Raw genomic sequence first — 113,424 nt, 5'->3', positions numbered from 1 at the left:
GGGCCATGCACCAGGATCTCGCCGGCCTCGCCCGGCGGCAGCTCGGCCAGGGTGGCGGGGTCGACGATGCGGGCCTCGACGTCGAACACCGGCATGCCCAGGCATTGCGCCTTCGGGCGGTGCACCGGGTTGATATGGGTCGCGGCCATCGCCTCGCTCATGCCGTAGCCCTCGACATAGTCCAGCCCGGTCAGCGCCTTCAGCCGGGCGCAGACCGCCGCCGGCATCGCCGCGCCGCCGCCGCGCACGATCGCCAGGCTGGACAGGTCATGCGCGGCCAGCCGCGGGTTGGCCAGGAAGTCGATCATCATGGTCGAGATGCTCTGCCAGACGGTGACGCGGTGCCGCGCGATCAGGCGCGCCGCGAGCTCGCGGTCCCAGCGCGGCAGGATCACGATGGTCGCGCCGATGTAGAGCGGGCCGTTCATGCTGCCGGACATGCCGGTGACATGGAAGAAGGGCAGGGCCGCGAGGTAGACCGCGTCCTGCGTGCGGCCGAACCAGCAGATGCCGCCGACCAGGGTGCTCATCACGCTGGCATGGGTGTGCATGCAGCCCTTGGGCCGGCCGGTCGTGCCCGAGGTGTAGGGCATCACCGCCAGGTCCTCGGGTCCGGCTTGCATCGGCCCCGGCGCCTGGCCGGCGGCCAGCGCCTGGTCCCAGGCGCTGCAATGCGGCGGCAGCGCGGGCAGGCGCGGCGCGGCGACGAAGTCGGGCACCGATAGGTCCGGCGGCGGCTCACCCAGGTGGTCGCGATAGCAGGCCACCAACAGATGTTCCAGCGCGCCCTGGCCCAGCAGCGGCGCCAGCTCCGGCAGCAGGTCCTGCGCGACGATGGCCAGCCGCGCGCCGCTGTCCTCGACATAGTGGCGCAGCTCGGCGCCGCGGTTCATCGCATTGACCGGCACGACGACCGCATCGGCGCGCAGGATCGCGTAATAGGCCAGCAGCCATTGCGGGCTGTTCTGCATGAACAGCAGCACCCGCTCGCCGCGCTGCAGGCCGCGCGAGCGCTGCAGCCAGCCGGCCAGGGCCTCGGCCTCGCGCCGGAACTCGGCATAGGACAGGGCCCGGCCGTAGAACAGGGTGCAGGCCTTGTCCGGATAGCGGGCGGCCGAGACCTCGATGTTGTGGAACAGGTGCACCCGCGGCAGGCTCAGGTGCCGCGGCAGGCCCGGGGGCCAATGCTTGAAATGGGCAGCATCGGACATGGATCGGTCCGCCTTGTCTCCTGTATGGCCTCTGGCTCGTTTTCCGCAGATCGGAATTGAAGCCGGGCCGGGTTGAATCCAGTCTACGCAGTCGTGATGGCTTCTGTAAATGCGGATCAGGGATTGCGAGCATGGGCCGGCGGCAGGATTGTCGCGATTATTCCGATATGCGGAAAACATCGAGAGCTCGCTGATGGGCCGGCGGCGTGCGCAGGCGAGCGCGGACGCGGCGCTGGCGCCGCAGCAGGACCGGCGCTTCGTCGGCGCGCTGGCGCGCGGCCTGGCGCTGCTGCGCTGCTTCGGCGCGCAGGACCGCTGGCTGGCGCATCAGGAGCTGGCGCGCCGCAGCGGCCTGCCGCAGGCCACGGTGTCGCGCCTGGCCTTCACCCTGGTCAGCCTCGGCTATCTGCGGCACCGGCCGGAGCGCGGCGAATATGCGCTGGCGCCGGCGGTGCTGGCGCTGGGCTTCTCGGTGCTGACCAACTTCGAGATCGGCCGCATCGCGCGGCCCTGGATGGAGACGCTGGCGGAGCGCACCCAGTCGGCGATCTCGCTGGGCGTTCGGCACGAGGGGGCGATGGTCTATGTCGCGCATTGCCGCAGCACCGCGCGGCTGATCCTGGGCCTGGACGTGGGCACGCGGCTGCCGCTGGCCGAGACCGCGATGGGCCGCGCGCTTTGGTGCGCCTCGACCCCGGGGATGCGCGAGCTGATCGCCGCGCGGCTGCGGGCCGAGGACGCCGCGCGCTGGCCGCAGCGCCGCGTGGCGCTGGCGCGGGCCGAGATCGAGATGGCGGCGCGCGCCTATGTCAGCTCGGAGGCCGAATGGGAGAGCGAGATCGCGGCGATCGGCGTCGGCATCGACCTGGGCGATGGCCGCGAGCCGCTGGCGCTGACGGTGGGCGGCGCCGCCTCGCGGCTGCAGGGCCGGCTGCTGCACGAGGAGTTCGCACCGGCCCTGATCGAGACCGGCCGCGCGATCGTCGCGGCGATCCAGGCCGGCGACTGGAGCGATTGATCAGGGGCTTCTGAAGGCCGGGTCGTCCGCTGCGTCCGGCCGCGGTGCCCATTCCAGCGAATAAAAGCGCCCGCGCTCGCGCGCCCAGGGGTCGAAGGCGTTGACGACCTTGTCCAGCTCCGGCGCCAGCTCGGGCACGACGCGCTGCAGCACGCGCTTGAGCGGCGAGACCTCCATCGCATGACCGTTGGGCTCGCCGCGCTCCATCTTCTTGCCCTCGGGGCCGTTGTCGTTGACCCAGCGCACGCCCAGATGGCCGTAGAACTCGGGCCTGAAGCTGGAGGTGAAGAAGCGGTCGCTGAACAGGCGCCGCGAGGCGTTCAGGATGAAGACCTGGAACTGCGTCTCCGAGATCGCGAAGCCATGCGGATGCGCGAACTCGGAGAGCCAGCCGACCACGGTATCGATGTCCTCGACGTTGTCGACCAGGCTGCCGTCGAGGCGGCCCAGGCAGTCGTTGATCGGCGTGCCGTCCGGATTGCGCTGGGCGCGGGTGATCGGCTTGCTGGCGTCGCAGCGGTGCTGGCCGTAGACCTCGCGCAGCAGGCCCACCAGGCGCTGCTGCTCGGCGCGCTCCGCCGAGCCCTCGGGCAGGCGGCGGTCGACGAAATCGTCGAAGCTCGTCATCTGGCGCAGGCCGTACTGGCGGCGGAACTCGTTGAAGCGCGGCACGCCGCGCTCGCGGTCGCGGATCAGGTCCAGCGCCATCACATCGATCTTGCCGATGCCGGCCGGCGCGCGCGCCAGCGCCAGGTTCTGCAAGAACTGCGGCTGGTTCTGCAGGGTCAAGAGGCCCAGGCGCTGGCGGCCCATCGCCAGCGCCCAGTTGGCCAGGCCCGCCTCGCGCATCGCCGGCGCGGCCTTGGCGCGGAAGGTGTCGAGCACCGGCACCTTGGCCTTGATCGCGTTCGGCGCACGCCAGTCGCGCAGCTCGATCAGGTCCGGCACCAGCGAATGCAGGCGGTAGACGCTGACGAACTCCTCCGGGAAGTTGAAGGGCGAGCCGAAATGGTTGACGCCGCCGTTCACATGCTCGGGGTTGGCGAGGCTCCAGCGATCGGTCTTGCCGGGGTCGGGTCTTGCGTAGACCGGGTCGTCGCCATAGACCCGGTTGCCCAGGCCGAGGATGCCGGGCCCGGAGGCCAGCGCCGAGTACCACTGGGTGGCGCGCTTGGCGTCATCGCTCTTGCCGAAGCTGTTGACGACGATCTTCTCCAGCGCCGCGGCCACCAGCGGCTGGTTCGCGAACAGGCCGCCCCAGTTGGCATTCATGCCCAGGAACAGCGGCTCGCCGTAGAGCAGCTGCGGCGTCCATTCGATGGTGTGGATCTTGGCGATCTCGGCCGCCACCACCAGGCGCGCCATCTCGAACAGCTCGTCGGCCGATACCTCGCGGTAGCGGATCGGCGCCTCGGGCCGGGCCGGATCGCGCAGGCCCGAGTCGGCCTCGGGCGTGGCCGCCGCCTGCGCGCGGAAGGCCGCGACGAAGGCGTTGTGCTCGCGCGCGAACACATGGTGGTAGAAGCTCATGCCGATGCTCCAGTTGTCCGGGAAGGCCGTGGCCTCCTGGCCGGCCCATTGCGGCGCGATCGGATCGCCGGCGGCGAACAGCGGCAGATAACCCTGGGCCTCGCCGCGCTCGACCGGCATCAGCAGCCGGGCCGGATCGGCCGGGTCGCGCTTGACGCGCCGGCGCGAGCGCTCGTCATGGCCGTAGATCTGCGAGGCATCCCACCAGGCGGTTACATGGTTGCGCGTGGTGCGCGGCGCGCGCGCCAGGCGCTGCTGGCCGGCCCGGGTCATGAACTGGGGCGGTGTGTCGGTCTCGGCCATCAGCGCCGGGTCGATGCGGTCGGCGGGGCGGCAGCCGCTGGCCGGGTCGGCGCAGCCCACCGGCATCAGGCCTGGTGCATTGCGGCCCTCGTCCAGGTGCGAGAACCAGTCATGCGTCATGAACTGGATCCAGAAGGCCGCCAGCACATTGAAGAAGGGCGCTTTCTTGTAGTCGCATTGCGCCTCGACGCTGTGGCCGGGCAAGCCCTGACCCTCGCGGCACAGCTCGGGCCGGCTCTGCGCGCGGGTGAAGAGCTTGCGGCTGATCAGCTGCGGGTCGGGCTGCAGCAGAGCCAGCCGGCCGCCATGGCGGTTGCGCGCCAGCTCGTCCAGGCCGAGGTCGGGGAAGGTCGATTCGAACTCGACATTGCGCGCGAAGGGCGTGCCGATCGCGCCCATCAGCGGGTTGCGGATGTCGTTGCAGATGCCGGTCAGGGTGCGGGCGCGGATCAGCGCGCCGCGGCACAGCTGCTCGCCGGCGCCGCCCACCGCGGCGAAGTCCGGCGCGGCCGCCGGCAGGCGCATCTCGGGCCAGGTCTTCAGCGCCGGGCCGTCGATGCGGCGCCCCTCGGGGCCGTCTCGGCCCAGGGTGTAGGCGGGGAAGGTGCCGGTGTTGTCGAACAGGTTGAACTTGATCAGCTCCATGCGCTGGTACTCGAGGTCCAGCAGCGCGCCGTCGATGCCGCGGCCGTTGCGCGACAGGTGCAGGCCGATGCGCTCGGTGCCGGGCGCGAGGCTGCTGGCGTCGCCGGTGGCCCAGTAGTTGGCCCAGTCGACGTACGGCGCGCCGCGCTGCGCCACCGCCTTGTCGCCGCCGCGGCAGCGCGCCACGTCCTCGGCCACCTTGCCGAGGAAGCGCTCGTCGCGCTCCAGCGCCAGCGGCCGGAAGCCGCGCGCCAGCATCGCGGCGCAGGAGGCCAGCTCGCCCTGCGGCGCCTGCGCGTCATGCGCTGGCGGCGGGCTGACGCAGGCGCCCAGCCCGAGCAGCAGCGGGGAGCAGAGCAGGGCGAGGCGACGGATCGCGGCTTGGCGGCGGCATGGCATGGCTTGACCCTCCTGATGGCGCGCCATTGGAGCCGCGGGGCCGCCGGCTTGCCATCCCTATGGCGTAGGACTCGGGCCGCTCCGGTACAGCGCGGCCGCGCGCCGCAGCAGCGCCGCGACCGCCTCGCGCAGCGCCGGCGGTGCCAGCACCTCGGTCTCGGCCTCCAGGCGCAGCAGCTGGCCGGCCGCATGCTCGATGCTCTCGATCGGGATCTCGACCCGCAGCCAGCCGGCTCGCTCGGCGTCGGGCCGCTGGCTGGCGCGCGCCGCCGCGTCGGCCGCGCGGCCCAGATGGGCCATCAGCTTCAGGCCGCGCGGCGTCAGCGCCAGCTCGGCCCGGCCGCGCTGCAGCCCGGCCTCGAAGCGCGCGGTGGCCAGGCGCCACCAGGCGGCCAGGTCGAACTCGCGCGGCCGCTCGAAGCCGCCGTCCAGCGGCTGCAGCGCCAGCATGCTCTGCAGCGCGTAGATGCGTGGCTCCTCGGCACCGACGGCGCGCGCCACCAGATACCAGGCGCCGGCCTTCAGCACCAGGCCCAGCGGCTCCAGCTCGCGCTCCACCACGCCCTTCCAGCTGTCGTAGCGCATCCAGAGCCGGCGCGCCTGCCAGACCGCGCCGGCGATCGCGGCCAGATGCTGGGCCGCCGGCGATGCGCGGTACCAGTCCACCGGGTCCAGATGGAAGCGCGCGCCGACCCGCTGCGCATCGTCCTGCCAGCCCTGGGGCAGCGCGGCCAGCAGCTTCAGCCGCGCCGAGGCCAGCGCCTCGCCCAGGCCCAGCTCGGCGGCGGGGCCTGGCAGGCCGACCAGGAACACCGCCTGGGCCTCGGGCACGGTCAGGCCGTCGAGCTTGGTGCGCCAGCCCTCGCGCAGCTGGAAGCCGCCATGCCTGCCGGCTTCGGCCCAGATCGGCACGCCGGCCGCGCTGAGCCGGTCCACATCGCGGTAGACGGTGCGCACCGAGACCTCCAGCGCCTCGGCCAGGGCCTGGGCGCTGAGGCGGCCGCGGTCCTGCAGCAGCATCAGGATCGAGAGCAGTCGGCTGGCTTGCATCGTGATTGCAGTGTCGCGATCAACGCTGACAGCCCTTGTCAGCATTCGACGCGCAGCATCGCGGCATTCATTCATCCCCATGGAGTTGCCGATGAGTTTGTCGATCGACGAGGCCGGCGCGGTGCTTGAGCTGCGCCGCTACACCCTGCACCCCGGGCGGCGCGAGGCGCTGATCGCGCTGTTCGAGCGCGAGTTCGTGCACACCCAGCAGGCCTGCGGCATCCGGCTGCCGGGCCAGTTCCGCGACCTGGACCGGCCGGACCAGTTCGTCTGGCTGCGCGGCTTCGAGGACCTGGCCGACCGGCCGCGGGCCCTGGGCGATTTCTATGGCGGGCCGGCCTGGCACGCCTTCCGCGACGAGGCCAACGCAACCATGCTGGATTCGGACGATGTGCTGCTGCTGCGCCCGCTGCCTGGGCCGACCGGTGGGCGAGCGGCCCCGGCCGGGCCGCAGGGGCTGATCGTCGCTGGCGTCTGCGCGCTCGCGACGCCGGACGATCCGGCCCTGCTGGCGGCCTTCGAGGCCGAGGTGCTGCCGCTGCTGGCGGACCAGGGCGCCAGCCTGCTGGGCCGCTGGCTGGGCGATCCGGCGCGGCTGCTGAACAACTTCCCGCGCCTGCCGGTGCGCGCGGACGGGCCGGTGTTCGTCTGGCTCTCGCAGCACCCGGCGGGCCTGCAGGACGAGGCGCGGCTGCGCGCGGCGCTGGCGGGTGCCCGCTCGCTGCTGCTGTCGCGCCTGCGGCCGACCGCGGGCTCGGCCCTGCAGCTCTGAACCCCTCCCATCCCTGAACCGCAAGAAAGGCCAGCACACCATGTCGCAAGAATCCCCCGAGCCCGGCGCGCGCTTCGTCGGCCGCCCCGGCGATTTCGATTTCCTGGTCGGCGCGCCCTGGCGGGTGCGCAACCGCCGCCTGCGCCGCGGGGCGGACGGGCGCGAGCATTGGGTCGAGTTCGAGGCCCTCACCGAGGCCTGGAGCCATCTCGGCGGCCAGGTCAGCATCGACGAGATCCGCTTCGAGAGCGAGGGCTTCTCCGGCTGCACCGTGCGCAGCCTGAATCTGCAGACGCGGCAATGGGCGATCTACTGGATCAACAGCCGCCATGGCGGGCTGTTCCCGCCGGTGTTCGGCGGCTGGGACGGCGAACGCGGCGAGTTCTATGGCGAGGACGAAGACGAGCAGGGCCGGCCGGTGCGGGTGCGCTTTCTCTGGGAGCGCCTGGGGCCGGGTTGCGCGCGTTGGACCCAGGCCTTCGCGCTGCTCGCCGGCGCACCGGGCTGGGTGGACAACTGGGTGATGGAGTTCGAGCGTCTGCCGGGCGCCGGGCGGGGCTGAGGGTGGATTGCCTACGGGGGCGCCGCCCTTGTAGGACTTTTCCACCCCAGGCATGGAATCCAGCCGACACAGGGTCTGGCGCTGGGCTTATGGCGGGCGGGCGTGCCAGCGCCGAAAGTTGACTCATACAAGGCATTCATGGGAGTCAGCCATCATGCATACCGCCCAGACCTCCGACGGCCCCTTGCCGGCCCTGTCCGCCTTCGAGATCCGCTTCGATTCGCTGTTCCATGCCGGCCAGGCCCTGGCCTTCCCCTGTGACGCCAAGGGCCATGTCGACCTCGACACGCTGCCCGAGCGGGCCCGCAACAACTACCTCTTTGCCCGCGCGATGGTGGGCCGGGACTTCCTGGCGCCGCGGGTGCACGGCGCCTGAGCCTGAGGGCCGCGCGATGCGTCCCCAAGCCAAGCCCAAGCAGCTCAAGCGGCAACGCCAGCGCGACCTGCTGCAGCCCCCGCCACCGCTGTTCCCGCAGCGCGAGGAGCCGGTGTTCTTCAAGCCGCTGGGCTAACCCCACAAAAGCGAAACCCCAAGGCACGTCGATCAGTGCGCTTGGGGTTTTTATGCCGTCATGTCTGCAGGGCCGCTCTTCTGGAGCGGCGCTGGACATGGTGCCTCGGCTGGTGGCCTGTGGCGTGGGTCCGTGGTTCGTCCGTGCAAGCAGTGTAGAAAGAAGGGTGCGGCAGCGGATTGCGTTTTTGCCTTTGTTTGAGTTGTTTGAGCAATAATCTGCCACTGATTGATTGATTGTTGGTGTTGTGATGGTTTGGGATAAGTTCGACAAGCATATTCTGGAAGTGTTGCAGAAGGATGGGCGCATCGCCAACCAGGAGCTGGCCGAGCGCATCGGCCTGTCGCCCTCGCCCTGCCTGCGGCGGGTGCGGGCGCTGGAGGAGGCCGGGCTGATCAGCGGCTACCGCGCCAGCGTCGACGCGAAGAAGCTGGGCCTGACGCTGACCGCCCTGGTCCATATCTCGATGGATGTGCACACGCCGGAGCGCTTCGCCGCCTTCGAGGCCGCGGTGGGCCTGCTGCCCGAGGTGCTGGAATGCCTCCTGATCACCGGGCAGGAGGCGGACTACCAGCTGAAGGTCGCGGTGCGCGACATGGACCATTACCAGGCCCTGCTGCTCGGCCACCTGACCCGCATTCCCGGCGTGTCGGGCGTGCACAGCAGCTTCGTGCTGCGCAATGTGCTGAAGGACGCGATCGTGCCGGTGGGGCTGGCCTGATGAGCGCCGGCGCGGCGGGAAACTGTATACACTCCTGTCCACAAAGTCGCCGCGGCGCCCGGTTCCAACCGAACAAGCGCGACCTGTTCGCCGGTCTACAGCGCCCGCAGTGGTAGCCGGCCCATTCGTGCTCAAGGTATGGAACCAAGCTATCTGCTCGACTGGGCCAATCTGCTGCTGCGCTGGCTGCATGTGATCGTGGCCATCGCCTGGATCGGCGCCTCCTTCTACTTCGTCTGGCTCGACAACCATCTGCTCAAGCCCGAGGCCCAGGACCTGAAGGCCAAGGGCGTGGACGGCGAACTCTGGGCCGTGCATGGCGGTGGCTTCTACAACCCGCAGAAGTACATGGTGGCGCCGCCGAACCTGCCGCAGCACCTGCACTGGTTCTACTGGGAGAGCTACTGGACCTGGATGAGCGGCTTCGCGCTGTTCATCGTGCTCTATCTCTTCAATGCCGAGAGCTTCCTGATCGACCGCCAGGTCCATGCCTGGGCCGCGCCCTGGCAGGCGATCGCCGCCTCGCTCGGCTTCCTCGCCGCCGGCTGGCTGGTCTACGACCAGATCTGCCGCCGCTTCGGCCACACCAAGGACGGCAGCATCGGCAACGACGGCCGGGTGCTCGGCCTGATCGCGCTGTTCATCGTCGCGGCGAGCTGGGCCGCCTGCCAGCTGTTCGCCGGCCGCGCCGCCTTCCTGATCATCGGCGCGATGATCGCGACGATGATGAGCGCAAACGTGTTCTTCTGGATCATCCCGGGCCAGAAGCAGGTGATCGCCGACATGCGCGCGGGTCGGCCGGTGAATCCGGTGTTCGGCCAGCGCGGCAAGCAGCGCAGCGTCCACAACACCTACTTCACCCTGCCGGTGCTGATCGCGATGCTCAGCAACCATTACGGCATGCTCTACGCGTATGCGCACAACTGGCTGGTGCTGGTGATCATGATGGCGGTGGGCGTGCTGGTGCGGACCTGGTTCGTCAAGCGCCACAAGGGCGTCAATGCCTGGCCCCTGATCGCCGCGGCGCTGGCGCTGCTGGCCGGCCTGATCGTCTGGCTGGCGCCCGCGCCGAGGCCGCCCGTCGCCGTGGCAGCGCCGGCGCCGACCCTGGCCCAGGTGCAGGCGGTGATCGAGCAGCGCTGCGCGATGTGCCACAACGCCCAACTGGCGCAAAAGGGCATGGCCCTGCACACGCCCGCGCTGATCGAGCAGCATGCGCAGGCCGTCTACCAGCAGGCGGTCGTGCTGAAGACCATGCCGCTGAACAATGCGACCCAGATCACCGACGCGGAGCGCGCGCTGCTGGGGCGCTGGTTCGAGGCGCGGCGGCCGTAGGCTGAATCGACGCCCACAACATTTCGTGCCAGCCGATCTGCGCAGAGATGGCTGAGCGTTGCCCCTTCATCAAGACTTCTTCGCAGACCACAGCGGGGGCGGGTCTGCACCGCGCGGTCGTCGAGGTCGACAAGCCTGACCTGGCCGACTGCGGAATCGGCTTGGAGCGATCACCCAGCAGAGCCCGTCTTTACGCTTTCTTGATACCGCCTCCCCGAGCTTCTACGCGGTTCTGAGGCCGCCCTTTCTAAGCTGCTCGCATCTCAACTGAGCGTGAGCAAGAACAATGGATTGGGTATTTCTGGGCCTGAGTCTGGCGCTGTTCGGACTGGCCCTGGGTCTGGCCGTCGCCAGCCACCAACTGCAGGGGGGCAAGCCATGAGCGCCCTCTACTGGGTCAGCGGCATCGTCGCCGCCGGGCTGTTCGTCTATCTGTGCGTGGCCCTGATCCGCGCCGAGGAGTTCTGAGATGGACCGCCTCGGATGGATCAACCTGGGTCTCTTCCTGGTCGTGTTGCTGGCGGCCGCCTGGCCGCTGGCGAAATGGCTGGTGGCGGTGGCCGAAGGCCGCCTGCCGCGCTGGATGCGCGCGGTCGAGGGTGTGCTGTACCGCCTGGCCGGCGTCAAGCCCGATCAGGGCCAGCATTGGAAGCAGTACGCGATCGCGCTGCTGTTGTTCAACTTCCTGGGCCTGCTGGCCGCCTATGCGCTGCAGCGCTTCCAGGATGTGCTGCCGTTGAACCCGCAGGGCATGGCCGCGGTGACGGCGGATTCCGCGTTCAACACCGCGGTCAGCTTCGTCACCAACACCAACTGGCAGGGCTACGCCGGCGAAGCCACGATGAGTTATCTGACCCAGATGCTGGCGCTGACGGTGCAGAACTTCGTCTCGGCCGCCACCGGCATCGCGGTGGTGTTTGCGCTGATGCGCGGCTTCGCGGGCAAGCTCAAGCAGGATGTCGGCAACTTCTGGGCCGACCTGACCCGCATCACCCTGTGGGTGCTGCTGCCGATCAGCTTCCTGTTGGCGGTGTTCTTCGTCGGCCAAGGCGTGCTGCAGAACTTCGATGCCTACAAGACGGCGCAGACCGTCGAGGCCACCGCCTACCAAGCCCCACAGCTGGGCGCCGATGGCCAGCCCTTGAAGGATGCGCAGGGCCAGCCGGTGCTGGAGGACCAGAAGGCCGAGACCCAGACCCTGGCGATGGGCCCGGTGGCCTCGCAGCTGGCGATCAAGATGCTGGGCACCAACGGGGGCGGCTTCTTCAATGCCAACTCCTCGCACCCCTTCGAGAACCCGACTCCGCTGTCCAACCTGGCGCAGATGCTGGCGATCTTCCTGATCCCCGCGGCGCTGTGCTTCGCCTTCGGCCGCATCGTCGGCGACCAGCGCCAGGGCGTCGCGATCCTGGCCGCGATGAGCACGATGTTCATCGTCGCCGTGGTGATCGCCACGACCGCCGAGCAGGCCGGCAACCCGCTGCTGCATGCGCAGGGCGTGGATGCCGCCGCCGGCAATATGGAAGGCAAGGAGACCCGCTTCGGCATCAACGCCAGCAGCCTGTTCGCGGTGGTCACCACCGCGGCCTCCTGCGGCGCGGTGAACTCGATGCATGACTCCTACACGCCGATCGGCGGCATGGTCCCGATGGTGATGATGCAGCTCGGCGAGGTGGTGTTCGGCGGCGTCGGCACCGGTCTGTACGGCATGCTGGTATTCGCGATGCTGGCGGTCTTCATCGCCGGCCTGATGATCGGCCGCACGCCCGAGTACCTGGGCAAGAAGATCGAGCCCTATGAGATGAAGATGACCTCGATCGCGATCCTGGTCACGCCCATCGTGGTGCTGGTCGGCACGGCCATCGCGGTGCTGAGCCCGCTGGGCAAGGCCGGTGTTGCCAACCCCGGTGCGCATGGCTTCTCCGAGATCCTGTACGCCTTGACCTCGGCGGCCAACAACAACGGTTCGGCCTTTGCCGGGCTGTCGGCCAACACGCCCTTCTACAACACCTTGCTGGGCTTCGCGATGTGGCTGGGCCGTTTCGGCGTGATCGTGCCGGTGCTGGCGATCGCCGGCTCGCTAGGCGCGAAGAAGCGCATCCCGGTCGGCAGCGGCACCCTGCCCACCCATGGCCCGCTGTTCGTCGTGCTGCTGATCGGCACCGTGCTGCTGGTGGGCTTGCTGAACTATGTGCCGGCGCTGGCCCTGGGGCCCGTCGTCGAACACCTGATGCTCTGGAAGTGAGCGCGCTATGAAAAACAAGGATTTTCTGTTCGACCCCAAGCTGGTGAACCAGGCCACGAAGGAGGCCTTCACCAAACTGGACCCGCGCGTGCAATGGCGCAACCCGGTAATGTTCGTGGTCTATGTCGGCAGCCTGCTGACCTCGGGCCTGTGGATTGCCAGCCTGGGTAACCCCCAGCTGGCCGGCGCCGAGGGCTCGGGCTTCATGCTCGGCATCGCGCTGTGGCTGTGGTTCACCGTGCTGTTCGCCAACTTCGCCGAAGCGCTGGCCGAGGGCCGGAGCAAGGCCCAGGCGGCCTCGCTGCGCGGGCTGAAGACCAAGACCTGGGCCAAGAAGCTGCATGAGCCCCGGCATGGCGCGCAGTGGCATCCGACCCAGTCGGACGAGTTGCGCAAGGGCCATGTCGTGCTGGTCGAGGCCGGCGATCTGATCCCGCTGGACGGCGAGGTGATCGAGGGCGTGGCCTCGGTGGACGAGAGCGCGATCACCGGCGAATCGGCACCGGTGATCCGCGAGTCCGGCGGCGACTTCAGCTCGGTCACCGGCGGTACGCGGGTGCTGTCGGACTGGCTGGTGGTGCGCATCGGCGTCAACCCGGGCGAGTCCTTCCTGGACCGCATGATCGCGATGGTGGAGGGCGCCAAGCGCCAGAAGACGCCCAACGAGATCGCGCTGACCATCCTGCTGGTGGCGCTGACCCTGGTGTTCCTGGTCGTCACCGTGACCCTGCTGCCTTACTCGATCTTCAGCGTCGAGGCAGCGGGCGCCGGGACTGTCGTCTCGGTCACCGCGCTGATCGCGCTGCTGGTCTGCCTGATCCCGACCACCATCGGCGGCCTGCTGTCGGCCATCGGCGTCGCGGGCATGAGCCGGATGATGGCGGCCAATGTGATCGCCACCTCGGGCCGCGCGGTCGAGGCCGCCGGCGATGTGGACGTGCTGATGCTGGACAAGACCGGCACCATCACCCTGGGCAACCGCCAGGCCAGCGCCTTCGTGCCGGCGCCCGGCGTCACCGAGGCCCAGTTGGCCGACGCGGCCCAGCTGTCCTCGCTGGCCGACGAGACGCCGGAAGGCCGCTCGATCGTGGTGCTGGCCAAGGCCAAGTTCAATCTGCGCGAGCGCGACATCGCCAGCCTGGATGCCCATTTCGTGCATTTCTCGGCCCAGACCCGCATGAGCGGCGTCGACCTGGCCGGCGGTGCGCGCCAGCTGCGCAAGGGCGCCATCGACGCGATCAGGAAGCATGTCGAGAGCCTGGGCGGCAGCTTCCCGAAGGAAGTCTCCAGCGCGGTCGACGAGATCGCCCGGCGCGGCAGCACGCCGCTGGTGGTGGCCGAGGGGTCGCGGGTGCTCGGCGCCATCGAGCTGAAGGACATCGTCAAGGGCGGCATCAAGGAGCGCTTTGCCGAGCTGCGCCGCATGGGCATCAAGACCGTGATGATCACCGGCGACAACCGGCTGACCGCCGCGGCGATCGCGGCCGAGGCCGGCGTTGACGACTTCCTGGCCGAGGCCACGCCCGAGGCCAAGCTCAAGCTGATCCGCGACTACCAGGCCGAGGGCCGGCTGGTCGCGATGACCGGCGACGGCACCAACGACGCGCCCGCGCTGGCCCAGGCCGACGTGGCGGTAGCGATGAACAGCGGCACCCAGGCGGCCAAGGAGGCCGGCAATATGGTGGACCTGGACTCCAACCCCACCAAGCTGCTGGAGGTGGTGGAGACCGGCAAGCAGCTGCTGATGACGCGCGGCTCGCTGACCACCTTCTCGATCGCCAACGACGTGGCCAAGTACTTCGCGATCATCCCGGCGATGTTCGTCGGCGTCTATCCGCAGCTGGCCGCGCTGAATGTGATGGGCCTGCACAGTCCGAGCTCGGCGATCCTGTCGGCGGTGATCTTCAACGCGCTGATCATCGTCGCGCTGATCCCGCTGGCGCTCAAGGGCGTGCCCTACCGCGCCGTCGGTGCCGCCACCCTGCTGCGCCGCAATCTGGCGATCTATGGCCTCGGCGGCCTGATCGTGCCCTTCATCGGCATCAAGGTCATCGACTGGCTGCTGGTGCTTCTGCATCTCGTTTAAGGAGGCGTTTCGTCATCATGAAAGCCCATCTGCGTCCCGCCATCGTCAGCCTGCTGCTGCTCTCGGCCATCACCGGTCTGCTCTATCCGCTCGCCGTCACCGGCGTCGGCCAGGCCCTGTTCCCGAAGCAGGCGGCCGGCAGCCTGATCGAGGCCGGCGGCAAGACCGTCGGCTCCGAGCTGATCGGCCAGAACTTCACGTCGCCCAGGTACTTCTGGGGCCGGCCGTCGGCCACTGGGCCGATGGCCAACAACGCCGCCGGCTCCGGCGGGTCCAACCAGGGGCCGCTGAACCCGGCCCTGGTCGATGCGGTCAAGGGCCGCATCGAGGCGCTGCGCGCCGCCGACCCGGGCAACTTGGCCACGGTGCCGGCCGATCTGGTGACGGCCTCCAGCAGCGGGCTGGACCCGCACATCAGCATGGCCGCAGCGCGCTACCAGGCGGGCCGGGTCGCGCGTGAGCGCGGCCTCGCGCCGGCCCAGGTGCAGTCGCTGATCGAGGCCAACACCGAGCAGCGTGACCTGCTCGTGCTGGGCGAGCCGCGCGTCAACGTGCTGAAGCTGAACCTGGCGCTCGACCAGGCGCACTGAGCACCGAGTCCTTTCCTTTTCTATTTTCCGGGCGCCTCGGCGCCCCGATGAAGCCCAGTTTAAAAAGATCGGGGAGGGGGCTTCATCGTCTTTTCTTTTCCTCTTCATCCTTTTCTCCGTCGTACCGTCATGAATCTCAAGAACAACAAGACCCTCTTCGTCCTGGCCGCCCTGGTGCTGAGCGCGGCGCCCGTGCTGGCCCAATCCGCCGCCGATGCGACGCCACCCGGGCACAGCCTGACCGGCAACGTCGGCCTGTTCAGCGACTACCGCTTCCGCGGCATCAGCCAGACCTGGCGTCAGCCGGCCGTGCAGGGCGGCTTCGACTACGCGCACAGCAGCGGCTTCTACGCCGGCACCTGGGCTTCCAATGTCTCGGGCAACAGCTACAACAACGGCGCCGGCCTGGAGCTGGACCTCTACGGCGGCTACAAGTTCGCGCTAGCTCAAGACCTGACCCTGGACCTGGGCGCCCTGGCCTACCTCTATCCCGGCGCCAAGCTGAACAGCGAGCCGGGCAAGCCGACCGGCGAGAAGTACGACAACGTGGATCTCTATGTCGGCCTGTCCTACGCCGCGTTCAGCGCCAAGCTGTCGGTGGCCGCGACCGACTACTTCGGCCTGAACGGCCAAACCGCCGGTTATGCCTTCTTCAACGGCCTGCCGGCGCGTGGCGGCTCCAAGGGCAGCAGCTACCTGGACCTGAATTACCGCTTCGAGCTGGCCGAAGGCCTGACCCTGGATGCGCATCTGGGCCGCCTGTCGGTGCGCCATTACGGCGAGCTGTCCTATACCGATGTGAAGCTGGGCCTGACCAAGAGCCTGGGCGGCTTCAACCTCGGCGCCGCGCTGGTCGCCACCGATGCCGACAAGACCTACTACCAGGCCGGCAATGCCGCCGCCCAGAACCCCAAGAAGCTGGGCAAGGCCGGCCTGGTGCTGAGCGTGCAGCGCAGCTTCTGAAGCAAGCTCGCCTGAGGTGACAATGCCGCGATGCTGATCAACTGCGCCGTCTATCGCGAGGGCCACAAGCTGGCCGACCTGGCCCCCGAGGAAGTCGGAGACTATCTGGACCAGCCCGATACCTTCGTCTGGGTGGCGCTGCGCGACGCCGACACGGCCGAGCTGGAGCCCTGGCGGCGCCTCTTCAATCTGCACCCGCTGGCGGTGGAGGATGCGCTGAAGGGCCAGCAGCGGCCCAAGATCGACGAGTACGGCAGCGACCTGTTCGTCTGCATGCACCTGATCGACTGGATCGGCGCCGAGATCCAGCGCGGCGAGGTGGCGGTGTTCGTCGGCCCCGGCTATGTGCTGTCGCTGCGCCAGCACAGCCCGCAGCATTTCCTGGGCGTGCGCGAGCGTGCCGAGCGCGAGCCCGAGTTGCTGCGCCAGGGCCCGAGCTTCGTGCTCTATGCGCTGATGGATGCGGTGGTGGACCGCTACTTCCCGATCGTCGACCTGCTCGAATCGGAGCTGGAGGAGATCGAGCAGAGCATCTTCACCAACGGCGCGGCGCGCGACAACATCCAGCGCCTGTACGCATTGAAGCGCCGGCTGATGCAGCTGCGCCGCGCGGTGGCGCCGATGCTGGAGATGCTGTCCAAGCTGCATGGCGGGCGCATCCCGCCGGTCTGCGGCCGCTCCGAGCATTACTTCCGCGATGTGGCCGACCACCTGGCGCGCATCCATGGTGCGATCGAGGCGGTGCGCGAGACCATCGCCACCGCGATCCAGGCCAATCTGTCGATGGTGGCGATCGAGGACAGCGACGTCACCAAGCGCCTGGCGGCCTGGGCCGGCATCTTCGCGGTGGCGACCGCCTTCGCCGGCATCTGGGGCATGAACTTCGAGACCATGCCCGAACTGAAATGGACCTGGGGCTACCCGGCCGCGCTGGGCCTGATCGTGACGGTCTGCGCTCTTCTTTGGTATCGCTTCCGCCGCGCCGGTTGGCTCTGACGACAACGATGATGGACGACGAACGCCCCGACCCGGACGCGCTGTTGGAGCGGCTGCGAGCGGACGAGGAAAAGGCCGCGCGCGGCAAGCTGCGCATCTACTTCGGCTCCTCGGCCGGCGTGGGCAAGACCTACGCGATGCTGCTGGCCGCGCGCAAGCTCAAAGCCGAGGGCCGGCAGATGCTGGTCGGCGTGGTCGAGACCCATGGCCGCAGCGAGACCGCGGCGCTGACCGAGGGGCTGGAGCTGCTGCCGGCGCGCCAGGTCGAGTACCGCGGGCGGGCGCTGCCGGAGTTCGACCTCGACGGCGCGTTGGCGCGGCTCAAGCCGCTGGTGCGTGAAGAGGGCCAGCCGCGGCCGCTGATCCTGGTCGACGAGCTGGCGCACAGCAATGTGGCCGGCTCGCGCCATCCCAAGCGCTGGCAGGATGTCGAGGAGCTGCTGGCCAACGGCATCGATGTCTACACCAGCCTGAACGTGCAGCATCTGGAGAGCCTGAACGACGTGGTCGGCGGCATCACCGGCGTGCGCGTGCAGGAGACCCTGCCGGACCGCTTCTTCGACGCGGCCGATGAGGTGGTGCTGGTCGATACCCCGGCCGACGAGCTGCTGGCGCGGCTGAAGGCCGGCAAGGTCTATATGGGCGCGCAGGCCGAGCGCGCGGCCAAGCATTTCTTCCGCAAGGGCAATCTGATGGCCCTGCGCGAGCTGGCGCTGCGCCGCACCGCCGACCGGGTCGAGGACGATGTGCAGGCCTGGCGCAGCAACGAGGCGATCGCCCAGGTCTGGAGCACCGAGGCGGCGATCCTCTGCGCGGTCGGGCCGACGCCGCGCGCCGAGCATGTGCTGCGCAGCAGCGCGCGCCTGGCCCAGCAGCTGGGCGTGTCCTGGCACGCGGTCTATGTCGAGACGCCGGCGCTGCAGCGCCTGCCGGACGCGCAGCGCGAGCGCGTGTTGCGCCAGATGCGCCTGGCCCAGGACCTGGGCGCCGCGACCGCGGTGCTGCAGGCCCAGGACGCGGCCGCGGCGCTGGCCGAGCATGCGCGCGAGCACAACCTCTCCAAGCTGGTGCTGGGCCGCAGCCCGGCGCTGCCCGGCTGGCGCCGCCTGTTCGCCGGCCGGCCGCTGTACGAGCGCCTGGCGGCGCTGCTGCCGGACGTGGATCTGATCGAGGTCGGGCTGCCACCGGCGGTGGGCCAGCGTTCGGAGCCCGAGCCGGCGCCGCCGGCCTGGGGCTCGGCGGCGCGCCAGCTGCCGCACTATGCGAAAGCTGCGGCGGCCTGTGCGCTGACCGCGGCGCTGGCCTGGCCGCTGCAGAACCTGCTGGACGAGGCCAATATCGTCATGCTGTTCCTGCTGACGGTGCTGGGCGTGGCACTGAAGCTGGGGCGTGGGCCGGCGGTGCTGGCCAGCTTCCTGAGCGTCGGGCTGTTCGATTTCTTCTATGTCGCGCCGCATCTGTCCTTCGCGGTGTCGGACGTGCAGTACCTGCTGACCTTTGGCGTGATGCTGGCGGTGGGCCTGATCGTCGGCCAGCTGACCGCGCATCTGCGCTACCAGGCCGAGGTGGCGGCGGAGCGCGAGGCGCGCTCGCGCGCGCTGTTCGAGCTGACCCGCGAGCTGGCCGGCGCGCTGCAGACCGAGCAGGTGGCGCAGATCGCGCAGGAGCGCCTGGCGCGCGAGCTGCATGGCCGCGCGCAGATCCTGGTGCTGGGCCTGGACGAGCAGCTGCATGCGCCGTTGCCGCTGGCGCCAGGGGAGGGCGCCGATACCCCGGACGCCGGCACCGCGCGCTGGGCGCTGGATCATGGCCAGGCCGCGGGCCTGGCCACCGACACCCTGCCGGGCAGCCCCTGGTTCTACCTGCCGCTGGCCGCGCCGATGCGCGCGCGCGGCGTGCTGTGCCTGCGCCCGCGCGATCTGGAGGCGGTGCTGCGGCCGGAGCGCCGCGCCCAGCTCGACACCATGGCCAGCATCATCGGCCAGGCGCTGGAGCGGGTGCATTACGTCGAGGTGGCGCAGAACGCACTGGTGCATATCGAGTCGGAGCGGCTGCGCAACTCGCTGCTGTCGGCGCTCTCGCATGACCTGCGCACGCCGCTGGCGGTGGTCTACGGCCTGGCCGACACCCTGGCCGCGCTGCCGGGCCTGCCGCCGCAGGGCCTGGAGATGGCCGGCGCGCTGCGCCGCGAGTCGCAGCGCATCAATGCGATGGTCAGCAACCTCTTGGACATGGCGCGGCTGCAGAGCGGCGCGGTGCAGCTGCGCCGCGACTGGCTGCCGATCGACGAGGTGCTGGGCGGCGCGCTGCAGGCGATGCACAGCGTGCTGGCTGGGCACAAGGTGCAGACCCGGCTGGCGCCCGGGCTGCCGCTGGTCGAGATCGATGCCGCGCTGATCGAGCGGGTGCTGGCCAATCTGCTGGAGAACGCCGCCAAGTACACGCCGCCGGGCAGCCGCATCGAGATCGCGGCCCTGGTCGACGGCGCGGACCTGCGCCTGACCGTCGCCGACGATGGCCCCGGACTGCCGGCCGGGCGCGAGGAGGCGCTGTTCGAGAAGTTCACCCGCGCCAAGAGCGAGAGCAGCATCCCCGGCGTGGGCCTGGGCCTGGCAATCTGCCGCGCCATCCTGGAGGCCCATGGCGGCCGCATCTGGGCCGAGCGTTCGGCGCTTGGCGGCGCCGCCTTCGTGCTGACCCTGCCGCTGGGCCAGCCGCCGGCCCTGCCGCGAGAAGAAGAAGACCTTGAGGGAGAACACCGCGCATGAGCGAACCCAAACCCACCGCGCTGATCGTCGAGGACGAGCCCAGCATCCGCCGCTTCGTGCGCCTGGGCCTGGAGGCCGAGGGCTGGGTGGTGCATGAATGTGAGACGGTACGCCAGGGCCTGATCGATGCCGGCACGCGCCGGCCCGAGCTGATCATCCTGGACCTGGGTCTGCCCGACGACGACGGGCTGAACTACCTGAAGGACCTGCGCGCCTGGTCCGGCGTGCCGGTGATCGTGCTCTCGGCCCGCGCCGACGAGCAGGACAAGATCGCCGCGCTGGATGCCGGCGCGGACGACTACCTGACCAAGCCCTTCGGCGTTGGCGAGCTGATGGCGCGGGTGCGCGTGGCGCTGCGGCGCAGCAGCCAGGCCGCCGCCGCGGCCGGCCAGCCGGCCCAGACCCTGTTCCGCTTCGGCGCGGTCGAGGTGGATCTGGCCGCCCGCCGCGTGCTGCGCGAGGGCGCAGCGGTGCACCTGACCCCGATCGAATACCGGCTGCTGACCCACCTGATCGCCCATGCCGGCAAGGTGCTGACGCACCGTCAGCTGCTGAAGGCGGTCTGGGGGCCCAGCCATGTCGAGGACAACCACTATCTGCGCGTCTACATGGGCAATCTGCGCCAGAAGCTGGAGGAGCTGCCGGCCCAGCCCAAACATCTGCTGACCGAGACGGCCGTGGGGTACCGGCTGATGGTCTAGGGCCGACCGGGCAGGGGAGGCGGGGAGGGTTTGTCGGGGCCCCATGCCGGGCAAGACCTGCCCCCGTGCATGGCAAGATTCGCGCTCGCCAGCAGCCAACCCCGACGGGCCGATCCGTGATTTCAAGCCAGATCCTCTTCCTGTTCAGCGCCCTGGGCGCGGTGAACGGCGTCATGCTGGCGGCCTATTTCTTCGTCTCGGCGCGGCGGGCAACGTGGCAACAAGGCCTGTCGAATATCTTCCTGGGGCTGCTGCTGCTGGCGGTCAGCGTGCGCACCGGCAAGTCGACCATCTACTATTTCTACCCGGACACCGCGCTCTGGTTCATCCAGTTCGGGCTGTCGGCCTGCCTGCTGATCGGGCCGCTGACCTATCTGTATGTGCATTTCCACTTGGCCGAGCAGCAGAAGAAACCCGCCGCTCGCTGGTGGTATCTGCATCTCGCGCTGCCGCTGGGACTGATATTCATCGGGGTACTGTTTTCCTATTCGCAGCATCCGCAAATCTGGCGCCATTTGATCGGCGGCATCCATAAATACTGGCTGCTCTATCTGGTGATGACCGGCTGGCAGCTGTGGAAATCCCGCCGACTGTTTCTGGAGGGGAATGAGGGCGGCAAGCGGCAGACGGTGCTTCTGCTCGGAGTCTATCTGAGCAGCTGCCTGATCCTGATTGCCTATATGAGTACGCACCTGACCTCCTATATCGTCGGGGCGCTCTCGTTCACCTTCACCGTGCATATCACGGTGATGACCTTCATCCTGTTCAGGGAAGAGAAGGCGGCGTCGGCAGAGCAGAAAAAGGAAAAATACCAGAACCGGAAACTGGCCGACGATGAGGCGCAACAATTGCTGGCCTCGCTGAACCAGGCCATGCAGGAGCAGCAGCTGTTCCTGAATTCGAACCTGAGCCTGGCCATGTTGGCGCGGAAAACCGGCCATTCGCAGATCCTGATATCCCAGGTGCTGAATGACAAGCTGGCGCAGAACTTCAACCACTATGTCAACGAGTTCCGCGTCGCGCATGCGAGAACCCTGCTGCTCAAGGAGCCGCGCCTGACCATGGAGCAGGTGGCCGAGCGCAGCGGTTTCAATTCCAGCTCCACCTTCTTCGCCGCCTTCAAGAAGATCTGCGGCAAGACGCCGGCGAGCTACCGGGTGGAGCTGTCCGCCGGGGCTTGATTCCGGCCGGTTCGGGCCGCTTCTCCCCCTCCCAGATGCTCCGGAATCATGTATCCGGAGTTCGGATTCATGATCGGAGAGCTTCTCGCTCCCGGCATCCCATAAATTTTCATCCGACCCCCGGTCCAGCGCCTGCATGGGATATGCAGGCCGCATGGGCGGGGGCGGGCAGTCGGCTCTGTCATCCGACTTTGAAAATTTTGGGGTAATGAATGGATCAATACAGTTTCCTTGGCGGCCTCCGAAAAATAATCCGGATGGGGCTGCTGCTATGCCTGCCCCTGCAGGTCTTTCATCTATCCGCTGCTGCCCAGAGCCTGCCGGCGCAGAGCGAGAAGACCGACACCGAGCAGATTTCAGAAACCCTGGAAGACTATATGCAAGGCGTGGCCAATGGCGATGCCATTCGATTGAGAAAGGCCTTCCATCCCGACTTCAAGCTGTATGCGGTGAACCGCGACAAGACCTTGCTGGTGCGCTCCGGCGAGCAATACATCAAGGACGCCACGGCCTACGGGAAATTCAACCGGGTCGGCCGGATCCTCTCGGTCGATGTCGAGGACGAGGTGGCGATGGCCAAGGTGGAGATATTGACCCCCGGGGACAGGCTCTTCATCGATTTTTTCCAGCTGCTGAAATACGAAGGGGCCTGGAAGATCGTCAACAAGAGCTACACCTGGAAGGCGGCACCGAAGCGGAACAAGAAGATCCTCTTCATCACCTCCAATCAGCATACGTATGGGAATACGAAGCTCGATACATCCAACCACTTCGACGAGATCGTCGTGGCCTACGACGTTTTCAAGAAGCAAGGCTATACGGTTGATTTTGTCAGCCCGCAGGGAGGCGCCATTCCCATCGGCTATATCAAAACCTCGGACGGCCTGCACAAGCAATACTTGTACAACGCCGAGTTCATGAATCTGCTCAAGCACACCTTGAAGCCCGCACAGATCAAGGTGGGTGACTACCAGGCGGTCTATTACAGCGGCGGCGGGGCCGCGATGTTCGGGGTTGCCGAGAATGCCGAGATCCAGGCCATTGCTACCGGCGTCCACCGCAATGGCGGCATTGTTTCCGCGGTCTGCCATGGCACCGCCGGCCTCGTCCATCTGAAGAACAGCGCCGGCGTGCCGCTCTACTCGGGAAAAAAAATCACCGGATACCCGGATGCCTTCGAGAACAAGACCGCGGCGTACTACAAGACCTTCCCGTTTTCCATCGATGCGGAGATCACCAGGAATGGCGGCAATCTCGTGCATGCCAAAGAGTTCGGCACGAATTTCTATGTGGTGGATGGCCAGTTCATCACCGGCCAGGATCCTTCGTCCACGGCATCCGTGGCGAGCAAGGTGATCGAGGCCCTGCAAGGCAAGTGACAGATAGCAACCCAATCAATTCGAGGCAATCATGAAAATATCCAATTCGGTGTTGAGCATGAAATGGCTGCTCATTGGCGGCCTGATGCTGGTGCCGCCACTGGTCCGTGCGCAGAACAGTCTGGATCCGGCTGCGCAGCAGGCGATCGACAAGATTTTTTCCGAGTACGGCCATGCCGGGAAACCCGCGCTAGCGGTCGCTGCCATCAAGGGCGGGAAACTGGTGTTCCAGAAGGTGGTGGGTCAGGCGAATCTGGAATACAAGGTGCCCGCGACCGCGGATACGAGATTCCATGTGAATGCGCAGGCCTGGGAATTCGTCGCCTTTGCGATCCTGAATCTGGAGGATCAGGGCAAGCTGTCGCTGAGCGATGATGTCAGGACCTATCTGCCGGAGGTGCCGGATTTCGGCAAGAAGATCAGCATCAACCATTTGCTGAGCTCCACCGATGGGCTCTACAGCTATAGCGGCATCAACGCCCTGACCGGCTCGAGATCCAAGGAGGTCGACCAGGTGGGCAAGATCCCGGACTACATCAAGCACCAGAAGCGCTTGAACTTTGCGCCGGGCGAGGTCTTTTCTGTGCGCGGCGACACCCGTTTCGTGCTGCTGAAGAAGATCGTCGAGGTGGTGTCGGGGCAATCATTCGAGGCCTACAGCAAGGCGCAGATATTCGATCCCTTGGGGATGGTGAATACCATCTTCCTTGCCGCGCCCAACCCCTCCCTGGAGAATCTGGCGACGCCCTATGCTCTTGATGGCAGCGGGAAATACCAGCTCAGCCAGGGCGAAGGCAATGCCGCGGGCATGATGAATCTGTATTCGTCCCTGCGCGACATGACGACCTGGCGGCAGCATGTCCGGTCTCACAAGCTCGCGAGCAAGCTCCAGTCCCCGCTGAAACTGGACAACGGGGCTCCGATCCGAGGCATGGCGGGTGTTTCCATCTATGGGCAGCAGCATTTCGGCCAGGAGCGAGGAATCCCCAAGACCTTTCAGGCCGGCAGCTTCGGTGGCTATACGAGCGTGTTCTTCGGATTTCCGGGGCATGACATGACCGTGATCACCCTCGGTTCCGGCGGCGGGTACAACGGCCGTTATGGCATGAACGTGGCCTATCAATTTCTGCCAGGCGCTTTCCCCGAACCCGAGACGATCGACTACACCAAGATCGAAGGCGTGAAGATGAGCCCGGCGGAACTGCAGAAATACGAGGGCAAGTTCTGGAATGCGAAGGCTTCCGTGGCCTCGGTGCTGCACATGAAAGGCAATGTGCTGCATTACAACCGGGTCGGGGGAGCGGTGCACAACGAGCTGATTCCCTTGAGCGATACCGTGTTTCAGATGAAGGTCGAGGGGGACGACACGCTGCTGCTCAAGTTTGTCGAGGGGAAGCATGGCCGGCAGATGCACTACTCCGTGACCGGCAGCGATCCGATGGTGTTCGAGTCGTATCGGCCGGCCACCTATTCAAAGAGCGAGCTGGCCCAGTTCACGGGAAGCTACTTCTCCAAGGAACTCAACACCAGCTACGAGTTCGAGGAGAACCAGGGTGTGCTGAGCGCCAGGAACCTGCATGCCGGGTCGGTGAGTTTCGAGCCCGTCCACGCGGACCTGTTCCACGGCAACAAGGCCTTCCTCAGCGGCGTGCAGTTCGTCCGCAAGAACGGGGTCGTGACGGGTTTCCAGGTGATGGTCGATGGGGTGCGGCATCTGGAGTTCCGCAAGCTGAGGAGCTGATCGCAGGCGGCCCGTCGCACCTGACCGCCATCGGCCTGACCCTGTTCGCCCTGGGCTTCAGCGGCGCCTGGCTGTGGTGGCGCCGGCGCCGCTGATCATGCCAGCTCGGTTTCCTTGAGATTGCCCAGCGGCGCCAGCAGCGCCGGGTCGAAGGGCCGCGGCTCGGCACCGGCGGCGACGCGCCGCGGCCAGTCCGGATTGGCCAGCGCGCCGCGGCCCAGCGCGATCAGCGCGGCGCCGTCCGCGCGCAGCTGGCGCGCCCGCGCGGGCTCATGCAGGCCGCCGTTGGCGATGACGGGCAGCCCCGGCGCATGGCGACGCGCCAGCTGCACCAGGCTCGCGCCGCCCTCGGCGAAGGCCGGGCGCCAGGCCTCGGGCTCGGTGATGTGCAGATAGTCCAGCTGGCCCGCCTCGGCCAGGCGCGCGAACAGGCGCGCCGCGCCGGCTTCGGCCTCGGGCCAGCGGTGGTGGAAGTCGTTCACCTTGGCCTGCGAGAGGCGCAGGCCCAGCGGCACGCCGGGGCCGACCGCGCGGCGCACCGCGTCCACCACCTCGAGGCTCAGCCGCGCGCGCTGCTCCAAGCTGGCGCCGCCCCAGCCGTCGCCGCGGCGGTTGCTGTGGCCGGTCAGGAACTGGTCCAGCAGATAGCCGTTGGCGCCGTGGATCTCCAGCCCGTCGAAGCCGGTGGACTCGATGGCGCGCCGCGCGGCGTCGGCGAAGCCGTCGATCGCCGCGCGGATCTCGGCCTCGCCGATCGCGCGCGGCTCCGGGTAGGGGCCGCTGCCGCGGTAGGCGCCCATCTGCGTGCCGACGGGCCGCAGCGCCGAGGGCGCGACCGTGTCGGCGCGAAAGCGGTTGCCCTGGGCCAGCGCCCCGGCATGCATCAGCTGCGCGACCATGCGCCCACCGGCGGCCTGCACCGCCTGCACCACCGGCCGCCAGGCAGCGGCTTGGGGCCCGTCGCTGAGGCCCGGCTGGCCGGCATAGGCCTGCGACCAGGCCTGGTCGGTGTAGATGCCCTCGCTGATCACCAGGCCGAAGCCGCCGGCGGCGAAACGCCGGTAGTAGCGCGCCATCTCGGGCGTGGCCAGGCCCTCGGGGCTGGCGCTGATGCGGGTCATCGGCGCGACGGCCAGGCGGTTCGGTAGGCTCATGCCGCCCAGGGCCAGCGGCGCGAACAGTGAATCGGCATGGGCGTTGGTGGGCGCGCTCATCGTGCTTGCTCCGTTTCGGGCAGCGCGATCGCCTCGATCTCGATCATCGCCTCGGGCGAGTACAGGGCCTTGACCTCGACGATGGTGTCGGCCGGGTAGGGCGCGGAGAACCAGCGGCGACGCAGCTCGACGATCTTGGGGAAGTTCTCGGCCATCGCGGTCAGGAAGATCGTGACCTTGACGACGCGCCGCAGGCTGGAGCCGCCGGCCTCCAGCGCGCGGCGCAGGTTGCGGAAGGCCTGGTCGGCCTGGGCATCGAAGTCGCCGGAGGCTCCGACGATGCGGCCGTCGTCGCCGACGCCGGCCTGGCCGGAGACGAAGAGGAAGCCGCCGGCGCGGATCGCCTGCGACAGCAGGTAGGGCGCGTAGGGGTCGGGCTGGGTGTGGACTTGTTCGAGGGCAGCGTGGTTCATAAGGGCTTTCGGATCGAATGAATAAATGAGTTGGGTTCAGGCGCCGTTGGCGGCGTGGACTCAACTGTGATCCGAGGTGAAGGCCCCCACAAACGGTGAATTTTCAGTCGACAGGTGAATTAGATTCAGTCGTCGAGCGACCGCCGAACTCGGCCCGCACCCAGTCGCGCAGGCGCTGGGTGGCGGGGCGCTCGGCGGCGCGCGGGCTGTAGACCAGGTCGTAGCGGAAGCTCTCCAGGCTCAGCGCAAAGGGCTGGACCAGGGTGCCGGCGGCCAGCTCCTCGGCCACCAGACTCAGGCTCAACAGGCCGACGCCCTGGCCGGCCAGGGTGGCCTGCAGCGCATGGATCTCGTCGGTGAAGGACAAGCCGGCCTCGGCATCGATGTCCGCGAGGCCGGCGTGCGCCAGCCAGTCGCGCCAGACCGGGGCCCGGCCGCTGCGGCGCGCCCGCTCGCCCCAGTCGAAATGGATCAGGGTGGCGCGGCGCAGGTCGGCCATGTCGCGCAAACCCAGGCGCGGGCTGCAGACCGGCGCGAAGCGGTCGCCGAACAGCGGCTCGACCACCAGGCCGGGATAGTCGCCGCCGCCATAGCGGATCGCGGCATCGGCGTCGACGTCCAGGTCCACCGGCTGGTCCGAGGCATCCAGGCGCAGGGTCCAGTCGGGATAGGCGGCGCGGAAGGCGCCGGCGCGCGGCGCCAGGCGCTTGGCGACGAAGGCGATGGTGCCGCTCAGGGTGGCGACCTTGGCCGGGCGGTGCCGCTGCACCTGGGCCACCGCGCGCTCGAAGGCGTCGAAGCCCTCGCGCAGCGGCGGGAACAGCAGATGGCCGGCCGCGGTCAGCCGCACCTTGCGGGTCTCTCGCTCGAACAGCGGCTGACCCAGCTGTTCCTCCAGCTGGCGGATCTGGTGGCTGATCGCGGTGGGCGTGACGTTCAGCTCCTCGGCCGCCAGCTTGAAGCTCAGGCGCCGGGCGGCGGCTTCGAAGGCGCGCAGGGCGCCGAGGGCGGGCAGCTTTCGCATCGAGGCGGGGAGGAGATGGTGGCCGGGCATTGTCGCCGGCCCGGGCTTGTCCCCGCCCGCTGTGGATAAGCTTGTGAGCGAGCTTTAGATGGGGGCTACAAGTCCTTGATTTAAAAGGCCGGATGCTGGACTGCCTCAAGATGAGGCAGGGGACGGCGGTGCACTGCTCGCACCGCCCTCGCCCGCGGGGCGGGCGGTGGCGGCGGGCCCCGGCCGACAATCCGCGCATGCCCTCAGCTTCCCTCGCCGGCCCCGCGCCGCGTCGCATCCAGGCCGCCACGCGCCTGGCCTTCTTCATCGCCGGGCTGGCGATGGCCGCCTGGGCGCCGCTGGTGCCGCTGGCCCAGCAGCGCGCGGGGCTGGACGAGGCGCAGCTGGGCCTGCTGCTGCTGTGCCTGGGCACCGGCTCGCTGCTGGCGATGCCGCTGAGCGGGCTGCTGGTGGCGCGCCATGGCTGCCGCGCGGTGCTGGTCGGCGCGACCCTGCTGATCGCCGCGGTGCTGCCGGCGCTGGCGATCGCGGCCCAGCCGCTGGCGCTGGCCGGCGCGCTGTTCCTGTTCGGCGTCGGCATGGGGGCGCTGGACTGCAGTGCCAATCTGCAGGCGGTGATGGTCGAGCGCGACAGCGGCCGGCCGATGATGTCGGGCTTTCATGGCCTGTGGAGCGTCGGCGGCATCGCCGGGGCCGGCGGCGTCAGCGCGCTGCTGGCGCTGGGCCTGAGCGCGCCGGCCGCGGTGGGCCTGGTCGTGGCCCTGGTGCTGCTGGCGCTGGCCTGGGCCCGCGCAGGCTTTCTGCCGCATGGCGCGCCGGGCAGCGGCGCGGCCTTCGCGCTGCCGCGCGGCATCGTGCTGCTGATCGGCGGCCTGTGCTTCATCGTGTTCCTGGCCGAGGGCGCGATGCTCGACTGGAGCGCGGTGTTCCTCTCGGACAGGCATGGCGTCGGCGCCGCGCAGGCGGGCCTGGGCTACACCGCCTTCGCGACCACGATGACCCTGGGCCGGCTCAGCGGCGACCGCATCGTCGCGCGCCTGGGGCCGGGGCGGGTGATCGTGATCGGCGCGCTGTGCGCGGCCGGCGGGCTGGCGCTGTCGACCTGGGTGCCGCAATGGCAGGGCGCGCTCGCCGGCTATGCGCTGGTGGGCCTGGGCTGCTCCAACATCGTGCCGGTGCTCTACAGCGCAATCGGCCGCCAGCGCCGCATGCCGGAGAGCCTGGCGGTGCCGGCGGTGACGACCCTGGGCTATGCCGGCATCCTGATCGGGCCGGCCGCGATCGGCGCGGTCGCGGCCTCCAGCAGCCTGCGCGGCGCCTTCATCGGGCTGGCGCTGCTGATGCTGGGCGTGGCGGCCAGCGCGCGGGCGCTGCCGGTGGGTGCGCCCAGGGCATAGAAGAGCCCGCCGCGGCGCCGCGGCAGGCCGGCGGCCCAAGCGCCGTAGACATGGCGCGCGTTCAGGTGCAGCAGGGCACAGCGCTCCTCCAGGTCGCGCAGCATCTCGGCCTCGTTCTGCACCGCGATGCCGGGTCGGCTCAACTCCTGCCGGCCCTCGGCGCACCAGGCGCGTACGCTGGCCGGCGTCACCTCCAGATGGCATTGCAGCCCGAGGTGCGGGCCGGCGGCGAAGCCCTTGTTCAGGCTGTGGCGGCCGAACAGCACGCGCCGCGCGCCGCGCGGGATCTCGAAGCCCTCGTAATGCCAGTTGAAGGACAGCGGGCGCGGCGCGCCGCCGAACAGCCCGGCCCGGGCCTCGGGCGTGGCCCAGAGCCGGCACCAGCCGATCTGCGCCAGCGGGTTGCGCTGCACGCGGGCGCCCAGGGCGCGTGCCAGCAGCTGGCCGCCGAAGCAATGGCCCAGCACCGGCACGTCGCGCGCCACGGCGTCGCGCAGCAGGGCCAGCTCGGCAGCCACCCAGGGCAGTTGCTCGTCGTTGGCGCTGTGGTTGCTGCCCAGCAGCACCAGGCCGGACAGGCCGGCGGCGCTGCGCGGCAGCGGCTCGCCGGCGGCGGGGTGGCACAGGCGATGCGGGATGTCCTGTTGGCACAGGTAGTCCAGCAGATATCCGGGGCCCTGGTTGGGCTCATGCTGCAGGATCAGGACCGGGTCCATACGGCGGGCCGGCAAGCGAGGTCGGCCATTGGTCAAGAGGCCTTCAGTCTGCGGCGCGGCACCTCAAGAGGCCGCTCAAGTTGGGGGTTGCGGCATCAAGACCGCATCAAGGCTGGCTAGACTGAGTTCATGCCCCCGCCCAAGAACTGTTGTTCCTCCCATCGCCTGGCCGGCCTGCTCGGCGCCGGGCTCATGCTGATGCTGACGAGCATGAGCCAGGCCGCGCTGGCCCAGACCGAGGCCATGCTGACCCTGGAATCCCTGCCGCGGCCGACCATGCCGCCGGCCGAGGCGGGGCCGGTGGTGCCGGTGCAGGTGCAGCGCTGGCGCCGTGAGGCCGAGGCCGCCGAGCATGGCGACAACGGCCAGCCGCGCGACCCGGTGCTGGCGGCCCAGCTCTACTGCCGCGCCGCGCGCTTCGGCGACGCGGTGGCCCAGTACAACCTGGCCTGGATGCTGACCAATGCGCGCGGCATCGCGCGCGACGATGCGCAGGCCGCCTACCTGTTCGCCGCCGCGGCCGAGCAGGGCCTGGCCCAGGCCCAGGCGATGGCGGCGCGGCTGGGCGAGCCGCTGGGCGCGCCGCCGCCCTGCCTGCGCCCGCCCGATGGCGAGGCGCCGCCGCTGGCCGCCGCCGGCAGGAAGCCGCCCGCGGTGCTGGCCAAGGCGCTGCCGCCCCCGCCGCCGGCCAATGCGCCCGATTCGATCGTGCGCTTCGTCAAGCTGGAGGCGCCGCAATACCAGCTGGCGCCGCATCTGGTGTTGGCGGTGATGGCCACCGAATCGAACTTCGACCCACAGGCCCTGTCGCCGAAGAAGGCCCAGGGCCTGATGCAGCTGATCCCCGACACCGCGGCGCGCTTCAATGTGCGGCGCCCGGGCGATCCGGTGCAGAACATCCGCGGCGGCATGGCCTATCTGCGCTGGCTGATGGCCTACTTCGAGGGCGACGTGGCCCTGGTGCTGGCGGCCTACAACGCCGGCGAGCGCGCGGTGGACCGCTACCGCGGCGTGCCGCCCTATGCCGAGACGCGCCACTATGTGCGCAAGATCCTGGCCGCGATCGGCGGCCAGGTCTCGCATCCCTTCGACGCCTCGGTGGCCCAGCCCTCGCAGATGCTGGCGCTGCTGCGCGGCACGCAGTAATGAAAAAGGGGCCCGTAGGCCCCTTCTGCTTGCTGTCGTGGCCTCAGCCGCTTCAGTCGCGGCGCTTGTTGCGGCGCACGGCGATGAAGCCGATCGCGGCCAGACCGGCCAGCAGCATCGCGTAGGTCTGGGGTTCCGGCACCGGGCTGGTCGGGACGAACGGCTCGTAGCCCAGCTCCAGACGGCTACCGTTGGCCGAGGGGCCCAAAGTGTTGGCGATCAGGGTGCCTTCCAGATGGCCCGAGCCGGACACCGCGGCGTTCACCGCCAGCACGCTGCCGTTCAGGAAGCTGTTGACGCTGACATTGGTGGCCTGGCTCAGGTTGAAGACCAGGCGGTCGCGGTGCTGGGCCTGGACATCACTGGAGTTGGCCTTGTCGCCGCCCAGGAAGCCGCCGAAGGTCACCTGCTTGGCGCTGCTGTTGATCACGATATGCGCGCCGGCCTTGACGTTGGTCAGGGTCAGGTTGCTGATATTGCCCAGGTTGCCCAGATCGAAGATCTGCACGTCGGAGACGCCGTCACCGGTCAGGGTCAGGCCACCGGCGGCGGCGGCCCAGCTGCCGTTCTTGGCCTGGGTGGACAACTGGCTGGACAGGCCGCTCAGCTGGGTCTTGGCGGCGTCGAAGTCCAGGTAGTTGGCGTTCTTGGTCGCGCTGCCGTACTGCCAGTCCGCAGCATTCAGAGTGCCACCGTAGACGATGTTGCCCGGTGCAGTTTGGCCGGTGACCCAGGGAGCGTTGCTCGGGCCGATCGAGCTGTTGGTGTCGGTGTTGTACTTCGGGCCGTTGTAGACGGAGCCGGACCTGTTGCCCGAGTCGTTGGTCAGGGACACATTGCCCTTCACCACCAGGCTGGGGGCGCTGGAGTTGTAGGCGTTGCGATAGCCGACATCGAAACCGCGGGTCAGATTGCCGCCGACCGCCAGGCGGCCCTCGACGTCCGTCGCACCGCTGACATTGCCGAAGAAGAAGCCGCTATAGCCCTGGGCCGCACCAAAATCGATCACCGGCAGAGCCAGCGCGCTGCTGGTGGCCAGGCTGGCCAGCAGGCCCATGACCGCTGCAATACCAATCTTCTTGGCGGACTTACGCTTTTGTTGTGTCATCGCTCAGATTCCCTCGTTGGTCGTTATGTGGCCCCGGGTCAGGGGTCGTGTAGGCATTCTTGCGGACCCTTTGACCTAGGGATACCCCGCGGTCGAGTGGTATCTGATTGGTTTGTGAGCGAAATCACGCGCGCCCGGTGCGAAAACCGGGCGCGCGGCGAGTTTATGCACCAAATTTGTGCTCAAACTCGATCCAGCCCTGGCGGCCATGCGGGCTGTAGTAGCCCACCGGGTAGAAGGGCCAGCCGCTGGAGCTGTCGCGCGGCACGCTGTTGGTCAGGTTGTTGATGATCACGTTGAGCCGGCTGCGCTCGCTCAGCTCATAGCCGGCGCTCAGGTTGAGCAGGGTGCGCGGCTTGATCCAGCCCTTGTCGTCGTCGGGAATCTTGCCGTTGCGGGTGACGGTCAGGGTGCTGGACAGCGGGCCCAGGCTCCAGCTCAGGGTGGTCACCAGCTTTTCCGGCCAGTCGCCGAAGTCGCGCGTGCCGACCTTGTTGCTGGAGGTGTCGCCGGCGAACTGGCGGTAGACGTACTTCTGCACCTTGGTGTACTTCGCGCCCAACTGGAAGCGGCCGGCGTTCTCGGTCTGCCAGGCGTAGCGCCCGCCCAGGTCGAAGCCGCGGGTGCTCTGCTGCGCGGCATTGATCGGGTTGACCAGGATCTCCTTGACCTCGCCGGGGCGCACCACCGCGTCGGCCGGGTTGCGGCGCACACGGCGCAGCGCGTCGGCGCAGGTCGGGCTGCCGATGTCCTTGGCGCCGGTGCGGCACAGGGCCTCGTCGCGCAGCAGCACGTCATGGCTCAGGTTGGTGACCAGGTCATCGATATGGATCTTCCAGAAGTCCAGCGAGACGTCGAAGTCCTTGTTGGGCGACCAGACCAGGCCCAGGCCCTGGCTGCGGCCGGTCTCGGACTGCAGGTCGCGGCTGCCGTTGCGCACGAAGTTGAAGCCCGGCGAGATATTGCGGTAGGTGCAGTCGGCCAGCGGCTGGTTGGTCTGCGCGCAGCGGAAGTAGTCGGTCGAGGAGGGGTAGTAGCCCTTGGTCTCCAGCGAGTAGATGTAGTTCATGTCCGGCGCGCGGAAGCTGGTCGCATGGTTGGCGCGCAGCAGCAGCTGGTCGTTGGGCCGGAACTCCAGCCCGCCCTGGTAGGTGAACTGGTCGTCGCTGCGGCCGGCGAAGCGGTAGTCGTCGTAGCGGCCAGCGAAGGTCGCGTTGATCTGCTTGGTCACCGGCGCATGCAGCTCGGCGCCGAAGGCCGAGCGCTGGCGTGTGCCCTTGACCAGGGCCACGTCGGTGGTGTTGTAGAACACGCCCTGGCCCAGGCGCGGATCGGAGCGGTTGCTGAAGCCCTGGCCGCCGATCTCGGCGAGCGCGGCGAACTGCAGCGGGCCGGCCGGCAACTGGAACAGCTCGCGGCTGACCGACAGGCCCAGGCTGTGCGTCCAGGCCTTGTTGTTGCCCTCGCTGGTGCCGCTGACGCCGGCGTACTCGGCCGGCGTCAAGGCGGTGAACAGGCGCTTCGGATCGGGCGCGAAGATCGGGATGCCCTTGGCGTCCACGCCCTGCTGCTTGCCGAGGAAGAACTCGTCGATATTGGCCAGCAGGCGCGGCACCGGCGTCTTGTTGTGATAGACCGAGGCGTTGTAGACCAGCTCATAGCCCCAGGCGCCCAGCTCGCCGCGCGCGCCCAGCGCCAGGTTGCCGGAGCGGTCGCGCCATTCGCGGTTGAAGTTGTCGATGCCGCCGATCTCCTCGGGCGCGAGGCGCCGGGTCCAGGTTTCGAGCTTGTCGGTCAGCGCATTGCGGAAATAGCCCGAGGTGGCGGCCAGCGAGGTCCAGGACGGGCCGCGCGTGTTGTTCTCGGTGGTGTTGAAGCCCAGCAGGCCCTCAGCGAACAGCTCGGTCTTGTCGTTCAGCTGGTAGTTCAGCAGCGCGGCGAAGTTGCTGCTGCGGTTGCCGGTCTGGGTGGTCCAGTAGCTGGGCGAGGCACGGCCGGTGGCGCAGTAGCTGCCGGCCTTGACCGTATGGCGCTTGACGCTGCCCTCGAACAGACCGCTCAAGGCCTCGCAGGTGCCGGCGCCGGGATCGAAGTAGGTCTTGGCGCCGGCGTCCTGGCGGGTGAACACCGCGGTGGGAGCGGCGCCCTGCAGGGTGCTGTCGGCCATGAAGTCGCGCTGGCGGCTCCAGATCGGCTGGCGTGCGCTCAGCTCCAGGCCCCAGATGCCGCTCAGCGCGCCGGCCTCGATGCCGCCGGTCAGCTGCAGCCGCGCGTTCTCGCCGCCGCCCTGTTCGGTGGCGCCGGCCTTCAGGTTCAGGCGCAGGCCGTCGGTGCTCTTCTTCAGGATGATGTTGACCACGCCGGCGATTGCGTCCGAGCCGTAGACGGCCGAGGCACCGCCGCTCAGGATCTCGATGCGGTCGATCAGGGCCGAGGGCACATTGGCCAGGTCCACGAAGTTGACCGAGCCGCTGTAGGCGGTCGGGTAGTCGGCGATGCGGCGGCCGTTGATCAGGGTCAGCGTGTGATTCGGGCCTAGGCCGCGCAGGCTGATCGCGTTGGCCGCCGGCGTGAAGGTGTTGCCATAGTCCGCGCCCTGGGTGAAGCCGGTGTTCTGGGTCAGCGCCTGCAGCGCGTCGAACACGTTCTTGTAGCCCTGGCGGGACAGGTCGTCGGCGCGGATCACGGTCACCGGGTTGGCGCCCTCGGCCTTGGCGCGCAGGATGCGCGAGCCGGTGACCTGCACGGTCGGGACGCTCTGCACCTCATCGGCCGCCCAGGCGGATTGCTGCGCCAGCAGCAGGGCCAGCGCCAGCGGCGCCAGGCGGGGCAGATTGTGCGATTGGGAATACGGCATGTCGGTCTGGTCCTCGTCGGGGTCAGGTCTTGTGATGAGCCGCGCAGACTAGGGGCCGGCCGGGCGAATCCCAACGAAGAAGCGCGCATATGGATAAGCAGCGCCGCTGTGCTAGGCGACAATCGTCCCCAACCCCAGCCAGCCGCGCATCGCGCCTCAGCCAGCCGCCCACCCCTTGCCGAGACTGGTCATGCGATCCATCCCCTTCCTCCTCACCGCCGCCGTTTCCGCCCTGCTGCTGGCGGGTTGCGCCGGCGCGCCGCGCGAGGCCGCCGCGCCCGCCGATGCCGCCTTGGCTGCTGCGCCCTTCCTGCTGCTGGGCGAGGTGCACGACAACCCGGCGCATCATGAGGCGCGCGCCGCGCTGCTGGCCAAGCTGCTGGCCGACGGGCGCCGCACCACGGTCGTGTTCGAGCAGATGGGGCGCGAGCGGGACGCGGCGCTGGCCGCCGCGCCGCGCGAGGCCGAGGCGCAGAGCCAGGCCGGCCAGCTGGATCGCCAGGGCTGGCGCTGGCCGCTGCACAAGCCGCTGTTCGATGCGGCGCTGGCCGGCGGCGCCCAGCTTCGCGGCGGCAACATCACGCGCGAGCAGGCGCGCGCGCTGGTGCGGGAGGGCGAGTCCGCCTGGCCCGCCGACCTGGCGCCGCTGAAGTCCGGCACGCCCTGGGGCGAACCACAGCAGCAGGCCCTGCTGGCCGATATCGAGCAGGGCCATTGCAATGCGATGCCGGCGCGCATGCTGCCCGGCATGGCTTTGGCCCAGCGCGGCCGCGACGCGGCGATGGCCCAGGCGATGCTGAAGGCGCGCGCCGATGGCGCCGAGCGCGTGGTGCTGATCGCCGGCAACGGCCATGTGCGGCGCGACCTGGCGGTGCCGCTGTACCTGCAGGCTGCCGGCGTGCCGGCCGCGCAGATCCTCAGCCGCGGTTATCTGGAGGAGGGCAGCGGGTCGCCGGCCGCGGCCGCGCCCTATGACTCGGTGCAGCGCGCCGCCAAGGCGCAGCGCGAGGATCCCTGCGCCGCCTTCATCAAGAAGTAGTGGTCGTCACAGCAGTGGCCGGGCGCCGCTGGCCCAGCGCGCTGTGCAGCAGCAGGGCCGCCACGACGACCGCGCCGCCCAGCAGCTCCCGGCCCGAGGGCGGCTGGCCCAGCAGCGCGCTCAGGGCCAGCACCAGGACCGGAATCAGGTTCAGGAAGGCCGTGCCGGTGACCGCGCCGAGCAGGCGCACGCCCAGCATATAGGCCAGCACCCCGAGCACCGAGGGCACGATGCCCACATACAGCAGGCCGGCCCAATGCGCGCGCAGCTGCGCGGCGCTGGGCAGCTCGACCAGGCCCAGCGCCGCCGCGCCCAGTACCGCCAAGGCCAGCAGCGGCCATACCGCGATCGCGCTCAGGCCCGAGTAGGCCAGCGGGTCCAGCTCCGGCAGGCGCGCCGCGCCGCGGGTGTAGAGCACCCAGCCCAGGGTGCCGGCCAAGGTCAGCAGGTCGCCCAGCAGCATGCGCGCGTCGAGCGCCGCCGCCTGGCCCAGCAGGCCCGCGACGATGGCCACGCCCAGCAGCGCCAGCAGGCTGCTGCCCAGCAGGGCCGGCGCCGGGCGCTGACCGTCCAGCGCCCAGCGCAGCAGCTGGGTCGTGATCGGCGCCGTCGCCACCAGGGTCGCGCCATGCGCCGGGTTCGACAGCGCCAGCCCCAGCAGCAGCATCAGGCCGAAGAAGCCGTAGCCGAGCAGGCCCAGCAGGGCCAGGCGCGGCCCATGGCGGCGCAGCTGGCGCCAGGGCGCGGCGCCGCGCGGCAGCAGCAGGGCGGCATAGACCAGGGCGGCGATGCTGTAGCGGATCAGGGTGAAGGCGGCCGGCCGCACCTGGCCCAGCAGCGGCTTGGCGACCAGGTAGAGGCTGGCCCAGGTCAGGCCGGCCAGTACCAGCGCGGCCAGGCCCAGGGCGCGCGGCGAGGCGGTTGGACGAAGCGAAGAAGATGAAGAGGAGGTGTGCATGCGGATGGGTAGCAGAAGGCGAACAGGCGGGGCGATCCGCTCGGATCGGTCTGGTCGCCATGCTCGCGGCGGGCGCGCCGGCGCGCCATTCGCATGTTTGGATCGGGTCTTCCGGAAATCCGAAGCAGCGCCCGGGCCGGGCCGCGGAGAATCGCGGCCATGGAGCTTTACCAACTGCGCACCTTCGTCGCGATCGCCCAGGAGGGCAGCCTGACCCGGGCGGCCGAAACCGTCTTCACCAGCCCGCCGGCCGTCAGCGCCCAGCTGAAGGCGCTGGAGGATGAGCTGGGCGTCAAGCTGTTCGAGCGCAGCGCACGCGGCATGGAGCTGACCGAATCGGGCCGGCGCCTGCTCGACGACGCGCAGCGCACCCTGGCCTCGGCCGGCGAGATGCGCGCGGCCGCGGCCCGGCTGCGCGGCGCCGCCCAGGGCCAGCTGCGCATGGGCATGATCGGCGACCCGCTGCCGCTGCGCCTGGGCGAGGTGCTGCTGCGCCTGGCCGAGCAGCATCCGCAGGTCGGTCTGCAGCTGCAGCAGCTGCTCTCCAGCGCCTCGCTGGCGGCGCTGCGCCGCGGCGAGCTGGACTGCGCCTATGTGATGAGCCACCTGGAGCAGGAGGCCGAGCTCGACTTCCGCCGCCTCGGCCAGGTCGAGCTGGTGGTGGCGCTGCCGCCGGCGCTGGCCGCCGCCCATCCGGGCCTGGACCTGCCGGGCCTGGCCGCGCTGCCCTGGGTCGGCACGCCGCCGGGCTGTTCGCTGCGGCGCTCGCAGCTCGAGCTGTTCGGCAGCGCCGGCCGCGAGCCGCCGCAGGGCGGCGCGACCGCGGACCGCGAGGGCCTGGTGCTGAGCATGGTGGCCAGCGGCATGGGCGCCGGCATCGTGCGCGCCGACCTGGCCGAGCTGGCGCAGCGCCAGGGCCAGCTGGTGATCTGGCCCGGCTGGCGCGGCCATACCTGGCTCTGCTGGGCCGCGCTGCCCGCCGCCCGCGCGGGCCAGGCCGCGCCGGCGCTGGCGGCGCTCAGGGCGGCGGTGCTGGAGGCCTGGGGGCTGCCAGCTGGTTGAGCAGTCATCTCATTCGAGAAAATCGGTGGGCCTCGCAGGCTTCATCGCAAGAGACCTCGTGGCTCCCAACTCCTCACGTCAGCAACTACTCTGCATATGAAGGCATGGCTCGCGACCCTCGCTGCTTCTCTGATTTGCGCAGGTGCCTATGCGCAAGATGAGTCCGTCTATGTCCAGACCCTCAGCTGTGTGGGCGGTCCCTGGGGCTTGAAGCTGCCGGGTGATGCAAGGAAGCTGAGGAAGCTAGGGGGCCTGCTGCGTGAGCAGGCCTTCGAGGTGGAGCACTGGGAGGACTACACGGCAACGCGCAAGACGCTCTACTTCGACGGGCTTGAGCTCGGCATCATCGAGTTCTCCAACGATCCTGCGCGCTTCATGATCACCTACGCCGATCTGAGAAGTTCACGATGGAACCACCTGACGCGCTTCAAGCTCGGCCAGCCGGTTGCTCTGGCGCGGAACACGCTGGGTGCCAGCGCCAGGAATGACAAGGGCTTGGTCAAGACCTACGCGAGCGAGAGCGACAGCCTGCAGTTCGGCGTCTCGGGTGAGGTCGTGACCCGTGTCTCGTACAGCTGCTATTCCGGATGATCGGGTCGTGATGACTGAGCAGATGAAGCATCAATCCGATCCGGCGCCGCATATTCGCCTCGAGGGAGCCCGCCATGTCGCGTGATGACGAGGGCATGTTCTGGTGGCTGCCGCATTTGTGCGCGGCAGTCCTGGGATTCCTTGTCGGGGGCTATCTCATGGCAAGGCTATGGCGCTACGGACCGTACGACGAATGGCTGCTACTTGGCTCGACGATGTCGGGACTGGTTTGCCTGATGCTCTCGTTGTGGCAAGGCCCTCGGTTCTGGTCGGAAGTCCGGCGCTTGTTCGGCAAGGGCTGAAGTCTGAACGTCTGAGCAAGAGGCCGGCGATATCAAGCCTCCTGCAGATCGCCCTATCGCTGGGTCAGGTCTCCATCGACCTCGACAGTCTCAGCGTCCAGTGAACCCAGCGCCCGCTGCAGGCTGCTCGCGCTCGGCTTCTCGACGAAGACGCAGCGCTTGCCGTGACGCTTGCAATGGTCCTTGACGCGCCAGTAGGCGTCGTGGCTGATGCAGCCGGTCTGGCAGATCACCAGGTCGGCCGCGGCCAGGCTGGCGTCCAGCTTGGCCACCGCGTCTTCCTCGCCGCCGTCGTGGTGCAGGAAGCGGCCGCCGGTGCGCTCGATCAGCTGGCGGTAGATCGGCACCACCGCCTGGCGGCCGCCGACGCAGAGCACCGAGCGCTCATGCAGCGCGGGCAGGGTCAGCTCGCCGGCTTCGGACTCGGTGGCCGCCTGCGACAGCTGCTGCTGCGCGCGCGAAAGTTCCTGCTGCAGCTCCTCGGCGCGGCGGCGTTCGCGTTCGGCCTGCTGCTGCGCGGCCAGCAGCGCGCGCTCCATCAGGTGGATGCGCTCCTGCTGGCGGTTGATCTGATCCGCCTGCTCCTGGCGATGGCGCAGGCCCGGCACCGCGGCCTCCAGCTGGGCCAGCTCCTCGCGCAGGCCGGCCAGCAGGGTGTCGCGGCCCAGCAGCTCGCCGCGCAGGCGCAGCCGGTCGGCGCTCAGGGCCTCGATCTGCGCAGCGCGCTCGGCCAGCAGGCGGGTGCTGCGCGACTGTGCCTGGGCCAGCTCGCGGGTCAGGATGCCATGCTCGTCGCTCAGCTCCTCCAGGCGCTGCAGGTCCGCGCGGTTGGCGGCGCCGACCTGGTGCTGCAGCATGTGGATGTCGCGCAGCACCTGCTCCTGTAGCGCGTTGTCGCAGCGCGCATGGGTCAGGGTGGCCCACAGCGCACCGGCCACGTCGGTGCCGGACTGGGCGGCCACCCACCAGCGCGTCAGCGCCTCGGTGGTCTTGTGCTGGGCCGACTGGCGCAGCGCGATCGCGCAGCGCTGGTCCAGCTCGCGCTGCAGAGTCTCGGCGATCGAGGAGCGGCTGCCGCATTCATTGATCGCGCCGCAATGCAGCTCGTAGTCGCCGGCGATCGCCTCGCCGCCCAGGGTCTTGCCGATGCGCCGGCGCAGCACCGGCATCGGCAGGCAGACGCCGATCACCGGGCACAGGGCCTGCGAGGGCAGCTCCCACAGACGCCGGCGGCGCGATCCGCGCGGGTCCGGCGGCACGGCCGGGCCGGCGGCGTGGCTGCCGCGCAGCGGCGCGATGCGGCGCAGCGCCGGCTCGGGTGCGGCGGCCAGCAGCGGCGTGAAGATGTTGCTATTGCTGTTGTTCTTGCTGTCGCACATGCGGAAGTCGCTCCTCGAGGCGAATGGGGTGTGGCGGCGGCCGGATGGATGGAGAGATCAGGCCGCCTGCCGGTAGGGGCTGGCCAGCACGGCCAGGCCCAGCTCGTCGCGCAGCAGGCGCAGACGCATGTCGTAGAGCTGCTCCAGCAGGGGCAGCGCGGCCGGCAGCGCGTCGCAGTCGGCCAGCACGCGGCCGTCCTTGATCAGCCACAGGCGCTCGAAATGGTTCAGCGCCAGGGTCAGGTCATGCAGCACCGCGACCAGCGCATGGCCGCGCTGGCGCGCGAAGTCGGCCATCGCCTGCATCAGCTCCAGCGCCAGGCCCGGGTCCAGCGCGGCCAGCGGCTCGTCGACCAGCAGCAGGCCGCCCTCGGCGTCCCAGGCCTGGGCGAACACGCGCGCCAGCTGCACGCGCGCCTGCTCGCCGCCCGACAGGGTGTCGAAGCGCCGGCCCAGCAGATGCTGGGCCTGGGCCGCGGCCAGCGCCTCGCGCACGATCTGCGGCTGGCGCGCATCGTCCCGGCGCGCGACGCGGCCCAGCGCCACCACCAGCTCCACCGGCAGGCCGAAGGCCACGCCATGGCTTTGCGGCAGCACCGCGCGGCGCTGCGCCAGCGCCGCCGGCGACCAGCTGCTCAGCGGCCGGCCATCCAGCAAGACCTGCCCCTTGGCGGGCGGCGCCTCATTGGCCATCAGCTTCAGCAGGCTGGATTTGCCGGCGCCGCTGGGGCCGAGGATGGCGACACGCTCGCCCGCCTGCAGGTTCAGCGAGAAGGGTCCCAAGGTGCGGCGCCGGTCCAGCGCCAGGGTGGCGCGCTGCAGCTGCATCAGCTTCGTGGCCGTCATCAGGCGCTCCCCATGCGGCGCACCGCGCCGCGCAGCAGCCACAGGAACCAGGGCGCGCCGATGAAAGCGCTGAACACGCCCACCGGCACCTCGGCCGGCACGGCCACGGTGCGGGCCAGCGTGTCGGCCAGCACCAGCAGCAGGGCGCCGGCCAGCATCGCATTGGGCAGCACCTGGCGCTGGTCGGCCCCGGCCAGCTGGCGCGCCAGATGTGGCGCCATCAGGCCGATGAAGGCGATGTTGCCGCACCAGGCCACGGCCAGCGCGGACAGCAGCGCGACGCAGCCGATCGCCTGCAGGCGCAGGCGGCCGACGTCCACGCCGACATGAGCCGCCGCGGCCTCGCCCAGCGCCAGCGCGTTCAGGCGCGGTGCCAGGCGCCAGGCGACCATGCCCAGCAGCGCCAGCGCGAGGGTCATCACGAGCGCCATGGTCCAGCTGGCGCCGGCGATCGAGCCCAGGGTCCAGAAGTTGATCGCGCGCAGCTGCTCGTCGCTGGCGATGAAGCTGCACAGGCCGACGATCGCGAAGGTCAGGGCCTGGATCGCCAGGCCGCACAGCAGCAGCGCGGCGATCGAACCCGGCGCCAGCCAGCGCGCCATGCGCTCCAGCGCGAAGCACACGGCCAGCGCGCCGGCGAAGCCGACCAGCGGCAGCAGCCACAGGCGCCAGCTCGGCGGCAGCGCCAGCTGCAGGCCGGCGAACAGGGTCAGCGAGAGCGCCACCGCGGCCGCGGCACCGCTGGTGACGCCCAGCAGGCCGGGCTCGGCCATCGGGTTGCGGAACAGCGCCTGCGCCAGCGCGCCGGCCAGGCCCAGCGCGGCGCCGACGGCGGCGGCCAGCAGCAGGCGCGGCAGGCGCAGCTGCCACAGCACATGGGCGCCACCGGTCTTGGGATCACTGCTCCAGGGGCCGTTCAGCCAGTCGGCCGCGACGATCGGCACCGCGCCGAGCTGGGCCACCAGCACCAGGGTCAGGGCCAGCGCCAGGCCCAGCAGGGCGGGCCGCGACAGGCGCTGCAGGCCCAGTCCGGCGGGGGCGGGGCGGCTCAGGGTGTTCATCGATCGCGGCTCCGGCTCGCTCAGGCGGCCTTGTGCAGCTGCTCGGCCAGGCGCGCGACCGCCTGCGGCAGGCGCGGGCCGAAGCCCAGCAGCTCCATCGTCTCCAGCGCGATCACGCGGCGCGCGGCGCCGGCCGGGGTCTGGGCCAGGCCCGGCACCTTCAGCAGGCCGGCCACGCCGCCGGCGGTGTCGAGGCCCTGCGAGGTGGCGAGGATCACGTCGGGCGCGGCGGCGATCGCGGCCTCGGGCGTCAGGCCCTTGTAGCCCTTGAAGCCCTGCAGCGCATTGGCGCCGCCGGCATAGGCGATCATCGCATCGGCGCCGGTGTCCTGGCCGCCGATGCGCACCTGGTTCATCGCATGCGACATCACGAACAGCACGCGCGGCGCGGCATGGCCGGCGCGCAGCTTGGCCACCTGCTGCTGGCAGCCTGCCCATTCGGCCTTCAGCCGGGCGAGCAGGGCCTGGGCCTCGGCGGGGTGGCCGAGCAGCTCGCCCAGGCGCAGGCCGCGCTCGACGACGCCCTCGAAACGGTAGTCGGAGCGCAGCACATGCAGCGGCACCCGGGCCGCTTCCAGCTGGCGCAGCACCGGCGGCGGACCGGCCTCCTCGGTGGCGACGATCAGGGTCGGTGCCAGCGACAGCAGGCCCTCGGCCGCCAGGGTGCGGGCATAGCCGACATGGGGCAGCTTGGTTGCGGCCGCCGGGTAGAGCGAGGTGCCGTCGACGCCGACCAGCTGCTCCTGCGCGCCCAGCGCGTAGATCAGCTCGGTCAGCGCGCCGCCGATACTGATGATGCGATGCGCCGGGGCGGCGGCGCGGGCCAGCGGCGCCAGGCCGGCCAGCGCGCCGAGCGCCAGCAGCCGGCGGCGTTGCAGCGGGCTTGCGTTCAGCATGCGGCGGCTTCCGTGCGGCCTTCGACCAGGCTGTCCAGCAGCGAGCGCCAGTCGCAGCGCTCGGCCTGGCCGGGCTTGCGCTCGCCGAACAGCATCGCGATCGTGCGGCCTTCGGCATCGAACAGCTCCAGCGAGCTGACCAGGCCGTCGGTGGTGGGCTTGCGCACCAGCCAGGCGCCGGCGATATGGTCCTCGCGCAGATGCAGGTTGAAGCCCGGGTCCAGCACATTGATCCAGGGCCCCATCACCACGACCTTTTGCACCGGGCCGCTGTGGATCTGGATCATGCCGGGATTGCCGACGAAGACCATGATGGACACACCCTCCTGCGCTGCGCGCTGCAGCAGCTCTAGCGCGCTGCCGGTCGGCAGCGGCTGGACATAGGCCGGGTCGGCCAGGCGCAGCGCCTGGGTGCGCGAGACCCCATGCTTTTTCAGCAGACCGAAGAACTCATGCGTGTCGCGCAGTGAAGCCCAGTCGCGGCGCAGCGCGGCCGCGTCGATCGCGGCATCCGGCCGCTCGGCCGGCTCAGCCCAGGCGGCGCCGGGGCTCAGGCCGGGGGCCTGGTCCTCGGCCAGGAAGTCGGCCACCAGCGCCTCATAGGCGGCCAGGTCGCTGGCGGGCTTCAGGAACACCTTGTGGATCGCGGTGCCGGCGGCATCGAAGAACTGCAGGCTGCGCTGCAGCGCGCCGTCCGACAGGCGCTCCTGCACCGCGAAGCCATGGGCCCAGTGGCTGTAGAAGATGCGCAGGTCGATCGCGCCGGCCAGCACCAGGCCGACCGCGCCCTGGCCGCTGACCTCGCGGTAGCAGCCGACCTTCTCGTGCACGCAGCTCTCGTTGCGGGTCAGCGCCATCACATCGCCCAGCGGCTCCAGCGCGGCGATCAGGCGCTGCCATTCGGGCTTCAGGCGCCGCGCGAGCAGCGGCGATTCGTCGGCGGCGAAGTCGCCCAGATGGGCGGCGAGCAGCTCGCCCTCGGAGATCTGCAGTGCGGCGGCGATGTCGCGATGGCGGGCCTTGCGTGCCTCACGGGCCTCGGTGAAGGCCTGGCGGACGGCGCCGAAGGTCGGCGCGGGGCTGGCTTGCATGGTGGTCGGACTCCTGGGCAGGGCGCGGGCGGCGGGCCGTCCTCGGCGAGGAGCGGCAACAGGCAGGCACGGGCTGGCACAGGGCTGGCTGGTGCGCGGGGCAGGGCGCCCGCGACGGATATGGCGAGATGAGGAAAAGGAAAGTGAGGAAAGCCGGCGCGGGCGGTGGACCGCGCCGCGCCGGGTGAGGACTTATTTGGTCAGGATCAGCTTGCCCAGCGAGGTCAGGCGCAGGCGGTAGATCTGGCCGGAATGTTCGATCTCGACCTCGCGTTCATTGCCCAGCAGGGCCTGGCTGCTGAGCCGGCGGCGCCCAGGCACCGGAGGCGCGACGACGCCCAGGGATGGCATGACCGGCAAGCCGGGCTCGTGCGCCAGGGACTGGCGCGGCAGGGTGTGAGTGGTGGCAGTCATGGATGCATCTTAAATGCGAACTATTCGCAATAGCAATAGGGGCGATGGCCGAATGGGTTTTGCTGATGCCGAACTGCGTCTGCGAACGCTTCGCATGCAATGCGCCGGTGCCGGGTCTTGCCTCGCGTCAAGCGGGGAACGCCGACAATGCGCGGCAGTCCACAACAAGGAGAAGGAAATGAAGGGCGATCCCAAGGTCTTGGAATATCTGAATGCGCAGCTGAAGAACGAGCTGACCGCGATCAACCAGTATTTCCTGCACTACCGCATGCTGAAGAACTGGGGCTTCGAGCGCCTGGCCAAGCATGAGTACCAGGAGTCGATCGAGGAGATGAAGCATGCGGACCGCCTGATGGACCGCATCCTGCAGATCGAGGGCCTGCCGAACCTGCAGGACCTGGGCAAGCTCTTCATCGGCGAGTCGGCCGTGGAGATCCTGAGCTGCGACCTGAAGATCGAGGCCGGTTCTCATGGCCTGCTGAAGGAAGCCATCGCCTACTGCGAGAGCGTGCGCGACTATGTCTCGCGCGAGCTGCTGGAAGACATCCTCACCGACACCGAGGAGCATATCGACCACCTGGAGACCCAGATCGAGCTGGTCAAGCAGCTGGGCGAGCAGAACTGGCTGCAGACCCAGATGGGCGGCGCCGACAGCTGATCCGCCCCTCAATGCCCCGCGGCGAAAGTCAGACGCACCGCGGGGTTATTGTTGCGAACATGATTGAGAAGGGTTCGCATTTGCGCTAGAGTTGGGCCCGTGCCGGCGTCTCAGGCCGGCCTTTATAGCCTCTAGCGTCCATGATCGTCTGCCTCTGCCACCGTGTGTCCGACCGCGATATCCGCCACGCCGTGGACGCCGGCATCCGCAATTTCGACGTGCTGCAGGATGAAACCCGGGTCGCCTCGGCCTGCGGCTGCTGCCACGATTGCGCCCGCGAGGTGTTCGATGCCGCGGTGGGCAGCAAGCACGGTGCCTGCCCGGGGCTGTGCCATATCGACAATGCCGCCGGCACTGCCATGCAGACCATCGCGCTGGTGAAGGCCTGAGCGCGCCTCTCCGCGCTTTTTCGACCACTGGCCGGGATATCCTCCCGGCCTTTGTCATTTCAGAGCGCCTGCAGCAGGCCCTTGGTCTCGATGAAGGCGATCACCTGGTCCAGCCCGGCGCCGGTCTTCAGATTGCTCATCACGAAGGGGCGGGTGGGGCGCATGCGCCGGGTGTCGGCCTCCATGATCTCCAGGTTCGCGCCGACATGGGGCGCCAGGTCGGTCTTGTTGATCACGAACAGGTCGCTCTTGGTGATGCCGGGGCCGCCCTTGCGCGGGATCTTCTCGCCGGCTGCGACGTCGATCACATAGATCGTCAGGTCCGACAGCTCGGGGCTGAAGGTGGCGGCCAGGTTGTCGCCGCCGCTCTCGACGAAGACGATGTCGGCGTTCGGAAACTTCTCCAGCATGCGATCGACCGCCTCGAGATTGATCGAGCAGTCCTCGCGGATCGCGGTATGCGGGCAGCCACCGGTCTCGACGCCGATGATGCGCTCGGGCTCCAGCGCGCCGGCTACGGTCAAGAGGCGCTGGTCCTCCTTGGTGTAGATGTCGTTGGTGACGACCACCAGGTCGTAGCGCGTGCGCAGGGTCTTGCACAGCACCTCGACCAGGGTGGTCTTGCCGGAGCCGACCGGCCCGCCGACGCCGACCCGCAGCGGCGGCAGTTTTTTGCTGCGGCCAGGGATGCTGTGCAGCGGGGATGATGCGGGTGATGAGGACTGGGGATTGCTCATGGCCTGTGTCAGTATCGGGACCCCTCGACACAAGCAAGCATAGTGCCATGAGCGAGTTCGCCATCCGGCGCGCCGGCCCCGACGATGCCGCGACGCTGGCCGCGCTCTACCTGGCCGCCCGTCGGACGCATCTGCCCTTCGCGCCGCTGGCGCATCGCGATGAAGAGGTGCGGCAATGGATCGCCGCCCAGCTGATCCCGGCCGGGCGCAGCTGGCTGATCGAGGCCGAGCCGGGCCGGCCGTTGGGCCTGCTGAGCGATTCGGTCGATGCGGCGGGCATGGGCTGGATCGACCAGCTGTACCTGGACCCGGCGCGGGTCGGGCGGGGCTTGGGCCGCGCCTTGCTGCTGCATGCGCTGCAGCGGCTGCCGCGCCCGCTGCGGCTCTACACCTTCCAGGCCAATATGGGTGCGCGGCGCTTCTACGAGCGCCATGGCTTCGTCGTGCTGCGCGAGGGGGATGGCGCGGACAACGAGGAGCGTTGTCCGGATCTGCTGATGGAGCTGGGGGGCGATGCGTGAGCCGGTGGCCGTCGGGATGAACGCGGGAGAGGGATGGCCCCCGGTTCACGCACTACAAACGAGATCGCCGCAAGGGGCTCGAGCCCTTGCGGCGGCGTCATCGCGCTGGCGATGATGTGTCAGCGAACTGGTGTGATCAAAGAGCTCAGGACTTCGGCTTGGCCTCGGCCTTCACCTCGGTGGCAGCCTTGGCGGCCGGCGTGGCGGCGGTGGCTTCCTTCGCGGGAGCGGCGGCCTCCTTGGCGGCGTCCTTCGCGGCGGGCTTGTGCGCGGCGTGCTTGGCGCCGTGAGCCTTGCCGGCATGCTTGGCGTCGACCTTCGCGTCAGCCTTCACTTCGGCCTTGGTTTCAGCCTTGGCATCGGCCTTCACCTCGGCCTTGGCCTCGACCTTCGCGGGTGCGGCCGGTGCGGCGGTGGTGGCGGTCGCCGCGGCGGGCGTCTGGGCCAGGGCGACACCGGCGGACAGGGCCAGCAGAGCGGGGATCAGGGCGGTCTTCAGTGCGTTCATCTGGATCTCTCCAAGTGGGTGAAAGGTACGCACACAACGAGGCCCTGCAGGGCCGCGTTGACGCCGCCATGGGGTGTTGCAATGCCTTACACCTGATCGAACTGGCGCGCGATCGCCTCGGTCAGCGGGCCGCGCACCGCGCGCCGGTACAGCAGGCCGACGCTGCGCGTCAGCGCCGGCTCGGGCAAGGCGATCACGCGCAGGGTCAGGTCTTGCTCCCAGCGGGCGCGGCGCAGCCGCGGCAGCAGCGCGACGCCCACCTGCTGCCGCACCAGCTCGGCCAGCGCCTCGATCGAGTTCAGCTCCAGGAACTCCTGCACCGGGGTCTTGCTCAGGCGGCGCAGCGCCTGCTCGACCAGCGCGCCGGTGCGCTCGTTGCGGTCGAAGCGCAGAAAGGGCAGCTCGGCCAGCAACTGCGCGGCGCTGCGCCGCGGCCTGGCGCCGGCCGGTGCCAGCAACACCAGCGGCTCCTCGTACAGCGGGCTCCAGCCCAGCCCGGCGGGCACGCGGCCCGGGCCGCGCACCAGCACCGCGGCATCGAGCGCGCCGGCCTCGACCATCGTGGCCAGCTCGCCCGACTTGGCCGACACCAGCTTCAGCTCCAGCCCGGTGTGCGCCTGCTTCAGCGCGACCACCGCATGGGCCAGCGGCGCCACCGCCGACACCACCGCGCCGATGCGATAGGCGCCGGCCATCGGATCGGCGCGCTGCGCCGCGCCGCGCAGCTCCTCGTGCAGCTGCGCATCCAGCGCCAGCATGCGCTCGGCCCAGGGCAGCAGGGCCTGGCCGGCGGCGTTCAGCTGGGCCGAACGGCCGCCCAGGCCGCCGCGGTCGAACAGCGCGCGCTTCAGCTCGGCCTCCAGATTGCGCATCTGCAGGCTGACCGCGGCCTGGGTCAGCGCGACCTCGGCCGCGCCGGCGGCAAAGGAGCCGCGGCGGGCGACGGCGACGAAGCTCTTGAGCGTGCGCAGGCTGGGCATATGGCGAGGAATGCTTGTGATGTCGGCAAGAAATATTAGCTTTTCTTGTGATGGGGCGCGCCGCACAATGGCCGCACCGTCCTTCCGGGAGCCGCTTCCGATGATCCTGCGCCGCACCCTTGCCTGCCTGCTGCTAGCCAGTCTGAGCCTGGCCGCCCAGGCCCAGGGCTATCCGAACCGGCCGATCCGCCTGGTCGTGCCCTTTCCCGCGGGCGGCGCCACCGACCTGCTGGCGCGGGCGGTCTCGCAGAAGCTCGGCGCCCAGCTGGGCCAGACGATCGTCGTCGACAACAAGGCCGGTGCCGGCGGCAGCCTCGGCTCGCAGGAGGCGGCGAAGGCCGCGCCGGACGGCTACACCCTGCTGCTCGCGACCAGCAGCACCCATGCGATCGGCCCGCACCTGAATCCCAAGCTGGGCTACAAGGTCGAAGAGGACTTCACGCCGGTGGCCCATGTCGCGAACGCGGCCAATGTGGTGCTGGTGACGCCGAGCCTGCCGGTCAAGGACATCAAGGAGCTGATCGCGCTGGCCAAGCTCAGGCCGGGCCAGCTGAACTACGCCTCCAGCGGCAACGGCACCATCGTGCATCTGAGCAGCGAGGCCTTCAAGAGCCAGGCCGGCCTGTTCATCACCCATATCCCCTACCGCGGCACCGCGCTGGCGATTCCCGATCTGGTGGCCGGCAACACCCAGCTGCTGATCGACTCGATCGTCTCGGGCATGCCGCATGTGAAGGACGGGCGCCTGCGGGCGCTGGCCGTCACCGGCAAGACGCGCTCGGCGCTGGCGCCGGAGCTGCCCACCGTGTCGGAGTCCGGTCTGCCCGGCTACGAGTCGGTCACCTGGTTCGGCGTCTATGCGCCTAAGGGCCTGCCGCCGGCCGTCGTCGCCCGGCTCAACGGCGAGCTCAACACCGCGCTGCAATCGGCCGAGGTGCGCGAGCGCCTGGCCAAGCTGGGCGCGGAGGCCGCCAGCGGCACGCCGGCCCAGTTCGCCGCGCTGGTCAAGGCCGACGGCGAGCGCTGGGGCCGCCTGATCCGCGAACGCAAAATCACCCTGGAGCAATGAGCATCATGAATCAAGCCTTCGATTGGAGCAGCGGCTACGCCAGCCAGCGCAGCCCCGTGTTCGCCCGCAACATCGTCTCCACCTCGCATCCGTTGGCCGCCCAGGCCGGTCTGCGCATCCTGGCCCAGGGCGGCAATGCGGTGGATGCCGCGATCGCCACCGCGGCCTGCATGACCCTGGTCGAACCCTGCAGCAACGGCCTGGGCTCGGATGCCTTCGCGATCCTGTGGGACGGAAAGCAGCTGCATGGCCTGAACGCCTCGGGCCGCGCGCCGCAGGCCTGGGATATCGGCTACTTCCGCAAGAAGTACGGCGCCGATGCCAAGAGCCTGCCCAAGCGCGGCTGGGACGCGGTGACCGTGCCGGGCGCGGTGGCCGGCTGGGTGGCCTTGAGCGAACGCTTCGGCAAGCTGCCCTTCGCCGACCTGATGGCGCCCGCGATCGAGATCGCCGAGCGCGGCTACGCGGTGCCGGTGATCGTGCAGCAGAAATGGACCCTGGCCTCCACGGTGGAGGAGCTGGTCTCGCAGCCGGGCTTTGCCGAGGCCTTCCTGCCCAGGGGCCGGGTGCCGAATGTCGGCGAGCTGTTCCAGTTCAAGGCCGCGGCGCGTACCCTGCGCCTGATCGCCGAGACCAAGGGCGAGGCCTTCTATCGCGGCGAGGTGGCCGCGGCCGTCGAGGCCTTCGCCAAGCAGACCGGCGGCGCGATGACCGCGGCCGACTTCGCGGCCTACCGGCCGGAGTGGGTCACCCCGATCAGCCAGGACTATGCCGGCCATACCCTGCACGAGATCCCGCCAAACGGCCAGGGCATCGCGGCGCTGATGGCGCTGGGCATCCTGAAGCATCTGGACGTGGCGCAGCACCCGGTCGACGGCACCGCTTCGCAGCATCTGCAGATCGAGGCGATGAAGCTGGCCTTTGCCGATGTCTACAAATACGTGGCCGAGCCGGCCGCGATGGCGATGACGCCGGCGCAGATGCTGGACCCGGCCTACCTGGCCGAGCGCGCCAAGCTGATCGACATGAAGAAGGCGCAGGACTTCAAGGCCGGCAATCCGGTCAAGGGCGGCACGATCTACCTGACCACGGCCGACGAGAGCGGCATGATGGTCAGCTTCATCCAGAGCAACTACATGGGCTTCGGCTCGGGCCTGGTCGTGCCGGGCTATGGCGTCTCGCTGCAGAACCGCGGCCATGGCTTCACGCTGGAAGACGGCTACGCCAACCAGGTGGCGCCGGGCAAGCGACCCTTCCACACCATCATCCCGGCCTTCCTGACCAAGGACGGCCAGCCGGTGATGAGCTACGGCGTGATGGGCGGCAATATGCAGCCGCAGGGCCATATGCAGACCCTGATCCGCATGCTGGACTACCAGCAGCATCCGCAGGCCGCCTGCGACGCGCCGCGCTGGCGCTTCAACGAGGGCCTGTCGATCAATGTCGAGCCGAGCATGCGGCCAGACACCATCGCGGGCCTGCGCGCGCTGGGCCACGACATCGGCGACATCCACGACAGCTACCAGGACTTCGGCGCCGGCCAGTTCATCTGGCGCCTGGGCGATCCGGCGGTGGAGGGCTATGTGGCGGCCAGCGATCCGCGCCGCGACGGCGCCGCCGCGGGCTACTGAAGCGGCGGGGAGGAGGCGCGGAGCTGTTAGCGTGTCGGGATGGCGCAGAACCACATCCCCACGCTGGACCCCTCGACCCTCTCGCTCGGCTGGCAGACCGAGCTGATCTTCGCTCGCTTCGACGGGCTGGTGCAGCCGCGGCCGGACTGCCTGGTGATCCGCACGCCGGGCAACCCGCTGTTCTACTGGGGCAACTGCCTGGTGCTGCCGCGGCCGCCGCGGGACGCGGAGCTGGCGCATTGGCTGGACCGCTTCGAGGCCGAGGTGGGCCGGCACACGCGCGAGTCCGGCCATGTGGCGATCGGCTTCGACGCCACCGCACCGCATGAGCCGCTGACGGCCTGGCAGGCCGCCGGCTTCGAGATCTTCGGCACCGCGCAGCTGAGCCTGGAGGCGCCGGCCGAACGGCCCGCGCCGCTGCCGCCGGGCTTTCGCTTCGCGCCGCTGGACCTGGCCCGGCCCGAGCAGCTCGAGGCCGCGGTCGCGCAGCAATGCGCGTCCAACGACATGGGCTACGAGCCGGCCGGCTACCGCCGCCACCGCGAGCGCCAGATGCAGCGCTACGCGGCGATGCAGGCCGCCGGCCTGGGCCATTGGTTCGGCATCTGGTCCGAGGCCGAGGGCGCGCTGGTGGCCGACTGCGGCCTGTTTCGCGACGGCACGACTGGGCTGGGCCGCTTCCAGCATGTGGGCACCCACCCGGACTGGCGCCGGCGCGGCCTGTGCACCGCGCTGATCGATGCGGTCGGCCGTCATGGCCTGCAGCGCCTGGGCCTGGGCACCCTGGTGATGTGCGCCGACCCGGACGATGTGGCGATCGGCATCTACGAATCGCTGGGCTACCGGCGCCGCGGCATGCACTGGGGCGCGCAGCGCCGGCCGGCGCGCGATCAGCGCGCGTGAGTGCGGTGCGCGGGCCGCCCCGCGCTTGTCGAGCCCCGGGCCGGCCTGTAGGATGTGCCGACCCACCGGCAGCACCCCATGACCAAACTCCTCGACCGCACCAGACGCCGCGCCATTCCTTCCATGGCCACCGGGCGCGGTCGCGCGCCGCGTTAGCCGCAAGCCGGCCGGTGCCGCGGCCCCCACGCGCCGCGCCCATCCCGTTCCCATTCCAGGTTCCGTTCTGATCCGCCTCATGAGGGCCGGGTCGACCCCGTCATTTGGAGACCTTCCATGCAAGCCCGGCGCAAGTCCTGGTTTGACCGGTTCGCCGACGCAGTCACGCTCCCCCCGGGCGACCTGCTGCGCGACCTGGTCTACCGCCGCCTGTGGACCTCGATCCTGATCAGCTCGCTGGGCGGGCAGATCACGATGCTGGCGCTGCCGCTGACCGCGGCGGTGCTGCTCGATGCCAGCCCGACCCAGATGGGCCTGCTGACCGCGATGGAGATCGCTCCCTTCGTGTTGTTCTCGCTGCCCTCCGGCGTCTGGCTGGACCGGGTCAAGAAGCTGCCGGTCTATATCTGGGGCGAGACCTGCCTGGCCCTGGTCGTCGCCACCGTGCCGGTGGCAGCCTGGATGGGCTGGCTGTCGATGACCTGGCTCTATGTGGTCGGCTTCGTGCTGGGCACGGTCTACACCACGGCCGGCAGCGCCGCGCAGATCGTGCTGACCCAGGTGGTGGGGCGCGACCGGCTGGTCGAGGCGCATGCGAAGAACGCGCTGGCCTCCTCCGGCGCCGAGGTGGCCGGGCCCGGCATCGCCGGCGCGCTGATCAAGGTGCTGGGCGCGCCGATGGCGCTGGCGGTCGACGCGGCGCTGGTGCTGGTCTCGGCGCTGATCCTGCGCGGCATCAAGGTCAACGAGCAGCTGAGAGTCCATCCCGAGGCCGATTTCTGGCGCGACCTGAAGGCCGGCATCCGCTTCGTGCGCGACAAGCGCCTCTTGATCAGCCTGGCCACGGCCGTCGGCGGCTGGCAGCTCTGCCACAACGCGGCGCTGGTGGTGCAGATCCTGTTCGCGACCCGCACCCTGGGCCTGTCGGGCCAGACCGTGGGCCTGAGCTATGTCGCGCTGGGCGCCGGCACGGTGCTGGCCAGCGTGTTCGGCCATCGCATCAGCCGCCGCCTCGGGCCCGGCCCCTGCCTGGTGACCGGCTTCGGCATCTGCGGCCTGGGCTGGCTGCTGCTGTCGGTGGCGCCGGCGAATGCGCTGGGCATCGCGGCCTTCGCCTTCATGCTGTTCACCTTCGGCATCGGCGCGGTGCTGATCTTCATCAACTTCCTGTCGCTGCGCCAGGCGGTGACGCCGGCGCCGATGCTGGGCCGCATGACCAGCACGATGCGCTGGCTGATCCTGCTGCCGGCGGGGCCCGGCGCGCTGATCGGCGGCTGGCTGGGCGAGCATGTGGGCCTGCGCGCCGCGCTGGCCTTCGCCGGCTGTGGCGCGCTGCTGCTGACCCTGGTGGCCTGGCGCCATGCAACGATCCGCGAGGTGCGCGAGCTGCCCAAGCCCGATGAAGCGACCGAATCGACCCTGGGTGCCGAGGCCATGCCCGGCCGCCCGCCGGCCGAGTTCGTGCCCAACAAATGAGAAGAAGAAGGAAACCATGAGCCAGCCCGATCCCGTCCTGATCCAGGTGCCCGAGCGGATCGTCACCGAACGCCTGGTGATCGCAATGCCGCGCGTCGGCCTGGGCCAGGCGCTGAACGCAGCGATCTGCGAGTCGCTGGAGGAGCTGAAGCCCTGGATGCCCTGGGCCCAGAGCGCGCCCAGCGTCGAGGAGAGCGAGACCGTGGTGCGGCACCAGGTGGCGCGCTTCCTGCTCCGCACCGACCTGGTCTACCAGTTCTACGAGAAGACGCCCGCGGGCGAGGCGGGCCGGCTGCTGGGCGGCAGCGGCCTGCATCGCATGGACTGGCAGGTGCGCCGCTTCGAGATCGGCTACTGGATACGCAGCAGTGCGCAGGGGCGCGGCTATGTCGGCGAGACGGTGCGGGCGCTGGCCGGGATGGCCTTCAGCGAGCTGCGGGCGCGCCGGGTCGAGATCCGCTCGGATGTACTGAACGCACGCAGCCGCGCGGTGGCCGAGCGCTGCGGCTTTGAGCTGGAGGGCATCCTGCGCCGCGATGCGCTGACCCCGACCGGGGAGCCGCGCGACACCTGCGTGTACGCGCGGATCACTGCCTGAAGATCAGGCTGCCGGGGAGAAACGGTCGACGGCGTCGCTGATGATGCCGTCGACGCCATTGCCGATCAGCCATTGGGCCGCGGCGGGGTCGTTGACGGTGTAGACCAGGGCCTTCAGGCCGGCGCCATGCAGGCGCTCGACCAGGGCGCGGTCCATCAGCGCGTAGTTCGTGATCACGGCCTGGCAGCCCAGGGCCAGGGCGGTGTCGAGCCAGCCGTCGGTGAGCTTGTCCAGCAGCAGGCCGCGCGGCACCTCGGGCGCGCTCGCCTGCGCGCCCGCCAGGGCCTCGGGCTGGAAGCTGCTGAACAGCGGCAGGCTGCCAGCGCCGGCCCACAGGCGCCGCACCTCGCGGCCGACCACCTCGCCGGTGTGGCGCTCGGTGCCGGGCGTGGGCTTGATCTCGATGTTCAGCGCGAAGCGGTTGGCGAGCACATAGCGCGCCAGCGCATCCAGGCTGGGGATGGGCTCACCGGCATAGGCACGGCTGTGCCAGGCACCGGCGTCGATGCGCGCCAGCTCGGCCCAGGAGCGCTCGCCGGCGATGCCGCGCTCGGGCGTCGTGCGCTGCAGGGTGGCGTCGTGCAGCAGGAAGGGCACGCCGTCGGCGCTCAGCTTCACATCGCACTCGAAGGCGTGCCAGCCATGGCGCGCGCCCTCGCGGAAGGCCGCGAGGGTGTTCTCCGGTGCCAGCTTGCCGGCGCCGCGATGCGCCACCCAGAAGGGCATGGGCCAGGCGCTCATCGTCACTCCACGCGTTTCTTCGTCTGGGTGTCGAACCAGTGCAGCTGCTTGGCGTTGACCTCCAGCATCAGGGTGTCGCCGATCTTGGGCGGGACCAGGGTGCCGTCGATGCGCAGGGTGAAGCTCTCGCTGCCCAGCTTGCCGTAGACCAGGCGCTCGGCGCCCAGCATCTCGATCATCTCGACCTTGAAGGCCCAGCCACTGGCGGCGTTCCAGTGATCGAGGTGTTCGGGGCGCAGGCCGAGGATCAGCTCGCCGTCGCGCGGGGCGGGGGCGGGCAGCTGCAGGGTGACGCCGCCGACCGTGAAGCTGTTGCCCTGGGCCTTGCCGGTCAGCAGGTTCATCGGCGGCGAGCCGATGAAGCCGGCCACGAAGGTGGTGGCGGGACGGTGGTAGACCTCCTCGGGCGTGCCGATCTGCTCCATATAGCCGCCGTTCATCACGATCATGCGCTGGGCCAGGGTCATGGCCTCGACCTGGTCATGCGTGACGAACAGCGAGGTGACGCCCAGCTCGGCGTGCAGCTTCTGGATCTCCAGACGGGTCTGGGCGCGCAGCTTGGCGTCCAGATTGGACAGCGGCTCGTCGAACAGGAAGACCTGCGGGTTGCGCACGATCGCGCGGCCCATCGCGACGCGCTGGCGCTGGCCGCCGGAGAGCTGGCGCGGCTTGCGGTCCAGCAGATGCGCCAGTTCGAGGATCTTGGCGGCCTTGTCGACGCGCGCCTTGATGTCGTCCAGCGGCACCTTCTTGATCTTCAGGCCGTAGGCCATGTTCTCGAACACGCTCATGTGCGGGTAGAGCGCGTAGTTCTGGAACACCATCGCGATGTCGCGCTCGGCCGGCTCGACCTCGTTGACGACGCGCGTGCCGATCGCGATCTCGCCGTCGGAGACCTCTTCCAGCCCGGCCACCATGCGCAGCAGGGTGCTCTTGCCGCAGCCCGAGGGCCCGACGATGACGATGAACTCGCCGTCCTTGATCTCGGCGTTGACGCCGTGGATCACCTGATTGGCCTTGGGGCCGTGGCCATAACGCTTGACCACATTGCGCAGAGAAATGCTTGCCATATTTGTTTGCTCTGTTGTTGCTCTTGTTGTTGTCTTACTTCTCGGTATCGACCAGGCCCTTGACGAACCACTTCTGCATCAGCACCACGATCAGCGCCGGCGGGATCATCGCCAGCAGCGCGGTGGCCATCACGACGTTCCATTCGGTATAGGACTCGCCGGCCACCAGGCGCTTGATGCCCATCACGACCGGGTACATGTCTTCCTGGGTCGTGACCAGCAGCGGCCACAGGTACTGGTTCCAACCGTAGATGAACTGGATCACGAACAGCGCCGCGATGCTGGTGCTGGACAGCGGCAGCAGCACGTCCTTGAAGAAGCGCATCGGGCCGGCGCCGTCCATGCGCGCGGCCTCGACCAGCTCGTCCGGCACCGTCATGAAGAACTGGCGGAACAAGAAGGTGGCGGTGGCCGAGGCGATCAGCGGCACGGTCAGGCCGGCGTAGCTGTTGAGCATGCCCAGATCGGCGACGACCTGGTAGGTCGGGCCGATGCGCACCTCGACCGGCAGCATCAGCGTGACGAAGATGGCCCAGAAGAAGAACTGCTTGAAGGGGAAGCGGAAGTAGACGATCGCGAAGGCCGAGAGCAGCGAGATCGCGATCTTGCCGATCGAGATCACCAGCGCGCTGATCAGGCTGATCTTCAGCATCGGCAGCGCCGGCGGGATCTTGCCGCCGGCGCTGGTCTCGCCGCCGAACAGGGCGAGCTTCCAGGTCTCCAGCATATGGTCGCCGGGGATCAGCGAGAGCGGGCGGCTCTGCGCGATCTGCTCGGCGCTCTGCGTGGAGGCGACGAAGGTCAGGTAGACCGGGAAGGCCACGATCAGCACGCCGAGGATCAGCGTCAGATGCGACAGGAAGGTGAGGGCGGGGCGTCGTTCAATCATTTCAGTACTGCACCTTCTTCTCGACGAAACGGAACTGCAGGACGGTGAGCGCGATGACCACCGCCATCAGCACCACCGACTGCGCGGCCGAGCCGCCCAGATCCAGGGCCTTGAAGCCGTCGTAGTAGACCTTGTAGACCAGGATCGCGGTGTCCTTGCCGGGGCCGCCATGGGTGGTGGCGTCAACGATCGCGAAGGTGTCGAAGAAGGCGTAGACGACGTTGATCACCAGCAGGAAGAAGGTGGTGGGCGAGAGCAGCGGGAACACGATGGTCCAGAAGCGCCGCGCCGGGCCGGCGCCGTCGATCGCGGCGGCCTCGATCAGCGATTTCGGGATCGACTGCAGGCCGGCCAGGAAGAACAGGAAGTTGTAGGAGATCTGCTTCCAGACCGCGGCGACCACGATCAGGGTCAGCGCATGCTTGCTGTTGAGCAGGTGGTTCCAGTCCATGCCCAGCGCCTGCAGGGTGTGGGACACGACGCCGATCGAGGGCGCGAACATGAACAGCCACAGCACGCCCGCGACGGCCGGTGCCACCGCATAGGGCCAGATCAGGAGGGTCTTGTAGGCCATCGCGCCCTTGATCACGCGATCGGCCATGACCGCCAGCAGCAGCGCCACCGCCAGGCCGCAGACGGCCACCAGCAGCGAGAACACCGCGGTGATCTTGAACGAGGCGAGGTAGCTCTCGTCATTGAACAGGTTGCGGAAGTTGTCCAGGCCGACGAACTCGGTCGACAGGCCGAAGGCATCCTGCTGCTGCAGCGACTGCAGCAGCGCCTGGCCCGCGGGCCAGAAGAAGAACACGCTGATCACCAGCACCTGGGGGGCGAGCAGCAGCCAGGGCAGCCAGCGCGAGCGGAACAGGACTCGTTTTTCTACGGACATGATGTTGTCCTTTCTAAATGCATCAACCCGCCGCCCGGGTTGACCGGAAGCGGCGGGTCTCTTGGGGCCTCAAGCCCGGTCGGGCTTGAGCGTTGTCTTACTTGTTGGCCTTCTGGAAGCGTTCCAGCTGTTCGTTGCCGCGCTTGATCGCGGCGTCGATGCCTTCCTTGGGCGCCTTCTTGCCGCCCCAGACCTGTTCCATTTCCTCGTCGATGATGGTGCGGATCTGCACGAAGTTGCCCAGACGCACGCCGCGCGACTTGTCGGTGGTCTTGCGGATCATCTGCGTCACGGCCACGTCGGTGCCCGGGTTGGCCTTGTAGAAGCCGCTCTTCTCGGTCAGCTCATAGGCGGCCTTGGTGACCGGCAGATAGCCGGTGCGCTTGTGGCTCTCGGCCGCGACGTCGGCCTTGGCCAGGTAGCTGAAGAAGGCGGCGACGCCCTTGTACTCGGCGGGCTTCTTGCCGGCCATCACCCACAGGCTGGCGCCACCGATCACGGTGTTCTGCGGCGCGCCGGTCACGTCGGGGTAGTAGGGCAGGGGCGCAATGCCGAAGCCGAACTTGGAGTTGCGCTTGACGTTGGCATACAGGCCCGAGCTGCCGGTCATCATCGCGCATTCGCCCGAGACATAGCTGGCGTCGGCGGCGTTGCCGCGGCCCTTGTAGATGAACAGGCCCTGCTTGGCCATGTTGGCCAGGTTCTCGATATGGCGCACATGCAGCGGCGTGTTGAAGTTCAGGCGCGTGTCCAGGCCGCTGAAGCCGTTGTTCTTGCTGGAGAACTCCACGTTGTGCCAGGCCGAGAAGCTCTCGAACTGGGTCCAGCTGACCCAGCTGGTGGTGAACGGGCACTTGTGGCCGGCGGCCTTCAGCTTGGCGGCGGCCAGCGCCACCTCGGGCCAGGTGCTGGGTGCCTTCTCGGGGTCCAGACCGGCGGCCTTGAAGGCATCCTTGTTGTAGTGGAAGACCGTGGTCGAGCTGTTGAAGGGGAAGCTCAGCATCTGGCCGTTCGGGGCGGTGTAGTAGCCGGCCACCGCGGGCACATAGGCGCCCTGGTCGAACTTGACGCCGCCTTCCTTCATCACCTCGGCCACCGGCTTGATCGCGCCCTTGCTGGCCATCATCGTCGCGGTGCCGACCTCGAAGACCTGCAGCACATGCGGTGCATTGCCGGCGCGGAAGGCGGCGATCGCGGCGGTCATCGATTCGTCGTAGGTGCCCTTGAAGGTCGGGACGATCTTGTAGTCCTTCTGGCTGGCGTTGAAGTCCTTGGCCAGGTCGTTGACCCATTCGCCGAGGGCGCCGCCCATCGAGTGCCACCACTGGACCTCGGTCTGGGCCTGCGCGCCGCTGGCGAGACCGGCCACGAGCAGGGCGGTGGCAAGTTGCTGGGACTTGTTCTTGAACATTGTCGGGTGCTCCGTTATTCGACGTAACTCGCGCGCCGGCGAGAGGGGATTTCGGCGGCGGCAAGCGTATTTGACAATTGTGACATCCGCGTTGTGACATGGGCGCGACGCCGGATCAATAGGGCGCGGCCCTGGGATGGTGCGGTCGTGATAGGAAAGATGTGATGTAACCGGGCGTCGATGCCGTAATTTGGTGCATCGATCGCGGCAATTGCCGGTGGCGCAATCCCCCGCGGCCCGCTGGACATGCTGCGCTGCGGTAGGATTTACGGTCCGACGCCTGGGACCGACCCATTTCCCGCTCATCCGTGGCCACAAGCCCGGTGCGTCGCCCCCCGAAACGCCGAACTCCAGCTCGCCGGAGGCCTTGCCCAGGGCCGCCAGCCAACCCAGGGTGCGCTAAGCGCCCGGCCGCCATGAATGCACCGCAGCATCTGCCGATGCCCACAGCCGACCTCGCCGTCCAGGGCGAGGCCCACGACGCACCGCGCCTGCGCGAGATTCCGTATAACTACACCTCGTTCTCCGATCGCGAGATCGTGATCCGCCTGCTGGGCTCGCGGGCCTGGGAGCTGCTGAACCGGCTGCGCCAGGAGCGCCGCACCGGGCGCTCGGCACGCATGCTGTACGAGGTGCTGGGCGATATCTGGGTGGTGCAGCGCAACCCCTACCTGCAGGACGACCTGCTGGACAACCCGAAGCGCCGCCAGCTGCTGATCGAGGCCCTGGAGCACCGCCTGAACGAGGTGGAGAAGCGCCGCGACCCGTCCAGCGATGCCCAGCGCGACGCCTCGGTCGGCGAGTTGCTGGCCGCCGCGCGCGCGGCCGTGCGGCAGTTCGCGGACCAGTTCGCCCAGGTGGCCGAGCTGCGCCGACGTGCCACCAAGGTGCTGGGCCGCCACACCGCCAAGGACAACATCAAGTACGACGGCCTGTCGCGCGTGGCCCATGTGACCGACGCGACCGACTGGCGCGTCGAGTACCCCTTCGTCGTGCTGACGCCCGACAGCGAGGCCGAGATGGCCCAGCTGGTCAAGGGCTGCATCGAGCTGGGCCTGACCATCATCCCGCGCGGCGGCGGCACCGGCTACACCGGCGGCGCGGTGCCGCTGGTGTGGAACAGCGCGGTGATCAACACCGAGAAGCTGGAGACCCTGCGCGGCGTCGAGATGCAGGTGCTGCCGGGCCTGGACCGGCCGGTCGCGACGATCTTCAGCCAGGCCGGCGTGGTCACGCAGCGCGTGGCCGACCTGGCCGAGCAGCATGGCTTCGTGTTCGCGGTCGACCCGACCTCGGCCGAGGCCAGCTGCATCGGCGGCAATATCGCGATGAATGCTGGCGGCAAGAAGGCCGTCTTGTGGGGCACGGCGCTGGACAATCTGGCGAGCTGGAAGATGGTGACGCCCGATGCCAAGTGGCTCGAGGTGATCCGCCTGAACCACAACCTGGGCAAGATCCACGATGTCGAGGTGGCCAGTTTCGAGCTGCGCTATTTCGACGCCTCGGGGCGGAAGCTGGAGCGCACCGAGCGCCTGGACATCCCCGGCCGCCTGTTCCGCAAGGAAGGCCTGGGCAAGGACGTCACCGACAAGTTCCTGGCCGGCCTGCCCGGCATCCAGAAGGAGGGTTGCGACGGCCTGATCACCAGCGCACGCTGGGTGGTGCACAAGATGCCGGCGCATACCCGCACCGTCTGCCTGGAGTTCTTCGGCAACCCGAAGGACTGCGTGCCCTCGATCGTCGACATCAAGGACTTCATGTTCGCCGAAGCCAAGCGCGAGAACGGCGCGATCCTGGCGGGCCTGGAGCATCTGGACGACCGCTACCTGAAGGCGGTGGGCTATGCGACCAAGAGCAAGCGCGGCGGCCTGCCGAAGATGGTGCTGATCGGCGACATCGTCGGCGACGATGCCGACGCGGTGGCGCGCGCGACCTCGGAGGTGGTGCGCCTGGCCAACGGCCGCAGCGGCGAGGGCTTCGTCGCGATCAACCCCGATGCGCGCAAGAAGTTCTGGCTGGACCGCAAGCGCACCGCGGCGATCTCCAAGCACACCAACGCCTTCAAGGTGAACGAGGACGTGGTGATCCCGCTGGAGCGCATGGGCGAGTACACCCTGGGCATCGAGCGCATCAACGTCGAGCTGTCGCTGCGCAACAAGCTGGCCCTGGTGGAGGCGCTGACGGCGCTGTTCGAGCGCGGCAACCTGCCGCTGGGCAGGAGCGACGATGCCGGCGAGATCCCGAGCGCCGAGCTGCTGGAGGACCGGGTGCAGCAGGCGCTGGCGCTGCTGGCCGAGGTGCGGGCGCTGTGGCGGCAATGGATGCAGGAGCTGGACCTGCCGCGCGGCGCGGAGCGCAGCTTCTTTGACCAGCTGCAGGACCACAGCCTGCGCGCGTCCTGGAAGACGCAGATCCTGAAGCCGCTGCAGGACATCTTTGCCGGTGCGGCCTTCGCGCCCATCATTGCCGAGTGCAAGCGCATCCACAAGGAGGTGCTGCGCGGCCGCGTCTGGGTGGCGCTGCACATGCATGCCGGCGACGGCAATGTGCACACCAACATCCCGGTCAACTCCGACAACTACGAGATGCTGCAGACGGCCCATGAGGCGGTGGCCCGCATCATGAAGCTGGCGCGCTCATTGAACGGCGTGATCTCGGGCGAGCATGGCATCGGCATCACCAAGCTGGAGTTCCTCTCGGAGGCCGAGCTCGCGCCCTTTGCCGACTACAAGGCGCGCATCGATCCCGAGGGCCGCTTCAACAAGGGCAAGCTGCTGCGGCCCGAGGCCTCCACCCACGGCACCTTCGCCGACCTGACCAATGCCTACACCCCGAGCTTCGGGCTGATGGGCCATGAGTCGCTGATCATGCAGCAGAGCGACATCGGCGCGATCGCCGACAGCGTCAAGGACTGCCTGCGCTGCGGCAAGTGCAAGCCGGTCTGCGCCACCCATGTGCCGCGCGCCAACCTGCTGTACAGCCCACGCAACAAGATCCTGGCCACCTCGCTGCTGGTCGAGGCCTTCCTCTACGAGGAGCAGACGCGCCGCGGCGTCTCGGTCAAGCATTGGCAGGAGTTCGAGGATGTGGCCGACCATTGCACGGTCTGCCACAAATGCGTGAACCCCTGCCCGGTCAAGATCGACTTCGGCGACGTCACGATGAATATGCGCAACCTCTTGCGCAAGATGGGCCAGAAGAGCTTCCGCCCCGGCAATGCCGCGGCGATGCTGATGCTCAACGCGACCAACCCAGAAACCATCAAGCTGGCGCGCAGCGCGATGGTGGGCGTGGGCTTCAAGGCGCAGCGCTTCGCGCATGACCTGCTGAAGGGCTTCGCGAAGAAGCAGACCGCCGCGCCGCGCGCGACCCTGGGCCCGGCGCCGATCAAGGAGCAGGTGATCCACTTCATCAACAAGAAGCTACCGGGCGGCCTGCCGAAGAAGACTGCGCGCGCGTTGCTGGACATCGAGGACAAGAACTATGTCCCGATCATCCGCAACCCGCAGGACACGACGGCCGAGACCGAGGCGGTGTTCTACTTCCCGGGCTGCGGCTCCGAGCGCCTGTTCAGCCAGGTCGGCCTGGCGACGCAGGCCATGCTCTGGCATGCCGGCGTGCAGACCGTGCTGCCGCCCGGCTATCTGTGCTGCGGCTATCCGCAGCGCGGCTCGGGCCAGTTCGACAAGGCCGAGAAGATCATCACCGACAACCGGGTGCTGTTCCACCGCGTCGCCAACACGCTGAACTACCTGGACATCAAGACCGTGGTGGTGTCATGCGGTACCTGCTACGACCAGCTGCAGGGCTACGAGTTCGACAAGATCTTCCCCGGCTGCCGCATCATCGACATCCACGAGTACCTGCTGGAGAAGGGCATTACCCTGCAGTCCAAGCAGGCCTACCTCTATCACGACCCCTGCCACAGCCCGATGAAGCTGCAGGAGCCGATGAAGACGGTCAAGGCCCTGGTCGGGCCCGAGGTGATGAAGAGCGAGCGCTGCTGCGGCGAGAGCGGCACCCTGGGCGTGACCCGACCCGATGTCTCGACCCAGATCCGCTTCCGCAAGGAGGAGGAGCTGCGCAAGGCCGAGACCCAGCTGCGCGAGGCCGGCAAGGTCGGCGCGCAGGACGACCTGAAGATCCTGACCAGCTGCCCCAGCTGCCTGCAGGGTCTGAGCCGCTATGGCAACGACCTGCAGAACGGCCTGCTGGAGGCCGACTACATCGTCGTCGAGATGGCCAAGCAGATCCTCGGCGAGGACTGGATGCCCGCCTACGTGGCCAAGGCCAACGCGGGCGGGATCGAGCGGGTGCTGGTCTGAGCCGGCTCAGGGCTGGTTCAGGGTTGACTTAGCGCCACCACCTGCCCGTCCTTGCGCGGGTGGCTGGCGTCGTCCTCGGCAAAGCTGATCAGGGCGCTGAAGCGCTGCGCGCCGGCGCTGCCGGTGTTGCAGCTCAGGCCGTACATCGCGCGGCGGACCGCCTGGCCGTAGTGCAGGCGTGCGCTGCCGCTGGTGCTGACCTCGCTGACCTGGCGGCCGTCGAGCTTGAAGTCGACGCGCACCACGCCGGGCTGCTGATGCTGATACCAGGCCTTGGCCAGCGAATCCTGCAGATCCTGGTCTGCGCCGGGGCAGACGGCGCGCACATCGGTGCGCGGCGGCGTCAGGTCGGCGCGCTGCTGGCCATGGACCTCGACGCGGCCGAGCTGGTCCTGCGCGGCATCGGCCGCCAGCGCGGACTGACCGGCACCGGCCACAAGCAGCAGGGCGGCGAGCAGATGGGGAAGGGAAGGGAAAGACGACGACTTCATGGTGGAAAACTCCGGCTGACGTTGAAGGCAAGGACTCCGGCCGCGGCCAGCGGGGATGGCTGGATCGGTCGGCTTGTCATCAGCGTAGGCAAGGCGTTCCCGCGTACCAAGGCGCACGCGACCAGCCCGCGAAGCGGCGCGACGAGTTGCGGCTGCGTGCGACGAAATGAAGGCCCGATGCGGGCCTCTGGGGTCAGGTCTTGCTAGTGATGTGACCTTCGGCAGGGTGCCGAAAGTCCCATCGAAATCCCGCACCTCAGACCTTGAAGCGGCCGACCTGCTGCACCAGGCGCTGCGCCTGTTCGCGCAGGCTTTCGGCCGCCGCGGTGCTCTGCTCGACCAGCGCGGCGTTCTGCTGCGTGCCCTGGTCCAGCTGGGCCACGGCCTCGTTGATGCGGCTCACGCCCTGGGCCTGCTCGCGCGCCGCGGTGGAGATCTCGCCGATGATGCCGCTGACATGCTTGACCTTGGCCAGGATGTCCTGCATCGCCGCGCCGGCGTCGCCGACCAGGCGCGCGCCGGCGTCCACCTTCTCGCCGCTGGCGGTGATCAGGCCCTTGATCTGTCGGGCCGCCTCGGCGCTGCGCTGGGCCAGCTGGCGCACCTCGGTGGCGACCACCGCGAAGCCCCGACCCTGCTCGCCGGCGCGGGCGGCCTCGACCGCGGCGTTCAGCGCCAGGATATTGGTCTGGAAGGCGATCGCGTCGACGGTGCCGATGATCTCGGCGATCTGGCGGCTGGCGCCGCTGATCTGCGTCATCGTGTCGACCACCTGCTGCACCACGGCGCCGCCATGCTGGGCCGCATGGTCGGAGGCGTCGACCAGCTGATGCGCCTGCGCCGCCGAGGCCGCGGTCTGGCCCATCGAGCCGGCCAGCTCCTCCAGCGCGCTGGCGGTTTCCTCCAGATGGCTGGCCGAGCTCTCGGTGCGCTGTGACAGGTCGCGGCTGCCGGCCGCCACCTCGGCGCTGGCGGTGCCGATGCCGTCGCTGGCCTGGTGCACCTCGGCGATCGTCGAGGCCAGCTGACGCCGCATCGTCTCGACGCCCTCGGCCAGCGCGCCCAGGTCGTCCCGCTGCGTCACGGCCACCGGCCGGCTCAGGTCGCCCTCGGCCACCGCCTGCACCGCGCGGTTCAGCGCGGCCAGCGGTCGGCCCACCCAGCGCTGCAGCAGCGCGGTGATGCCCAGGCCCAGCAGCAGCACGGCCAGCAGCATCAGACCCCACAACGCCCACAGGGTGTTCATGTGCGCGGCCAGCGAGGTCGCGCGCGAGGCCTCGGCCACCACCCACCAGCCGGTCGCCGCGCTGCGCCGCGCCACCGCGAAGGCGTCGCCATGGCGCGGGTCATAGACCGCCGGCGCCTCGGCCAGCACGCCGTCCGGTGCCTTATCCAGGGCCTGCAGCAGTCCGGCCGCCCGCTCCGGGCCCAGCAGCTCGGCAAGTTGCTTGCCCTGCGCGCTGGGATGGGCACGCAGCAGGGCCTCGGCCGGCGTCTTGCCGGGCTCGATGATGTAGAGGCCGCCGCTGCCGAACAGCTTTTCGGCGTCGGCCAGCTTGACCAGCTCCTGCTGCAGGCCGCGCATGTCGAAGCCGATGAAGAGGATGCCGACCACCCGGCCCTGCGCATCCTTCAGCGGCTGGTAGCGCGTCATATAGGGCACGCCGAACAGCGTGGCCGGGCCGACATAGCTCTCGCCGGCCGCCACCTTGGCATAGGCCGGATGCTGGGCGCCCAGCCGGGTGCCGACCGCGCGCGAGCCGTCCTGCTTGGTCAGCGAGGTGGCGATGCGCAGGAAGTCCTCACCCTGGCGGGCGAACAGGGTGGCGACGCCGCCGGTCTTCTGGCGGAAGCGGTCGACCAGCTCGAAGCGGCCGGCCAGTGCCTGGCCCTCATGCTGCAGCTCGCCGTCGCCGGCCAGGTTGAAGGCGCCGGGATACTCTGCGCCCAGCACCTCGTAGAGCTGCTTGGCCGAGTCGCGCGCGGTGCGGTCCAGCGCATCGGCCACGCGGGCCACCGAGGCGGCCTCGCTGGCCATCAGGTCGGTGTTGCGGCGGCTGGCCTGCTCGGTCAGGGTCCAGGACAGGGCGGCGCAGATCGCCACCAGCAGGGTGGCGATCGCCAGGCTGGCACTCAGGGACACGCGGTGCGCGACGCTGCGCTGGGGCACGGGTCTGGCTGGGGAGTTCTTCACATTCATCATCGAAGCGGCAACGGTTTTCGGGCGGACAGGCGCGAGCCGGCCCTCTTGCGCTAGCGTTCGCAAGAGGGCGGCTGTCTCCGGCCTGTTATGGATTGGGTGAGGGCGAGCGGTGGCTGGCCCGGCGTCGAGACGGTGATGTCAAGCGCCTGGATCAAAAGATCCTGCCTTCTGTGCGAAGGTCGGTCGCATTGTCGAGCGAGGTCGCGTGCCTGGCGCATGGGTAGCGCTGTCATTTGTGAACTACTGCGCGCGATGTCAATCCCCGGCCCGTCCGCGGCGGGCGCTACAGTGCCGCGATCTCAGCAGCCGGCCCTGGTGCCGCCCACACCGATGAATCCCCAGACCGCCCAGACAGACTGCCCCCTGTGCCGCGACGACGGCGGCCTGCTGGTCCTGCGCACGCCGCTGTGGCGCGTCGTGCGCGTGACCGACACGCCCGCCTTCCCTGCCTTCTACCGCCTGATCTGGAACCACCATGTGGCCGAGTTCAGCGATCTCGATGCGGCCCAGCGCCTGGCCTGCATGGAGGCGGTGACGGGCATCGAGCGCCTGCTGCGCGAGCGGTTGCGGCCCGCCAAGATCAACCTGGCCAGCCTGGGCAATGTGGTGCCGCATCTGCACTGGCATGTGATCGCGCGCTTCGCGGACGACAGCCATTTCCCGAACCCGATCTGGGGCGAGGCACGCCGCCCGGTGGGCGTTTTGCCGGCAGCCGAGGCGCTGCTGGCGCTGGATGAGGCTCTGGCAAATGTCCTCAGTCAATAACTTTTAGCTACAAATTCGCCACGGGTATTCCTTGATGTTAAGCCTTACAGGGTGGGCGATTAGCGCCCGCCATGACTTCCTACACTGCGCCGACGCCCGCCGGTCCAGCGTTTGAGGCCAGCCCAACGCCCGTCTCTCCACAGGATCGGTTCGGCGGCGAGGCCGGGATCTCAACGATCCCGGCTCGTTTGGCCGGCGGTCGACCGACCGCCTTTTCCGATGGTGCCGCCATCCGCGGCGACCTCCTCCCGCAAACCCTGGAGATCACAGCATGTTGCGTTTGAAGCATCTCAGCCAACTCATCGCGCTGAGCTGGGCCACCTTGACCGCCGCCCACGCCGGCGTGTCGGCCGTGGACATCGACCAGCCGAATCGACCCCGGTCCGAGCAAACCGATCGACTGATCGTCAAGTACCGTGACGGCAGCGTCGCGGTGCAGTTGCAGAACGGCCCGGCCCTGCAGGCCCGCGCCCTGGCGGGCGAGGCGCTGACGAGCCGCACCGAGGCGGCCCAGCGTCTGGCCGCGCCGCTCGGCGCGCGGCTCAGCCTGCTGCGCCAGATGGGCACCGGCGCCCATGTGTTCAAGCTGGACCGCGCCCTGTCGGTCGAGCAGCTGCAGCAGCTGGCGGCCCAACTGCAGGCCAGCGACGCCAACATCGAGTACGCCGAGCCCGACCGCAAGATGTATGCGCTGCTGACGCCCAATGACTCGAGCTACAGCTCGCAATGGGATCTGTTCGAGGCCACCGGCGGCATCCGCGCCCCGGCCGCCTGGGACCGCGCCACTGGCACCGGTGTCGTGGTCGCGGTGATCGACACGGGCCACCGCCCGCATGCCGACCTGACCGGCCAACTCGTGGCCGGCTACGACATGATCACACAGACCGCGACCGCCAACGACGGCAACGGCCGCGACAGCGACCCCAGCGACCCGGGCGACTGGAGCACCGCCGGCGAATGCGGCACCGGCCAGCCGGCCCGCAACTCCAGCTGGCACGGCACCCATGTGGCCGGCACGATTGCCGCCAAGACCAACAACAGCCTGGGCGTCGCGGGCATCGCCTTCAACGCCAAGATCCAGCCGGTGCGCGTGCTGGGCAAATGCGGCGGCTACACCTCGGACATCGCCGACGGCATCACCTGGGCCTCGGGCGGCTCGGTCAGCGGCCTGCCGGCCAATGCCACGCCGGCCAAGGTGCTGAACCTGTCGCTGGGCGGCAGCGGCAGCTGCGGCACGACCACGCAGAACGCGGTCAATGGCGCGCGCTCGCGCGGCGCCAGCGTGATCGTCGCGGCGGGCAACTCCAATGCCAACGCTTCCGGCTTCACCCCGGCCAGCTGCAGCGGCGTCGTCACCGTCGCGGCCACCGACCGCTACGGCGCGCGCGCCTACTACTCGAACTACGGCACGGTGGTTGCGCTGGCGGCGCCGGGCGGCGATGTGCGCTCCAGCTCCAGCAACGGCATCCTGTCGACGCTGAATGCCGGCACCAGCACCCCGGGCGCCGACAACTACAGCTTCTACCAGGGCACCTCGATGGCCGCGCCCCATGTGGCCGGCGTCGCGGCGCTGCTGTACAGCGCGAAGCCGAGCGCCACGCCGGACCAGATCACCGCCGCGCTGAAGGGCAGCGCCCGAGCCTTCCCGGGCACCTGCAGCCAATGCGGCACCGGTCTGCTGGATGCCGATGCGGCGATCACCGCGATCCTGGGCGGCGGCGGGACCACCATCGCCGAGACCGAGCCGAACAACAGCATCGCCGCCGCGCAGGTGGTGAATGCGCCGGGCACGGTCAACGGCGGCCTGTCCTCCAACACCGATACCGACTACTTCCGCATCAGCCTGCCGGCGGGCCGCACCCTCAGCGTGAACCTGGGCATGGGCGCGACCCTGGACTATGACCTCTACCTGCTCAACGGCAGCGGCACCCAACTGCGCGCCAGCGAGAACCCGGCCGGCCAGAGCGACAGCTTCACCTACATCAACAGCGGGACCAGCGCGGTCACGGTGTATGTGCGGGTGCTGTACTACAGCGGCGGCGCCGGCGGCTACACGCTGGGCCTGAACTGGTAAATCGACAAGTCAGGGAGGCGCTCAAAGAGCGACGCGGTCCCGCCCTCCGGCGGGGCCTGTTGAGGGCGTTGCGTCCAGGCGGGCGCAACGCCCTTTTTTCATCGTCGGCCTACCAGATCGCGATCGGCTCCGGCGCCACCATCGGGTCGCCGGGCTTGCAGCCGAAGGCCTGGGCGAAGGCCGGCATGTTCGACATCGGGCCGCGCACGCGGAAGGGGCCCGGCGAATGGCCGTCGGTGCGCAGCTGGTTGATCAGCCATTCGTTGCGCGTCTTGCCGCGCCAGATCAGCGCGTTGGAGAGGAAAAAGCGCTGCTCGGGCGTGTAGCCGTCGCGCTTGGCGCGGGCCGCCGCGTCGCCGCGCGCCAGCGCGCGCTGCAGCCCGCCGTAGGCCAGCGGCATGCCGGCCACGTCGGAGATGTTCTCACCCAGGGTCAACTGGCCGTTGATGCGGTGGCCGGGCACCGGCTCGTAGCCGTTGTAGAGCTGGACCACGCGCTCGGCGCGCGCCTTGTAGGCGCTGGCGTCCTCGGCGGTCCACCAGTCGTGCAGATTGCCGACGCTGTCGTACTGGCGGCCGCGGTCGTCGAAATGGTGGGTGATCTCGTGGCCGATCACCATGCCGATGCCGCCGTAGTTGACCGCGTCGTCCGCCTTCGCATCGAAGAAGGGCGGCTGCAGGATTCCGGCCGGGAACACGATCTCGTTGAGCCCGCCGGCGAAGGCATTGACGATATGCGGGCTGGTGAACCAGCGCGCGCGGTCCACCGGTTTGTCCAGCTCGGCCAGGCGCTCGGCGAAGCTCCAGGCCGCGGCGCGCAGGGTGTTGCCGGCATAGTCGTCGGCCGCCAGGCTCAGGCCGGGGTAGCGCGGCCATTCGGCCGGCGCGCCGATCTTCAGCGCCATCGCGTCGAGCTTGTGCAGCGCGCGCTGCTTGGTCGGCGCGCTCATCCAGTCGAGCTTGCGGATATGGTCGCGCATCGTCGCCTTGATGTCGGCCACCAGCGCGCTGGCGCGCGCCTGCGCCTCGGCCGGGAAGGCCTTGGCGACGAACAGCTCGCCCAACGCCAGCGACACCGGCGCGCTGCCGTAGCGGCCGCCGATCTCCATGATCACCGCCTCGGCGCGCGGCTCCGGCGCCTGCAGGCCGGCGATCGCGCGGCCGCGGTAGTCGAAATGGGCCTCGGCATAGGCCTTGGGCAGCTTGTCGGCGTAGGCGTCCAGCAGGCGCAGCTTGAGATAGTTGCGCCAGATGTCCAGCGGCGTCTCGGCCGCCAGCTGGGCCAGGCGGCGGGCGAAGTCGGGCTGGCCGACGACCAGGCGCGCGACGCCATCGGAGCGGCCGGTCAGGGCGGCCAGGTAGGCGTCCCAGTCGAGGCCGGGCGCGGCGGCGTTCAGCTCGGCCGCGCTCATCGGGTTGTAGTTGCTCTTCGGGTCGCGCAGCTGGACGCGGGTGCGCGAGGCCTCGGCCAGCCGGGTCTCGAAGGCCCACAGCGCGTCCAGCGCGGCCGCCTCGGGCCGGGTGCCGCTGCTTTCTTCCAGCAGGCGCTGCGCGTAGAGGCGGTAGGCGGCGCGGATGCGCTCGGTGGTGGCATCGTTCTGGAAATAGTTGTCGCGGTCCGGCAGGCCCAGGCCGGCCTGCTGGAGCAGCAGGGCATGGCGGCGCGTGTCCTTGGCGTCCTGGCGCACCGCGGCAGCCAACGGCGCGGCGATCTGCACCCGGTTCAGCGCGGCCAGCAGCGCCGGCAGCTGTTCGCGCCGCTGCAGGCCGTCGATGCGCGCCAGCAGCGACGCCAGGGCGCTCAGGCCCTTGGCCTCGATCGCGGCCAGATCCATGCCGCTGGCGTAGTAGGCGGCGACCAGCCTCAGGCCCGGCGTGGTCTGCAGCGCCGGCTCGGCGCTCAGCTCGGTCAGCGCGCGGCGCAGCAGCGCGTCGTTGGCGATGCGCAGGTCGACGAAGCTGCCGATGCGCGGCCGGTCGGCCGGCAGCGGGGTGCTGGCTTCCCAGGCGCCGTTCACATGGGCATAGAAGTCGGTGCAGGCCTCGGCCGGGGCGGCGGACAGGCCCTTCAGGTCGAGGGCCTGCGCGGCGGGGCCGGCGGCCAGGGCGGCGAGGCAAAGGGCCAGGGGGCTGGCCAGGCGGGAGCGGCGGGGACGGTTCATGGCGGCTTGTGGTCGCGTTGACGGAGCAAGGGTGGGCGAGAGGCTAGCCGAGCCACGGCCGCGCCGGCATCGGGGTCGGCCCCCGCTCGCGCGCCCTGCGCACGGGCGGGGCGGCTACACTGCCTGCCTTCCCCGCAAGCCCTTGCCGCGAGCCGCCATGGCCGGATTGACGCCCACCACCCCGCAGCCCACCGAGATCACCGTGCACCAGCAGTCGCGTCTGCTGGAGATCGCCTTTGCCGACGGCGAGCGCTTTTCCATCCCCTTCGAGCTGATGCGCGTGTTCTCGCCCTCGGCCGAGGTGATGGGCCATGGGCCGGGGCAGGAAACCTTGCAGACCGGCAAGCGCGAGGTGGGCATCGCGGCGCTGGAGCCGGTGGGCCACTACGGCATCCGGCCGCAGTTCGACGACGGCCACGAGAGCGGCATCTTCTCCTGGGACTATCTCTACCAGCTGGGCAGCCGCGCGGCCGAGTTCTGGGCCGACTACGAGGCCAAGCTGGCCGCCGCCGGCCTGGGCCGCGACGACCCGATGCCGGGCAAGGCCGGCTCGGCCTGCGGGCACCACCATCACTGAGACATCGCATCATGAGCAGCACCCATTTCGGCTTCCAGACCGTCGACGAGCAGGAGAAGGCCGGCCGCGTGCGCGGCGTGTTCGATTCCGTCGCCTCGCGCTATGACGTGATGAACGACCTGATGTCGATGGGTCTGCACCGCGCCTGGAAGACCTACACGGTGGCCGTGGCCAACCTGAAGCCGGGCGAGCGCGTGCTGGACATCGCCGGCGGCACCGGCGATTTGTCGCGCGCCTTCGCGCGCAAGGTCGGCGAGACCGGCATGGTGGTGCACACCGACATCAACGAGGCGATGTTGCGCCAGGGCCGCGACCGCCTGCTCAACGAGGGCCTGGTGCTGCCGACCGGGCTGTGCGACGCCGAGAAGCTGCCCTTCAAGGACGGCAGCTTCGACCTGGTCAGCGTGGCCTTCGGCCTGCGCAACATGACCCACAAGGACCAGGCGCTGGCCGAGATGTGCCGCGTGCTGCGCCCGGGCGGGCGGCTGCTGGTGCTGGAGTTCTCCAAGGTGGCCGCGCCGCTGCGCAAACCCTATGACTGGTATTCGTTCAAGATCCTGCCGCGCCTGGGCCAGATGATCGCCGGCGATGCCGAGAGCTACCGCTACCTGGCCGAGTCGATCCGCATGCATCCGGCCCAGGCCGAGCTGAAGGCGATGATGAAGACGGCCGGCTTCGGCCATGTGGATGTGCACAACCTCAGCGCCGGCGTCGTGGCGCTGCACGCCGGCATCAAGTGCTGAGGCGGCGCGCGGCCGCCATCTCCGCCATCTCCCGCGGCTGACGCCTGCGATTCCCTAGGGCCCGGGCATGACGGGCCGGTGTCGATACTCACCGTAACGCTTTTCTTCCCCCCGGTTCACGGGGGTCTCGGGAACCCCGGAGGCCGAATCGGGTCTGTCCCTGGGTGGCCCCCGGAACCCGGTGGCAGCCGCATACAACGTGGGTTTCACCCGGTTCCGAGAAATTCCGGCCAGGGGATTTGCCCGAATTGCCGAACGGATTAGGGGGGAGTCAATTGTCATTTTGCAAAGTTACACTCGCCGATCGCGTCCGGCCGGCTTGTGCGGTGCAGCATGCGTGGGCGGGATGAGTTGGGCCCGCGCCGTAGACGATGAGCGAAGGAAGAAAGACATAACCATGAATCTGACCACCACCACTCAAGCCGCCCGCACCCTGCCGGGCCTGCGTCTGACCGGCTTGGCCCTGGCCGTCACCACCGCCGTGCTGCTGGCCGCCTGCGGCGGCGGCAGCAAGGGCGAGAAGGCCTCGCAGACGGCCGCCAAGGTGAACAAGGAAGAGATCACCGTCCATCAGATCAACTATGTGCTGCAGCGCCAGCCGGGCCTGCGCCCGGAGCAGGCCGAGGCCGCGGGCCGCCAGGTGCTGGAGCGCCTGATCGACCAGGAGCTGGCGGTGCAGAAGGCCGAGGACCTGAAGCTCGACCGCGACCCGCGTGTCGTGCAGCAGATCGAGGCCGCCAAGCGCGAAATCATCGCGCGCGCCTATCTGGAGCGGGTGGGCGAGGGCGTCTCGAAACCCACGACCGACGAAGTTTCCAAGTATTACAACGACAAACCGGCCCTGTTCAAGGATCGCCGTATATATAGCCTGCAGGAACTCGTGATCGAGGCCAAGCCGGAGCAGTTTGCGGAAATTCGCAGCAAACTCCAGGAGGCCAAGAATATGGGCGAGTTTGCGGAATATCTGAAGTCGCATGATTTCCGCTTTGCCGGCAACCAGGCGGTGCGCGCCGCCGAGCAGCTGCCGCTGGCCAGCGTCGACGCGATCGCCCGGATGAAGGACGGCGACTCCGCCGTCACCCCGAACCCGAACGGCCTGACCGTGCTGTTCCTGGTCGGCTCGCGCAGCCAGCCGGTCGACGAGGCGCGCGCGCGCCCGGCGATCGAGCAGTTCCTGACCAACCAGCGCAAGGCCGAGCTGGCGCAGAAGGACATGAAGTCGCTGCGCGAGGCGGCCAAGGTCGAATATGTCGGCAAGTTCGCCGAGGGCGCCCCGGGCGCTGCCGCGGCTGCCGCATCGGCACCCGAAGCCGCCGCGCCGACCGTGGCCACGCCCGCAGCCCCCGCCGCGCCGGCCGCCAGCGGCCTGGACGCGAACACCATCTCCAAGGGAATGGGCCTGAAGTAATGAAGACGACGATGATGATGCAGAAGACGCCGAGCCGGCCCCGCGCCGCGCTGATCGCCCTGGCCACCGCGGCCAGCCTGGGATGCGCACTGCTGGCCGCCAGCCCGGCGGCGCTGGCGCAGCAGCAAGGCGCCACGGCCCCCGCCGAATACCGCCTGGGCGCGGGCGACGTGATCCGCATCAGCGTCTATCAGAACCCCGACCTGACCCTGGAGACCCGTGTCGGCGAAACCGGCGTGGTGTCCTACCCGCTGCTGGGCACGGTGCGCATCGGCGGCCTGTCGGCCACGCAGGCCGAGAAGCTGATCGCCGACGGGCTGAAGAACGGCAACTTCGTCAAAGTGCCCCAGGTCACCATCGTCGTGATGCAGGTCAAGGGCAACCAGGCCAGCGTGCTGGGCCAGGTGAATCGTCCGGGCCGCTATCCGCTGGAAGTCGCCGACATGCGCCTGACCGACCTGCTGGCCAATGCCGGCGGCGTCACCACCACCGGTGCCGAGATCCTGGTGCTGTCCGGCACGCGCAATGGCCAGCCCTATCGCGTCGAGATCGACCTGCCCAGCGTGTTCGCCCCGGGCGGCCGCGGCCAGGACATCGTGGTGCAGAACGGTGACGTGCTGTGGGTCGACCGCGCGCCGATGGTCTATATCTACGGCGAGGTGCAGCGCCCCGGCGCGATGCGCCTGGAGCGCAGCATGACCCTGATGCAGAGCCTGGCCACCGGCGGCGGCCTGACCCTGCGCGGCACCGAAAAGGGCATCCGCGTGCACCGCAAGAGCGCCGACGGCAAGGTGCAGGTGCTGCAGCCGGCGATGGATGAGCCGCTGAAGGATGGCGACGTCGTGTACGTGCGCGAGAGCCTGTTCTAAGTAAGAAGCCTGGATCGCAGCCATCATGAGTTTTCGCCAATTTCTCTCCATTCTGTTTGCACGCAAGGTGTTGTTCCTGATCGTGCTGCTGGCGGTGGTGATTCCGGCCGTCGTGGTCAGTTTGCTGCTGCCGAAAAAGTACACCGCGACCGCGAGCGTCGTCGTGGATGTCAAGCCGGACCCGCTGGCTGCGATTGCCTATCAGTCGATGATGACCCCGGCCGTGATGGCGACCCAGATCGACATCATCCAGAGCGACCGGGTGGCCCGTCGCGTGGTGCGCACGCTCCGCCTGACCGAGAACGCGCAGATCCGCGAGCAATGGATGGATGAGGCCAAGGGGCAGGGCGATATCGAGACCTGGCTGGTGGCACTGTTCCAGAAGGAACTGGACGTCAAGCCGTCGCGCGAATCCAGCGTCATCAACATCGCCTACCGTGCGGCCGACCCGCGCTTTGCTGCAGCGCTGGCCAATGCCTTCGTGCAGGCCTATATCGATACCGCGGTCGATCTGCGTGTCGATCCGGCCAAGCAGTACAGCAGCTTCTTCGACGCCCGCGCCAAGGATGCTCGCGAAGCGCTGGAGAAGGCGCAAGCCCAGCTGTCGGCCTTCCAGCGTGAGAACGGCGTGGTGATGACCGACGAGCGCATGGACATCGAGAACCAGCGTCTGAACGAGTTGTCCACTCAGCTGGTGATGCTGCAGTCGCTCAGTGCCGAGGCCACCAGCCGCCAGGCCCAGGCCAATGCCGGCTCCGCCGACAAGCTGCAGGAGGTGACCAACAACCCGGTGGTTTCCCAGTTGCGCGCCGACCTGTCGCGCCAGGAGGCGAAGCTGCAGGAGATCAGCGCCCGTCTGGGTGACAACAACCCCCAGGTGGTGGAGTTGAAGGCCAATATCGGCGAGCTGCGCCAGCGCCTCGAGAGCGAGGTGCGGCGCCTGTCGGCCGGTGTCGGCATCAGCGGCAACATCAGCCGCCAGCGCGAGGCCCAGACCCGGGCCGAACTGGATGCCCAGCGCTCCAAGGTGCTGAAGATGAAGCAGGTGCGCGACGAGGGCGCGCTGATCCTGCGCGATGTCGAGAACGCCCAGCGTAGTTACGACAACATCATGCAGCGCCTGTCGGTGACCAGCATCGAGAGCCAGGCCACGTCCAGCAACGTCAGCCTGCTGAACCAAGCCGTTCCGCCGCTGGAGCATTCCTCGCCCAAGGTGCTGCTGAACAGCGTGTTGGCCGTGTTTGTGGGCCTGCTGCTCGGTACCGGCGTGGTGCTGGGCGCCGAGCTGCGCGACCGCCGTGTGCGCGACAACGACGACATCGAAGCCCTGGTAGGCCTGCCGGTGATCGGCCTGTTGCCCGGTCCGAACTCGCGCAGCGCAGCCGGCCGCAAGATCGACGCACGTCTGCATCAGCGACTGATCGGTCATGCCGCTTCGTCAACCAAGGCTTCCTGATGACCATGTCCAACTACAAAGAATCCACGCTCGGCAGCGCCGAGCGCAATGCCCAGGACGCCCGGACCGCCTTGCAGGACCGCTCGATCGGCCACATCCTGGCCGAGGCCAACAACCTCAGCGCCGAGCAGGTCGAGCGCATCCTGTCCTATCAGAAGAGCCATGGCACCAAGTTCGGCGAGGCCGCGGTGGCTCTGGGTCTGGCCAAGGGCGAGGACGTGCTGTGGGCGCTGAGCCAGCAGTTCCACTATCCCTATGCTCCGGGCGGCGGAACCAAGCTCAGCGACGAGCTGGTGCTGGCCAGCAAGCCCTTCAGCGCCCAGGCCGAAGCCTTCCGCGTGCTGCGCAGCCAGATCAATATGCGGCTGTTCAATGCCGATGAGCCGCGCCGCGCCATTGCGGTGGTCAGCCATGACAGCGGCGACGGCAAGACCTTCTTCGCCGCCAATATGGCGATCGCCTTCAGCCAGCTGGGTGGCCGCACCCTGCTGGTCGATGCGGACATGCGCAACCCGCGCCAGCACGAGGTGTTCGGTATCGACAACAGCACCGGCTTGTCGGGCATCCTGTCCGGCCGCGCCGAGGCCAATGTGATTCGCCCGGTGGCCGACCTGCCCAGCTTGTTCGTGATGCCGGTGGGCACGATGCCGCCCAACCCGATGGAGCTGGTCGAGCGGCCCGCCTTCGGCCTGCTGATGCGCGAGCTGGTGTCGAAGTTCGACCATGTGATCGTCGACACGCCGGCCGCCATCCACGGTGCCGACTATGCGGTGATCGCCGCTCGCTGCGGTGCCGCGCTGGCCCTGGCCCGCAAGGGCACGACCCGCGTCAACGCGGTGCAGGACCTGGTGGCCACGCTCAGCAACAGCCCCGCCAAGCTGGCCGGGGTGATCATGAACGAGATCTGAGGTCGCCCGTGATGAGTGCTGCGCTGGCTCCGGCCGACAAGGGCCGTAGCGCCCATCTCCTGCCCTGGCTGATCGCCGGCCTGGGTCTGGCGCTGCTGTATGTGCCGACCTTGATCAGCCTGTTCGGCGGCCTCTGGGCCTCGGACGAGCAGGGTCACGGTCCGATCGTGCTGGGCGTGACCATCTGGCTGATCTACCGCCGCTGGGGCGAGCTGATGGACATCGAGGCCTCGGCGCCGCGGCCCTGGCTGGCCTGGCCGCTGCTGGTGCTCGGCGGTCTGGCTTATGCCATCGGACGCTCGCAAGGCATCTGGCTGTTCGAGGTCGGATCGTCGATCGCGATGGTCTGCGGCATCGTGCTGCTGCTGCGCGGCCCGCGCCAGCTCAAGGCGATCGGCTTCGCGATCTTCTTCATGTTCTTCATGATCCCCTTGCCGGGAGCCGTGGTCGACGCGCTGACACAGCCGATGAAGATGGCCGTGTCCTATGTGGCGGAACATATCCTGTACTCGGCGGGCTATCCGATCAGCCGTACCGGCGTGATCCTGCAGATCGGCCCCTATCAGCTGCTGGTGGCGGATGCCTGCGCCGGCCTGCACACGCTGTTCACGCTGGAGGCTCTGGGCCTGCTGTACCTGAACATCGTGCGTCACGCCTCGCTGTTCCGCAATATCGCGCTGGCCATCCTGATCGTGCCGATCAGCTTCGCCGCCAACGTGATCCGCGTGATGGTGCTGACGCTGATTACCTACCACTTCGGCGATGAGGCCGGCCAGGGCTTCCTGCATGGTTTCGCGGGCATGGTGCTGTTCCTCAGCGCACTGATGCTGATCATCGCCACCGACGGCATGCTGCGCCTGGGCGCAAACCGTCTGCGCAAGGGGCAAACGGCATGAGCAAGCGTAACGAGAACACCCTGCCGCGCCAGCAGCGCCGTGCAGCGTTGGCGTTGATCCTGATGGGGGCCGCTGCCAGCCTGGGCTGGAAGCTCACGCCGACAACAAGCCTATCCACCTTGCATGGGGACTTCCAGCTGGAACAGGTCGTGCCCAAGCAGTTTGGCGATTGGCGTATGGATGAGGCAGCTGTGGGTGGCGTGGTCAACCCCCAACAGGAGGCCATGCTGAAGCAGCTGTACAGCCAAACGCTATCGCGCACCTATGTGAATAGCAGCGGGCATCGCATCATGTTGTCCATTGCATATGGCAACGATCAGCGGGATGGACTGCAGATGCACTATCCAGAGGTCTGCTATCCGGCACAGGGGTTCCAGGTGCGTTCGAACCAGCCTGCTGATCTCGCATTCGCCAATTCAATGATCCCGGCTCGGCGTTTGGAAACTGTCTTGGGCAATCAGCGCTACGAGCCTGTGACCTACTGGACGGTAATTGGCGAGACCGTAGTGCGGGGTGGCGTCAACAAGAAAATGGTTGAGATGCAGTATGGATTTCGCGATCTGATCCCCGACGGGCTGCTCTTCAGAATTTCGAGCATTGATCGTGATGCTCAGCAAGCATTTCTGTTGCAGCAGAGATTTGCAGAAAATCTGCTGAAAGCTGTGGACCCACAATATCGCCGCCGTCTGGCGGGTCTTGTTGCGTAAGCAATTCATACCTCGACGTCGAGCGTCGTGTCATTTGTGCGTTAGTCATGAAACGTTTCTATCTCTCTGGCCAGACGGATTTTGGAAATCGCGGTTGCGAGGCGTTGGTTCGATCAACTCTTCAGCTCCTGAAGAGTCAGTTTGGTAATGATGTCGAAGTTTTGGTTCCAAGCTTTCGACCTGATCTCGATGCACCGCAGTGGCCCGATGCAGCCAAACAGGGGGTGCGCTTTGTACGGGCGTTGCCCTTTCCCTCCGAGTTGAAGATATGGAGCCGCCTGCTCCGCTTGATTCCGTCGGTTGCAAGGCGCTTCTTCCCGAGCTATCGCCTGCCGGTCGACATCGAAAATGATCTCCGTGGCTGTGACGCGCTTCTGGTTATTGGTGGCGACAACATCACGCTGGACTATGGGCTGGCCTCGTTGGCTTGGCATGTCCAGTTCGCGGCGCATGCGAAACGTCTGGGAATTCCAGTCATGGTTTGGGGGGCATCTATTGGCCCTTTTAGCAAGGAGCCGTTTGCCGAAACTCACGTTGCTCAATTTCTTCGGCGCATTGAATGCGTCACTGTGCGGGAAACCATATCTCTCGAATATCTGAAATCAATTGGAGTCTCGAGCAACGTCAGTCTGGTGGCGGACGGCGCTTTCGTGATGGCACCAGAGTCGATTGATGTTTCGAGCTTTTGGCCTCGCAATAGTAAAAATGGTGTGCTTGGTTTTAATATCAGTCCGCTGATACAGAAATTCCGGCCGGCCGGAGAGGCCTATAGCGTACTACAGAAGGAAGTAGTTGGTTTTCTCCAGGAGGTCTTGAATAAGAGTGAGCTGGGAATTCTTTTGTTACCTCACGTTGATCCGCTGGATGGTAATAGAGTTAATAGCGACTCATATTACATGCAAGAAATTCTGAATATGCTGGGCGCCCATGACGGGCGCGTGACCTTGGTCCCCGCAACCTTGAATGCAGCACAGCTGAAAGGTGTCTTGGCGCAGTGCAGGTTCTTTATTGGTGCCCGAACGCATGCGACCATCGGCGCACTTTCCAGTCAAGTGCCAACCGTCTCTATAGCCTATAGCATTAAGGCTAAGGGACTTAATCGAGACCTTTTTGGTGACGAGTCGCTGGTTCTTGAGACTCCCGCAGTAAGCAAGCAAACTTTGTTCGAGTACTTCGAAAAGCTGTGCACCGAGGAGGAACAATTGCGGCGCTTCCTTGCCTCTCGCATTCCTGACTGGAAACAGCGTGCGCATGGCTCGGCTGGCCGTCTGGCAGAGGCGTTGCAATGACGGCCAATCGCCCGTCCGTGGCGATAGCTCTCAGCGCTACAGCAGTGGCTGAGAAGGGGTTCTGCATCGGATGCGGTGCATGTACTGTCTCCAATGGCTCAGCGAAGATTGACTTCAACGAGTATGGGGAATTGACAGTAAAGATGAATTCCGCCTCTGCCGCCCAGTCGATGGCGGTGGACAAAGTGTGCCCCTTTTCTACGAGCGCACCGTCTGAGTCGGTGTTGGCTGAGGCAGAGTTTGCGAAGCTGCCGGGTATCAGTCGCGGTGAAGAGGTCGGATTCTATAGCGGACTGTATGCAGCTTATTCTCATAAGCATCGCAGCGCTGGGTCTTCTGGCGGCATTGCGACCTGGCTTCTTGGAAAGCTTCTGGATACCAATAAGGTCGACAAGGTAATCGCCGTAGGGCGTACGGCTGACGGGGATCGTTTCTTTGATTTTAAAGTAATTTCAAATTCTGAAGAGCTGTCCACCACAGCAACGTCATTTTACTATCCAGTTAGTTACGACCGAATACTAAAGTATGTTCTTGAGAACCCGGGTCGCTATGCCATTACAGGGGTGCCCTGTTTTCATAAGGCATTGAGGCAACTCAAGCGTGAGCACCCGCTGCTTCGGGAGCGCATCGTCTATCAGATCGGGATAGTCTGCGGGCAGATGAAGAGCGCGCTTTATCTGGAGTACTTGACGCGACGGTCTGGTATGGAGCGAGTCGCCGAAGATGCATGTTTCCGACGCAAAAATCCACTGGCACGAGCTGACGAATATTACTTTGAAGCCAGCGCGACATCGCAAGACGGAGAGCATTTTGTTAAACGAATCGGAAATCGTGAAATAGGTGCCAATTGGGGGATGGGGCTGTTTAAACCCAAGGCCTGCGACTTCTGTGACGACGTTTTTGCCGAGACTGCCGATATCGCTATTATGGATGCGTGGCTACCGAAGTACGTTACCGATGGACTCGGGACAAGTCTTGTCGTGACGAGATCTGCAGAGATCAACGATATCTTGGAAACTGCTCGCGAATCCGAACTGTGGGCAGAACGCGTTGATGAGCAGTCCGTAATGGAGTCTCAGCGAGGTGGATTAAATCATAGACGCGCGGGACTTCGATACAGGCTGGCCTTAGCTGCAGGAACCGCTGTGCCCAGTAAGCGAGTCCTCCCGCATAAAAACTTCGGCGTTTTCTTCAAGCTCGAGCAGAAGTTGCGTGAGAGGCTTCGCAGGAAGAGTCGCGAGGCCATGCTGGCGCAAGTTCATGGTGGAGAGTTGGGCCTGAAAACATACGATGCACAGATGACTCTGACTTTGCAAATGTACCGGTGGCTCTATCGTATTAAGAGCCGTCTAGGTAAATCAATTGACTACCGCAATGAATTCAGACTGGATGCCTAGACCAGTCCTACTGGGGAGCCGAAGGCGTGCAATATGAGAAAGAGTGAAGGCAGCGATCGTCTATGGGCATGATAAGTGCTGCGCTGCCTCGTGGACGAATCCAAAGGTTTGATTCCATTGGAGCGCTGTTGATCGTCGGCATTTTGTTGATCGCGGTGCTCACGGGGTTGGCGCTCGGACTCGGGATATACGTACTCGCCATTCCGGTAGTCGTAGCGTTGCCGGCTGCGTTTTTGTTCATGCGCCCGGATATCTGCTTGGTGGCAGTTGCCGGGCTGACGTTGGTGATTTCCGGGCTTCTTAAGTCTTTTCTTGGGATTGGTCAGCTCCAATGGCTAATTTCGGCTCTCGGTGCAACTCTATTGCTCATTTCTCTTGCTAAAGTTTTCTTTAGCCGCAGGGGAGATTTGGGAGGCGAGGCCGGTGGGATCGCAATACTCCTGGTTTTGTGGTGGGTGATAATCGTGTTCGCCTCAGTTGCGAACCTTGTCCCTGTACTTGATTGGTTTGTCGGGATTCGTATATTCCTGCCGTTCCTTGGCGTATTTGCATATGTTGCTTACTGCCGACCTCCAGAAAGACTCCTTAGGGCGGTATTTTTATCGTTGATGGCAATTACATCCGTCCAATGGGTGTTTTGTATTTATCAAAAATTCGTGGTTGTCCCACAACGAATTGCAGGTGGTTATCCAGGATCGCCCTGGGATAGTATTGTCGGAACATTCGGTGGTGAGAAATTCGGGGGTGGGGAAAGTGGGTCGCTAGGGGTATTTCTAGCTATTGTTCTGATAATCGCTGCATCCTTGCACAAAGAGAAGATGCTGGGAAAGCTCGCCTTTGGTGCGATCGTCATATTTGGCTTGGCAGCAATGGCTCTAAGCGAATCGAAGGTGGTTGTTCTCCTGCTTCCACTCGGTGCATTGATTGTTTATCGAGATTATATAGTTAGACGGCCTATACGTTTTTTCATGGGCGCCTTTGTGATGATTGGCCTTGTTGTGGCGCTTTTGGCTGGTTATCACTATATGTATTGGCAGACCGATAATAATCAGGGGCTTGTGGATGCGATTGTCAAGCGTTTGGGTTACAGCTTTGATCCGAATTTTCGTGTGACAACAGCGAGTCTAGGCCGCGTCGGCTCCTTGGTGTTCTGGTGGAATAGTCACTCAATGATGGACAATCCATTGAACCTCTTGATAGGCCATGGGCTGGCGAGCGCTGTTGGCGTTAGTAGTTTGATCGGGATGGGAACCGCAGTCCAGAAATATGGGTATATGCTGGACACGACGGGCGCGGTGAAAATTCTGTGGGAAACAGGATTGCTGGGTTTTTTGGTGTTTCAGTCAGTTTTCGTGGTCGGATTCTTGCGGGCTCAACAATTATCTCAACATAAGAGTATTCCGCCCTGGCATCGTGCAGTATTGACCAGCGCTCAAGCGGCTATGGTTATTATGTTTTTATCCGTCTTCTATGAGCAAACCTCCGCTGGAAGTCCGCCCATGCAGTTCTTATGTATGTTTTTCCTGGGCTATATAGTCTATTGGTGGCGCGAGAGTAATTCTGGTGAGAAGAGATGAGTGGTGGGTACGGGAAATCCACTGTTAAAGCTTCCATCCTTCATTTTTTTCTTGGTAAAGCTCTCAATGCAGTCGTAGGCGCCTCAACATTGATTGTTTTGGCGCGATGGATGCCGATCAGCGAGTACGGCAGCTATGTGGCGTTGGTCGCATTGCAATCGACGCTGCTGGCCGTGTCGAATTTGGGCGTGGATGCCACGGCGGAACGTTTCCTCCCTGAATTCCGGACTAAGTACCCCGATGAGAAACTGCTGGGCTTTGTGGTTTCCGCTTTGGTCGCACGGCTTGTGACGCTGGGGGGGGTGATAGTCGTCGGCATGTTCGCGGCAAATGGGCTGAGTACACTCATTGGTATGCCATCCATCGGTGATGTGTTGCGCCTATGGGTTGTTGCCGTTGCCTGCTTTGGTGCTTTGAGCTTTGCTAGCGTTCTGCTTGAAGCAATGTTGCGACAAAAGCATGCGCAGGCTTGCATGAGCTTATACCTCGCAAGCAAGCTTCTTGCTATTTGTGCGCTCTATTTCACGTCGAGCTTGGATTTGCACGCGCTCGTGATGACAGAGATTTTTTCTGGCGCGTTTGCTGCATTGCTCGCCTTGTCCCTGCTGGCCCGGTTCTTCCATCGTGCTGGCCTTCTTCAAGGATGGCAGCTTGTTCAGCAGAACAAATATCGCCTGGGTCGTTTCGCGACCTTTAATTACGTAGCGCAACTGGTGTTCCAGTTTTTTAGCGCTGATGTAATGAAACTATTGGTGGCGCGACTCTTGGGCTCCGTAGCAGCTGCAAGCTATGGGTTTGCTGCGAATTTGGCAGATATTGTCCAAAGATATTTGCCTGCCACGCTGTTGCAGCGTTTGATAAGGCCTGTTTTTATCAGTCGTTATGTGCGGACTGGTGATTTCGAAGATTTGAATCAAATGGGGCGGCTGATCCTTAAGCTCAATCTTCTGCTGCTTTTGCCGGCAATCTCCCTATCGGTCGCATATGGTGGCGACCTACTAGGGCTATTGACCAAGGGGAAATATGCTGATGGGCATTGGTTGCTGGTTGGTGCGCTCTGTCTTCTCGTGCCCGCAAGCCACCAAGCGATCCTTAGCATGCTAGCCAGTACGCTGGAACGCAATGCTATGCAGTTCTACGCGGGTCTTTTGTCGGCCCTAGGGTTTCCCATTGCCTTGTTCCTCGTGCCTCTTTGGGGCGGGTTAGGAGCAATTGGCGCGGCGGCAACCAGTGCGCTGATTTACAACTTCTTTGCCAGCTGGTACCTGCGCCGTAGTGGATATGCCTATGCTCCAGATTGGCGTGCGCTGCTGGTGTTCTTCGGGCTGGGCGTGGGTTTGACTGTGGCGTTGGTCACAGCCAGAACGTTATCTTCTTCCGGTTTTACGCAGGGTGTGGTGGCAATTTTTCTATTGGTTTTCTACCTCATTCTCGTGCGTCTCCTGTCAGTATTTCGACCGACCGAGCGCGCGATGCTGAATGCTCTGCTGCCCAAGCCTGTTTTCATTTTCTGAACGACCATGTCGACATTGACAGACGCACCGACGATAGAGTTGTCCATCATCATCAAGACGCTGAATGAGGCGACGCATATTCAGCGGACGATCGCTGCGGTGAAGGAGGCAGCCCGCAATTTCAGCCACGAGATCATCGTGGCCGACAGCCTTTCCGACGACGACACTGCGGCTTTGGCTAAAGCAGCGGGCGCGCGGGTCATCCAGCTGGTGCGGCGCGAGGATCGCTCGTGCGGCATCGGCGCTCAGTTGGGTTTCCAGATCGCTCGAGGTACCTATGTTTACCTGCTTGATGGCGACATGGAGTGCATACCGGGCTTTATTGACGAGGCGATAACCTGCCTGAAGGCCAACGATCATCTCGCTGGCGTTGCCGGTGACATGTCGGAATTGGGAAGTGGAAACTACGAGTTCCAGTTGCGCAAACGCCTGGTCGAACAGTTCACCAGCGGCGAATGGCACGGTGAGAAAGATTGGCTCGATGGCGGAGGCATCTACAAGCGCGTTGCCCTGGACGAACTGGGGTACATCACCGACCGGAACTTGCATGCCTACGAGGAGAAGGACCTAGGCTTGCGGCTCCGCTCAAAGGGGTGGCGCATGGTCCGGATCCCACTATCCGCAGTACAGCATAGGGGGCATGCCGAGGCGACTTGGGCGCTGCTCAGAAAACGCTGGGTCTCCAAGTATGTCAATGGCGCAGGGGAGTTGATCCGGGCTTGCGTTGGATCCCCGCATTTCTGGCGGGCGGTGAAGCTGCTGAAGCAGTACGTCGTGCTTGCGCTCTTGATGACGGCTACGGTCCTCGCTACCGCCATCCTGCCCTGGACGAGCTGGCCGTTTGCGGCTTGCCTGCTGGCCTGGGCTCTGGCTGCTTTGGCCATGTGTATTCGAAAGCGTGGCGTGACCGAGGGTCTTCGAGCGCTGGCCTATCTGGCGTTCTGGTCGGCAGGTCTTATCCGGGGCCTGGTGATGGGATCGAGAACGGATCCGGCCGCCCCTATTGAAAGTCGGCAGCTGTAGTGAAGCCCCGTGGATCGCAGCTTGCTTGCGAGCCATCCATCTTTCAAGGAGTTGCAATGCGGAAGAAGGCAGTTGGACTTGGCCTGTGGCTGTGCGTCGGGCTTGCTCAGGCGGACGGCATCCTGTTTGTCGGAAACAGCATCACGCATCACGTGCCTTCTCCTTCCGTTGGCTGGACCGGGGACTGGGGCATGGCGGCCAGCAGCCGGAGTAGCGACTATGTGCACATGACGGTTCGCAAGCTCGAGGGAAGCGGTCAGGCGCGGATCAGCTTCGAGTCCTTGAACGCGAGCAACTTTGAGAAAGACCCGTCTCCGCTCAACGCGGATAGCGTGTGGAAAAAGATCGATGCCTCGGCTGCCGATCGGGTGGTTCTCTTTCTCGGGGACAACGTGAAAGCGGAGCCCGGGGCATGGGCGCAGTTTGTCTCCGCATATGAGTCGCTGATCACAAGAGCGAGGGGCAAGGGCAAGCAAGTCGTGTGCGTCAGCCTTTGGTGGTCAGCCGAAACCCGCAACGCAGATCTGAAGCGACTCTGCGAGGCTAACGGCGGGACTTTTGCCCTGCTTCCACCGGAGTCCCAGTCTGCACAGGCGCGTGCTCCCGGCCATGCCAACAAGGGAGTCGCATCGCATCCAGGGGATCAGGGCATGAGGCTGATTGCAGATGCTGTGTATACCGCACTTGAACAAGGCCGAAAAAGGTAAGGGAGGAGAGGATGATTCATTGGATTCTGGCGAAGGTGAAGGGGCCTGCATATCGGTTGGATCCAAGGCTCCCATCCTCCGCGTTGGTGGAGGTCCTGTTCCGAAGACTGGTCTGGGCATTGCGAGGGGTCTGGAAGCGACTGCCTCGCGCCACAGCGTTCCGTAGCGTGGTGTTCGTCGGTGCTGACGTCACATTGAGGAACCAGGGGCTGATACGTATTGGCAGCTGGTCGACCCTGGCGAAAGGGGTCCTGATCGATGGCTTGTCATCCCATGGCGTGACCATTGGCCGCCGCGTGAACATCGGTCCTTACACGCAGATCGAGGCGACGGGGGTCATCACGAACCTCGGTATCGGATTTGAAATCGGCGACAACTCCGGGATCGGTGCTTTTTCCTATGTTGGTGCCGCGGGAGGCGTCAAGGTTGGGGCCAATGTGATCATGGGGCAGCGAGTCAGCTTTCACTCCGAGGATCATGTGTTTTCGGATCTTGATGTGCCTATTCGCGCCCAAGGCGTTGTAAGGAAGGGCATTGTGGTTGCCGACGACTGCTGGATCGGTGCGAATGTGACGTTTCTCGACGGCTGCACCGTAGGGCGGGGCTGCGTGATCGGGGCGGGGTCGGTTGTCAGGGGTGATATCCCGGCCTATTCGATTGCGGTGGGGATTCCCGCAAAGGTTGTGCGCAGCAGACGGCCGCAACAAGTCGCAGCGGCCTGATGGCCCTTGATTGCATTGGCGTGCTGCCGAAGGAGTAATGTGGAAAAGAACAATGGTGGGGCGGCCGTGATTCCGGCTGAGGCACGGGCGAGAAAGACGGTGCTGTTTGTCCATCAGGGCGCCGAACTCTATGGTTCTGACAAGGTCGTGCTCAACCTCGCTGTTGGTGTACGGGCGCATGGATTTCAGCCCATTGTCGTGTTGCCCAGCGAAGGACCCTTGTTGAACTGCTTGCGCGACGCCGGGGTTGAATGCCATCTGGCGCCGATCGGCAAGATTGCCAGGGCTAACTTGTCACCGCGCGGGCTGCTCCGCTTGCTGGGAGAACTGGCAGCTCTGTACCGCCGAACCAAGCAACTGGGGCTGCAGCGGCGTGTCGATCTGGTCTACAGCAATACCATCGCCACGGCCGGTGGCGCGGTGCTCGCCTTCCTCTGGCGCAAGCCCAATGTATGGCATGTGCACGAGATCATCCTGCGGCCTCGGCTGGTTGCCGGCCTGTTTCCCAAGCTCGTCGCGCTGGGGTCCAACTCCGTGATCAGCAATTCCAAGGAGACGGCCGAGTGGCTGAACTCGCAAAGCCCATCTCTCAAGCATCGTAACGAGGTGATCTGGAATGGCATCGGCCCGACGCAAGCCCAGCCTGCCGGAAGAGTCGTATTTCGTGAGCGCTGGGGGGCGGATGCTGAGCGGCTGGTCGTCGCGCTCGTAGGCCGGATCAATCGCTGGAAAGGCCACTCGGTTGCGCTGGCTGCTGTTGCTGCGCTACCCGAGCACATTCGTCGGAACGTGACGCTGGTGTATGTGGGGAATGTCTTCCCGGGGCAGGAGGATCTTGAGCGCGAACTGCGTCAGCAAATCGAGCAAAGCGGAATTGCAGATCAGGTGCTGATTCAGCCCTTCGTGAATGACGTGGATGCCCTGTGGGAGGCCGTTGACATTGCCTTGGTTCCTTCCACCGAGCCTGAGCCTTTCGGCATGGTGGCAATCGAAGCCATGAGAGCCGGCAAGCCGGTGGTGGCGTCAGCTCATGGCGGCCTGCTGGAGATAGTGAAGGACGGTGCGACCGGGTTCCTCGTGCCTCCGAGCGATCCGCAGGCGTTGGCGGCTGCTATTGAGACGCTTGCTGCAAACCCGGAACTCCGCCGTCAGTTCGGCGATGCGGGTCGTGAGCGGCAGCGCGAAGTTTTCTCGCTGGATGCCCAGGTGAAGGCGACTTGCCACCACCTGGATCTGGCGATGGCATAGCCGGGCAGCTGGCCTCTTCTATCTCTTGACTTAAGGCCGCCGATGCTTGGCTCGGCGTATCGATTTGATGAAGAAAGTTCTCAGAATACTCGGGACCCGTGGAGTCCCCGCGGCACATGGCGGATTTGAAACCTTTGCCGAGCACCTGGCGCTGTTCCTGGTGCGGCGTGGTTGGCGCGTGATCGTCTACTGCCAGCATGAGGGGCAAGGTGGCGTCTGGGAAGACAGTTGGCAGGGGGTGGAGCGCATCAACATTGCGGTTGAAGGGGATGGGCCCAAGAGCACCATTGTTTTTGACTGGAAGGCGACGCTGCATGCGGCGCAGAACAGGGATCTGTGTCTCACGCTGGGCTACAACACGGCCATCTTCTGTGCTGTGCTGCGCATCAAGGGTATCCCCAATGTGATCAACATGGACGGCATCGAATGGTCCCGCGCCAAGTGGAGCGGGCCCGCAAAGACCTGGTTTTGGTTGAATGACTGGGCCGGCTGCTGGTTGGGTAATCATCTGGTCGCAGACCATCCGGAGATCAAGGTGCATCTGAGCTCGAGGGTGCGGCCGGCCAAGATCACGACCATTGCCTATGGCGCCGATCAACTCGAAGCCTTGTCAGAGCAGCCGGTACGAGCGCTCGGACTTGAGCCGGGGCGCTACCTGACGGTCATTGCCAGAGCCGAGCCGGAGAATTCGATCCTGGAAGTTGTCAGTGGCTTTTCCAGGCGGCAACGCGGCATGAAGCTTGTGGTGCTGGGCAATTACAACGAGAGCAATGCCTATCACCGGGCCGTCAGGGCGGCGGCCAGCTCCGAGGTTATCTTCCCTGGGGCTATCTATGACAAACCCGTCGTGCAAGCGCTGCGCTTTCACAGCGCTGCCTATGTGCATGGGCATCAGGTCGGCGGCACGAATCCGTCCCTCGTTGAAGCCTTGGGCGCTGGTAATGCCGTGATTGCGCATGACAACCGCTTCAACCGCTGGGTAGCAGGCAGCGGCGCGCGCTACTTCACGGACGCCGATAGCTTTTCCAATGTGCTGGACTCTTTGATGAAGGCGGATACGAGCAGCGCTTTGACGGGCATGCGAGAGGCCAGCAAGGAGAGGTTCCTGAACGGCTTGACCTGGGAGCAGATCCTTGGAGAGTACGAGTTGCTGTTGGAGCGCTGGCTGCCCGTCTAGCAAAGCAAAAAGCCCGCGCTGGGGCGGGCCTTTTGCTGCAGAAGTTGATCTCAGGGGGCACCGAAGACCTTCTTGACCTTCTCCAGGTAACCGAAGCCGTCTTTCTTGGTTGGTTCCAGGATCGAACCCTCACCGAACTCGTTCCAGCAGCAGATCACGCCCATCTTCATGGTCTTACTGGGATTGGCGTCCATCAGGCGGCGGGCTTCCGTCAAATGGCGTTCAAACCCGGTCTGGACGCCTCCGGAGAGATCGTGCAGCGGGTTGGGGCTGCCGCCCCAAGGGCGTTTGTCCCAGCCTTGGCTCATCGGGATGATGTAGGGAATGCTGGACTCGGCGACGACCCAGTTCCAAACATACTGATAAGCATTGTCCAACTCTTCAAAGCTGATCGACACATCGTCGGCACGGCCGTGATAGTTGTAGGAGGAGAAGGCCGAGTAGCCTGAGCCGGCGGCCTTCTTGACGATGCTGCTATCGATATGCGTCCCGGCTACGAAGTAGATGCCCTTGTGGCCGGCTTGGCGGGCGCGCTCCTCTGCTTCTGTCAGCAGGGCGGTAAAGGTCTGCCCCATCTTGCTCGCTTGATTGGCGAAGTAGATGTGGCTGAAGAGATAGATCACCGGCTTCCCATCGATCTTCAGATACTCCGGCTTGTTGAAGTACTGGCTGATCCAGAAATCCACCATGGAGGTGAACTCCAGCTTCGTGCGCGGCACGGCCGAGTGATTGGCCCACAGCAAGGCAAACGGAACGTCGCGTTTGGTTTCGGTCTTGAGGTAGGCATCCACCGAATGGCCCAGCTCGGTACCTTTGCCATTCCAGTACCAGTCGAACACGACATAGTCGATGCCATAGCTACGCATCCATTTGAGCTGCTGCTCGACAACGGCCACGCTCCCGTCGTCGTACCAGCCCAGCATCGGCTCTCGCTCCGGATAGGCCTTGATGCGCTCCCAGGGAAGCTTGGCCGGCGCGCCTGGCTGGTTATCGCGCCAGCCCGGGAAGTAGAACGTCCCGATTTTGTAGCTGGAGCTGTCTGGCGTGGGCAAGGGCTCCGCTGGCGATTGCACTCCTGCCGCGTTGGATCTGCACAGGCCCGTGCTCCAGCTCACTTTGCCGCCGATGCAATTGGCGTTCACCGAGCCGGTGTGATTAAGTCGGGCGTTGCTATAGGTCCTGTTGGAACCGCTGGGGATGGTGTCCTTTACGTTGGCCCAACAAGAGCCCGCGAAGTAGCGGGTTTGGTCAATCGTGCAACTCTGCGGCGACGTGGTCGTCGAGGTTTCCTGAGTGGCCGCTACTTTGGCAGTCAGCGCAGCATAGATCGGCGCATCACTCGTTACCTCGGTCGCAATCGGCGCCGTCGCTCCATTTATGGATTCGGCGGCGGCTCGAGCAGCCAGAAAGTCCTCGGAAGCCGTCTCCGGCAAGGGTGGATCAGTAGGTAAGACCGGGGCTGGGCTGACTGCTTCGCTCGAAGCGATCTGAGTCTGAGCGGTTGGTTCCGCATCATCGCCACCACCGCCTCCACACGCGCTGAACATTGCGCATGCACCAAGAAACGTCATGAGTGTGAGCATCGTGAGCGGAGGGTACTGCTTCATGGGATAAGACTCCAGTCCTACAGCCGGACTACATGTGGCTGCGAGGTAACGGAATCTTCGGGTTGCAAGCCTTCTAACTGAATGTGCAGATGTCTCGCTCCAGAGGGGCGAAGGGTAAGGCTTTGCAACGGTTGCCAACTAGTCCCGCGCGACACGAGCGTCTGCCGTAACCCTGCGCAAGGCAGGGAGTAGGCCGCATTGCCTCCAAATCCCTTCGCATTGGAAGCGAAGGGCGGCGCGCGCTATGTGGAGATATGCAGATGCACGCCGAGGCTCAGGTTCACGCCAGCTTCTGCGCCAGCAGCGCCACTATGCGCTGCGCGGCTTGGCCGTCCCATAGGACAGGCCGGCGGCCGCGCTTACCCTCCCCACGCAGCACGGCATACGCCGCAGCGATCACGTTGGCGGGCTGGGTGCCGGCCAGCACGTTGCTGCCTTCGTCCACCGTGATCGGGCGCTCGGTGTTCTCGCGCATCGTCACGCAAGGGACGCCCAGGGCCGTGGTCTCCTCCTGCAGGCCGCCGCTGTCGGTCAGCACCAGAACCGCGTCCTTCCACAGATGCAGGAAGGACATGTAGGCCTGCGGTCCCAGGAGCGTGATGTTGGGGCCGAGGTCGATGCCATGCTTCTCGATGTTGGCACGGGTGCGCGGATGCACCGGGAAGACGATGGGCAACTCGGCCGCGACGGCGCGCAGCACCTCGGCCACGCGCTGCAGTGACTCGGTGCTGTCCACATTGCTGGGGCGGTGCAAGGTGACGACGCAGTAGCGGGCGTGCGCGCGCTTGAAGGCATCGGTTTCCAGGCCCGAAGTGTCCATGCGCTCCAGCTTCTCGGCCTGATAGAGCACGTTGTCCACCATCACATGGCCGACGTCGAAGATGGCCGCCTCCGGCTTGCCCTCGCGGCGCAGGTGTTCCAGGCCACTGGGCTCGGTGACGAAGAACCAGTCGGAGATCGAGTCGGTCACCAGACGGTTGATCTCCTCGGGCATGCTCATATCGCCGCTGCGCAGGCCGGCCTCGACATGCGCGACCGGGATGCCGGCCTTCTTGGCGACGATGGAGCAGGCCAGGGTCGAGTTGACATCGCCCACGACCAGGCAAGCGGCCGGCTTCTCGGCGGCGCAGAGCTGCTCGTAGGCCTGCATGATCTTGCCGGTCTGCTCGGCATGGCTGCCGCCGCCGCAGCCCAGGCGCACGTCCGGCGCGGGGATGCCCAGCTCCTCGAAGAACACCTCGTTCATGTCGCGGTCGTAATGCTGGCCGGTATGCACGATCTTCCAGGCCAAGCGGCGATCGGCCTGCAGCGCGCGCACGATCGGCGCGATCTTCATGAAGTTCGGCCGCGCGCCGGCGATGAGATGGATGCAGGGCTTGGTCATGAGTGTTGGCAGGCAGCTGTGAATGCGGCCTGCATGGGCAGGCGTCGGATCATTCTAGGTGTGGGGTCGCGTCCGCGAGGCCGAGTTCGGGCGGCCGCGCAACGCCTGTCCCTGAACTCGGGGGGCGGGCTGGGGCTCGGCCCCGGGCTGGGCGAGAATATGGCGCTATCGCGCGGGTGCGACCTCCGTTCGCTCCGCGGCCCGTTTCGGAACTGGGAGATCTCGTGAAGGTACTCGTCACCGGCGCCGCCGGCTTTATCGGTATGCATGTCAGCCAGATCCTGCTGGCCCGGGGCGACCAGGTGCTGGGCCTGGACAACCTGAACGATTACTACGACCCGCAGCTCAAGCATGACCGCCTGGTGCGGCTCAACGGCAAGCCGGGCTTCGAGTTCATCAAGCTGGATGTGGCCGATCGCGCCGGCATGGCGGAGCTGTTCAAGACGCACCAGTTCGACCGCGTCGTGCACCTGGCCGCGCAGGCGGGCGTGCGTTACTCGCTGGAGAACCCGCATGCCTATATCGAGAGCAATGTGGCGGGCTTCACCAACATCCTGGAGGGCTGCCGCCACAGCGGCGTCGAGCATCTGGTCTACGCGTCCAGCTCCAGCGTCTACGGCGGCAACACGCTGATGCCCTTCAGCGAGCATCACAGCGTGGACCATCCGGTCAGCCTGTATGCCGCCACCAAGAAGGCCAACGAGCTGATGGCCCATACCTACAGCCATCTGTTCGGCCTGCCGACCACGGGCCTGCGCTTCTTCACGGTCTACGGCCCCTGGGGCCGGCCTGACATGGCGCTGTTCCTGTTCACCAAGGCGATCCTGGAAGGCCGGCCCATCAACGTGTTCAACCACGGCAAGATGATCCGCGACTTCACCTATATCGACGACATCGCCGAGGGCGTGGTGCGCACCCTGGACAGGATCGCGACCGCGGATCCGGCCTATGACCCGATCAAGGCCGATCCGGCCCGCTCCAGCGCGCCCTACCGCGTGTTCAACATCGGCAACCACAGCCCGACGCCGCTGATGGCCTTCATCGAGGCGATCGAGAAGGCGGTCGGCCAGCAGGCGCAGAAGAACTTCATGCCGCTGCAGGACGGCGATGTGCCGGCGACGCATGCCGATGTCGAGGAACTGGCCGCCTGGACCGACTTCCGCCCCGCGATGCCGGTGGAGGAGGGCATCCGCCGCTTCGTGGCCTGGTATCGCGATTACTTCAAAAAGTGAACGCACAATGGTGGCTTCCGTCCTCTGACAACAGAACAAAGAAGCCGTCATCATGAAAGTCACCGCCATCGGCACCGGATACGTGGGCCTGGTCACCGGCGCCTGCCTGGCCGAGATGGGCAACCATGTGGTCTGCCTGGATGTGAACCCCGAGAAGATCGCCGTGCTCAATGCCGGTGAGATCCCGATCCACGAGCCCGGCCTGCTGGAGGTGGTGCGTCGCAATGTGGCGGCCGGCCGCCTGCAGTTCACCACCGATGTGGACCTGGCGGTGCGCCACGGCACCATCCTCTTCATCGGCGTGGGCACACCGCCCGACGAGGACGGCTCGGCCGACCTGCAGTATGTGCTGGCCGCGGCGCGCTCGATCGGCGCGCGCATGACGGACTACAAGGTCATCGTCGACAAGAGCACGGTGCCGGTCGGCACGGCCGACAAGGTGCGCGCGGCGATCGCCGATGAGCTGGCCAAGCGCGGCGCCGACGTGGCCTATGCCGTGGTGTCGAATCCCGAATTCCTGAAGGAGGGGGCGGCGGTCGAGGACTTCATGCGCCCGGACCGCATCATCGTCGGCTCCGACGACGAGCAGGCCACCCTGCTGATGCGCGCGCTCTATGCGCCCTTCACGCGCAACCATGACCGGTTGATGGTGATGGATGTGCGCAGCGCCGAGTTCACCAAGTACGCCGCCAACGCGATGCTGGCCACGCGCATCAGCTTCATGAACGAGCTGGCCCTGCTGGCCGAGAAGGTGGGGGCCGACATCGAGCTGGTGCGCCGCGGCATCGGCAGCGACCCGCGCATCGGCTACCAGTTCCTCTATGCCGGCGCCGGCTACGGCGGCTCCTGCTTCCCCAAGGACGTCAAGGCCCTGGTGCGCACCGGCCGTGAACAGGGTCAGGACTTGCTGGTGCTGTCGGCCGTCGAGGCCGCCAACGAGCGCCAGAAGCGGGTGCTGGTCGACAAGGTGGTGGCACGCTTCGGCGCCGACCTGACCGGTCGGCATTTCGCGCTCTGGGGCCTGGCCTTCAAGCCGAATACCGACGATATGCGCGAGGCGCCGGCGCTGGTGATCGTCGACGAGCTGCTCCAGCGCGGCGCGACGGTCTCGGCCTACGACCCGGTGGCAATCGACGAGGCACGGCGCCTGCTGGCCGGCTATGGGGACAGGATCCGCTTTGCCGAGCGCGCCGAGGGCGCGCTGCCGGGCGCCGACGCGCTCTTGATCGTCACCGAATGGAAGGAGTTCCGCACGCCGGACTTCGACCAGATCAAGGCGCAGCTGAAGCACCCGGTGGTGTTCGACGGCCGCAATCTCTACGAGCCCGCGCTGATGAAGACGCTGGGCCTCGAGCACCACGGCATCGGCCGTGGTGGAGCCGCCACCGCGCCTTGAGTCGTCGCGGTAATCGTCAGGCCTGGCCCGAGGCCAGGAACTCGGCATAGGCCTGGCGCAGGCCCGCATCCAGCGGGGTGCTGGCGCGCCAGCCGGCCTGGGCTAGGCGGCTGACGTCCATCAGCTTGCGCGGCGTGCCGTCGGGCTTGCTGCGGTCGTAGTCGATGCGGCCCTGGAAGCCGGTCACCGTGCGCACATATTCGGCCAGCTCGGCAATGGTCACATCCTCGCCAACACCGACGTTGATCAGCGGCGGCTCGAAGCGGCCGCTGATGCTCTCGTCGCTGCCCAGCAGGGCGCCATAGCGCATCTCGTCGAGCCGCATCAGGAAGACGCAGGCATCGGCCATGTCATCGCTATAGAGGAACTCGCGGCGCGGCGTGCCGCTGCCCCAGACGACGACCTGATCGCACCCGTCGCGCTTGGCCTCGTGGAACTTGCGCAGCAGCGCCGGAATCACATGGCTGTTCTCGGGGTGGTAGTTGTCGCCCGGGCCGTAGAGGTTGGTGGGCATGGCCGCCAGGAAGCGTGTGCCGTACTGGCGGTTGTAGCTCCAGCACATCTCGATGCCTGCGATCTTGGCCAGCGCATAAGGCCTGTTGGTCGGCTCCAGCGGGCCGGTCAGCAGGCAGTCCTCGCGCATCGGCTGCGGTGCCAGCTTCGGGTAGATGCAGCTTGAGCCCAGGAACAGCAGGCGCCGCACGCCGCTCAGGTGGGCGGCATGGATCACGTTGGTCTGGATCGCCAGGTTGTCGCGGATGAACTCGGCCGGGTAGCGGTTGTTGGCGACGATGCCGCCCACCTTGGCGGCCGCCAGGAACACGTATTCGGGCTTCTCCGCCTCGAAGAAGGCGTGCGTGGCGGCCGCGTCCGTCAGGTCCAGCTCGGCGTGGGTGCGCGTGATGAGATGGCTGAAGCCCGCGGCGCGCAGACGCCGCAGGATGGCCGAGCCCACCAGGCCGCGATGGCCGGCGATGTAGATGCGGGCATCGCTGCGCATGGCCTGATCGGTGGTGCTCACTCGTTGTAGTCGTAGGCCTGGAAGCCGGCGATCTTGACCAGGCTGTCGCGCCGCGCCGCGGTGTAATCGGCCTCGACCATCTCCTTCACCAGCTCCGGCAGGGTGATCTTGGGCCACCAGCCCAGCTTGGCCTTGGCCTTGCTCGGATCGCCGAGCAGGGTCTCCACCTCGGTGGGGCGGTAGTAGCGCGGGTCGACGCGCACGATCACATCGCCCTTCTTGCACTTGGCGAGCTTGCCCTCGACGGCAGCCACCATGCCGACCTCGTCCGCGCCCTCGCCGCTGAATTCCAGCGTGACGCCCAGCTCCTTGGCCGCGAACTCGACGAACTGGCGCACGCTGTACTGCACGCCGGTGGCAATGACGAAGTCCTCGGGCTTGTCCTGCTGCAGCATCAGCCACTGCATCTCGACATAGTCCTTGGCGTGGCCCCAGTCGCGCAGCGCGCTCATATTGCCCAGATACAGGCAGTCCTGCAGACCCAGCGCGATGCGGGCGATGGCGCGGGTGATCTTGCGGGTGACGAAGGTCTCGCCGCGGATCGGACTTTCATGGTTGAACAGGATGCCGTTGCAGGCATACATGCCATAGGCCTCGCGGTAGTTCACCGTGATCCAGTAGGCGTACATCTTGGCCACCGCATAGGGGCTGCGCGGGTAGAAGGGCGTGGTCTCCTTCTGCGGCGTTTCCTGCACCAGGCCGTAGAGCTCGGAGGTCGAGGCCTGATAGAAGCGGGTCTTCTTCTCCAGGCCCAGGATGCGGATCGCCTCCAGCAGGCGCAGGGTGCCGATGCCGTCGGCATTGGCGGTGTACTCGGGCGTCTCGAAGCTGACCGCCACATGGCTCATCGCAGCGAGGTTGTAGATCTCGTCCGGCTGCACCTGCTGGATGATGCGGATCAGGTTGGTGCTGTCGGTCAGATCGCCGTAGTGCAGCTTGAAGCGCTGGTTGTCGACATGCGGGTCCTGGTACAGGTGGTCGACGCGATCGGTATTGAACAGCGAGGAGCGGCGCTTGATGCCATGCACCTCGTAGCCCTTGTTGAGCAGCAGCTCGGACAGGTAGGCGCCATCCTGTCCGGTGACGCCGGTGATCAGGGCTACTTTGCTCATGGGGAGAAGGCTCGCGGCTTGTTGAGGATCGGTGAAGCCGCGATCTTAGACCCTAGAAATGCTTGGCCTCGGCGAGCAGCGGTGCGTTCGCATCCTTGTCCGCCAGCAGCGGCGTGACGCCGGTGTCGGGCCACACGATGCCGATGGCCGGATCGTTCCAGCGCACCGAACCCTCGGCCTGCGGGGCGTAGTAGTCGGTGGTCTTGTAGAGGAAGTCTGCGCTGTCGCTGAGCACCAGGAAACCATGGGCGAAGCCCGGCGGGATCCAGAGCTGGCGATGGTTGTCGGCGCTCAGCTCGACGCCGGCCCAGCGGCCGAAGTTGTGGCTGTCCTTGCGCAGGTCCACCGCGACGTCGAACACCGCGCCGGCGACGCAGCGCACCAGCTTGCCCTGGGCATGGGGCGGCAGCTGGAAATGCAGGCCGCGCAGCACACCGCGGCCGGAGCGCGAATGGTTGTCCTGCACGAAGGGCAGGCGGTTGCCGGTGGCCTCGTTGAAGGCCTGAGCGTTCCAGCTCTCGGTGAAGAAACCGCGCGCGTCGCCGAACACGCGCGGTTCGACGATCAGGACCTCGGGCAGGGCGGTGGGGGTGATCTTGAGCGCCATCAGAAGGCCTTCTCGCCGAGCAGCTTCATCAGGTACTGGCCGTAGCCGTTCTTCAGCATCGGCTGGGCCAGGCGCTCCAGCTGGGCGGCGTCGATCCAGCCCGCGCGGAAGGCGATCTCCTCGGGGCAGGCGACCTTCAGGCCCTGGCGCTTTTCCAGCGTGGCGATGAACTGGCCGGCCTCCAGCAGGCTGTCATGGGTGCCGGTGTCGAGCCAGGCATAGCCGCGGCCCATGATCTCCACGCTGAGCTGGCCCTGGCGCAGGTACTGAGCATTGACATCGGTGATCTCCAGCTCGCCGCGCGCGCTGGGCTTGATGGCGGCGGCGATGTCGCAGACCTGCTCGTCGTAGAAGTACAGGCCGGTCACCGCGTAATTGCTCTTCGGCGCCTTGGGCTTTTCCTCGATCGACAGCGCCTGCTGCTGGCGGTCGAACTCCACCACGCCATAGCGCTCGGGATCGTGCACATGGTAGGCGAACACGCTGGCGCCGCTGTCGCGCTGTGTGGCGCTGTTCAGCAGGCCTTGGAAGTCGTGGCCGTAGAAGATGTTGTCGCCCAGCACCAGGGCGCTCGGGGCGCCGCCGATGAAGTCCTTGCCGAGGATGAAGGCCTGGGCCAGGCCGTCCGGGCTGGGCTGCACGCAATAGCTGATGTTCAGGCCCCAGCGGCTGCCGTCGCCCAACAGGCTCTCGAAGCGCGGCGTGTCCTGCGGCGTGCTGATCAACAGGATTTCGCGCATGCCGGCCAGCATCAGGGTGGACAGCGGGTAGTAGACCATCGGCTTGTCGTAGACCGGCAGCAGCTGCTTGCTCATCGCCAGGGTGGCGGGATGCAGGCGCGTGCCGGAGCCGCCGGCGAGGATGATGCCCTTGCGGTTCTTCTGGGGGGTGTTCATCAAAGGATCTCCGTCAACATGCGCTCGACGCCCTGCTGCCAATGCGGCAGGGTGAGGCCGAAGGCCTTTTTCAGCTTGGCCGTCGACAGGCGCGAATTCAAGGGGCGCTGCGCCGGGGTGGCGTAGTCGCTGGTCGGGATGGCCAGGATCTGTTCGGGGGCCACCTTGATCGGCGTGCCGCGGGCGCGCGCGAACTCGATCACATGGCGGGCATAGGCATGCCAGCTGGTCTCGCCGCCGGCCACCGCATGGTAGGTGCCGGACAGCTCCGGGCGGGCCAGGGTCGCGCGCAGCAGATGGGCGCTGAGGTCGGCCAGCAGGTCGGCACCGGTGGGCGCGCCGATCTGGTCGGCGATCACCTTCAGCTGCTCGCGTTCGCTCGCCAGGCGCAGCATGGTCTTGGCGAAATTGCCCCCGCGCGCGGCATAGACCCAGCTGGTGCGCAGGATCAGGTGGGCGCAGCCACTGGCCCGGATGGCCAGCTCGCCGTCCAGCTTGCTTTGGCCATAGACGCTCAAGGGGCCGGTCGGCGCGTCTTCGCCGCGCGGCGCCTCGCCGCTGCCGTCGAACACATAGTCGCTGCTGTAATGCAGCAGCAGCGCATTCTGGCCCGCTGCGTACTCGGCCAGCACGCCGGGGCCTTGGGCGTTGATGCGCTGCGCCAGTTCGGGCTCGCTCTCGGCCTTGTCGACCGCGGTATAGGCCGCGGCGTTGACGATCACGTCGGGGCGCTGCTGCTTCAGCGTAGCCCAGAGCCGGTCGGCATCGCCCAGATCGCCGCCCTCATGGCGGTCCAGCGCGATCAGCTCGCCCAGCGGCGCCAGCGCGCGCTGCAGCTCCCAGCCAAGCTGGCCGTTCTTGCCCAGCAGCAGGATCTTCTTGGCCGTCATGCGCCACCGTATTGCTTGGAGACCCAGTCGCGGTAGGCGCCGCTCTGCACGCGGGCCACCCATTCCGGATGGTCCAGATACCACTGCACCGTCTTGCGGATGCCGGTCTCGAAGGTCTCGGCCGGGCGCCAGCCCAGCTCGCGCTCGATCTTGCGGGCGTCGATCGCGTAGCGGCGGTCATGACCGGGGCGGTCCTTCACATAGGTGATCAGGCGGGCATAGGAGCCGGCTGGGTCGGGGCGCAGCTCGTCCAGCAGCGCGCAGACCGTCTTGACGATATCGATATTGGCCTGCTCGTTCCAGCCGCCGATGTTGTAGGTCTCGCCCAGGGCGCCGCCGGCCAGCACCGCGCGGATGCCGCTGCAATGGTCCTTCACATAGAGCCAGTCGCGGATCTGCTGGCCATCGCCATAGACCGGCAGCGGCTTGCCGGCCAGCGCGTTGACGATCATCAGCGGGATCAGCTTCTCGGGGAAGTGATAGGGGCCGTAGTTGTTCGAGCAGTTGGTCGTGACGACCGGCAGGCCGTAGGTGTGGTGCCAGGCGCGCACCAGATGGTCGCTGGCGGCCTTGCTGGCCGAGTAGGGGCTGTTGGGCTCGTAGGGGTTGGTCTCGGCAAAGGGCGGATCCTCGGGCTTCAGCGAGCCATAGACCTCGTCGGTGGAGACATGGTGGAAGCGGAAGGCCGTCTTGGCCTCCCCCTCCAGCGCGCCCCAGTAGGCCCGCGCGGCCTCCAGCAGGGCGAAGGTGCCTTCGACATTGGTGCGCATGAAGGCGCCCGGGCCGCTGATCGAGCGATCCACATGGCTCTCGGCGGCGAAATGCACGATCGCGCGCGGCCGATGCTCGGCCAGCAAGCGGTCGAGCAGCGCGCGATCGCAGATGTCGCCCTGCACGAACAGATGGCGCGCATCGTCCTTCAGGTCGGCCAGATTCTCCAGATTGCCGGCATAGGTCAGGACGTCGAGATTGACGACCTTCTCGTCGGACTGGGCCAGCCAGTCCAGCACGAAGTTGCTGCCGATGAAACCGGCGCCGCCGGTGACGAGGATGGTCATGTCCTTTGCTTCCCTTGTTTTCACTTGCGGCCGTAGGTGTCCTCGAAGCGGACGATGTCGTCCTCGCCGAGATAGGAGCCGGACTGGACCTCGATGATCTCCAGCGGCAGCTTGCCCGGATTGGCCAGGCGATGGGTGACACCCAGCGGGATGTAGGTGCTCTGGTTTTCGCTGAGCAGGACCACCTTGTCGCCCACGGTGACCTCGGCGGTGCCGGAAACCACGATCCAATGCTCGGCGCGGTGATGGTGCATCTGCAGGCTCAGGGTGGCGCCGGGCTTGACCATGATGCGCTTGACCTGGTGGCGCGGGCCGTGGTCGATGCTGTCGTACGAACCCCAGGGGCGGTGCACCTTGCGATGCAGCGCATGCTCGCCGCGCTGGCTGCTGTCGAGTTGCTGGACGATCTTCTTGACGTCCTGGCTCTTGCTGCGGTCGGCCACCAGCACCGCGTCGGCGGTCTCGACCACCACGACATCGTCGAGCCCGACCACCGAGACCAGCCGGCTGGTGGCATGTACCAGGGTGTTGCGGCTGTCGGTGACGATGGCGTCGCCGCGGCTGGCATTGCCGGCCTCATCCTTGGCCGCAACCTGCCACACCGCCTCCCAGGCGCCCAGGTCGTTCCAGCCCGCATCCAGCGGCACCATCGCCAGCGCGATGCCGCTGCCGGGGCAGCGCTCCATCACTGCATAGTCAACCGACTCGCTGGGCACGGCCGCGAACTCGGCCTTGCCCGGCCGCACGAACTTGGCATCGGTGCCGCGGGCCGCAAAGGCGCTGCGGGTCGCGGCCAGGATGTCGGGGCGGAAGCGTTCCAGCGCGGCAATCCAGGTGCTGGCGCGCAGCACGAACATGCCGCTGTTCCAGTAGTAGCCACCGTCGCGCAGATAGCCCTCGGCGGTGCCCAGGTCGGGCTTCTCGACGAAGCGGGCGACGGCCAGGCCGGTACCGGTCTGGTCGGCGCGGATATAGCCATAGCCGGTTTCCGGGCGGTCGGGCGTGATGCCCAGGATCACGATCGCGCCGTCCGCGGCTTCGCGCACCGCCCGCTGCAGTGATTCGGTGAAGGCGGCCGGGTTGGTGACGGTCTGGTCGGCCGGCGTGACCACCAGCACCGGATCGCCGCCATCTGCCTGGGCCTGCAGGGCGGCCAGGGTCAGGGCCGGCGCGGTGTTGCGGCCCAGCGGTTCCAGCAGCACGGCGCCGGGTTCGAGACGGGCTTCGCGCAACTGGTCCAGCACCAGGAAGCGATGCTCCTCGTTGCCGACGATCAGCGGGGCTTGCAGGGCCAGATCCGGCGCGGCCAGGCCGGCCAGGCGCTGCGCGGCCTGCTGAAACAGGCTGCTATTGCCTTCCAGCACCAGGAATTGCTTGGGATAGCCGGCCCGTGACAGCGGCCACAGCCGCGTGCCGCTGCCGCCGGCCATGATGACCGGCTGGACCTGAATGGGAAGGCTGTTCTTGCTCATGATTTTTCGAATCCCTGGGGGTTCATGCTCTGCCAGCGCCAGCTGTCCTCGCACATGCGCACAAGGTCATGTCGGGCCGACCAGCCCAGCTTTTCATTGGCCAGGCTGGCGTCGGCCCAGCAGGCGGCCGCGTCGCCGGTGCGACGCGGAGCAATGCGATATGGAATCGGGCGGCCGCTGGCGGCCGAGTAGGCTCGCACCAGATCCAGCACGCTGTAGCCTCGACCGGTGCCGAGGTTGGCGGTGATCGATTCGCGGCCGTTCAGCAGGAAGCGCAGCGCAGCGACATGGCCCTCGGCCAGGTCCATCACATGGATGTAGTCGCGCACGCCGGTGCCATCGGGCGTGTCGTAGTCGTCGCCGAAGACCTGCAGCTCGGCGCGGCGGCCGACCGCGACCTGGGCCACATAGGGCATCAGATTGTTCGGAATGCCGCGCGGATCCTCGCCGATCAGGCCGCTTTCATGCGCACCGACCGGATTGAAATAGCGCAGGCAGGCGGTCTGCCAATCCGGCTCGGCCGCGCCCAGGTCGCGCAGGATGGTCTCGCCCATCAGCTTGGTGGCGCCATAAGGATTGACCGCCGACAGCGCCGCGTCCTCGCGCAGCGGCAGGTCGGTGGGTGCAGGCGCACCATAGACCGTCGCGCTGGAGCTGAACACCATGCGCGAGCAGCCATGCCGACGCATCGTTTCGCAGGTGTTGATCAGGCCGCCGATATTGTTGCGGTAATAGGCCAGCGGCATCGTGGTGGATTCGCCGACCGCCTTGAAGGCGGCGAAATGCACCACCGCGGCCGGCTTGTGGGCGGCGAACACCGCGTCCAGCGCGGCGGCGTCGCCCACATCCGCCTTCTCGAAGACGGGAGCCTGGCCCGATAGCCGCTGCAGTCGGTTCAGGACTTCGGGCGAGCTGTTGGCGAAGTTGTCGACGCCCACCACGTCGAAGCCGGACTCCAGCAGGGCCAGCCAGGTATGCGAGGCGATGTAGCCGGTGGCGCCGGTCAGCAGGATTTTTTGGTTTCTCATCGGAGGTTCTAACGCAGCGTGATCTGTCCATAGCAGCCATAGCTGTTGGCGCTGTAGGGCGAGGAGAACCGGGACTGGCCGCTACGCTTGTCGTGATTGATCTGGCAGCCGATCAGACCGTTGCGCGTCACCATCCAGCGCAGGCCCAGGCTCAGCGATGTGCTCTTGTCATCGCCATTGCCCTGGAAGGAGTTGCTGAGGGATCGGTCATAGTGGCTCAGGCCGGCATCGAGCTGGACTTTGCCTGTCAGCTCGTAGCTGCTATTGATCTGCAGGCTGTTGGTGACGAGGCTGTAGTCGCTGGTGAAGCCCCCGATATTGCCGAGGTTGAAGAACGAGGTTTCGTCGCCGGAGTCCCGCATCACGGTGGTGTTGATCTTCAGGCGTGCGGTCGGTTGCCAGTTCCAGGTCAGGCTGCCGGTGGCGCCGGAAAAGTCGGTCGAACTGGCCAGGCTGCGGTCGCGGCGGCTGGCACTCAGTCTTGCGCTCAAGGTGCTGGCCGCGCTGGGCACCCAGGTACCGGTCAGGTCCACATTTTTGCTGGTGAAGTCGTCGACGGCAGAGCGGCCGCCGCCCAGCGGCACATGCGGATACTTGCCGTCGCCATAGCGCAGCGCCACGCCCAGGGTCAGGGCGCTGCTGGGCCGGTAGGTCAGGCCCACGGAGACGGTGTCCTGCTGGTAGTCGTAGGCGTCGTACTCGCTGGCCGAATAGTCGCGGCGTCGATGAGTCAGCGAGCCTTCTAGGGTCAGCAGCGAGGCCAGTCCGTAGCGCACCGAGGCCCGCGCCTGGTCGGTTTGTTCGATGTTCTTCTTCGTGACCGAGGGCGCGCCGCCTCCGGGATTGAACTGCGCCAGGTTGCGATTGGAGTTGACGCTCAGTTGCCCCGACAGCCGGCCGATGGTCTCCCAATCCAGTCCTGCGTTCAGCGCATAACCGTTGTTGCGCAGCGAGCGGTTGTTCTCGTAGCTGTTGCTGCGCAGCGAGACATCGCCGAACAGGCGCTGGCGACCCAGGCGCTGGTCCAGGCCGGCCAGCAGGGTGGCGGTTGTGACGTTGTCGTTGTTGCGCGGCTGGACGCCACCGGTGCGGTAGATGTTGGACACATGGGTCACGCCCAGCGATCCGCCGATGTAGTAGGGGCTCTGCTGGGCCTGGGCCGCGCCGGCGGCCAGGGCGAGCAGTGCGAGGGGGAAACCGTGAATATTTATATGCGTCATGGACCTGCCCGGAAGAGGTGTCATCAATCAGTAGGCGTGGCGGTCGAACACCATCAGGCGCACGGTGCGCACGATGATCTGCAGATCCAGGCCCAGCGACCAGTTGCGCAGGTATTCCAGATCGTATTCGACGCGGGCCTTCATCTTGTCGATCGTGTCGGTCTCGCCACGCAGGCCGTTGACCTGGGCCCAGCCGGTGATGCCGGGCTTGACCTTGTGGCGCACCATATAGGCCTTGATCAGCTGGCGGTATTCCTCGTTGTGCGCCACCGCATGCGGGCGCGGGCCGACGATGCTCATGCGGCCCTGCAGCACATTGACGAACTGCGGCAGCTCGTCCAGCGAGGTCTTGCGGATGAAGGCGCCGAAGGGCGTGATGCGGGCGTCGCCCTTGGTGGCCTGCTTGACGACCGAACCATTGTCCTGGGTCCGCATCGAGCGGAACTTGTAGACGATGATCTCCTCGCCATCCAGGCCGTTGCGGCGCTGCTTGAAGATGATCGGCCCGGGTGAGCTGAGCTTCACGCCGAGTGCCACCGCGGCCAGGATCGGCGAGATCAGCACCAGGATGATGCTGGCCAGCACGATGTCGCTGATGCGCTTGACCAGCTCGTTGGTGCCGGTGAACGGGGTTTCGCAGATGCCGACCACCGGCACGCCGTTCATGTCCTGCAGCCGGCCCTGGATGATCGAGATGCCGAACACATCGGGCACGAAGAACAGCGAGGCGGTCGTGCCCTGCAACTGCTCCAGCAGTCGCACGATGCGCGGCTGCGAGCCCAGCGGCAGGGTGATGTAGACCTCGCGCACACCATGCTCGCGCACATAGTCGCCGACCTGGGCCAGGGTGCCCAGCAGCTGCGGGCCGGCCTCCGGATGCAGGCGGTCGTCCTGGCGGTCGTCGAAATAGCCGCGGAAATCGCTGCCCTGGTCGCCGCCCTCGCGCAGCGCCCGTGCCACCTTCACGCCCAGCGCACTGCCGCCGACGATCACCGCCAGGCGGCGCGCCTGCGGCTGGGCGGCCTGCCAGCGGCGCAGGCGCCGGCCGAATTCGATCGCGAGTATCTGTAGCAGCGGTGTGATACCCGCCCACCACAACAGCACATGATTCTCGAAATACCCCATGCTGCTGGTCGCATACCCGCACAGGGCGAGAATGATCAGCAGCATCACCCACGAGCTCAGAACATCGATCGCGGCGCTGACCGGATGTTCGGAAAAACGGTTGCGGCCGGGAAAGGTCAGCGCGAATACCAGCAGACACAGGGTCAGCGTGGAGCGCAGTACCGGTTCGTTGAAATACGCATTGACGGCCAGATAACTCAGAACAATGATGCCGGGCTCCAAAAAGGCGGCAATCAAGGATTCGACCGATTGGGGTGCGCTGTAAAAAGTTCTCTTGTAACTGCGATCCTCGAACATTGTCCTCACGCTCCTGGCGTTTTGTCTGGGCTTTGCGAGTGCAATACCCGCCAACTTACGCGTCCCGGCCCTGGCCCCTCCCGACCTGGGTTCGAACCGCGAATTCTCGCTCATTCACGTGACCCCTCCGGGTGACTACTACCCCCTAATTCGCTGGAGTTGTAAGCGCTGCCTACAATCGCGCCATGTTTCAAGACTGGTCCAAACTCTTGGCGCCGGCGGTGCAGGATCGCATCTGCCTGTTGCTTAACCATGTCATCGGCCGCGAGGCCGTGGCGACGACGCGACTCGCGCCCTTTGCCGGCCGCGCCATCGTGGTGCATCTGCGCGGCTGGCCCGCGCTGCTGCCCCCGGCGCCCGATCTGGCTCTGAGCATCAGCCGTGCCGGCCTGCTGGAGCGGCTCGACGCCGCACCGGCGGACGCGCTGCGCATCGAGGTCGATGCCAGCAACCCGGCCGCGCTGGCGCTGGGCGCGCTGGCCGGCGACAAGCCGCAGGTGGCGGTGCAGGGCGACGCGGCGCTGGCCGGCGAGCTGAGCTGGCTGATGGACAACCTGCGCTGGGACATCGAGGATGACCTGGCCCAGCTGCTCGGCCCGGCGGTCGCGCACCAGCTGGCGCGCTGGGGCCGGGCCGTGGCCCAGGGCATGGCGGCACTGGCCAAGGGCGCCGCGCATCTGATGCCCGGCCAGCCGCGCCCATGAGGTATCTCGCCCGGCTGCTGGTCATCGCCTGGACCTTCGCGCGTTTCGGCCTCGATGATCTGGCGCTGTCGGGCTTTCGGCAGCGCCGTGCTCGCCTGCTGCGCCGCCTGATCTCGCTGGGCCGGAACTGGGAGCAGCCGCGCGGCGCGCGCCTGCGCCTGGCGCTGGAGCGGCTGGGGCCGATCTTCGTCAAGTTCGGCCAGGTGCTGTCGACCCGGCGCGACCTGCTGCCGCGCGACGTGATCGAGGAGCTGTCCCGCCTGCAGGACCGGGTGCCACCCTTCCCGGCCGAGCAGTCGCGCGCCCTGGTCGAGAAGGCCTTCGGCAAGCCCATCGAGCAGCTGTTCAAGAGCTTCGAGGCCGAGCCGGTGGCCAGCGCCTCGATCGCCCAGGTGCATTTCGCGGTGCTGCACGATGGCCGCGAGGTCGCGGTCAAGGTGCTGCGCCCGGGCATGCTGGACATCATCGAGGACGACCTGGCCCTCTTGCGCACCCTGGCCGGCTGGGTCGAGCGCCTTTCGGCCGATGGCCGGCGCCTGAAGCCGCGCGAGGTGGTGGCCGAGTTCGACACCTATCTGCACGACGAGCTGGATCTGGTGCGCGAGGCCGCCAACGCGGCCCAGCTGCGCCGCAATATGGACGGCCTGGACCTGGTGCTGGTGCCCGAGATGCACTGGGACCTGTGCAGCAGCGAAGTGATCGTGATGGAGCGCATGCACGGCGTGCCGATCTCGCAGCTGCAGCGCCTGAAGGACGCCGGCATCGACATCAAGAAGCTGGCGCGCGACGGTGTCACGATCTTCTTCACCCAGGTGTTCCGCGACGGCTTCTTCCACGCCGACATGCACCCGGGCAATATCCAGGTCAGCCTCGATCCGGCCACCTTCGGCCGCTATGTGGCGCTGGATTTCGGCATCATCGGCACCCTGACCGAGACCGACAAGGAATACCTGGCGCAGAACTTCATCGCCTTCTTCCAGCGCGACTACAAGCGCGTCGCCGAGCTGCACATCGCCTCCGGCTGGGTGCCGCCCGAGACCCGGGTCGACGAGCTGGAAAGCGCGGTGCGCGCGGTCTGCGAGCCGCATTTCGACCGGCCGCTGAAGGACATCTCGCTGGGCCAGGTGCTGATGCGCCTGTTCCAGACCTCGCGCCGCTTCAATGTCGAGATCCAGCCGCAGCTGGTGCTCTTGCAGAAGACCCTCTTGAACATCGAGGGCCTGGGCCGCCAACTGGACCCGGAGCTGGACCTCTGGGCTACCGCCAAGCCCTTCCTCGAGCGCTGGATGAACGAGCAGGTCGGCTGGCGTGCCTTCGTCAACCAGCTCAAGAAGGAGGCGCCGCGCTATGCCCAGCTCTTCCCCGAGCTGCCGCGCCTGCTGCACGATGCGCTGAAGCGCCAGACCGAGGGCCGCGAGCGCGCGCTGCTGCTGGCCCTGCTGCAGGAGCAGCGCGGCACCAACCGCCTGCTGCGCATGGCGCTGTTCGTCGGCTTCGGCTTCACCGCCGGTCTGGTGCTGGCCCAGGTCCTGGTCCGTGCCGGCTGGCTGACCTGAAACCGGGGCCGGGCATGTCCCGGCTTTCCCTGCTTTTGCACGCAGCGGCATTCCCGTAGGCTGGGACCATGCGCGCCACCCGCCCCGACTCCCGCCCGATCTTCCCGGTGCGGGCCTGGGCGCGGCGGCTGCTGCTGTTGACCGGTCTGCTACTGAGTTCGTGGGTGCATGCCGGCGCGCTGCAGCTGCTGCGCTTCGAGCCCCTGCGCAACGAGTCCACCCTGGGCGAGGAGGCGGTGATGGTGGCCCTGCAGGACCAGCAGGGCCAGATGTGGCTGGGCAGCACCGACGGCCTGTTCCGCTTCGATGGCCGACGCAGCCGCCATTTCCCCGCCGATCCGGCCCGGCCGGACGGCCTGGGCCACCCCCATGTGTTTGCGCTGCTGGAATCGCCCGCGGGGCGGCTCTGGATCGGCACCGGCGGCGGCCTGCACGAGATGGACCTGCGGCGCGAGACCCTGCGCCACCATCCGCTGCCGCAGCCGCGCAGCCCGGCCGACCAGCGCGTGCTGGCCCTGCTGCCGGCCCCGGACGATGCGCTGTGGGTGCTGACGCGGCGCGAGCTGCTGCGCTACGAGCCCGGCCGCGGCGAGTTCCAGCGCGTGGCCCTGCCGGCCGAGGCGGGCGCCGTGGCGGGCCTGCAGGCGATGATGGCCGATGGCCGGGGCGGCCTGTGGCTGGTACGCGGGACCGAGCTGCTGCAGCTGGATGCGCGCGAGCAGTTGCAGCGCCGCCTGCCGCTGCGCCGGCCGGAGCAGGCGCTGCTGGGCGTGCGCAGCCTGGCGCTGGACGGGCGCGGCCGGGTCTGGGTGGGTACGGACCAAGGCGTACAGCTGGTCGAGCCGGAGACCGGGGCGCTCAGCGATCTGCCCGAGCGACTGGGCCTGCCGCGGGACAGCATTCATGCCCTGTGGCGTGACCGCGAGGGCTCGATCTGGATCGGCAGCGGCAGCCAGGGCCTGTGGCGCTGGCGCGAGGGCGCGACCCGGGTCGAGCAGTTCGCCCATCACCCGGCGCTGCGCCGCAGCATCGCGAGCAACGATGTCTCCTCGATCTACCAGGACCGCAGCGGCGTGCTCTGGGTCGGCACCTGGTCCGGCGGCCTGTCGCTGGCGGACCTGGGCGGTGGCGGCATGCGCAGCTATCTGTCGGTGCATGGCGACCCCACCAGCCTATCGCATCCGGTGGTGCAGGCGGTGCTGCCGGACGACGCCGGCCAGGCCTGGGTCGGCACCTATGGCGGCGGGCTCAACCGGCTGCAGCTGCAAAGCGGCGAGGTCGAGCGCCTGAGCGCGAAGGAACTGCCGATCAGCCATATCAAGGCGCTGATGCAGCAGCCGGGCCTGGGGCTGTGGGTCGCCGGGGAGGGCGGGCTGTGGCTGTTCGATCCGCGTCAGCGGCGCAGCCGGCGCATCGAGCTGGGCACGCCCTCGGCGGCCGGGCGTTCGATCAGCTCGCTGCAGCTGGACCGGCAGGGCCGGGTCTGGGCCGGCAGTGCCGGCGGGCTGCATTGCGTGCTGCCGGGCGGCAGCCACCGGCTGCTGCGCGCCGGCACCGAGAGCGGTCTGGCCCATGATGTGGTGGACAGCCTGCTGGAGGACCGCGAGGGCCGGCTCTGGGTCGGCACCAAGGGCGGCCTGCATCTCTGGGACGAGGCCGGCCAGCGCCTGCAGCGCCCGGATCTCGGGCTGGCGCGGCCGGACGAGCTGATGATCTATGCGATGCGCCAGGACGGCGCCGGCCGCATCTGGCTGGGCACCCAGCTGGGCCTGTACCAGTTGCTGCCCCGGCCCGGCGCGCCCGGGGGCTGGCGGGTGGAGTCCTGGCGCGAACTGCCCGGCATGCCCTCCGGCTGGATCCATGGCCTGCAGGACAGCCTGGACGGCGCGCTGTGGCTGGTCGGCGCCCAGGGCCTGAGCCGGCTCGACCCCGGGCGTCGCCAGCTGCGCCATTACCCGACGCGCGGCGGGCGCCTGGACGGCGGCTTCAGCTTCGGCGCGACCGCGCGCGGCGCCGACGGCAGCCTGTACTTCGGCGGCCAGGGCCTGCTGTCCTTCCATCCCGACACCCTGCGCGACAACCCGGTCGCGCCGGCGGTGCAGCTGTCGGACCTGCGCATCTTCAACCGCTCGGTACTGGGGTCCGAGGATCCGGCCAGCGCCCCGGAGCTTCCCGGCGGCGGCGCCTCGACGCCGCGCGAGCTGGGCATCGAGGGGCCGCTGGCCCAGGTGCGCCGGCTGCGCCTGAGCCACCATGAGGCGATGGTCAGCTTCGAGCTGGCGGCCTTGCATTACTACGGCCGCGCGCTGAACCGCTACGCCTGGCGGCTGGAGGGCTTTGACCCCGACTGGATCCAGGGCCCGCCGGGCGAGGGCCTGGCCACCTATACCAACCTGGATCCGGGGCGCTACCGGCTGCTGGCCCGCGCCGCCAGCCCGGACGGCGCCTGGGGCGAGTCGCGCCTGCTGCTGGAGCTGGAGGTGGTGCCGCCCTGGTGGCGCAACCCCTGGTTCCGCGGCCTGCTGCTGCTGGGCCTGCTGCTGGGGCTGGCGGCGGCCTGGCGGCTGCGGCTGCGGGTGCTGGAGCGTGGCCGCGCGCTGCTCGAGCGCGAGGTGCAGAACCGCACCGCCGAGGTGAAGGCGCAGCAGCGCCAGCTGGAGACCGAGAAGCGGGCGGCCGAGCGCGGCCGCCAGCAGATCGCCACGCTCAGCGAGATCGGGCGCGAGATCACGGCCTCGCTGGATCCGCAGGCGATCCAGGCCGCGCTGTACCGCCATGTGCAGGCCCTGATGCCGGCCCATGTGTTCGGCGTCGGCCTGCTGCGCTGGGAGCAGCGGGTGATCGAGTTCGAGTTCGCGGTCCAGCGTGGCCAGCGCTTCCAGCCCTACCGGCGCAGCCTGGACGCGCCGGAGCAGCCGGCCGCGCGCTGCGCGCTCAGCGGCGCGCCGCTGCTGATCCGCGAGCTGCAGACCGACAACCGCGAGCTCGACGAGCGCGTGCGCGAGCGCGAGGGCGTGCAGCGCGTCCGGCTGCTGGATGGCAGCGAGCCGCTGCCGGCGCGCTCGGCCCTGTATGTGCCGATGCGGCTCAAGGAGCAGGTGATCGGCGTGATCAGCGTGCTCAGCGAGCGGGCTGACGCTTATCTGGAGACCGACCTCGACATCCTCGCCACCCTGGGCGCCTATGCCGCGGTGGCGCTGGACAATGCCGAGGCCTACCGCCGCCTGCAGCTGACCCAGGCCCAGTTGGTGGAGCGCGAGAAGCTGGCCTCGCTGGGCGCGCTGGTGGCCGGCGTGGCCCATGAGCTGAACACGCCGATCGGCAACAGCCTGCTGATGGCCAGCACCCTGCACGACGGCAGCCGGCGCTTTGTCGAGCAGGTGCGCGGCGGGGCGCTGCGCCGCTCGGAGCTGGAGCGCTTCTGCGCCCATGCCGAGGAGTCCAGCAGCCTCTTGGTGCGCAGCCTGGGCCGCGCGGCCCAGCTGGTGGCCAGCTTCAAGCAACTGGCGGTGGACCAGACCTCGGACCGGCGCCGCGGCTTCGACCTGGCCAAGGTCTGCGAGGAGGTGGCCCTGACCCTGGACAACCGCCTGCGCCGCGAGGAGCACCGGCTGGAGCTGGCGGTGCCGCCGGACCTGCAGTTCGACAGCTTCCCCGGCCCGCTGGAGCAGGTGCTGAGCAATCTGGTGCTGAACGCGGTGCTGCATGGCTTCGAGGGCCGCAGCGGCGGCCGCATGCGCCTGTCGGCCGAGGCGATGGGCGCCGACTGGGTGCGCCTGGTCTTCAGCGACGATGGGCGCGGCATCCCGGCCGAACAGCTGCCGCGCATCTTCGACCCCTTCTTCACCACCAAGATGGGCCGGGGCGGCAGCGGCCTGGGCCTGCATATCTGCTACACCATCGTCAGCTCCCTGCTGGGCGGGCAGATCTCGGTCAGCAGCGTGGCGGGGCAGGGCACCCGCTTCGAGCTGCTGCTGCCCCGGGTGGCGCCGGCCGCCTCGGCCGTGGCGCCGGCGCCATAGGCCGGGGCCTGTTTCTTGCTCGTACCGGCGGTCCGGCCCCGGCTGGATAGATAATCCGCCGTTTTTCAGAGTTCGCCCCCTCTTTTCGCTGCCGATTCCGCCATGAACACCACGCTGATCGCCTTTGTCGTGCTGTACCTGCTGGGCACCCTGGCCCTGGGTGTCTGGGCCGGTACCCGGATCAAGAACACCAGTGATTTCGCCGTGGCCGGCCGCAGCCTGCCGCTGGTGATGGTGATCACCACCACCTTCGCGACCTGGTTCGGCGCCGAGACGGTGATGGGCATCCCGGCCAAGTTCGTGCAGGGGGGGCTGAACGCGATCGTCGAGGACCCGTTCGGCGCCGGCACCTGCCTGATCCTGGTCGGCGCCTTCTTCGCCGCCAAGCTCTACCGCCACAACCTGCTGACCATCGGCGGCTTCTACCGCCAGCGCTACGGCAAGGGCGTCGAGGTGTTCTGCTCGGTCGCCATCATCCTGAGCTATCTGGGTTGGGTGGCGGCGCAGATCACGGCCCTGGGCCTGGTGTTCTCGGTGCTGACCGGCGGCGCGATGAGCACCACCACCGGCATGATCGTCGGCACCCTGGCGGTGCTGATCTATGTGGTGGTCGGCGGCTTCCTGGCCGTGGCCTGGACCGACTTCATCCAGATGATCGTGCTGGTGCTGGGTCTGTCGGCGATCGCGATCTTCTCGGCCGACCTGGCCGGCGGCGCCGGCAATGTGATGGCGATGGTGCAGAGCCAGGACCTGCTGCGCTTCCTGCCCGAGCCCAGCTTCACCGAGGTCGCGATGTTCATCGGCGCGGCGCTGACGATGATGCTGGGCAGCATCCCGCAGCAGGACGTGTTCCAGCGCGTGATGTCGGCCAAGGATGCCAAGACCGCGCAGCGCGGCGCCATCATCGGCGGCGTCAGCTACATCCTGTTCGCCTTCGTACCGATGTTCATCGTGGCCAGCGCGGTGGTGGTGATGGGCCAGCAGGCGATGGATATTGCCCGCGACGACTACCAGAAGCTGCTGCCCACCTTCGTGCTGTCGAAGATGCCGCTGCTGATGCAGATCCTGTTCTTCGGCGCGCTGCTGTCGGCGATCAAGAGCACCTCCTCGGCGACCCTGCTGGCGCCCTCGACCAGCTTCGTCGAGAACATCCTGCGCAATCTGCGCCCGAAGATGAGCGACCGCGAGCAGCTGCTGGCGATGCGCTGGAGCATCGTCGTGTTCGCCGGCCTGGTGCTGGCCTACGCGATCGCGATGCAGGGCACCTCGATCTACGAGCTGGTCTCCTCCGCCTACCAGGTGCCGCTGGTTGGCGCCTTCGTGCCGTTGGTGATGGGCCTGTACTGGAAGCGCGCCACCACCCAGGGCGCGATCTTCTCGCTGGCGGCCGGCCTGGGCACCTGGGTGCTGTTCATGCCCCAGATCAGCGGCTGGGGCGAGCATTTCCCGGGCCAACTGGCCGGCCTGCTGGCCGCGCTGGCCGGCATGGTGCTGGGCAGCCTGCTGCCGCAATGGCTGCGCAACCGCCACGAGGCCGCGCCCCATATGGTGCAGCCGTCCTGAGGCCCGCCGCGGGCGCTTCTCCTATAATTTCACCTTTTTGATCAACGGTTTAGTTAGACCATCATGCCGATCTATGCCTACCGCTGCGGTTCCTGCGGGCATGCCAAGGACGTGCTGCAGAAGCTCTCCGATGCGCCGCTGAACACCTGCCCCGCCTG

96 protein-coding genes and 1 pseudogene (2 of these 97 running past the window's edge) are annotated in these 113,424 nt (G+C 67.4%); 58 read left to right on the top strand and 39 right to left on the bottom strand.

Features of this window, described 5'->3' with window-relative positions; genetic code table 11:
* Window positions 1-1,211: the 5' portion of a long-chain fatty acid--CoA ligase gene (locus tag G8A07_RS21075; RefSeq protein ID WP_195793918.1), read on the bottom strand. The gene continues 475 nt to the left of window position 1, outside the view; only the first 1,211 of its 1,686 coding nucleotides appear in the window; it begins with the start codon at window positions 1,209-1,211; its stop codon lies off the left edge, out of view.
* Between the two features lie 193 nt (window positions 1,212-1,404).
* Here G8A07_RS21075 and G8A07_RS21070 point away from each other — a divergent pair, with 193 nt between their 5' ends.
* Window positions 1,405-2,229: an IclR family transcriptional regulator gene (locus tag G8A07_RS21070; RefSeq protein ID WP_195793917.1), complete on the top strand. Its 825-nt coding sequence runs from the start codon at window positions 1,405-1,407 to the stop codon at window positions 2,227-2,229.
* Here the strand turns inward: G8A07_RS21070 and G8A07_RS21065 are convergent, their stop codons facing one another.
* Together G8A07_RS21065 and G8A07_RS21060 are read right to left on the bottom strand one after the other, a co-directional pair.
* The gene (locus G8A07_RS21065) at window positions 2,230-5,106 is read right to left on the bottom strand and encodes a peroxidase family protein (protein WP_213086182.1); all 2,877 of its coding nucleotides are present in this window, start codon (window positions 5,104-5,106) and stop codon (window positions 2,230-2,232) included.
* A 57-nt stretch (window positions 5,107-5,163) separates the two neighbouring features.
* A complete protein-coding gene (locus G8A07_RS21060) occupies window positions 5,164-6,156 on the bottom strand; it encodes a YafY family protein (protein ID WP_195793916.1) in 993 nt (330 codons plus the stop codon).
* Window positions 6,157-6,247: 91 nt separating this feature from the next.
* Here G8A07_RS21060 and G8A07_RS21055 point away from each other — a divergent pair, with 91 nt between their 5' ends.
* The 16 genes from G8A07_RS21055 (at window position 6,248) to G8A07_RS20980 (ending at window position 24,708) form a co-directional block, all read left to right on the top strand.
* Window positions 6,248-6,928, top strand: coding sequence for an NIPSNAP family protein (locus G8A07_RS21055; RefSeq protein ID WP_195793915.1), 681 nt, complete (start codon window positions 6,248-6,250; stop codon window positions 6,926-6,928).
* Between the two features lie 40 nt (window positions 6,929-6,968).
* Entirely contained in the window at window positions 6,969-7,490 is a 522-nt protein-coding gene (locus G8A07_RS21050; RefSeq protein ID WP_195793914.1) for a hypothetical protein, read from the top strand.
* Between the two features lie 154 nt (window positions 7,491-7,644).
* Window positions 7,645-7,866: a hypothetical protein gene (locus G8A07_RS21045; protein ID WP_195793913.1), complete on the top strand. Its 222-nt coding sequence runs from the start codon at window positions 7,645-7,647 to the stop codon at window positions 7,864-7,866.
* A gap of 386 nt (window positions 7,867-8,252) precedes the next feature.
* The gene (locus G8A07_RS21040; protein WP_195797887.1) at window positions 8,253-8,723 is read left to right on the top strand and encodes an Lrp/AsnC family transcriptional regulator; all 471 of its coding nucleotides are present in this window, start codon (window positions 8,253-8,255) and stop codon (window positions 8,721-8,723) included.
* Between the two features lie 138 nt (window positions 8,724-8,861).
* Entirely contained in the window at window positions 8,862-10,058 is a 1,197-nt protein-coding gene (locus G8A07_RS21035) for a urate hydroxylase PuuD (RefSeq protein WP_195793912.1), read from the top strand.
* Window positions 10,059-10,436: 378 nt separating this feature from the next.
* Window positions 10,437-10,526 carry a K(+)-transporting ATPase subunit F gene (gene kdpF / locus G8A07_RS21030; protein ID WP_195793911.1) on the top strand — a complete coding sequence of 30 codons (90 nt, stop codon included), beginning with the start codon at window positions 10,437-10,439 and terminating at the stop codon, window positions 10,524-10,526.
* Window position 10,527: 1 nt separating this feature from the next.
* Window positions 10,528-12,303, top strand: coding sequence for a potassium-transporting ATPase subunit KdpA (kdpA, locus tag G8A07_RS21025; protein ID WP_195793910.1), 1,776 nt, complete (start codon window positions 10,528-10,530; stop codon window positions 12,301-12,303).
* A gap of 7 nt (window positions 12,304-12,310) precedes the next feature.
* Entirely contained in the window at window positions 12,311-14,389 is a 2,079-nt protein-coding gene (kdpB, locus tag G8A07_RS21020) for a potassium-transporting ATPase subunit KdpB (protein WP_195793909.1), read from the top strand.
* A 17-nt stretch (window positions 14,390-14,406) separates the two neighbouring features.
* Complete coding sequence (gene kdpC / locus G8A07_RS21015; RefSeq protein WP_195793908.1) at window positions 14,407-14,979, top strand: potassium-transporting ATPase subunit KdpC; 573 nt, start codon at window positions 14,407-14,409, stop codon at window positions 14,977-14,979.
* A 129-nt stretch (window positions 14,980-15,108) separates the two neighbouring features.
* A complete protein-coding gene (locus G8A07_RS21010; protein ID WP_195793907.1) occupies window positions 15,109-15,942 on the top strand; it encodes a TorF family putative porin in 834 nt (277 codons plus the stop codon).
* A gap of 30 nt (window positions 15,943-15,972) precedes the next feature.
* The gene (locus tag G8A07_RS21005; RefSeq protein ID WP_195793906.1) at window positions 15,973-16,938 is read left to right on the top strand and encodes a magnesium and cobalt transport protein CorA; all 966 of its coding nucleotides are present in this window, start codon (window positions 15,973-15,975) and stop codon (window positions 16,936-16,938) included.
* A gap of 11 nt (window positions 16,939-16,949) precedes the next feature.
* A complete protein-coding gene (locus tag G8A07_RS21000; RefSeq protein WP_195797886.1) occupies window positions 16,950-19,706 on the top strand; it encodes a DUF4118 domain-containing protein in 2,757 nt (918 codons plus the stop codon).
* On the top strand, window positions 19,703-20,407 hold the full coding sequence (gene kdpE, locus G8A07_RS20995; protein ID WP_195793905.1) for a two-component system response regulator KdpE: 705 nt from the start codon (window positions 19,703-19,705) through the stop codon (window positions 20,405-20,407). Before G8A07_RS21000 ends, kdpE begins: the two co-directional genes overlap by 4 nt.
* 65 nt (window positions 20,408-20,472) lie before the next feature.
* Window positions 20,473-21,588, top strand: a complete 1,116-nt coding sequence (locus G8A07_RS20990) for a helix-turn-helix domain-containing protein (RefSeq protein ID WP_195793904.1) — start codon at window positions 20,473-20,475, stop codon at window positions 21,586-21,588.
* A gap of 212 nt (window positions 21,589-21,800) precedes the next feature.
* Entirely contained in the window at window positions 21,801-22,967 is a 1,167-nt protein-coding gene (locus G8A07_RS20985) for a nuclear transport factor 2 family protein (RefSeq protein WP_195793903.1), read from the top strand.
* Between the two features lie 58 nt (window positions 22,968-23,025).
* Entirely contained in the window at window positions 23,026-24,708 is a 1,683-nt protein-coding gene (locus G8A07_RS20980; protein ID WP_195793902.1) for a serine hydrolase, read from the top strand.
* A gap of 95 nt (window positions 24,709-24,803) precedes the next feature.
* Here G8A07_RS20980 and G8A07_RS20975 read toward each other — a convergent pair whose 3' ends face one another.
* The 3 genes from G8A07_RS20975 to G8A07_RS20965 all read right to left on the bottom strand — a co-directional run bounded on the left by G8A07_RS20975 (window position 24,804) and on the right by G8A07_RS20965 (window position 27,359).
* Window positions 24,804-25,922 (bottom strand): NADH:flavin oxidoreductase, encoded by a 1,119-nt coding sequence (locus G8A07_RS20975; protein ID WP_195793901.1) that lies wholly within the window; start codon window positions 25,920-25,922, stop codon window positions 24,804-24,806.
* Complete coding sequence (locus tag G8A07_RS20970; RefSeq protein ID WP_195793900.1) at window positions 25,919-26,335, bottom strand: RidA family protein; 417 nt, start codon at window positions 26,333-26,335, stop codon at window positions 25,919-25,921. The genes G8A07_RS20975 and G8A07_RS20970 overlap by 4 nt, the downstream gene beginning before the upstream one ends.
* 103 nt (window positions 26,336-26,438) lie before the next feature.
* On the bottom strand, window positions 26,439-27,359 hold the full coding sequence (locus tag G8A07_RS20965) for a LysR substrate-binding domain-containing protein (protein ID WP_195793899.1): 921 nt from the start codon (window positions 27,357-27,359) through the stop codon (window positions 26,439-26,441).
* A gap of 227 nt (window positions 27,360-27,586) precedes the next feature.
* Between G8A07_RS20965 and G8A07_RS20960 the strand changes: the two genes are divergently transcribed.
* Window positions 27,587-28,747 carry an MFS transporter gene (locus tag G8A07_RS20960; protein ID WP_195793898.1) on the top strand — a complete coding sequence of 387 codons (1,161 nt, stop codon included), beginning with the start codon at window positions 27,587-27,589 and terminating at the stop codon, window positions 28,745-28,747.
* A gap of 194 nt (window positions 28,748-28,941) precedes the next feature.
* Here G8A07_RS20960 and G8A07_RS28305 read toward each other — a convergent pair.
* Window positions 28,942-29,463 (bottom strand): annotated as a pseudogene (locus G8A07_RS28305) (type 1 glutamine amidotransferase); the annotation flags it as partial.
* A 192-nt stretch (window positions 29,464-29,655) separates the two neighbouring features.
* On the opposite strand from G8A07_RS28305, the gene G8A07_RS20950 reads away from it, so the two are divergent.
* Window positions 29,656-30,609, top strand: coding sequence for a lytic transglycosylase domain-containing protein (locus G8A07_RS20950; RefSeq protein WP_195793897.1), 954 nt, complete (start codon window positions 29,656-29,658; stop codon window positions 30,607-30,609).
* Window positions 30,610-30,661: 52 nt separating this feature from the next.
* On the opposite strand, the gene G8A07_RS20945 is transcribed toward G8A07_RS20950, so the two are convergent.
* Together G8A07_RS20945 and G8A07_RS20940 are read right to left on the bottom strand one after the other, a co-directional pair.
* The gene (locus G8A07_RS20945; protein WP_195797885.1) at window positions 30,662-31,717 is read right to left on the bottom strand and encodes a choice-of-anchor A family protein; all 1,056 of its coding nucleotides are present in this window, start codon (window positions 31,715-31,717) and stop codon (window positions 30,662-30,664) included.
* 163 nt (window positions 31,718-31,880) lie between these two features.
* Window positions 31,881-34,574, bottom strand: a complete 2,694-nt coding sequence (locus G8A07_RS20940; protein WP_195793896.1) for a TonB-dependent receptor domain-containing protein — start codon at window positions 34,572-34,574, stop codon at window positions 31,881-31,883.
* A gap of 190 nt (window positions 34,575-34,764) precedes the next feature.
* Here G8A07_RS20940 and G8A07_RS20935 point away from each other — a divergent pair, with 190 nt between their 5' ends.
* Window positions 34,765-35,613 (top strand): ChaN family lipoprotein, encoded by an 849-nt coding sequence (locus tag G8A07_RS20935; RefSeq protein ID WP_195793895.1) that lies wholly within the window; start codon window positions 34,765-34,767, stop codon window positions 35,611-35,613.
* Here G8A07_RS20935 and G8A07_RS20930 read toward each other — a convergent pair.
* A complete protein-coding gene (locus tag G8A07_RS20930) occupies window positions 35,603-36,571 on the bottom strand; it encodes a DMT family transporter (RefSeq protein ID WP_195793894.1) in 969 nt (322 codons plus the stop codon). The two genes, G8A07_RS20935 and G8A07_RS20930, sit on opposite strands and share 11 nt — an antisense overlap.
* A gap of 159 nt (window positions 36,572-36,730) precedes the next feature.
* Here G8A07_RS20930 and G8A07_RS20925 point away from each other — a divergent pair, with 159 nt between their 5' ends.
* The 3 genes from G8A07_RS20925 (at window position 36,731) to G8A07_RS20915 (ending at window position 38,526) form a co-directional block, all read left to right on the top strand.
* Entirely contained in the window at window positions 36,731-37,633 is a 903-nt protein-coding gene (locus tag G8A07_RS20925; protein ID WP_195793893.1) for a LysR family transcriptional regulator, read from the top strand.
* Window positions 37,634-37,729: 96 nt separating this feature from the next.
* Entirely contained in the window at window positions 37,730-38,224 is a 495-nt protein-coding gene (locus G8A07_RS20920; protein ID WP_195793892.1) for a hypothetical protein, read from the top strand.
* A 74-nt stretch (window positions 38,225-38,298) separates the two neighbouring features.
* A complete protein-coding gene (locus tag G8A07_RS20915; protein ID WP_195793891.1) occupies window positions 38,299-38,526 on the top strand; it encodes a hypothetical protein in 228 nt (75 codons plus the stop codon).
* A 53-nt stretch (window positions 38,527-38,579) separates the two neighbouring features.
* Here the strand turns inward: G8A07_RS20915 and G8A07_RS20910 are convergent, their stop codons facing one another.
* The 6 genes from G8A07_RS20910 to hemP form a co-directional block, all read right to left on the bottom strand.
* Entirely contained in the window at window positions 38,580-39,905 is a 1,326-nt protein-coding gene (locus tag G8A07_RS20910) for a DUF2325 domain-containing protein (RefSeq protein ID WP_195793890.1), read from the bottom strand.
* A gap of 57 nt (window positions 39,906-39,962) precedes the next feature.
* Window positions 39,963-40,751, bottom strand: a complete 789-nt coding sequence (locus tag G8A07_RS20905) for an ABC transporter ATP-binding protein (RefSeq protein ID WP_195793889.1) — start codon at window positions 40,749-40,751, stop codon at window positions 39,963-39,965.
* Window positions 40,751-41,812 (bottom strand): iron ABC transporter permease, encoded by a 1,062-nt coding sequence (locus G8A07_RS20900; protein WP_195793888.1) that lies wholly within the window; start codon window positions 41,810-41,812, stop codon window positions 40,751-40,753. Before G8A07_RS20900 ends, G8A07_RS20905 begins: the two co-directional genes overlap by 1 nt.
* Before the next feature lie 20 nt (window positions 41,813-41,832).
* Entirely contained in the window at window positions 41,833-42,708 is an 876-nt protein-coding gene (locus G8A07_RS20895) for a hemin ABC transporter substrate-binding protein (RefSeq protein ID WP_195793887.1), read from the bottom strand.
* Window positions 42,702-43,799 (bottom strand): hemin-degrading factor, encoded by a 1,098-nt coding sequence (locus G8A07_RS20890; protein WP_195793886.1) that lies wholly within the window; start codon window positions 43,797-43,799, stop codon window positions 42,702-42,704. The genes G8A07_RS20895 and G8A07_RS20890 overlap by 7 nt, the downstream gene beginning before the upstream one ends.
* A 192-nt stretch (window positions 43,800-43,991) precedes the next feature.
* Entirely contained in the window at window positions 43,992-44,213 is a 222-nt protein-coding gene (gene hemP / locus G8A07_RS20885) for a hemin uptake protein HemP (RefSeq protein ID WP_249937082.1), read from the bottom strand.
* 178 nt (window positions 44,214-44,391) lie between these two features.
* Between hemP and bfr the strand changes: the two genes are divergently transcribed.
* Window positions 44,392-44,871, top strand: a complete 480-nt coding sequence (bfr, locus tag G8A07_RS20880) for a bacterioferritin (RefSeq protein ID WP_195793885.1) — start codon at window positions 44,392-44,394, stop codon at window positions 44,869-44,871.
* 140 nt (window positions 44,872-45,011) lie between these two features.
* Window positions 45,012-45,260 (top strand): bacterioferritin-associated ferredoxin, encoded by a 249-nt coding sequence (locus G8A07_RS20875; protein ID WP_195793884.1) that lies wholly within the window; start codon window positions 45,012-45,014, stop codon window positions 45,258-45,260.
* Between the two features lie 59 nt (window positions 45,261-45,319).
* Here G8A07_RS20875 and ureG read toward each other — a convergent pair whose 3' ends face one another.
* Window positions 45,320-45,997, bottom strand: a complete 678-nt coding sequence (gene ureG, locus G8A07_RS20870) for an urease accessory protein UreG (RefSeq protein WP_195793883.1) — start codon at window positions 45,995-45,997, stop codon at window positions 45,320-45,322.
* 47 nt (window positions 45,998-46,044) lie between these two features.
* On the opposite strand from ureG, the gene G8A07_RS20865 reads away from it, so the two are divergent.
* Entirely contained in the window at window positions 46,045-46,518 is a 474-nt protein-coding gene (locus G8A07_RS20865; RefSeq protein WP_195793882.1) for a GNAT family N-acetyltransferase, read from the top strand.
* 145 nt (window positions 46,519-46,663) lie between these two features.
* Here G8A07_RS20865 and G8A07_RS20860 read toward each other — a convergent pair whose 3' ends face one another.
* The gene (locus G8A07_RS20860; protein WP_195793881.1) at window positions 46,664-47,026 is read right to left on the bottom strand and encodes a hypothetical protein; all 363 of its coding nucleotides are present in this window, start codon (window positions 47,024-47,026) and stop codon (window positions 46,664-46,666) included.
* 86 nt (window positions 47,027-47,112) lie between these two features.
* The gene (locus G8A07_RS20855; protein ID WP_195793880.1) at window positions 47,113-48,006 is read right to left on the bottom strand and encodes a LysR family transcriptional regulator; all 894 of its coding nucleotides are present in this window, start codon (window positions 48,004-48,006) and stop codon (window positions 47,113-47,115) included.
* Window positions 48,007-48,106: 100 nt separating this feature from the next.
* Between G8A07_RS20855 and G8A07_RS20850 the strand changes: the two genes are divergently transcribed.
* The 5 genes from G8A07_RS20850 to G8A07_RS20830 all read left to right on the top strand — a co-directional run bounded on the left by G8A07_RS20850 (window position 48,107) and on the right by G8A07_RS20830 (window position 53,839).
* Entirely contained in the window at window positions 48,107-49,075 is a 969-nt protein-coding gene (locus G8A07_RS20850) for a tripartite tricarboxylate transporter substrate binding protein (RefSeq protein ID WP_195793879.1), read from the top strand.
* A gap of 5 nt (window positions 49,076-49,080) precedes the next feature.
* A complete protein-coding gene (locus G8A07_RS20845) occupies window positions 49,081-50,706 on the top strand; it encodes a gamma-glutamyltransferase family protein (protein ID WP_195793878.1) in 1,626 nt (541 codons plus the stop codon).
* A gap of 39 nt (window positions 50,707-50,745) precedes the next feature.
* Window positions 50,746-51,609, top strand: a complete 864-nt coding sequence (locus G8A07_RS20840) for a GNAT family N-acetyltransferase (RefSeq protein WP_195793877.1) — start codon at window positions 50,746-50,748, stop codon at window positions 51,607-51,609.
* Between the two features lie 273 nt (window positions 51,610-51,882).
* A complete protein-coding gene (locus G8A07_RS20835) occupies window positions 51,883-53,241 on the top strand; it encodes an MFS transporter (RefSeq protein ID WP_195793876.1) in 1,359 nt (452 codons plus the stop codon).
* A 16-nt stretch (window positions 53,242-53,257) separates the two neighbouring features.
* Entirely contained in the window at window positions 53,258-53,839 is a 582-nt protein-coding gene (locus G8A07_RS20830; RefSeq protein ID WP_195793875.1) for a GNAT family N-acetyltransferase, read from the top strand.
* 3 nt (window positions 53,840-53,842) lie between these two features.
* On the opposite strand, the gene ugpQ is transcribed toward G8A07_RS20830, so the two are convergent.
* The 5 genes from ugpQ to ugpB all read right to left on the bottom strand — a co-directional run bounded on the left by ugpQ (window position 53,843) and on the right by ugpB (window position 58,839).
* Window positions 53,843-54,580 carry a glycerophosphodiester phosphodiesterase gene (ugpQ, locus tag G8A07_RS20825; protein ID WP_195793874.1) on the bottom strand — a complete coding sequence of 246 codons (738 nt, stop codon included), beginning with the start codon at window positions 54,578-54,580 and terminating at the stop codon, window positions 53,843-53,845.
* 2 nt (window positions 54,581-54,582) lie between these two features.
* Window positions 54,583-55,650: a sn-glycerol-3-phosphate import ATP-binding protein UgpC gene (locus G8A07_RS20820; protein WP_195793873.1), complete on the bottom strand. Its 1,068-nt coding sequence runs from the start codon at window positions 55,648-55,650 to the stop codon at window positions 54,583-54,585.
* A 34-nt stretch (window positions 55,651-55,684) separates the two neighbouring features.
* On the bottom strand, window positions 55,685-56,539 hold the full coding sequence (ugpE, locus tag G8A07_RS20815) for a sn-glycerol-3-phosphate ABC transporter permease UgpE (RefSeq protein WP_195793872.1): 855 nt from the start codon (window positions 56,537-56,539) through the stop codon (window positions 55,685-55,687).
* A gap of 1 nt (window position 56,540) precedes the next feature.
* On the bottom strand, window positions 56,541-57,428 hold the full coding sequence (ugpA, locus tag G8A07_RS20810) for a sn-glycerol-3-phosphate ABC transporter permease UgpA (RefSeq protein ID WP_195793871.1): 888 nt from the start codon (window positions 57,426-57,428) through the stop codon (window positions 56,541-56,543).
* 97 nt (window positions 57,429-57,525) lie between these two features.
* Entirely contained in the window at window positions 57,526-58,839 is a 1,314-nt protein-coding gene (gene ugpB, locus G8A07_RS20805; protein ID WP_195793870.1) for a sn-glycerol-3-phosphate ABC transporter substrate-binding protein UgpB, read from the bottom strand.
* A gap of 416 nt (window positions 58,840-59,255) precedes the next feature.
* Between ugpB and G8A07_RS20800 the strand changes: the two genes are divergently transcribed.
* Window positions 59,256-63,164: an FAD/FMN-binding oxidoreductase gene (locus G8A07_RS20800; protein WP_195793869.1), complete on the top strand. Its 3,909-nt coding sequence runs from the start codon at window positions 59,256-59,258 to the stop codon at window positions 63,162-63,164.
* A 17-nt stretch (window positions 63,165-63,181) separates the two neighbouring features.
* Here G8A07_RS20800 and G8A07_RS20795 read toward each other — a convergent pair whose 3' ends face one another.
* Together G8A07_RS20795 and G8A07_RS20790 are read right to left on the bottom strand one after the other, a co-directional pair.
* Window positions 63,182-63,655, bottom strand: coding sequence for a hypothetical protein (locus G8A07_RS20795; protein WP_195793868.1), 474 nt, complete (start codon window positions 63,653-63,655; stop codon window positions 63,182-63,184).
* 256 nt (window positions 63,656-63,911) lie between these two features.
* Window positions 63,912-65,825 carry a methyl-accepting chemotaxis protein gene (locus tag G8A07_RS20790; RefSeq protein WP_249937080.1) on the bottom strand — a complete coding sequence of 638 codons (1,914 nt, stop codon included), beginning with the start codon at window positions 65,823-65,825 and terminating at the stop codon, window positions 63,912-63,914.
* A 363-nt stretch (window positions 65,826-66,188) separates the two neighbouring features.
* Here G8A07_RS20790 and G8A07_RS20785 point away from each other — a divergent pair, with 363 nt between their 5' ends.
* Window positions 66,189-66,623 (top strand): HIT family protein, encoded by a 435-nt coding sequence (locus tag G8A07_RS20785; RefSeq protein ID WP_195793867.1) that lies wholly within the window; start codon window positions 66,189-66,191, stop codon window positions 66,621-66,623.
* A 271-nt stretch (window positions 66,624-66,894) separates the two neighbouring features.
* Window positions 66,895-68,697, top strand: a complete 1,803-nt coding sequence (locus G8A07_RS20780) for a S8 family peptidase (protein WP_195793866.1) — start codon at window positions 66,895-66,897, stop codon at window positions 68,695-68,697.
* Window positions 68,698-68,806: 109 nt separating this feature from the next.
* On the opposite strand, the gene G8A07_RS20775 is transcribed toward G8A07_RS20780, so the two are convergent.
* Entirely contained in the window at window positions 68,807-70,858 is a 2,052-nt protein-coding gene (locus tag G8A07_RS20775; protein ID WP_195793865.1) for a M13 family metallopeptidase, read from the bottom strand.
* A gap of 157 nt (window positions 70,859-71,015) precedes the next feature.
* On the opposite strand from G8A07_RS20775, the gene G8A07_RS20770 reads away from it, so the two are divergent.
* From G8A07_RS20770 to G8A07_RS20690, 17 genes are all read left to right on the top strand, one after another.
* Window positions 71,016-71,435 carry a gamma-butyrobetaine hydroxylase-like domain-containing protein gene (locus tag G8A07_RS20770; RefSeq protein WP_195793864.1) on the top strand — a complete coding sequence of 140 codons (420 nt, stop codon included), beginning with the start codon at window positions 71,016-71,018 and terminating at the stop codon, window positions 71,433-71,435.
* Window positions 71,436-71,446: 11 nt separating this feature from the next.
* Window positions 71,447-72,178, top strand: a complete 732-nt coding sequence (ubiE, locus tag G8A07_RS20765; protein WP_195793863.1) for a bifunctional demethylmenaquinone methyltransferase/2-methoxy-6-polyprenyl-1,4-benzoquinol methylase UbiE — start codon at window positions 71,447-71,449, stop codon at window positions 72,176-72,178.
* Between the two features lie 397 nt (window positions 72,179-72,575).
* Window positions 72,576-73,586, top strand: a complete 1,011-nt coding sequence (locus G8A07_RS20760; protein ID WP_195793862.1) for an EpsD family peptidyl-prolyl cis-trans isomerase — start codon at window positions 72,576-72,578, stop codon at window positions 73,584-73,586.
* 11 nt (window positions 73,587-73,597) lie between these two features.
* Window positions 73,598-74,455 (top strand): polysaccharide export protein EpsE, encoded by an 858-nt coding sequence (gene epsE, locus G8A07_RS20755; RefSeq protein ID WP_249937079.1) that lies wholly within the window; start codon window positions 73,598-73,600, stop codon window positions 74,453-74,455.
* A 25-nt stretch (window positions 74,456-74,480) separates the two neighbouring features.
* Window positions 74,481-75,911, top strand: coding sequence for a chain length determinant protein EpsF (epsF, locus tag G8A07_RS20750; protein WP_195793861.1), 1,431 nt, complete (start codon window positions 74,481-74,483; stop codon window positions 75,909-75,911).
* Window positions 75,912-75,916: 5 nt separating this feature from the next.
* The gene (locus G8A07_RS20745) at window positions 75,917-76,819 is read left to right on the top strand and encodes a polysaccharide biosynthesis tyrosine autokinase (RefSeq protein ID WP_195793860.1); all 903 of its coding nucleotides are present in this window, start codon (window positions 75,917-75,919) and stop codon (window positions 76,817-76,819) included.
* An 11-nt stretch (window positions 76,820-76,830) separates the two neighbouring features.
* Window positions 76,831-77,715 (top strand): exosortase B, encoded by an 885-nt coding sequence (gene xrtB / locus G8A07_RS20740; protein ID WP_195793859.1) that lies wholly within the window; start codon window positions 76,831-76,833, stop codon window positions 77,713-77,715.
* Window positions 77,712-78,422, top strand: coding sequence for an exosortase-associated protein EpsI, B-type (gene epsI, locus G8A07_RS20735; RefSeq protein ID WP_195793858.1), 711 nt, complete (start codon window positions 77,712-77,714; stop codon window positions 78,420-78,422). Before xrtB ends, epsI begins: the two co-directional genes overlap by 4 nt.
* Before the next feature lie 47 nt (window positions 78,423-78,469).
* Window positions 78,470-79,711, top strand: a complete 1,242-nt coding sequence (locus G8A07_RS20730; protein ID WP_195793857.1) for a polysaccharide pyruvyl transferase family protein — start codon at window positions 78,470-78,472, stop codon at window positions 79,709-79,711.
* The gene (locus G8A07_RS20725) at window positions 79,708-81,108 is read left to right on the top strand and encodes a Coenzyme F420 hydrogenase/dehydrogenase, beta subunit C-terminal domain (protein WP_195793856.1); all 1,401 of its coding nucleotides are present in this window, start codon (window positions 79,708-79,710) and stop codon (window positions 81,106-81,108) included. The genes G8A07_RS20730 and G8A07_RS20725 overlap by 4 nt, the downstream gene beginning before the upstream one ends.
* Window positions 81,109-81,170: 62 nt before the next feature.
* Window positions 81,171-82,685, top strand: coding sequence for a hypothetical protein (locus tag G8A07_RS20720; protein WP_195793855.1), 1,515 nt, complete (start codon window positions 81,171-81,173; stop codon window positions 82,683-82,685).
* A complete protein-coding gene (locus G8A07_RS20715; protein WP_195793854.1) occupies window positions 82,682-84,199 on the top strand; it encodes a lipopolysaccharide biosynthesis protein in 1,518 nt (505 codons plus the stop codon). Before G8A07_RS20720 ends, G8A07_RS20715 begins: the two co-directional genes overlap by 4 nt.
* A gap of 6 nt (window positions 84,200-84,205) precedes the next feature.
* A complete protein-coding gene (locus G8A07_RS20710) occupies window positions 84,206-85,222 on the top strand; it encodes a glycosyltransferase family 2 protein (protein ID WP_195793853.1) in 1,017 nt (338 codons plus the stop codon).
* Between the two features lie 56 nt (window positions 85,223-85,278).
* A complete protein-coding gene (locus G8A07_RS20705; protein WP_195793852.1) occupies window positions 85,279-85,929 on the top strand; it encodes an SGNH/GDSL hydrolase family protein in 651 nt (216 codons plus the stop codon).
* A gap of 11 nt (window positions 85,930-85,940) precedes the next feature.
* On the top strand, window positions 85,941-86,651 hold the full coding sequence (locus G8A07_RS20700) for a DapH/DapD/GlmU-related protein (protein WP_195793851.1): 711 nt from the start codon (window positions 85,941-85,943) through the stop codon (window positions 86,649-86,651).
* 39 nt (window positions 86,652-86,690) lie between these two features.
* Complete coding sequence (locus tag G8A07_RS20695) at window positions 86,691-87,899, top strand: glycosyltransferase family 4 protein (RefSeq protein WP_195793850.1); 1,209 nt, start codon at window positions 86,691-86,693, stop codon at window positions 87,897-87,899.
* Between the two features lie 67 nt (window positions 87,900-87,966).
* Window positions 87,967-89,076, top strand: coding sequence for a DUF1972 domain-containing protein (locus tag G8A07_RS20690; RefSeq protein WP_195793849.1), 1,110 nt, complete (start codon window positions 87,967-87,969; stop codon window positions 89,074-89,076).
* Between the two features lie 50 nt (window positions 89,077-89,126).
* On the opposite strand, the gene G8A07_RS20685 is transcribed toward G8A07_RS20690, so the two are convergent.
* Window positions 89,127-90,683 carry a glycoside hydrolase family 99-like domain-containing protein gene (locus G8A07_RS20685; RefSeq protein WP_195793848.1) on the bottom strand — a complete coding sequence of 519 codons (1,557 nt, stop codon included), beginning with the start codon at window positions 90,681-90,683 and terminating at the stop codon, window positions 89,127-89,129.
* Between the two features lie 280 nt (window positions 90,684-90,963).
* Window positions 90,964-92,067, bottom strand: coding sequence for a non-hydrolyzing UDP-N-acetylglucosamine 2-epimerase (gene wecB / locus G8A07_RS20680; RefSeq protein WP_195793847.1), 1,104 nt, complete (start codon window positions 92,065-92,067; stop codon window positions 90,964-90,966).
* 224 nt (window positions 92,068-92,291) lie between these two features.
* On the opposite strand from wecB, the gene G8A07_RS20675 reads away from it, so the two are divergent.
* Window positions 92,292-93,299: an NAD-dependent epimerase gene (locus tag G8A07_RS20675; RefSeq protein ID WP_195793846.1), complete on the top strand. Its 1,008-nt coding sequence runs from the start codon at window positions 92,292-92,294 to the stop codon at window positions 93,297-93,299.
* A gap of 52 nt (window positions 93,300-93,351) precedes the next feature.
* Entirely contained in the window at window positions 93,352-94,695 is a 1,344-nt protein-coding gene (locus G8A07_RS20670) for a UDP-glucose/GDP-mannose dehydrogenase family protein (protein WP_195793845.1), read from the top strand.
* A 16-nt stretch (window positions 94,696-94,711) separates the two neighbouring features.
* Here G8A07_RS20670 and G8A07_RS20665 read toward each other — a convergent pair whose 3' ends face one another.
* The 10 genes from G8A07_RS20665 to G8A07_RS20620 are packed head-to-tail and all read right to left on the bottom strand — an operon-like array spanning window position 94,712 to window position 105,361.
* Complete coding sequence (locus tag G8A07_RS20665) at window positions 94,712-95,695, bottom strand: GDP-L-fucose synthase (protein ID WP_195797881.1); 984 nt, start codon at window positions 95,693-95,695, stop codon at window positions 94,712-94,714.
* Window positions 95,696-95,712: 17 nt separating this feature from the next.
* Window positions 95,713-96,828, bottom strand: a complete 1,116-nt coding sequence (gene gmd, locus G8A07_RS20660; protein WP_195793844.1) for a GDP-mannose 4,6-dehydratase — start codon at window positions 96,826-96,828, stop codon at window positions 95,713-95,715.
* A 52-nt stretch (window positions 96,829-96,880) separates the two neighbouring features.
* On the bottom strand, window positions 96,881-97,435 hold the full coding sequence (gene rfbC / locus G8A07_RS20655; RefSeq protein ID WP_195793843.1) for a dTDP-4-dehydrorhamnose 3,5-epimerase: 555 nt from the start codon (window positions 97,433-97,435) through the stop codon (window positions 96,881-96,883).
* Window positions 97,435-98,331: a glucose-1-phosphate thymidylyltransferase RfbA gene (gene rfbA, locus G8A07_RS20650; protein ID WP_195793842.1), complete on the bottom strand. Its 897-nt coding sequence runs from the start codon at window positions 98,329-98,331 to the stop codon at window positions 97,435-97,437. The genes rfbC and rfbA overlap by 1 nt, the downstream gene beginning before the upstream one ends.
* Complete coding sequence (rfbD, locus tag G8A07_RS20645) at window positions 98,331-99,221, bottom strand: dTDP-4-dehydrorhamnose reductase (RefSeq protein WP_195793841.1); 891 nt, start codon at window positions 99,219-99,221, stop codon at window positions 98,331-98,333. Before rfbD ends, rfbA begins: the two co-directional genes overlap by 1 nt.
* The gene (gene rfbB / locus G8A07_RS20640; protein WP_195793840.1) at window positions 99,218-100,279 is read right to left on the bottom strand and encodes a dTDP-glucose 4,6-dehydratase; all 1,062 of its coding nucleotides are present in this window, start codon (window positions 100,277-100,279) and stop codon (window positions 99,218-99,220) included. The genes rfbD and rfbB overlap by 4 nt, the downstream gene beginning before the upstream one ends.
* A gap of 20 nt (window positions 100,280-100,299) precedes the next feature.
* Entirely contained in the window at window positions 100,300-101,751 is a 1,452-nt protein-coding gene (locus G8A07_RS20635) for a mannose-1-phosphate guanylyltransferase/mannose-6-phosphate isomerase (protein ID WP_249937078.1), read from the bottom strand.
* Window positions 101,748-102,779, bottom strand: a complete 1,032-nt coding sequence (gene galE / locus G8A07_RS20630) for a UDP-glucose 4-epimerase GalE (protein WP_195793839.1) — start codon at window positions 102,777-102,779, stop codon at window positions 101,748-101,750. The genes G8A07_RS20635 and galE overlap by 4 nt, the downstream gene beginning before the upstream one ends.
* Window positions 102,780-102,787: 8 nt before the next feature.
* On the bottom strand, window positions 102,788-103,999 hold the full coding sequence (locus G8A07_RS20625) for an MtrB/PioB family outer membrane beta-barrel protein (protein ID WP_195793838.1): 1,212 nt from the start codon (window positions 103,997-103,999) through the stop codon (window positions 102,788-102,790).
* Window positions 104,000-104,026: 27 nt separating this feature from the next.
* Window positions 104,027-105,361 carry an undecaprenyl-phosphate glucose phosphotransferase gene (locus G8A07_RS20620; protein WP_249937077.1) on the bottom strand — a complete coding sequence of 445 codons (1,335 nt, stop codon included), beginning with the start codon at window positions 105,359-105,361 and terminating at the stop codon, window positions 104,027-104,029.
* Window positions 105,362-105,606: 245 nt separating this feature from the next.
* On the opposite strand from G8A07_RS20620, the gene G8A07_RS20615 reads away from it, so the two are divergent.
* The 5 genes from G8A07_RS20615 to G8A07_RS20595 form a co-directional block, all read left to right on the top strand.
* Window positions 105,607-106,125 (top strand): hypothetical protein, encoded by a 519-nt coding sequence (locus G8A07_RS20615; RefSeq protein ID WP_195793836.1) that lies wholly within the window; start codon window positions 105,607-105,609, stop codon window positions 106,123-106,125.
* Window positions 106,122-107,681, top strand: a complete 1,560-nt coding sequence (gene ubiB / locus G8A07_RS20610) for a ubiquinone biosynthesis regulatory protein kinase UbiB (protein ID WP_195793835.1) — start codon at window positions 106,122-106,124, stop codon at window positions 107,679-107,681. Before G8A07_RS20615 ends, ubiB begins: the two co-directional genes overlap by 4 nt.
* Before the next feature lie 68 nt (window positions 107,682-107,749).
* A complete protein-coding gene (locus G8A07_RS20605; RefSeq protein ID WP_195793834.1) occupies window positions 107,750-111,703 on the top strand; it encodes a two-component regulator propeller domain-containing protein in 3,954 nt (1,317 codons plus the stop codon).
* A 102-nt stretch (window positions 111,704-111,805) separates the two neighbouring features.
* Window positions 111,806-113,266, top strand: a complete 1,461-nt coding sequence (locus tag G8A07_RS20600) for a sodium:solute symporter family protein (protein WP_195793833.1) — start codon at window positions 111,806-111,808, stop codon at window positions 113,264-113,266.
* A gap of 63 nt (window positions 113,267-113,329) precedes the next feature.
* Window positions 113,330-113,424: the beginning of an FmdB family zinc ribbon protein gene (locus G8A07_RS20595; RefSeq protein ID WP_195793832.1), read on the top strand. Its footprint extends 232 nt past the window's final position; 95 of the gene's 327 nt are visible here — the first part of the coding sequence; the start codon lies at window positions 113,330-113,332; the stop codon falls past the right edge of the window.

Source organism: Roseateles sp. DAIF2 (assembly GCF_015624425.1).
In the GTDB taxonomy this organism is placed as follows: domain Bacteria; phylum Pseudomonadota; class Gammaproteobacteria; order Burkholderiales; family Burkholderiaceae_C; genus Kinneretia.
The sequence above is the reverse complement of the archived record's forward strand: the minus strand, read 5'-3'. Positions and strand labels throughout refer to the sequence as shown.

Coding starts and splice junctions, on each gene's coding strand:
- G8A07_RS20725 (WP_195793856.1), top strand. CDS start 79,708: ATGACGGCCAATCGCCCGTCCGTGGCGATAGCTCTCAGCGCTACAGCA.
- kdpE (WP_195793905.1), top strand. CDS start 19,703: ATGAGCGAACCCAAACCCACCGCGCTGATCGTCGAGGACGAGCCCAGC.
- G8A07_RS20960 (WP_195793898.1), top strand. CDS start 27,587: ATGCCCTCAGCTTCCCTCGCCGGCCCCGCGCCGCGTCGCATCCAGGCC.
- G8A07_RS20780 (WP_195793866.1), top strand. CDS start 66,895: ATGTTGCGTTTGAAGCATCTCAGCCAACTCATCGCGCTGAGCTGGGCC.
- bfr (WP_195793885.1), top strand. CDS start 44,392: ATGAAGGGCGATCCCAAGGTCTTGGAATATCTGAATGCGCAGCTGAAG.
- G8A07_RS20715 (WP_195793854.1), top strand. CDS start 82,682: ATGAGTGGTGGGTACGGGAAATCCACTGTTAAAGCTTCCATCCTTCAT.
- G8A07_RS20895 (WP_195793887.1), bottom strand. CDS start 42,708: ATGCTGAACGCAAGCCCGCTGCAACGCCGCCGGCTGCTGGCGCTCGGC.
- G8A07_RS20860 (WP_195793881.1), bottom strand. CDS start 47,026: ATGAACGCACTGAAGACCGCCCTGATCCCCGCTCTGCTGGCCCTGTCC.
- rfbB (WP_195793840.1), bottom strand. CDS start 100,279: ATGACCATCCTCGTCACCGGCGGCGCCGGTTTCATCGGCAGCAACTTC.
- rfbC (WP_195793843.1), bottom strand. CDS start 97,435: ATGGCGCTCAAGATCACCCCCACCGCCCTGCCCGAGGTCCTGATCGTC.
- ugpA (WP_195793871.1), bottom strand. CDS start 57,428: ATGTCCGTAGAAAAACGAGTCCTGTTCCGCTCGCGCTGGCTGCCCTGG.
- kdpB (WP_195793909.1), top strand. CDS start 12,311: ATGAAAAACAAGGATTTTCTGTTCGACCCCAAGCTGGTGAACCAGGCC.
- G8A07_RS20875 (WP_195793884.1), top strand. CDS start 45,012: ATGATCGTCTGCCTCTGCCACCGTGTGTCCGACCGCGATATCCGCCAC.
- rfbD (WP_195793841.1), bottom strand. CDS start 99,221: ATGACGGCCAAGAAGATCCTGCTGCTGGGCAAGAACGGCCAGCTTGGC.
- galE (WP_195793839.1), bottom strand. CDS start 102,779: ATGAGAAACCAAAAAATCCTGCTGACCGGCGCCACCGGCTACATCGCC.
- G8A07_RS20985 (WP_195793903.1), top strand. CDS start 21,801: ATGGATCAATACAGTTTCCTTGGCGGCCTCCGAAAAATAATCCGGATG.
- G8A07_RS20690 (WP_195793849.1), top strand. CDS start 87,967: ATGAAGAAAGTTCTCAGAATACTCGGGACCCGTGGAGTCCCCGCGGCA.
- G8A07_RS20850 (WP_195793879.1), top strand. CDS start 48,107: ATGATCCTGCGCCGCACCCTTGCCTGCCTGCTGCTAGCCAGTCTGAGC.
- G8A07_RS20975 (WP_195793901.1), bottom strand. CDS start 25,922: ATGAGCGCGCCCACCAACGCCCATGCCGATTCACTGTTCGCGCCGCTG.
- ugpB (WP_195793870.1), bottom strand. CDS start 58,839: ATGTTCAAGAACAAGTCCCAGCAACTTGCCACCGCCCTGCTCGTGGCC.
- xrtB (WP_195793859.1), top strand. CDS start 76,831: ATGAGTGCTGCGCTGGCTCCGGCCGACAAGGGCCGTAGCGCCCATCTC.
- G8A07_RS20785 (WP_195793867.1), top strand. CDS start 66,189: ATGAATCCCCAGACCGCCCAGACAGACTGCCCCCTGTGCCGCGACGAC.
- G8A07_RS20830 (WP_195793875.1), top strand. CDS start 53,258: ATGAGCCAGCCCGATCCCGTCCTGATCCAGGTGCCCGAGCGGATCGTC.
- gmd (WP_195793844.1), bottom strand. CDS start 96,828: ATGAGCAAAGTAGCCCTGATCACCGGCGTCACCGGACAGGATGGCGCC.
- rfbA (WP_195793842.1), bottom strand. CDS start 98,331: ATGAACACCCCCCAGAAGAACCGCAAGGGCATCATCCTCGCCGGCGGC.
- ureG (WP_195793883.1), bottom strand. CDS start 45,997: ATGAGCAATCCCCAGTCCTCATCACCCGCATCATCCCCGCTGCACAGC.
- G8A07_RS20670 (WP_195793845.1), top strand. CDS start 93,352: ATGAAAGTCACCGCCATCGGCACCGGATACGTGGGCCTGGTCACCGGC.
- G8A07_RS20925 (WP_195793893.1), top strand. CDS start 36,731: ATGGAGCTTTACCAACTGCGCACCTTCGTCGCGATCGCCCAGGAGGGC.
- G8A07_RS21000 (WP_195797886.1), top strand. CDS start 16,950: ATGGACGACGAACGCCCCGACCCGGACGCGCTGTTGGAGCGGCTGCGA.
- G8A07_RS21050 (WP_195793914.1), top strand. CDS start 6,969: ATGTCGCAAGAATCCCCCGAGCCCGGCGCGCGCTTCGTCGGCCGCCCC.
- G8A07_RS20625 (WP_195793838.1), bottom strand. CDS start 103,999: ATGACGCATATAAATATTCACGGTTTCCCCCTCGCACTGCTCGCCCTG.
- G8A07_RS21060 (WP_195793916.1), bottom strand. CDS start 6,156: ATGCAAGCCAGCCGACTGCTCTCGATCCTGATGCTGCTGCAGGACCGC.
- G8A07_RS21070 (WP_195793917.1), top strand. CDS start 1,405: ATGGGCCGGCGGCGTGCGCAGGCGAGCGCGGACGCGGCGCTGGCGCCG.
- G8A07_RS20920 (WP_195793892.1), top strand. CDS start 37,730: ATGAAGGCATGGCTCGCGACCCTCGCTGCTTCTCTGATTTGCGCAGGT.
- wecB (WP_195793847.1), bottom strand. CDS start 92,067: ATGACCAAGCCCTGCATCCATCTCATCGCCGGCGCGCGGCCGAACTTC.
- G8A07_RS21065 (WP_213086182.1), bottom strand. CDS start 5,106: ATGCCATGCCGCCGCCAAGCCGCGATCCGTCGCCTCGCCCTGCTCTGC.
- ugpE (WP_195793872.1), bottom strand. CDS start 56,539: ATGATTGAACGACGCCCCGCCCTCACCTTCCTGTCGCATCTGACGCTG.
- ubiE (WP_195793863.1), top strand. CDS start 71,447: ATGAGCAGCACCCATTTCGGCTTCCAGACCGTCGACGAGCAGGAGAAG.
- G8A07_RS21055 (WP_195793915.1), top strand. CDS start 6,248: ATGAGTTTGTCGATCGACGAGGCCGGCGCGGTGCTTGAGCTGCGCCGC.
- G8A07_RS20760 (WP_195793862.1), top strand. CDS start 72,576: ATGAATCTGACCACCACCACTCAAGCCGCCCGCACCCTGCCGGGCCTG.
- G8A07_RS20965 (WP_195793899.1), bottom strand. CDS start 27,359: ATGCGAAAGCTGCCCGCCCTCGGCGCCCTGCGCGCCTTCGAAGCCGCC.
- G8A07_RS21040 (WP_195797887.1), top strand. CDS start 8,253: ATGGTTTGGGATAAGTTCGACAAGCATATTCTGGAAGTGTTGCAGAAG.
- ubiB (WP_195793835.1), top strand. CDS start 106,122: ATGAGGTATCTCGCCCGGCTGCTGGTCATCGCCTGGACCTTCGCGCGT.
- G8A07_RS20890 (WP_195793886.1), bottom strand. CDS start 43,799: ATGCAAGCCAGCCCCGCGCCGACCTTCGGCGCCGTCCGCCAGGCCTTC.
- G8A07_RS20615 (WP_195793836.1), top strand. CDS start 105,607: ATGTTTCAAGACTGGTCCAAACTCTTGGCGCCGGCGGTGCAGGATCGC.
- G8A07_RS20980 (WP_195793902.1), top strand. CDS start 23,026: ATGAAATGGCTGCTCATTGGCGGCCTGATGCTGGTGCCGCCACTGGTC.
- G8A07_RS21045 (WP_195793913.1), top strand. CDS start 7,645: ATGCATACCGCCCAGACCTCCGACGGCCCCTTGCCGGCCCTGTCCGCC.
- G8A07_RS20845 (WP_195793878.1), top strand. CDS start 49,081: ATGAATCAAGCCTTCGATTGGAGCAGCGGCTACGCCAGCCAGCGCAGC.
- G8A07_RS20950 (WP_195793897.1), top strand. CDS start 29,656: ATGCTGATGCTGACGAGCATGAGCCAGGCCGCGCTGGCCCAGACCGAG.
- G8A07_RS20605 (WP_195793834.1), top strand. CDS start 107,750: ATGCGCGCCACCCGCCCCGACTCCCGCCCGATCTTCCCGGTGCGGGCC.
- G8A07_RS20915 (WP_195793891.1), top strand. CDS start 38,299: ATGTCGCGTGATGACGAGGGCATGTTCTGGTGGCTGCCGCATTTGTGC.
- G8A07_RS20940 (WP_195793896.1), bottom strand. CDS start 34,574: ATGCCGTATTCCCAATCGCACAATCTGCCCCGCCTGGCGCCGCTGGCG.
- G8A07_RS20900 (WP_195793888.1), bottom strand. CDS start 41,812: ATGAACACCCTGAGCCGCCCCGCCCCCGCCGGACTGGGCCTGCAGCGC.
- G8A07_RS20700 (WP_195793851.1), top strand. CDS start 85,941: ATGATTCATTGGATTCTGGCGAAGGTGAAGGGGCCTGCATATCGGTTG.
- epsI (WP_195793858.1), top strand. CDS start 77,712: ATGAGCAAGCGTAACGAGAACACCCTGCCGCGCCAGCAGCGCCGTGCA.
- hemP (WP_249937082.1), bottom strand. CDS start 44,213: ATGACTGCCACCACTCACACCCTGCCGCGCCAGTCCCTGGCGCACGAG.
- ugpQ (WP_195793874.1), bottom strand. CDS start 54,580: ATGAGCGCCTGGCCCATGCCCTTCTGGGTGGCGCATCGCGGCGCCGGC.
- G8A07_RS20685 (WP_195793848.1), bottom strand. CDS start 90,683: ATGAAGCAGTACCCTCCGCTCACGATGCTCACACTCATGACGTTTCTT.
- G8A07_RS20705 (WP_195793852.1), top strand. CDS start 85,279: ATGCGGAAGAAGGCAGTTGGACTTGGCCTGTGGCTGTGCGTCGGGCTT.
- G8A07_RS20865 (WP_195793882.1), top strand. CDS start 46,045: ATGAGCGAGTTCGCCATCCGGCGCGCCGGCCCCGACGATGCCGCGACG.
- kdpC (WP_195793908.1), top strand. CDS start 14,407: ATGAAAGCCCATCTGCGTCCCGCCATCGTCAGCCTGCTGCTGCTCTCG.
- G8A07_RS20745 (WP_195793860.1), top strand. CDS start 75,917: ATGTCCAACTACAAAGAATCCACGCTCGGCAGCGCCGAGCGCAATGCC.
- G8A07_RS20795 (WP_195793868.1), bottom strand. CDS start 63,655: ATGAAGTCGTCGTCTTTCCCTTCCCTTCCCCATCTGCTCGCCGCCCTG.
- G8A07_RS20910 (WP_195793890.1), bottom strand. CDS start 39,905: ATGTGCGACAGCAAGAACAACAGCAATAGCAACATCTTCACGCCGCTG.
- kdpF (WP_195793911.1), top strand. CDS start 10,437: ATGAGCGCCCTCTACTGGGTCAGCGGCATCGTCGCCGCCGGGCTGTTC.
- G8A07_RS20710 (WP_195793853.1), top strand. CDS start 84,206: ATGTCGACATTGACAGACGCACCGACGATAGAGTTGTCCATCATCATC.
- kdpA (WP_195793910.1), top strand. CDS start 10,528: ATGGACCGCCTCGGATGGATCAACCTGGGTCTCTTCCTGGTCGTGTTG.
- G8A07_RS20720 (WP_195793855.1), top strand. CDS start 81,171: ATGGGCATGATAAGTGCTGCGCTGCCTCGTGGACGAATCCAAAGGTTT.
- G8A07_RS20935 (WP_195793895.1), top strand. CDS start 34,765: ATGCGATCCATCCCCTTCCTCCTCACCGCCGCCGTTTCCGCCCTGCTG.
- G8A07_RS20970 (WP_195793900.1), bottom strand. CDS start 26,335: ATGAACCACGCTGCCCTCGAACAAGTCCACACCCAGCCCGACCCCTAC.
- G8A07_RS20930 (WP_195793894.1), bottom strand. CDS start 36,571: ATGCACACCTCCTCTTCATCTTCTTCGCTTCGTCCAACCGCCTCGCCG.
- G8A07_RS20770 (WP_195793864.1), top strand. CDS start 71,016: ATGGCCGGATTGACGCCCACCACCCCGCAGCCCACCGAGATCACCGTG.
- G8A07_RS20905 (WP_195793889.1), bottom strand. CDS start 40,751: ATGACGGCCACGAAGCTGATGCAGCTGCAGCGCGCCACCCTGGCGCTG.
- G8A07_RS20840 (WP_195793877.1), top strand. CDS start 50,746: ATGGCGCAGAACCACATCCCCACGCTGGACCCCTCGACCCTCTCGCTC.
- G8A07_RS20800 (WP_195793869.1), top strand. CDS start 59,256: ATGAATGCACCGCAGCATCTGCCGATGCCCACAGCCGACCTCGCCGTC.
- G8A07_RS20835 (WP_195793876.1), top strand. CDS start 51,883: ATGCAAGCCCGGCGCAAGTCCTGGTTTGACCGGTTCGCCGACGCAGTC.
- epsE (WP_249937079.1), top strand. CDS start 73,598: ATGATGATGCAGAAGACGCCGAGCCGGCCCCGCGCCGCGCTGATCGCC.
- epsF (WP_195793861.1), top strand. CDS start 74,481: ATGAGTTTTCGCCAATTTCTCTCCATTCTGTTTGCACGCAAGGTGTTG.
- G8A07_RS21005 (WP_195793906.1), top strand. CDS start 15,973: ATGCTGATCAACTGCGCCGTCTATCGCGAGGGCCACAAGCTGGCCGAC.
- G8A07_RS20600 (WP_195793833.1), top strand. CDS start 111,806: ATGAACACCACGCTGATCGCCTTTGTCGTGCTGTACCTGCTGGGCACC.
- G8A07_RS20730 (WP_195793857.1), top strand. CDS start 78,470: ATGAAACGTTTCTATCTCTCTGGCCAGACGGATTTTGGAAATCGCGGT.
- G8A07_RS20775 (WP_195793865.1), bottom strand. CDS start 70,858: ATGAACCGTCCCCGCCGCTCCCGCCTGGCCAGCCCCCTGGCCCTTTGC.
- G8A07_RS20635 (WP_249937078.1), bottom strand. CDS start 101,751: ATGAGCAAGAACAGCCTTCCCATTCAGGTCCAGCCGGTCATCATGGCC.
- G8A07_RS20855 (WP_195793880.1), bottom strand. CDS start 48,006: ATGCCCAGCCTGCGCACGCTCAAGAGCTTCGTCGCCGTCGCCCGCCGC.
- G8A07_RS21035 (WP_195793912.1), top strand. CDS start 8,862: ATGGAACCAAGCTATCTGCTCGACTGGGCCAATCTGCTGCTGCGCTGG.
- G8A07_RS21010 (WP_195793907.1), top strand. CDS start 15,109: ATGAATCTCAAGAACAACAAGACCCTCTTCGTCCTGGCCGCCCTGGTG.
- G8A07_RS20665 (WP_195797881.1), bottom strand. CDS start 95,695: ATGCGCAGCGATGCCCGCATCTACATCGCCGGCCATCGCGGCCTGGTG.
- G8A07_RS20820 (WP_195793873.1), bottom strand. CDS start 55,650: ATGGCAAGCATTTCTCTGCGCAATGTGGTCAAGCGTTATGGCCACGGC.
- G8A07_RS20945 (WP_195797885.1), bottom strand. CDS start 31,717: ATGACACAACAAAAGCGTAAGTCCGCCAAGAAGATTGGTATTGCAGCG.